The organism is Pantoea sp. (assembly GCF_028283705.1).
Classification (GTDB): domain Bacteria; phylum Pseudomonadota; class Gammaproteobacteria; order Enterobacterales; family Enterobacteriaceae; genus Pantoea.
Window position 1 is genome coordinate 1 of record NZ_JAPWKD010000020.1, and the last position, 115,343, is coordinate 115,343.

A 115,343-nucleotide genomic window follows, 5' to 3' on the forward strand; every position below is an offset into this window, starting at 1 on the left:
AAACTAAATCTTTTAATTTTGGTTTACAATACCCATGTTCACTCAGGATGACCTCGATTTTGACCGCCAGCATATCTGGCACCCCTATACCTCGATGCAGAATCCATTGCCCTGCTACCCGGTGGTAGCGGCACACGGATGCCAGTTACAGCTGGCCGATGGACGCGAACTGGTGGATGGTATGTCGTCCTGGTGGGCCGCGATTCACGGTTATAACCATCCCCGCCTCAATCAGGCGATGCAGGCGCAAATCAGCCAAATGTCACACGTGATGTTTGGCGGTATCACCCATCCGGCCGCAGTGGCGTTGTGTCGCCAGTTGGTGGCGATGACGCCCGAGTCGCTTGAATGCGTATTCCTCGCCGATTCAGGTTCGATCGCCGTCGAAGTGGCGATGAAAATGGCGTTGCAATACTGGCTGGGACGCGGCGAAACCCGACAAAAATTCCTCACCCTGAAACGCGGTTATCACGGCGATACCTTTGCCGCCATGTCGGTGTGCGATCCCCACAACTCGATGCACAGCCTGTGGCGCGGTTATCTGCCGGAGCATCTGTTCGCAGCTGCACCGCAGCTGGGGTTTGATGAGGCGTGGCAGGAGGAAGATTTCGCCGATTTTGCCTGTCTGGCGGAGCAGCATCATCAGCAGATTGCGGCGGTGATTCTGGAGCCGATTGTGCAGGGTGCAGGCGGCATGCGTTTTTATCATCCGCGTTATCTGCAACAAGTGCGTGAACTGTGCGATCGCTACGGTTTGCTGCTGATTGCTGATGAGATCGCCACCGGATTTGGCCGCAGCGGTAAATTGTTCGCCTGTGAACATGCCGGGATCACACCGGATATTTTGTGTCTGGGGAAAGCGCTGACCGGCGGCACCATGACGCTCTCCGCCACCCTGACCACCCGTGAAGTGGCGGACACTATCAGCCGTAGCGCGGCAGGCTGCTTTATGCATGGCCCGACCTTTATGGGTAATCCGCTGGCCTGCGCGGTGGCAGTGGAAAGTCTGACCATGATTAATGAAGGCCACTGGTCCACCCAGGTGCCCGATATTGAGCAGCAGCTGCGTGCCGCGCTGTTGCCATTGCGCAGCCATCCCGCCGTCGCAGATGCGCGCGTGCTGGGGGCGATTGGCGTGATTGAGACCCACCAGGCGGTGGATATGGCGGCGTTACAGCAGTTCTTTGTTGAGCGTGGGGTGTGGATCCGTCCGTTCGGACGCTTAATTTATCTGATGCCGCCGTATGTGATTTCCGCCACTGAGCTTTTGAAACTCACCGACGCGGTGCGTGATGCGCTGGATTTTTCGCATCATTTTCAGTGAGATAAAAACAGCGCGATAAATCGCGCTGCTACGATCAAGTGCCGGATGCCTGTCCCGTCCAAAAACCGCACCGCCCCGTAGCGGCGCGATTTATCGCGCAAGGTTTTAAGCGCAAGGATTTAATCCAGCGAGTGAATCACCACCCACATCGGGCCTTGCCCTACCGCATAGCGCGCCAGCGGTGTCAGCAGACCACGATCGTCGCTGATTTTGTACACTTCGATATGGTGAGATTTCTGTCCCGCCGCTACCAGGTACTTGCCGCTGTGGTCGATGTTAAAACCACGCGGCTGCGTTTCCGTCGGCTGGAAACCTTCGAGGGTCAGCAGGCCACCGTCTTCACTGACGCTGAACACTGTGATCATGCTGCTGGTACGGTCGCAGGCGTACAGGTGACGCCCGTCCGGGGTAATGTGAATATCTGCCGCCCAGCGGGTGTCAGAGAAGTTCTCAGGCATCATGTCCAGCGTCTGCACGCACTCGATCTGACCGTGCGGGTTGCGGAGCTGCCAGACGTCAACGCTGCTGTTCAGCTCGTTTACGCAGTAGCCGTAGCTGCGATTCGGGTGGAACGCGATATGACGCGGACCAGCCCCTTCCACGGTGGTCACCTGCGCTGGCGGACGCGGCATCAGCGTACCGTCACTGCTCAGCTTGAACAGGCAGATACGGTCCTGCTTCAGTGCCGGAACAAACAGCGTCTGATTTTTCACATCAATATTGGCAGAGTGGCAACCATCCAGCTCACCAATCACCTGGCTCGGGGCCTGCGGCACACCATCGCTACCAATCGGACTGACGCTGACACAGGCATCGTTGTAGGAACCGCAGAACAGATAGTTACCGAGACGGTCGGTGGAGATATGTGTCGGGCTGCCCGGCAGTGGGGCTTCACCCGCTTCGCTCAGCGTGCCATCAGCAGCGATGCGGTAGGCCAGCACACGGAAATTCGGACGCACGCCGACATAGAGGAAATCTTTCTTCGGGCTGACCACCATAGGCTGCACCTGACCCGCAACATCCGTCACCTGCAGTAACGTCAGCGCGCCATCTTCCTGTAGCTGCCAGGCATGGATTTGCTGGCTCTCGGGGCTGGCGGTATACACGACTTGTTTCATGCGTTCTCCTTGTTCGGCTTGCAAAAGCAGTGTAGTCACTGTAGCAGCGATGTCGTTTTGGACGGTGGAATGCTGATTTGTGCCCGTGGTTTTTGCCCAGCGCGGTTGCCCGGTGTAGACCATTCCGGCAGCTAAAATCTCCCACCACGGAAAACGAAATGAGCTCCCGAGTTATTGCCCTTGACCTTAGACGGCACCCTGCTGACCCCCGCGTAAAACTCTTCTGCCTGCTTCCCTTGACCGCGCTGGCGCGCGCACAGCAGCCGGGTATCAACTGATTATCGTCACGGGTCGACATCATGTTGCCATTCATCCTTTTTATCAGGCGCTGCAACTGGATACACCCGCAATCTGTTGCAACGGCACCTATTTGTATGATTATCAGGCAAAAAAAGTGCTGGCATCCGATCCGCTGGAGAAATCACAGGCGGTACGCGTGATTGAAATGCTCGACCAGCAGGACATTCACGGCCTGCTATATGTCGATGACGCGATGCTTTACCAGCATCCATGTCGTGCGTACGCAAAACTGGGCCAGGAATCGCTGCCGGTTGCACAGCGTCCCACCTTTACCCAGGTGGCGTCGCTCGGGCAGACGGCGCAGGAGGTGCAGGCCATCTGGAAATTTGCCCTCACCGATGAAAATGGCGACAAGTTACAACAATTCGCTGAGCAGACCGAAGCCGAACTGGGGCTGGCTTGTGAATGGTCGTGGCACGATCAGGTAGATATCGCCCAGCGCGGCAACAGCAAAGGAAAACGCCTCGCGCAGTGGGTGGAGAGCCAGGGTCTGAGCATGAAAGATGTGCTGGCATTCGGTGATAACTACAACGACCTCAGCATGCTGGAAGCCGCCGGAACCGGCATTGCGATGGGCAACGCGGATGAGGCGGTCAAAGCCCGCGCGGACGTGGTGATTGGCGACAATACCACCGACACCATCGCCGAGGATATAGAATCTACAAAACCCGCGCGATAAACCGCGCCGCTACGGGATGTGCCTGAATCGCGACGAATCAGGCGGTAATTGAGACGCTTTTAATCTGGGCATACAGCCACTGATCTGGCCGGATGCCCAGCTCATCCCGCGCCCACGGCGAGATGCGCGCCCACAATTCGCTGATGCCGATGCGCAGCTTCACTTCCACCTGATCGTCAATCTCCAGCAACTCCACCACCTGAGCGGGCAGGACGTTGCGATTGCTGCTGTTTTGCGGCGGCTGCAGCACCAGTGACACATCGGAGGACTGAATGCGAATGCGCAGCACGGTTTTCAGCGGCGATCGACCCTTCTTCACCCACAGATGTTGATCGCCAAGCGCCAGCGCGGTCATCGCATAGTGCGGATGGTGCTCCAGCACGCTCACTTTCAGCACGCTGCTCTGCTGATCCGGCGGCAGCCACGGGTTCATGACCCGGCTTCCCCACACCTCTTCCAGCGATCCAAACGCCTTGACCACCCCCGCTTCGAGCACCATCACTTTGTCCGCCAGATGCAGAATTTCGTCGAGGGAGTGGCTGACGTAGAGCATCGGGATATTGATTTCGCGCGCCAGGCGTTGCAGATAAGGCATCAGCTCACGTTTGCGTGGCAGATCGAGCGAAGCCAGCGGTTCATCCATCAGCAGGATATCCGGTGCGGTCAGCAGTGCACGACCAATCGCCACGCGTTGTTTCTCACCGCCCGACAAAGAAGACGGCGCACGCCGCAGCAGCGGTTCCAGACCGAGCAGCGCCACCAGGCTATCAAACTGCGGCTTCATCGTGGCGGCCATGCCGTATTGCAGATTGCCGCGCACCTTGTAGTGCGGAAAGAGGCGTGCATCCTGAAACACATAGCCGATGCGGCGCTTTTCAGGGGGCAGGCAGACGTGCTTTTCCGTATCGTTCAGCACGCGGTCATTGAGCACTATGCGCCCGCTTTGCGGACGCGTTAAACCACCGATGGCATTGATCAGCGAGGTTTTACCGGCCCCGGAGACGCCAAAAATGGCGGTAATACCTTTGCCGGGAGTATCTCATCCACTTGCAGGCAGTGCGTGCCCAGCGGCTGGGTAAAATTGAGTTCAGCATGATTATCCCCCAGCCGTTTGCGGCCCCGGCGTGCCAGCCATTCGGATACCATCAGCGACAGCAGCGCCAGTAAAATGGAGATCGCACACAGCCGTGCCGCCGCATTTTCCGCCCCGGGCGTTTCAATCAGGGTAAACATCGATGAGGGAATGGTGCGCGTTTCGCCAGGAATATTGGAGACAAAGGTGATGGTGGCACCAAATTCGCCCAGCGAGCGGGCAAAGGCCAGCACCGTGCCAACGATAATGCCAGGAAACGTCAGGGGTAAGGTGATGGTGAAGAATACGCGCCAGCGCCCCGCACCCAGGGTGCGCGCCGCCTGTTCCAGCCGGGTGTCGACGCCTTCCAGCGCCAGGCGAATCGCCCGTACCATCAGCGGAAACGCGATTACCGCCGCGGCAATGACCGCACCGCGCCAGCTAAAGGCAAAACTGATACCGAACCAGTCATACAACCATTGGCCGATAAAGCCACGGCGTCCGAGGGAAATCAGCAGCAGATAGCCCACTACCACGGGTGGCAACACCAGTGGCAGATGGATCAGGCTATCCAGCAGGGTTTTGCCTGGAAACTGGCAGCGTGCCAGAATCCAGGCCATCAGGATGCCAAACGGCAGGCTGCACAGCACCGCCACGCAGGAGACTCTCAGGCTGAGAAACACCGCCTGCCATTCAGGATCACTCAGTATCATTTCTTCGGCGTAAATCCATACTGTTTAAACACTGCGGCGGCTTCCGGCCCCTGCAAATATTTGTAGAAGGCCTCAACCGGCGCACGTTGATGTTCTTTGACAATCGCCATCGGATATTCCACCGGTTTGTGGCTATCTTCCGGGAAACGACCGACAACCTGGACTTTATCACTGGCGACCGCATCAGAACCGTAAACAATGCCGTAAGGCGTTTCATTACGTTCGACCAGCGCCAGCGCCGCACGCACGCTATTGCCCGGTGCCAGCACTGGCGCTAAGGTGTCCCATGCGCCCAGTTTCTGTAATGCTTCTTTGGCGTAAATCCCGGCCGGTACATGGTCCGGATCGCCCACCGCCAGACGCTCGCCTTTCAGCAGGCTTTTCCAGTCGGTTTTTTCATTGATGGTGACTTCTTTAGCGTTGTTGCTGCGCGGAGCCACCAGCACCAGATCATTGCCCAGCAGGGTATAGCGCGTGTTGTCGATCACGCTCTTTTTCTGCACCGCATCATCCATCCACTGCTGGTCGGCAGAGATGAACAAATCCGCTGGCGCGCCCTGTTCAATCTGGCGTGCCAGCGTGGACGAAGATGCAAAAGATGACACCACCTCAACGCCGGTCTGCTTCTGATATTGCGTGCCAATTTCCTGCAACGCATTGGTCAGTGAAGCCGCAGCAAACACGGTGATTTTCTCTGCGGCCAGTGCCGGTCCGGTCAGTGAGAAAGACAGAACGGCAACGGCACCCCAGCGGTAATGTTTTGATAGCATTTTTATCTCCTTGTTACGTTATATACTGAATACTACAACGCAAGGTTTGATGCTGTCATGAGCTTTATATCGGCAGGATTTGACGGAAGTTAAGGACAAAACGCCCGCGAGATGCGGGCGCTGGAAAATCAATGTGAGCCGTTGGCGGAACGATCGTCACGACGGCCAAATTTGGAGATGACGTTAAACACTTCGCCGAGGCCGTAAATCAGGCCCAGCATGATAGCCATAACAATCGGCACCATAATCACGGCGACGGCCAGGCTTTTTAGCAGTTCCAGCATGGAAACCTCACGCAGAAAATAAAAAAGTGATTGTAACGTCCTGAGAATAAAGTGCCATGCCCTTTTCGTGCTTTTACTTTAACAGCTGATTAGAATCGACAGACAAACCTAAGGAGCTGACATGCAAGCTGAACTCTCTCTTCATATTCGTCTGCAACAGAAGTTGTTTGCCGATCCGCGTCGTATTGAGCTGCTGAAGCGCATCCAGGAAACCGGCTCCATTAGCCAGGGGGCAAAACTGGCGGGTATCAGTTACAAAAGTGCCTGGGATGCCATCAACGAAATGAACCAACTGGCCGATCAAACGCTGGTAGAACGTGCCACCGGTGGCAAAGGCGGCGGTGGAGCGCAGCTGACGCGTTACGGCGAACGCCTGATCCAGCTGTTTCAGCTGATGGAGCAGATTCAGCAAAAAGCCTTTGATGTATTGAAGAATGACAGCCTGCCCCTCGATAGCCTGCTGGCGGCGATTGCCCGTTTCTCGTTACAGACCAGCGCGCGTAACCAGCTTTTTGGTACGGTGCTGACACGTGATCACCAGCAGGTGGTACAGCATCTTGATGTGCTGCTGAGCGATGGCGTGACCCGCCTGCAGGTGGCGCTGACCCAGCGCAGCGCCGAGCGTTTGCAGCTGGAAAACGGCAAAGAAGTGCTGGTGCTGATCAAAGCGCCGTGGATTCAGGTCAGCCGTGCTGCCAGCCAGAGTGATAATCAGCTGGCTGTGCAGATCACCGCCATCGAACCCGGCGATCAGGTGAGCGAAGTGCTGCTGGCATTGCCGGGGGGAGAAATTCTGTGTGCTACCGTCCCTAACAGCGAAGTGGCACAGCAGAATCTACAGGCTGGCGATAACGTCACCGCCAGTTTTAATGCGGAACACGCCATCATCGCCACACTGCTCTGAAATCCTGGCCATGATTTGACTTCATTGGCAGCGGTCGCTACAACTGAGTGACACGATGCATAAAATGGAATAAATCATGGCTTCATTGCAAATTTCGCAAGGCATGTTTCGTCTTAGCGACACCCGAGTGCTGTCCCTCAACGATTTAACCCTTAACAGCGGTGAAAGCTGGGCCTTTGTCGGTGCCAACGGCAGCGGCAAGTCATCGCTGGCACGCGCGTTATCAGGTGAACTGCTCGCGGGTAAAGGCAGCGTCAGCCATAACTTTCAGCGTCCGACGCGTTTATCACTGGAGCAATTGCAAACGCTGGTGACCGAAGAGTGGGAACGCAATAACACCGATCTGCTCAGTGAAGGCGAAGATGACACCGGTCGCACCGCCGCGCAGATCATTCAGGATGAAGTGAAGGACGAAGCACGCTGCGAGGCGCTGGCGCAGCAGTTTGGTATCAGCTATCTGCTCGATCGTCGCTTCAAATATCTTTCCACCGGCGAAACCCGCAAAACGCTGCTGTGCCAGGCACTGATGGCGCAGCCGGACCTGCTGATCCTCGATGAACCCTTTGATGGCCTGGATGTGGCGTCCCGTGCCAGCCTGGCGCAAACGCTGAGCGATCTGCATCAGCAGGGTTACACCGTGGTGCTGGTGTTGAACCGCTTTGATGATATTCCTGATTTTGTTCAGCAGGTTGGCGTGCTGGCGGAATGCACCCTGACGCACGTCGGCGAGCGCCGCGCGATTCTGGCGGAAGCGCTGGTGGCCCAGCTGGCGCACAGCGAGAAGCTGGAGGGAATGGCGCTGCCGGAGGCCGATGCGCCCGATCAGCTCCCGCCGCTGGCGGATGATGCGCCGCGCGTGATTCTGCGCAACGGCGTGGTGTCCTATAACGACAAACCGGTGATTAACGGCCTGAGCTGGCAAGTTAATCCTGGCGAGCACTGGCAGATTGTCGGACCGAACGGCGCAGGCAAATCCACCCTGCTCAGCCTGGTGACCGGCGATCACCCGCAGGGCTACAGTAACGATTTAACGCTGTTCGGTATCCGGCGCGGCAGCGGGGAAACCATCTGGGACATCAAACAACATATTGGTTATGTCAGCAGCAGCCTGCATCTCGATTATCGCGTCAGCGTGAATGTCCGCACCGTGATTCTGTCGGGTTTCTTCGATTCGATTGGCCTGTATCAGGCGGTGTCCGATCGACAGAAAGCGCTCGCGCGCCAGTGGCTGGCCTTGCTGGGGATGGATAACGCACTGGCCGATGCCCCCTTCCATAGCCTGTCATGGGGCCAGCAGCGGCTGGTGCTGATCGCACGCGCGCTGGTCAAACATCCCGCGTTGCTGATCCTTGATGAGCCATTGCAGGGCCTGGATCCGATCAACCGCCTGCTGGTACGCCGTTTTGTTGATGTGTTGATTGGTGAGGGGCGGACGCAATTGCTGTTTGTTTCGCACCATGCTGAGGATGCACCGCAGTGCATCACCCATCGTTTGAGTTTTGTGGCACAGGATGACGGTGGCTACGGCTACCAACAGGAAAAGCTGCGTTAAGGTCCACACCCAAACACATGCGCGATAAATCGCGCCGCTACGCCAGGTGCGATCATAAGTAGCGGCACGATTATCGCGCCACACCCATTAATGTAACCGTTACCATTTCCCTGCCCACTTATTCAGAAAACGTAGTACATAAACCCACAAAATGAGAATCGTCACCTTGTGTAAACGATACCATTTATCCAGACTGGATCACGCTTTCAGTCTGCCCTTTGTGCTACTTTGATCGAAGTCATTTTTATCTGTTTGTTTTTTACCAGGATCACACATGGAAAAATTTAACCCGGTCGATCATCCGCATCGCCGTTATAACCCGCTAAGCGATCAATGGGTATTGGTCTCGCCACATCGTGCTAAACGCCCGTGGCAAGGCGCACAGGAAACACCGGCACTGGAAAAGCTGCCCGCACACGATCCCGATTGCTTCCTCTGCGCCGGTAACACCCGTATCACCGGTGATAAAAACCCTGATTATAAAAGCACCTACGTCTTTACTAATGACTTTGCCGCCCTGATGACTGACACGCCGGACGCCCCCGAGAGCGACGACGTTCTGATGCGCTGCGAAAGCGCACGCGGCACCAGCCGGGTGATCTGCTTCTCGCCGGATCACAGCAAAACCCTGCCCGAGCTGCCGCTCAGCGCGCTGGAAGATATCGTCCGTACCTGGCAGGAACAAACCGCCGACCTCGGCCAGCACTACCCGTGGGTGCAGGTATTCGAAAACAAAGGCGCGGCGATGGGCTGCTCCAACCCCCATCCGCATGGACAGATTTGGGCCAACAGCTTTTTACCTAACGAAGCACAGCGCGAAGATGCGCATCAGCGTCGCTACTTTGCCGAAAAAGGTACACCGATGCTGGTGGATTACGCCGCGCGTGAACTGAAAGATGGCAGCCGCACGGTGGTAGAAACCGGTCACTGGCTGGCAGTGGTGCCCTGGTGGGCAGCATGGCCGTTTGAAACCCTGCTGCTGCCCAAAGCGCATGTCAAACGCATCACCGATCTTTCGGACGCCCAGCGTAAAGATCTGGCGCTGGCGATCAAACTACTGACCAGCCGTTACGACAACCTGTTCCAGTGCTCCTTCCCCTACTCGATGGGCTGGCACGGTGCACCTTTTAATGGTGAAGCTAACGAACACTGGCAGCTGCATGCTCACTTCTATCCGCCGCTGCTGCGTTCAGCAACGGTACGCAAATTTATGGTTGGCTATGAAATGCTGGCCGAAACCCAACGTGATTTAACGGCAGAACAGGCGGCAGAACGCCTGCGTTCTGTCAGCGATGTCCATTTCCGCGAGGCGCAATAAATGTCATTAAAATCCATTACACAACAGACCTTCGTTGAGACATTTGGTTATCAGCCGAGCCACAGCATTCAGGCACCGGGCCGCGTAAACCTGATTGGTGAACACACCGATTATAATGACGGTTTCGTACTGCCCTGCGCCATTGATTATCAAACCGTGATTGCCTGCGCCAAACGTGATGACCGCCAGGTGCGCGTGGTCGCGGTGGATTACGACAATCAACAAGACAGCTTCTCGCTGGATGCGCCGATTGAGCCGGTAACCGAGCCGATGTGGGCTAACTATGTGCGTGGCGTGGTGAAACATCTGCAAAAACGTGATGCCAGCTTTGGCGGTGTGGATATGGTGATCAGCGGTAACGTCCCGCAAGGTGCAGGCCTGAGCTCATCGGCATCGCTGGAAGTGGCGGTAGGCACCGTCTTCCAGCAACTGTGGCAACTGCCGCTCGACGGTGCTGCCATTGCGGTGAACGGCCAGGAAGCAGAAAACCAGTTTGTCGGCTGTAACTGCGGCATCATGGATCAGCTGATTTCCGCGCTTGGTAAACAGGATCACGCCATGCTGCTGGATTGCCGCACCCTTGGCACCCGCGCAGTGTCGATGCCTGCCGATGTGGCGGTGGTGATCATCAACTCCAACTTCCGCCGCACGCTGGTGGGCAGCGAATATAACACCCGTCGCGAGCAGTGTGAAACCGGTGCACGCTTCTTCAACAAACCGGCGCTGCGCGATGTCACGCTGGAAGAATTCACCGCCGCAGCAAGCCAGCTCGATCCGCTGGTCGCCAAACGCGTACGTCATGTGATCACTGAAAACGCCCGCACGCTGGAAGCCGCCGATGCACTCAGCGCGGGCGATCTGACCCGTATGGGTGAGCTGATGGCCGCATCGCACGCCTCGATGCGTGATGATTTCGAAATCACCGTGCCGCCGATTGATCAATTGGTCGAGATCGTCAAAGCTGAGATCGGTACGCGCGGTGGTGCGCGTATGACTGGTGGCGGTTTTGGTGGCTGCATCGTGGCGCTGATGCCAACCGATCTGGTGGATCAGGTGAAGGCCGCAGTGGCCGAACAATACGAAGCCAAAACCGGTATCAAAGAAACCTTTTACGTGTGCAAAGCTTCTGAAGGAGCGGGCCAATGGTAAATGATGTGCAATCACATGCACCGGACGGACAACCGTGGCGGATTACCGTCTTACGCAATCGCAACGGCATGGTAGTGACCTTTATGGATTGGGGAGCCACCTGGCTCTCGGCGCGTGTGCCGATGCAGGATGGCAGCGTGCGCGAAGCGCTGCTTGGTTGCGCTACGCCGTCTGATTATCTGCATCAGGACGCCTATCTTGGGGCGACGGTGGGCCGCTATGCCAACCGTATTGCCAACGCCACGCTGCAACCGCTGAATCTGGCGCTGGTCGCCAATCAGGGTAAACATCAGCTGCACGGCGGACCGGAAGGATTTGATAAGCGCCGCTGGCAAATTCTCAGTCAGAGCGAAACTGAGGTGCATTATCGTATCGATTCGCCTGATGGCGATCAGGGTTTCCCCGGCAATTTGATTGCTGATCTGCGCTATCACCTCGATGACGACAATTGTCTGTCGATCCACTACGAGGCCCGCACCGACAAGCCCTGCCCGGTTAACCTGACCAATCATGCTTACTTCAACCTTGACGCGCATCATGGTGATGCACGCCAGCATCGCTTACAACTGCTGGCGGACCGTTATCTGCCGGTCGACAGTGAAGGCATCCCCAATGCGCCGCTTAAAGCGGTGGAGGGAACCAGCTTCGATTTTCGCCAGCCGAAAACCGTTGCCGATGACTTCCTCGCCGATGACGATCAGAAAGCGGTAAAAGGTTATGACCATGCGTTTCTGCTGAATACCACAGGTGACAGCAGCCAGCCCGCAGCCCGACTGTGGTCGGCTGACGGCAAACTGGAGCTGAGCGTATTTACCGCTGCCCCGGCGCTGCAGTTCTACTCCGGCAACTATCTGGACGGAACACGCGCCCGCGAGCAGGGAAGCTATACTGCTTTCCAGGGCATCGCCTTAGAGAGTGAATTTTTACCGGATTCGCCCAACCATACTGAGTGGCCACAGCCAGATTGCTGGCTGCAACCTGGCGACAGCTGGCAGTCTGTGACGCGTTACCGCCTCACCCCGCACTGATCAGCAGGCTGAAAAACGCGCACTGCGTCGTGGACAGGCTTACGCAGTGCGATGTTTTCCGCTATGGTATGGCGCTATTAGTGAGCCGCTCAATCAGGTGGCCGCCGCCGGTTTCTATAATCATCAAGCATTAAGGAGTTAAGCTATGGCCGTAACTAAGCTGGTTCTGGTGCGCCACGGCGAAAGCCAGTGGAATCAGGAAAACCGCTTCACCGGATGGTACGATGTGGATCTGTCCGATAAGGGTCGCACCGAAGCCAAAGCAGCCGGTCAGCTGCTGAAGAAAGAAGGTTTCGTATTCGATTTTGCCTACACTTCCGTGCTGAAACGTGCCATCCACACCCTGTGGAATGTACTGGATGAGCTGGATCAAGCCTGGCTGCCGGTAGAAAAATGCTGGCGTCTGAACGAGCGTCACTACGGTGCACTGCAGGGTCTGGACAAAGCTGAAACCGCGGCGAAATACGGTGACGATCAGGTGAAACAGTGGCGTCGTGGTTTTGCCGTGACTCCGCCGGAACTGGATCGCAGCGATGAGCGTTTCCCGGGCCACGACCCGCGTTATGCGTCACTGACTGATGCCCAGCTGCCGACCACCGAAAGCCTGGCGCTGACCATCGAGCGTGTTATTCCTTACTGGAACGACAGCATTCTGCCGCGCATCAAGAGCGGTGAGAAAGTGATTATCGCTGCGCACGGTAACTCCCTGCGTGCGCTGGTAAAATACCTCGACAATCTGAGCGAAGATGAAATCCTCGAACTGAACATCCCGACTGGCGTTCCGCTGGTGTATGAGTTCGACGAAAACTTCAAGCCGATCAAACGTTATTATCTGGGTGATGCTGATGAGATTGCTGCGAAAGCCGCAGCCGTCGCAAACCAGGGTAAAGCGAAATAAAAAAATAAGGCCAGACGATAAAAGACAAGGCCAGACGCAAGTCTGGCCTTTCATTTTGCGTAGCGGCGCGATTTATCGCGCGGGTTTTATAACAGCGCGATAAATCGCGCCGCTACGAATCAGTGCAACAAATCAACCGCGGCGCTGTTTAACCGCCTGCGCCAACTGGCGCAACACTTTATCTGTATCTTCCCAACCAATGCAGGCATCCGTCACGCTTTTGCCGTACACCAGCGGTTCACCGCTCTCCAGACTCTGATTACCTTCCACCAGGTTACTCTCAAGCATCACGCCGGTAATCCCCTGCTCGCCACCCGCAATCTGCTGCGCAACATCTTCCGCAACCACCATCTGGCGCTGGAATTGTTTGCTGCTGTTGGCATGGCTGAAGTCGATCATCACCTGCGGCGTCAGGCCCGCTTTTTCCAGCCCGGTTTTTACCGCAGCCACGTGATGAGCGCTGTAGTTCGGCTCTTTACCGCCACGCAGGATGATATGGCAATCTTCATTACCGCTGGTTTCGACAATCGCCGAATGGCCATATTTAGTGACTGACAGGAAACAATGCGGCGCGCTGGCAGCGTTGATAGCGTCAATCGCCACTTTGATGGTGCCATCAGTGCCGTTTTTGAAGCCGACCGGGCAGGACAGACCGGAGGACAACTCACGGTGCACCTGTGATTCAGTAGTACGCGCACCAATTGCGCCCCAGCTCATCAGATCAGCCACGTATTGCGGGGTGATCATATCGAGGAACTCACCAGCAGCGGGCAGGCCGGTGTCATTAATATCCACCAGCAGTTTACGCGCCAGACGCAGGCCATCGTTGATCTGGAAGCTGCCGTCCATGTAAGGATCGTTAATCAGCCCTTTCCAGCCCACCGTGGTACGCGGCTTCTCAAAATAGACGCGCATCACCACTTCCAGCTCGCCGCTCAGCTCATCGCGCAGCTGCAGTAAACGTTCTGCATACTCTTTTGCCGCAGTGGTGTCGTGGATCGAACAGGGTCCGATGATCACCAGCAGGCGATCGTCTGCACCATGCAGAATACGGTGGATAGCCTGACGGGCTTTAGCAACGGTTTGTGCCGCGTTATCGGTCGCAGGAAATTTCTCAAGCAGCGCAACAGGAGGCAATAACTCTTTGATTTCTCGAATACGTAAATCGTCGTTCTGGTAATTCATGCTTATTCCATTCAATTTCTGGCCCGGCGCGCGCCGGACGCAACCCGTCCAATGTAGCCCGTCAGGCAACAGCTGTAAATTGCCCATGCGGGGAAAGGGTATAAGCGAAATTTGCATTTATGCGGTTTTGCACTAGACTTTTAATAGTAAGCACTACGAAATTAATCACCTTCATTATTTATATTCAGACGACACATCTTAGATGGAATTATATTCCGTCGGGGTGCTTTGTTTTCGTCAAACCGCACCATCGGGTTTAAGACGGCGACTGTCATAAACTACAGGAGCAAAATGATGAATAAGTTTGCAATGATCTTTCTGACAGCAGCAATGACTCTGGGTAGTGGCGCTGCAATGGCGGCGGCTGACAATAACGGCACCACCAATCAGGCGGCTGATGCCGGTGCGGCTGCCGGTGGCGCAAAACAGAATCTGCCGCCCAATAAAGTCGATAACAGCAAAATTAATAACACTGATAGCAACACCAATAGCGCAGCTACTTCAGGTGGGAGCAGCAGTAATATGTCTGCCAGCGAAGTGAATAAAAATAGTCAGTGTAAAGACGGAAAATGTCCGGACATAAATAAGAAAGTCAAAACCAAAACCGGTAGTGATGACGTCAATAGCAAAACTGACGGCACCAGCCAGTAAATGACTTTTTATCAGGCCGTCATCCTGGCGGATGACGGCATTGCCGTTAGTCTGCCCTTCCCTGCCATACTGCGACTTCACGATTCAGACCAAACACCTGCCAGTCAACATGCTGTGCGCCGAGGGTGAATACCGCCGTCGCCAGGGTGTTTTCTTCGTCCGGGTCCTGCGGTGCAAGCCGATAGATCGGCAGCTCAGCATCATGCTGATCGGATAAAATCGCCCGCGCGGCAGCCGCATCCAGCTGCGGCTGGCTGGCCTGCCAGGCGATCAACCGGCTCTGGCGTGAGGCGGAGCTGGCGGTGATCACCTGCTGCACATCGGCCATCACCGGATGAATCAGATGATTGGCGTGGCCCATGACCGACGTCAGTTCTACCACTGAACAACCTGAACCGGTGGCTTCAACGCTAAACACCCGGCTATCGCCCATCTGACCCAGCGTATGGTGAAAAGCACCCGCGCGCGTATGCGTGGTTAACACCAGCACGGCCTCATCCAGCGAGCTGGCATTGAGCGCCGCACGGGCCAGCACCTGGCGCGGTAAACCCAGCGGGCGATGCTGCGCCCGGATGTTATTTACCGTGTTAACGATACCCTTTTCATTAACCGCAAAGGTATGGCCGGGAATGGAACCGGGATACGCGAAGCTGGTAAAACCCAGCCCTTCATCCGGCGTGACACTCACCAGCGCACAATCATCACGCAACTGAGGGAAACCATCCTCGTTATGGGCGATAAGCACCTCACCGGTTGGGGTACAACCCGCCACCGTGGTGCAACCATCCGAGGTGGAGCGGACTAAATCGCCACGGCAGTTCCAGGCAAAGACTTCATCGATGGAGGCTGCCAGCCCCTGCGCCATACCCTGTAATTCCTGCCAAATCAGCGGATATTGCGCGATCACCATCGCGCGCATCGCCTGCAACTGTTCAGAGCCCTGCATGGCGACCACGGTTTGCCACAGCCGGGTTTGCGTCAGCTCCCGATGCCAGGCATCACGGCCAAACTCACCCAACTGCTGGCCGATGGCAAAGGCGGAACCCCTGATTGCGATTTTTTTCATGGTGTTATCATTCACTTGTGTTCAGGAAACGTGCTGCAAAAACTCTTTCAGGCGCGGATTGCGGCTGGCATTCAGCAGGATATCAGGTGGACCATCTTCAGCAATGGTACCGCCATCAATAAAAATCAGTCTCGATGCCACATCACGGGCAAAACCGATCTCATGGGTCACGATCACCATCGTCATCCCTTCATCCGCCAGCGAGCGCATCACCTTCAATACTTCATGACGCAGCTCCGGATCGAGCGCCGAGGTCGGTTCATCAAACAACATCATTTTTGGCTTTACCGCCAGCGCGCGGGCAATGGCAACACGCTGCTGCTGGCCGCCCGATAATTCCGAGGGATAATGATCCGCACGCTCACGCAGACCTACTCGATCCAGCAGCGCCAGCGCCTGTTCACGCGCCGCCGCTTTGCTCTGCTTACGCACGCGAATCGGGCCGAACATCACATTCTCCAGTGCCGTCAGGTGTGGAAACAGATGAAACTGCTGAAACACCATTCCCGCCTCGCGCCGGATATCGCATTCATTGGCGTGTGGGTCGGTGATATGCATGCCCGCTACCAGCAGGGTGCCGGATGAAATCTCTTCCAGTTTATTGATACAGCGCAGCAGCGTCGATTTCCCCGATCCCGACGGACCGATAATCACCACCACTTCTCCGGCTTCAATTTTTAAATTGATATCGTGCAGCACCTGGGTCGCACCGAAATGCTTCGACACCGCATTGAATTCAACCATGCTCATAAAATATGGATCCTTTTCTCCAGTTGCTTCAGCAGGAAGCTCAGGCACAGCGTCACCAGCAGATAAATCAGTGCTACGGCGGTCCACACTTCCAGCGCACGGAAGTTTCCGGCGATAATTTCCTGTCCCTGACGTGTTAACTCAGCCACACCAATCACGATAAACAGCGACGTGTCTTTAATGCTGATGATCCATTGGTTACCCAATGCCGGAATCATACGGCGTAACGCCAGCGGCATAATGACGAACCACAGCGTGCTGCGCTGCGATAACCCCATCGCCAGGCTTGCTTCTTTAAAACCTTTATTAATCGATAAAATGGCACCACGGGTGATTTCCGCAATATAAGCGCCGGAGTTGATAATAATGGTAACAATCGCAGCGGTCACCGGATCAATACGAATCGGTAGCACCATCGGCAGTGCAAAGTAAATAAACATTACCTGCACCATAATCGGTGTACCGCGAATAAGTTCGACGAAAATTAGCGATATCGTCTTCGATACCCGACCACCGAGTGCACGACAGGTGCCGGCCAGCAGACCAATAACAAAGCCACCTAACAAACCCGTCAGCGAGATGATGAGCGTCAGCTGTAACCCCTGCAATAATAACGGCAGGGATTCCCATATATATTTTGTTTCGAAATTCATATATCGACCAGATTGTCTCAATTCAGGCCGGCTGACACCGGCCCAATGGGATTATTTAGGTTGCTTGTCAAACCACTTCACGTAGATCTTGTTGTAGGTGCCATCGGTGCGCAATGCCTGCAACGCGGCATTGACTTTCGGCGTCCAGCTGCTGTTTTTCTGCATAGCAAAGCCATACTGCTGCGGCAGGCTGCTATCGTTTTCACCAACAGATTTCACTTTGCCATCCCCGGCGGTTTTTACGTAGTACAACACGTTGGGAGAGTCGTGTACCACGGCATCCAGATTACCCGCCTGCAAATCGAGATAGGCATTGTCGATATTCGGGAACTCTACGTAATCGGCTTTATATTTGCTTTTCATAAAGCTGGCCGCCGCAGTGCCTTGTTTCAGCCCCACTTTTTTACCGGCCAGATCGCTGAATTTGGTGATGCTGTTATCACCGCTTTTTACCGCGATTAACAGGTCAGCGTTGTAATAACCTTCGCTGAAATCAACCACCTGTTTTCTGGCATCGGTGATGGTAATCCCTGCCATCGCCACATCCAGATTGCGTGATTGCAGACCCGGAATTAATCCGCTGAAATCCATCGGACGTAATTCGTAGCTGACATGCATTTTCTGCGCAATGGCATTCCATAAGTCGATATCAAAACCGACATATTTATCGCCTTGTTTGAATTCAAAAGGAACAAATGCGGTATCAACACCCACCACTAATTTATCCTGAGCCATCGCAGCAAAACTCGCGGAACAGGCAACCAGTGCCAGTGTGACTTTTAATTTAGTAAAAAATGCAGACATAATAACCCTCGGCGTCAGTGAAAATGCAGGCAGTAGCCTTCGCGCAGCGCAATAAATCATTGCGCCACCATTTAAAGTCAATGTTATTCAGCACGGGGAATAAGAGCACAACACATGCGTTATCTGCCGGCTCTTATTTTCGAGTGAACCACTTATGCGGGGATAATAAAATCCCGGGTGTCGGGTACCGGCGTCTGTGCACCGTTCATAATCATGGAAAGAAAACTGTAATAACCGTTAATACCGATCAGATCGACCACACCTTTTTCGCCCCACAGAGCGATGGCCTGTTGCCAGGTGTCGTCCTGCACCTTTTTCTGCTGATGCAATTGCTGACAGAAGTGATACACCACCCACTCGTCAGCCTGCAAATCATCAGGCAGACGTTGTTCATTAATCGCCTGCACCGCGCGGGCGGAAATCCCCTTGTCACGGGCGATTGAGGCATGAATGGCCCACTCTACCGGCTGCGACCAGTGGCGCGCAGTGAGCAGAATCGCCAGTTCCGACAGACGCTGACCCAGCGCGCTGCGATAGCGCAGATATTCACCCATCCGCTGCGCATGAGCCATCAACTCCGGGCTGCGCAGCAGCGGTTCAAACGGTGGCAGCAATGCGCCGCGTGGTCCGTTGATGATCTCTTCGACCAGCTGGCGTTGTTCATCGCTCCATTGATGCTCGGCGAGCGGAGGTAAACGATTCATGACTAACGCCCCGCCAGCTTGCGCGTTTCTGTGCTAATCACCTGCTGTAACGTCTCCACCACAAAATCCAGTTGCGGACGGGTGATGATAAACGGCGGTGCGATCAGGATATGGTCGCCATATTGCCCATCGAGGGTGCCGCCCATCGGATAGACCATCAGGCCACGTTCCATGCATTGCGCTTTAATCGCGGCATGTAACTTCAATGCCGGATCGAACGGGGTTTTGCTGCCCTTGTCCTGCACCAGTTCCACACCGGCGAACAAACCGCGCCCACGGGTGTCACCCACGTGCGGCAGCTCTCCCAGCACCTCGCGCAGTGCCTGGTGCAGATACGCCCCCTGCTGCTGCACCTGCTCCAGCAGGTTATCGCGCTCAATGATTTGCTGCACTGCCAGTGCGGCGGCCGCGGCCGTGGCATGGCAGATATAAGTATGGCCGTGCTGGAACAGGCCGCTTCCCGCCTGTAACGCCGCGACAATCTTTTCACTCGCCAGCACCGCACCAATCGGCTGATAACCGCCACCTAAGCCTTTGGCGATGGTGACGATATCCGGTACCACGCCATCCTGTTCAAAGGCATGCAGAGTGCCGGTGCGTCCCATGCCACACATCACTTCATCAGCGATATACAGGATGCCGTATTTGTCACACAGGCGGCGTACACCCTGGAAGTAGCCCGGCGTCGGCGGGGTAGCTCCGGTGGTGGCACCCACCACGGTTTCCGCGCAAAAGCCGATGATTTTCTCCGGCCCGGTAGTCAGAATCGCCTCTTCCAGTTCATTCAGCAGACGCTGGGTATATTGCTGTTGGCTTTCGTCATCACGACGATCGCGGTACTCGTTACAGGCCGAGACACGCACCACATCCATCAGCAAAGGGGCAAACTGACGGCGACGCCATTCATTGCCGCCGACGGCCAGCGCACCAAGCGTATTGCCGTGATAGCTCTGCTTACGGGCAATAAAAGTGGTGCGCTCCGGCTGACCGATCTCAACAAAATACTGGCGTGCCAGTTTCAGTGCGGTTTCGACCGCCTCAGAACCACCGGAGACAAAATAGGCATAGTTCAGGTCACCGGGCGCAGTGCGGGTCAGTTGCTCAGCAAGCTGCTCAACGGTTTCGCTGGTGAAAAAGCTGGTATGGGCATAGGCCAGTTGATCAATCTGACGATGCATCGCTGCCAGTACTTCAGGATGGCTATGCCCGAGGCAGGAAACAGCCGCGCCGCCACAGGCATCAAGATAACGCTTACCACTGACATCCGTGATGTAAGCCCCCTCTGCGCTCACCGCCACGGCTGGCGTGGTACGAAGGCTGCGGTGAATGATCTGACTCATGCTCTTTTCCTGCTCCTGAAAACGCTTGCGCGATAGATTGAAAACATCTTGCATGATCCATTTGAATCACGTCAATGCAAATATGATTCAAATGCATTGTATTTTCTTATGATGGAAACAAATGGATCATTGCTCAGGATTTACCGGGGATCACATAGGCACCGGAATCAATCAGATAACGTTCCGCGTTCTCGATTTTGCTGACCGCTTCACGGCCATGTCGCGCCACCAGCATCGCCAGCAGACACTCCGCCAGCCCCATACCGGAAACCACGGAAGGGAAGAATGACGGGCTATCAATGGAAAACAACAAGGTACAATCCGCCGCCTGCGCCAGCGGTGACACCGGAGAGTCGGTGATGGCGATGATGCGTGAGCCGGCCTCGGTAGCCGCGTTTAACACATCCAGCGATTCGCGCGAATAAGGGGCGAAGCTGGTCAGCAGAACGCAATCTTTTTCGGTCAGCTCACGGGTAAAGACTTCAATATTACTCGCCAGCCCGTCGATCAATGACACCTGGCGATTGAAAAGCCGGTAAACATAAAACAGCGACCAGGCGATGGGGAAGCTGGCGCGAAAACCACAGATATAGACGTTTTCCGCCTCATCCAGCAGGGTCACGGCCTGCTGCATCGCCTGCTGATTTTCTGTCTGAGTGAAAGCCAGATTAGCCTGATGCGCCAGAAACACCTCTTCGTACAGCGCAGGCTGCGTCCCTTTAGCGATCAGTTTTTCCGCTTTGGATACATATGTATCATTACGTAAGCCAAGATCGTCAATCATGGCGTTTTTCAATTCACCCCAGCCGTTAAAACCCAGGCGCTGGGCCAGGCGCAGCAGCGTGGCAGGCTTCACGCCGCCTTCTGCGGCAAAGGCACGCATCGACAGCACCACCAGTTTATTGGCATGTTGCAGTGAAAACTCGGCGGCACGCTGTAACTCCGGCGAGAGCAGGCTGAACTGGCTGACAATATTTTCCCGAAGATTCATGGCGTTTCGTCGTTATTAATAAAGGGACACCGCACGATGTTAACACTCATACGGCAGGGAAAGGATGAGATAATGAACACCTTCCCCCTTTTCCGTTATGCTGAAGCAATGAAAAAGACAGGATATGGTTATGGCTGCGCTGCTGCTTATTGATGATCACCCGTTAGTTGAGGTCGCGCTGGAAGCGGCCTGCGCTAAATCCCCGATTCCTTTACAGCTGTTCGCTGCCAGCGATGAAGCCGGAGCGCGTCAGTTGCTGCAACAGCAGGTGATTGATCTCGTCATTCTCGACATTGGCCTGCCGGATAGCGATGGTCTGGAGCTGCTGCGTCGCCTGCGGATTCACCATCCGCAGCGCCCGGTGTTGATCTACTCGGCAGAGCAGAGTCGTCATACCTTATTACGCGCCGCTTCGCTCGGTGCCGCCGGTTATGTGGTGAAAAGCCAGAGCATGGCGCAATTACTGAGTGCCATCCTCGCGGTGCTGGGTGGACAACAGGCTTTTCCCGCCCTGCCCGAGCGCATTGATTTGCCGCTGACGGAGAAAGAGCAGCAAATTGTGGCCCTGCTGGCGCGTGGCCTGTCCAATTTGCAGATTGCCGAGCAGTTGCATATCAGCAACAAAACCGTGAGCACCCATAAAAAGAACATTCTGGAGAAAACCGGGGTGCAATCGGTGATTGAACTGGCCGAGCTGTGGAAAGCGCAGCAGTGAGGCGTTGGCTCCTGTTGCTGACATTACTGTGCAGCACGCTGGCACAGGCGGATTTACAACCGGCCAGCAGCGTGATGCTGCCCGCGATGATGCCAGCGCCACACAGCAGTCCCTGGCCCACCTCGCCGCTGCGCGCGGCAGTACCGGCACAAAACAGCGCCCCCTGGGCGATGCGCATCGGTGACCAAATCTGGGGTATCGACGCAGATTATCTCAGCGCACTCAGCCAGCTCACCGGTAACCACTTCGTGCTGGAAAGCTATCCCGACCTTAGCCAGCAACTGGCCGCACTGGCGCGTGGCGAGGTGGATCTGGTGCTGAGCACCGAACATGCAGCGCTGTCGCCCGCTATCGGGCTGAGCGACAGCTGGTATAGCAGCCCGGTGCGTATTTATCGCAACCGGGACAATCAGCGTGCCGTGATGTTCAACAGTCACAATGCGCAGCTTACCGTGGCGCAATCCACGCTGGACCAGTTGCCGGACAATTTTGTCCGCGCCCACCGCTGGCATAGCCTGCCGGGGGATCTCCAGGCGCTGTACGCGCTGTTCAATCAGCAAAGTGATTACCTGGTGGCCGACGAGGCCAGCGCCGGGTTTCTGCTCAGCCAGCTGCAACAGGGGCAGATTTACCAAATCACCGCTGATCCTGGTGCCGGAGACATTACTTTGCGGGCGATGGCGCGCGATCCGGCGTTGATCCAGTGGCTGAATCAACAGCTGCGCCTGCTGCCTGCCGAATTCAGTAACCGGGTGAGACAGCGCTGGAGCCCTCCTCTGCTGCGCTATCAGGACACGCAAACCCTGATGCTATCCCCCGCCGAGCAGCAGTGGCTGGCACAGCATCGGGAAATCCCCTACGCCGCCGAAGCCGATAACGCACCCTGGAGTTATCGTGACGCCAGCGGTAATGCGCGTGGTTTTGCCATCGATTTACTCAATGCCCTCAGCCAGAGCACCGGGCTGCGTTTTACCCCGCGCTGGGTCGCTAATCCGCAACAGGCCGCAACCCTGCTGCAACAGCAACAGGTGATGCTGAGCGTGCTGCCACCGCTGGACGGTGCCACCACCCTGCCGGTGTGGCGCGCCATCTGGGGCATTTATACCCTCACTGCGCATCAGCCGATGAACTGGCAGGGACTACAGGGACAACGAGTGGGAATACTGCGCGCCGACCTGGCACAGCGTATGCTGCCCGCCGGGGTCACCCCGCAGATTTTTGACGATCGTGGCCAGCTGTGGCAGGCGCTGAACAGCGGCCAGATCGATGCACTGGTGGATAATGTGCTGTCGGCTCGCTGGCGCATCGCCAGTCACTATGGCGATCGTATCCATCTGGCGTTTGCCGCCAGTGATATTGCCTGGCCGCTGGCCCCGGAGATCAGTGCACAGCAACCGGTGCTGCGCGCGTTACTCGACCGGGCGTTGCAACAAATCCCCCCGGAAACCCTGAGCCAGATGCGCGATAACTGGTCGATGCCACCACAACCCGGCACCACTATGACGATGCGCAATGTGCCGCTGCTGGTGCTGATCGCCGCAGGCATCGCCATTCTGGTGCTGCTGATACTACTGGTGCGTCGTTATCTGCAACAGCGACGTGAACGGCTGCAACGTGAACAGGCCGAACGCGCCAATGCGGCGAAAAGCCAGTTTCTGGCCACCGCCAGCCATGAGCTGCGCACGCCGATGCAAGCGATCCTCGGCCTGCTGGAGCTGGAACAGGAGCTGCATCCCAGCCCGCGGCTGGAGCTGATGCACAGCAGCGCACGTTCGCTGATGGCGCTGCTGAATGATTTGCAGGATCACGCCCGCATCGAAAGCCACAGCTTCCGCCTGTCGCCCCGCCCCATCGATCTGGCGCACTGGTTGCAGCAGCAACAGCAGTTTTATCATCCCCTGATGCGTGATGCTGGCCCACAGCTGGTGGTGGAAGCGCTGACCACCCTGCCTGCGGCGGTGCTGCTGGATGGCGATCGTCTGCAACAGGTGGTGAATAATCTGGTAGCGAATGCGCTGAAGTTTACCCGTGCCGGGGATATACGCCTGACGCTGGCGGTGAGTAATGACATCGTGCTGATGGTTGCCGACTGTGGCAGCGGTATTCCATTGGAAGAACAAGCGCAGCTGTTCGAACCCTGGTATCAGGCTCCCTCGGGGAAAACTCATGCGGTGCAGGGCAGCGGTCTCGGTTTATTTATTTGCCGCGAGATCGTGCAGCGGATGGGCGGCACGCTAACGCTGACCTCCGCACCCGGCGTGGGTACGACTGTTCAGGTGACATTGCCTCTGCAATTAGCCGATGGCGAGCCAGAAGCCACCGCCAGCAGCTGGCCGCATTATCCACAGCTGCGTGTGGCCATCGTTGACGACCATCCCACCAATTTACTGGTAATGCAGCAGCAGCTGGCGACATTTGCCATCCATGCGGAGGTGTTTGATAACGGACGTGCGCTGCTGCGCGCTGATGCCAGGCAACCATTTGACGTGCTGTTTATCGACCAGATGATGCCACGTCCCGATGGCCTCACTCTGCTGCGCATCCTGCGCCGCCGCCAGCGTCAGCGTGGCAGCGCCGCATTACGTATTCTTTGTTCCGCTGATGCGCAACTGGCAAAGCAGCCACTACAACCCGATGAAGCTTTGCTGATTAAACCCATCACTCTGGCGGCTATCGCCCCCCTGCTGGCGCGTATGACGCACGACCCGTTAAGCCATGTGCCAGATAGCCTGCGCATCCTGGCCCAGCATAACGAAAGCTTTATTCCGCGCATCTGCCAGACGTTACAGCGCACCCTGATGCTGGATCGTGATGCCCTGCTGGCGGCGCACGAGGGGCAGAACTGGCCAGAACTGGCGCGGGCTGCTCATCGCATGAAAGGCAGCTGGCTGTTGCTGGGTATCGATGATATCGCCACCCATTGCCAGCAACTGACGGATGCGGCAAAACAGCAACGGCTGGAACCTGAATCGTTCGATTTACTGATATCATTAACCAACAGGTTACTGAAACAACTGGAAAGTTATGGCACACACCCATTCTCACAGCGGGCCTGACGGCAACCGTACGCGACTGGCGGCGGCGTTTGGTATTACCGCCCTTTTTATGCTGGTGGAAGCCATCGGAGGCTGGATCTCCGGCTCGCTGGCACTGCTCGCTGATGCAGGACATATGCTCACTGATACCGCCGCGCTGCTGATGGCATTGCTGGCTGTGCAATTCTCTGCGCGTAAACCCAATGCCCGTCATACTTTTGGTTTGCTGCGGCTGACGACCCTCGCCGCCTTTGTTAACGCTATCGCCCTGCTGGTGATTACCGTGCTGATCGTCTGGGAGGCGCTGCGGCGCTTTTACCAGCCACAGCCGGTGGCGGGTGGTCTGATGCTGGCGATTGGCGTTGCCGGGCTGCTGGCGAATCTGCTCTCCTTCTGGCTGCTGCATCATGGCAGCGAAGAAAAGAATCTCAACGTACGTGCCGCCGCCCTGCATGTGCTGGGCGATCTGCTGGGTTCGGTGGGGGCGATTGTCGCTGCGCTGATCATCATGTGGACCGGCTGGACGCCGATCGATCCGATTCTGTCGTTACTGGTGTCACTGCTGGTGGTGCGCAGCGCCTGGTCACTGCTGCGTGAAAGCCTGCATGAGTTGCTGGAAGGCGCACCGGGTAATATCAATGTGGATAAGCTGAAGCGCGATCTGACGTTGAATATCGCGGAAGTGCGCAATGTTCATCATGTGCATCTGTGGCAGGTGGGCGAGAAACCGGTGCTGACGCTGCATGTGCAGGTGATCCCGCCTTACGATCATGATGCGCTATTGCTGCGCATTCATCGTTACCTGCATACGCATTATCAAATCGCTCACGCCACGGTACAGATGGAATACCAGCCCTGTAACGGCCCGGATTGTGAACTGTGCTTTGATGATGGCAACGACCAGCACAATCATCATGAGGCGCTGGAAGGCCACGTACATCGTCATTAAGAAGAAAGCGCGCGCGAGCCATGTTCGCGTGCGCTTTGTATCCACAACCGCGAACCGTTCAGGGCAATCAACGTCAGGATGACGTATTCCAGTGACATGGCATACACTCCCTGGCGTGCAAAAATCATCACGCTTATCACGTTAATCACCACCCACAGCAGCCAGTTCTCCACGTATTTGCGCGTCATCAGAATCATCGCCACGATCGACAGCACCATCATGCAGGAATCCCAGAACGGGAAGGCATCCGGCTGCAATTGCGGCATCACCACATGCAGGCCCATGCCCTGCATCATGCTTACTGCGATATGGGTGAGGAAGGCAAATACCGGGTCGATATACAGCGTCATCAGGCCGATACCCAGCACACAGGCGGCTCCCCAGCCCAGCGCTTTCGGCAGCGGCAGCCAGCGAATTTTCAACTCAGCTTCCTGGGCAGCATTTTGCCGACTCCATGCATACCAGCCATAGACATTGGCGACAAAGAAAAACAGCTGCAACAGCAGGCTGGCATACAGCTGGATCTGGAAGAAAATCACCGCGAACAGGGTAACGTTAATCAGCCCGAAGAAGTAATTGATGATTTTTTCCAGGCTGGCCAGCCAGATGCAAAGCAGGCCAGCCACGGTGCCGACCGCTTCGATCCAGGAGAGATCGTAGCCGCCGACACCAAGAGGAATATGAACCAGAATGTTTTGTGTGCTAAAGAAATCCATAACGGGCACCTGTCTGAAAGGTGCAGCGCATCAGGCGTTCCCTTTCACCTTGAGTTTGAGTTCCGCTGCAAAGGATAGCATGCGGTTGAGCGGCAGCAATGCCGCTTCACGCAATCCATCATCCACATGGATTTCGTGCTCGCTGCCACCGTGCGCTAAGCCCTCGGCAATCGCCTGCAAGCCGTTCATCGCCATCCACGGACAATGGGCGCAGCTACGACAGGTGGCCCCTTCTCCGGCGGTGGGGGCTTCGAGCAACTCTTTTTCCGGCACCGCCTGTTGCATTTTGTAGAAGATGCCACGGTCGGTGGCGACAATCATCTGCGGATGCGGCAGGCTTTTCGCGGCCTGAATCAGCTGGCTGGTGGAACCCACCGCATCAGCCAGATCAACAATCGCCTGCGGCGACTCAGGGTGCACCAGTACCGCCGCTTCCGGGTAGAGCGCCTTCATGCGTTGCAGCGCCTGGGTTTTAAATTCGTCATGGACGATGCAGGCTCCCTGCCAGCACAGCACATCGGCCCCGGTTTTCTGCGTCACGTAACGGCCGAGATGGCGATCCGGTGCCCAGATAATCTTCTCACCGAGGCTGTCGAGATGTTCAATCAGTTCAACCGCAATACTTGAGGTCACTACCCAGTCTGCACGCGCTTTCACCGCTGCCGAGGTGTTGGCATAGACCACCACGGTGCGATCCGGATGCGCATCGCAAAAACGGTTGAACTCTTCAATCGGGCAGCCCAAATCGAGCGAACATTCCGCCTGTAGCGTGGGCATCAGCACGGTTTTTTCCGGGCTGAGGATTTTCGCGGTTTCTCCCATAAAACGCACGCCAGCCACCAGCAACGTCGAAGCCGGGTGAGTACTGCCAAAGCGCGCCATCTCCAGCGAATCTGCCACGCAGCCACCGGTGGCTTCTGCCAGCGCCTGAATTTCCGGATCGGTGTAGTAATGCGCCACCATCACCGCATCGCGCTCTTGCAGCAACCGCTTGATTTCGGCGATATAAAAGGCTTTTTCATCCTGGCTGAGACGCGCCGGTTTCGGCGGGAAGGGATAGATCGCGCTTTCTGGATCGAACATCAGGCTCATGACACGGCTCTCGGTTTTCTTAATTTAACAAAACGGCCTTTCTGACCATTAAGATGACATAATATCCGCCATCTTGTTTTATATGCTAAACAAGATAGCGGATCTGACCGGGAGTGTCGTGCTTTTTTTATGCAGAAAATACGGGCTGTGACCCGCTTAGCTTTTTGGCGTAGCTTCCAGATCCAGCAGGAAGGCTTTGACCGCCAGCCCGCCCGCGAAGCCGGTCAGTTTGCCGTTGCTGCCGATGACACGATGACAGGGTGCCACAATCGACAGCGGATTTTTGCCGTTTGCGGCCCCCACCGCGCGTACCGCTTTCGGATTACCAATTTGCTCGGCAATCTGGCGATAGCTGCGGGTTTCACCAAACGGGATGGTGATTAACGCCTGCCACACCTTTTTCTGGAACTCAGTCCCGACGGTGTCATACGGCAGATCAAAATGCTGGCGTTCCCCGGCGAAATATTCCCGCAGCTGGCGTTCGGTTTCACACAGGATCGGATGTTGATCGTCCCGGCTGATGGGCTTCAGCGGGATGCGTTGTGAACCTTCATTTTCCCACAAAATCGCTGACAGTCCCTTATTGCTGGCGATTAACGTGAGTTCTCCGACCGGCGTCGGGATAATTTTTGCATGATACATGGTGCGCCTCCGGCTTGATATCAGGGGGGCATTATCGCACTTTTGACGCGATAAACTGGCTGTTTTCGGTCATGCAGATAAACTGGTTAGCTGTCCGAAAGCAGCCAGTTTTCTCATCAGGGTTGCGCGAGGATGCGGTTTATTTGCTGGAGACGAAGATGTTTGATCCCGACATTGCCTACCAGGCGCTGACTTCACGCGATAGCCGCTTCGACGGCTTGTTTTTTGTCGGCGTGACATCGACCGGTATTTATTGCCGGCCAATTTGCCCGGTCAAAGCGCCAATGCAGAAGAATTGCCTGTTTTTTTCCAGCGCCGAAGCCGCAGAAAAAGCGCATTTCCGCCCCTGCCTGCGTTGTCGTCCTGAACTGGCCCCCGGCTTCGCACCGGTCGATAGCCATCATCGCATCGCCGATCGTCTGATTCGGCGTATTGAGGAGGGCCTGCTTGAGGAACAGGAGACGCTGGCCGACATTGCCACCGAGTTTGGTTTGAGCGAGCGCCAGCTGCGACGTGTAGTGCAACAGGAGCTGGGCGTCTCTCCGCTCGAACTGCGCCAGACACGCCGCATGCTGCTGGCGAAGCAGCTGTTGACCGAAACCACGCTGCCGGTCACGGAAATTGCCTTCGCCAGCGGTTTTCGCAGCCTGCGCCGCTTTAATGATGTATTCCAGGCGCGTTATCGCATGACCCCGTCCCGGCTACGTAAAGAAAGCGCCCCCGCCTCTGGCACACAGTTGCAGGAAAGCGCGGAGCTGCGCCTCAGCTATCGTCCCCCCTATGACTGGGATGCAATACTCGATTTTCTGCAACAGCGTGTGATGAAGGAAGTGGAATGGGTGGCGGATGGCGTTTATCACCGCACCGTGGCGCTGGGTGGCTGTCGCGGCTGGGTGCGTGTCAGCCATTATCCTGAGAAACAGGCGCTGAAGGTGCAATTCACTACCAGCCTGACCCCGGTGCTACCCGCCCTGCTGCGCCGTCTGCGCGATTTATTTGATTTGGATGCCCAACCCCAGCGTATCGCCGATCAGCTGTCTCAGGACCCTCTGCTGGCCCCGAGCCTGGCAAATTCTCCTGGTCTGCGCGTACCGGGGGCATTTGACGGTTTTGAATTGGGCGTGCGGGCGATTCTCGGCCAGCAGGTCACCGTCAAAGCCGCCACCACGTTAAGCAGCCGGGTGGCACAGCGTTTTGGCGAGCCGCTGGAGACGCCATGGCCTGAGTTATCCCGTTTGTCCCCCTGTGCTGAATCGCTGGCAACAGCGACACAGGATGATATCGCCAGCCTCGGCATCGTCAGCGCACGTGCACAGGCGATCATGGCGCTGGCGCAGGCTTGTGCCTCTGGCGCGTTACGCTTTAATGGCGCGGTTCATCCCGACGTGGTGGTGCAACAGCTGCTGACCTTGAAAGGCGTCGGGCCGTGGACCGCCAGCTATATTGCGATGCGTGCCCTGCGCTGGCCAGATGCCTTTCCCAAAGAAGATATCGCCATTCGTAATAATCTCGGCGGCGTCAGTGCGAAGGAAGCAGAACGATTATCTCAGGTGTGGCGACCGTGGCGCAGCTATGCGGTGTTGCATATCTGGCGTAGCGGCGCGATAAAGTAGAAAAGCAAAAAGGCACCTTTAGGGCGCCTTTCTACATTGGTGGGTCGTGCAGGATATGCCTCGGCCCATCCGGGGCCTCGCCCTTCGGGTGATGCTGAAGCATCAGCCTGAATCGCTCCCGGCGATTCAGTCAAACCTGCAGCAGCTTCTCATCCTGCACTTCGCGCGCATAGCAAAAAGGCGCCTTTAGGGCGCCTTTCTACATTGGTGGGTCGTGCAGGATTCGAACCTGCGACCAATTGATTAAAAGTCAACTGCTCTACCAACTGAGCTAACGACCCGCTCGATGAGGGCTTACAACCAGAACTACCAGATGGTGGGTCGTGCAGGATTCGAACCTGCGACCAATTGATTAAAAGTCAACTGCTCTACCAACTGAGCTAACGACCCATCGTGGTTGTGAAGCAAACTGAAGAAAACACTGAACCGGCTGGGGTTGAGATGGTGGGTCGTGCAGGATTCGAACCTGCGACCAATTGATTAAAAGTCAACTGCTCTACCAACTGAGCTAACGACCCATCTTCAGTGCTGCCGACACTTGTTAAGATATGTCCCGGCAACGGCGGCATATATTACTGATTTAGCGGGGTAGCGCAACCCTTATTTTCCACCAACTGACTCAATTGCTTACCTTTCATGCGGCAAGACCAGAAATCACACGAAATCCGGTCTGTGCTGCACAAATTACAACCCGGCGAGACGCTTCTGAGCCAGTTTGGCCGATTCGCTGTTTGGGAATTGTTTGATCACTTGTTGGTAGACCGCTTTGGCTTTCGCCGTATCGTTCTTCTCCTGCATGATCACCCCAACCTTAAACAACGCTTCAGCGGCTTTAGGCGATTTCGGGTAGTTTTTTACCACAGTGGCAAAATAATAGGCCGCATCGTCCTTTTTGCCCTTGTTGTAAAACAACTGACCCAACCAGTAATTCGCATTCGGCTGATAGGTAGAATCAGGATAACGCTTCACCCATGCCTGCAGCGCAGTAATGGCCTGATCATACTGCTTCTTCTCCAGAATCAGCGCCACGGCCGCATTGTAGTCGCTGTTGGCATCACCGCTTTGCGTCGGTACTGCGGCTGCGGCTGTACTGCTGCCCGCATCAGCGGCTGCTGCACCTGCACCAGCACCGGCGGCGGCTGCCGTCGCATCACCACCGCCACCGCTGGCCTGGGCACCGTTATTACCGCTGCTCAAACTGTCGATCTGCTGGTAGATCTGCTTCTGGCGCTCAATCACCTGATTAAGCTGATAGGTGTTCTGTTGAATTTGCCCGCGCAGCGAATCGATATCGCTTTGGTTATCACTCATCTGCTGCTGCAACTGCTGCATTAGCTGAGCCTGGGCATTGGAGATACGTTCAAGAGTGGTGACACGGTCTTCGACCGAGCCTGAGCCAACGCTACTGATTGACGCCTGGGCAGTAGCGGCCCAGGGGGCCGCTACACCAACCAGTAACGACAGACTCAAGAGATGAAGTCTGAAGTTACTCATCATGTGCTTATCTTAGTAAACCAGAACGGCACGACGGTTTTTGGCGTAAGCCGCTTCGTCGTGACCCAGAACTGCCGGCTTCTCTTTACCGTAAGAAACGATAGACATCTGATCAGCTGACACGCCTTTACCCTGCAGGTACATTTTAACTGCGGTAGCACGACGCTCGCCCAGGGCGATGTTGTATTCCGGCGTACCGCGCTCATCCGCATGACCTTCGATGGTCACTTTGTATGACGGGTTGCTACGCAGGAAAGCAGCGTGCTGATCCAGCATCTGAGCATACTCAGACTGCACGTCATACTTGTCCAGACCGAAGTAAACGATGTTGTTCTGCTGCAGCTGCTGCATTTGCAGACGCGCTTGCTCGTCAGAAGACATGTTGCCGCTGTTCATGCCAGAACCGTTAGCGCCGTCAGCACCCATACCAGTCTGGTCATTGTTGTTGTTTTTGTGAGAGCTACATGCAGCCACTGCGATAACCGGCAGAGCCAGCATCAAACCCTTCAGCACTTTGTTCAGTTGCATTTCTTTATCCTATTATATTGTTTGCCATACATATTTATCCCCCACCTCAGCAGGGGATAGATGCATCACAGATACGGCGACCAGGCAGGTGATTTTACCTGTCCATCAGTTGCCGGAAGACGCGCTTTGAAACGCCCATCGGTTGAAACCAACTGCAACACGGAACCCATCCCCTGAGTAGAGCTATAGATTACCATCGTGCCGTTAGGAGCCAGACTTGGCGTCTCATCCAGGAACGTGTCCGTTAACGTTTGAACGGCTCCCGTTTCCAGATCCTGTTTGGCGACGTGCTGAGCGCCACCGGCGCTGCTAATCATCACCATCGTTTTACCGTCGGCTGCTACATCCGCATCCTGGTTCTGTGAACCTTCCCAGGTAATACGTTGTGCCGCACCGCCGTTAATGCCAATTTTGTAAATCTGAGGTGCACCCGCCTGGTCTGAGGTATAGGCCAGAGTCTGGCTATCCGGGAACCAGGTCGGCTCAGTGCTGTTGTAACGGCCATCCGTGATCTGACGAATCTGACCTGATGCCAGATCCATCACATATAGGTTCAGGCTACCGGTTTTCGACAGGGCGAAAGCCAGTTTAGAACCATCCGGTGAGAAAGCCGGTGCCCCGTTGTGACGCGGGAAAGAGGCAACCTGGCGAATAGCACCGTTGGCCAGCGTCTGGATAACCAGCGCAGATTTGCCACTTTCAAAGGTGACATACGCCAGTTTACTGCCATCTGGTGACCAGGTCGGCGACATCAGCGGCTCTGGAGAACGGTGAACCACAAACTGGTTGTAGCCATCATAATCCGATACGCGCAGCTCATACGGGAACTGACCGCCGTTGGTCTGCACCACATAGGCGATACGCGTACGGAATGCACCTTTGATGCCGGTCAGCTTCTCAAACACTTCGTCACTGGCGGTGTGTGCGGCATAACGCAACCACTGCTTCGTCACTTTGTAAGAGTTCTGTGCCAGCACCGTACCAGGCGCACCACCGGTATCAACCAGCTGATAGGCGATCTGGTAGCTGCCATCCGGGTTCGGGGTGACCTGACCCACTACCACAGCATCAATACCCAGTGCGCTCCAGGCGGCAGGCTGAACCTGCTGTGCGCTGGTCGGCTGCTGCGGCAGACGTGAGCGATCCAGCGGATTGAATTTACCGCTGTTGCGCAAGTCTGCTGCGACGATGCCACCAATATCTTCTGGTGCAGCACCCGGACCGGCCCACTGGAAAGGAACCACACCAATAGGACGCGCAGTATTCACGCCCTGCGTAATTTCAATGCGTACTTCCGCGTGCAGCATCGCTGCCCATAGCAGTACAAAAAAACCTAAGGTTACACGAAGTGCCTGCTTCATCTTTTCTCCCTTATCTGAACCTCAGTTCACGATAATTCGCACTGTTCCTGAAAAAAAACGGGTACTCATAGAGTACGGCAAGCTAACCTTAGTTCAACCTGCCGTTTGTTACTGCATTACTGTGGTTTGAAATCCATTGGTGCGTTTTTGAACACTTCATACACCGCCTGTGAAGGTGGCTTCGGTATACGTGCCTGTTTGGCTGCCGAGACCGCCGCCTGGCACAATGCCGGATCGCCGCCCTCCGCTTTCACATCAATCAGCAGACCATCCGGAGCCAGCTTGATGCGCAGGTTACACTCTTTACCTTTGTATGAATCGGCATCATAGAAACGGCTCTGAATCGCCGCAACCACCTGGCCCATATAGGAGTTAATTTCGGCTCCCGAGGCTCCGGCTTTCTTCTGATTACCTTGTCCCGCCGCTGCCCCACCACCGGAAGCAGAAGCGTTACCACTTTTCGGTGCATTCTTACCGGATGAGAGGCCACCCAGTAGATCGTCAACGGCGTTTTCATTTTTCGCGGCTTCGGCTGCGGCTTTCTTCTTCGCATCCGCTGCTGCTTTGGCTTTCGCTGCGGCATCCGCTTTAGCTTTGGCCGCTGCCTCGGCTTTTGCTTCTGCAGCCGCTTTCTCTTTCGCTGCCTCAGCTGCTGCCGCTTTAGCTTCCTGCGCGGCTTTCGCCTTCGCATCTGCCGCTGCCTGCGCTTTGGCTTCCGCATCTGCTTTGGCCTTCGCCTGAGCGGCTGCTTTCGCCTCCTGAACCGCTTTTTCTTTCGCGGCCTCGGCGGCGGCGGCTTTCGCTTCCTGCTCTGCCTGTTTCTTCGCTTCAGCCGCAGCCTGTTTCGCCTGTTCTTCCGCTTTCTGCTTCGCATCCGCTGCGGCTTTCGCCTGGGCATCCGCCTCCGCTTTGGCATCGGCTTTGGCTTTAGCTGCCGCAGCTTCCGCGGCTTTCTGTTCTTCCTGCGCCTGCTTCGCCGCCGCTTCAGCCGCTTTTTGCTGTTCAGCCTGCTGCTTCGCCTGCTCTTTGGCATCCTGTTGCGCCTGCAGACGTTCTTTTTCCAGCTCTTTCAGACGCTGTTGTTCGGCGGCCTGCTTCTGCTGCAACTCTTCTGCCTGCTGCTGCGACTGCTTCTGGCGCTGCTGCTCGGCACGCTGGCTATCGCTCTGCTGATTCTGCTGACGGTTGTATTGATCGACCACGGCACCCGGGTCCACCATCACTGCGTCGATATCGCTACCGCCACCACCACCGCTGGATTCAACTTTTTCGTTAAACGAGCTCCAGACCAGCAAGGCGATCAACACGATGTGCAGAATCACCGAAATGATTATCGCGCGCTTTAACTTCTCGTTTTGCTCGGTTGCCTTCGACACTCTCGGTTCCCAAAAACGGTTCGCTTTAAATCGGCTGCGTCATCAAACCGACAGATTTCACGCCAGCCTGATGCAGCAGGTTAAGCGCCTTGATGATTTCGTCGTAAGGCACGTCTTTTGCGCCACCGATCAGGAAGACCGTCTTCGGATTGGCTTCCAGTCGGCGCTGTGCTTCGCTCACCACCTGCTCAGGCGGGAGCTGATTCATACGATCGTGATCCACCACCAGGCTGTACTGCCCTACCCCCGCAACTTCAACAATCACCGGCGGATTATCATCGCTGGAGACCGTCTTCGAGTCGGTTGCATCCGGCAGATCCACTTCCACGCTTTGGGTAATGATCGGCGCGGTTGCCATAAAGATCAGCAACAGCACCAGCAGCACGTCCAGCAGCGGAACGATGTTGATTTCAGACTTAAGATCGCGGCGAGCGCGACCACGGGTTCTGGCCATCGTTTACCTCGACTTACTTCGTGTTGTCGGTGGAGAAAGCCTGACGATGCAGGATAGCCGTGAACTCTTCCATAAAGTTGTCGTAACCCTGCTCCAGCTTATTGACGCGCTGGTTCAGACGGTTGTACGCCATCACCGCTGGAATCGCGGCAAACAGACCGATTGCCGTCGCGATCAGCGCTTCGGCGATACCCGGAGCGACCATTTGCAACGTGGCCTGCTTCACGGCACCCAGGGCGATAAAGGCATGCATGATCCCCCACACCGTACCAAACAGACCGATATACGGGCTGATGGAACCGACGGTGCCAAGGAAAGGAATATGGTTTTCCAGTGCTTCCAGTTCACGGTTCATCGAAATACGCATCGCACGGCTGGCACCCTCGACCACCGCTTCTGGCGCATGGCTGTTGGCACGGTGCAGACGCGCAAATTCTTTAAACCCGGAATAGAAAATCTGCTCAGAACCGTTCAGCTCGTCACGACGCCCCTGGCTCTCCTGATAAAGACGAGACAGTTCGATACCTGACCAGAATTTATCTTCAAACGCTTCGGCTTCACGCCCGGCAGCATTCAGAATGCGGGTGCGCTGGATGATGATTGCCCATGAGGCAATAGAAAAGCCGATCAAAATCAACATGATAAGTTTGACCAGAAGGCTCGCCTTCAGGAACAAATCAAGAATATTCATGTCAGTCACTGCTTGAACTCCGCGACAATAGACTTGGGAAGCGCAATCGGCTTCATTAGATGTGGGTTGATGCAGGCAATCAGGACTTCTGCCTCATTGAGCACTTTGCCTTCTGCATTCACGATACGCTGAGAGAACGTCATGGTGGCTCGCGTCATTGAACTTACCTCACTCTGGATTTCCAGAAGGTCATCAAGACGTGCTGCCGCAAGATAGTCCACCGTCATACGTCGCACCACAAAGCAGATCTGCTGTTCCAGCAAGGTCTGTTGATTGAAATGGTGCTGGCGCAACATTTCGGTACGTGCTCGTTCATAGAAAGCGATATAGCTGGCGTGATAAACCACACCACCGGCGTCGGTATCTTCGTAATAGACCCGAACCGGCCAGCGAAACAGCGTTGTACTCACTCTACATCCCGGTATCATTTTAAACGTTGCTACTATACGCAAGTGAGATCGGCTTGGGAATGGCCCGCTGACGCCCCGAGAAAATAATTATCAGACGGTAACAACCGGAAGGATTTTCGGCAGATTTCTTGACCAGACGCTGACAAATACTCACATCAGCGCCTGAAATAGTGGCAATAAATGGACTTAATTTGTCCTGACCGAGGACTTAACGATAAAACCAGAAAATCCCCGCCAGCAGGACAATCATCGACGGTAATGGCGTGAAGAACGCCTGCCAGCGTAACCGACGTGGACGGAACCCCGTGCCGTGAATCACGCCGGTACACACCGCCCAAATCAGTACCGCACCATGCCAGACCGAGAGTGCGCTGGTTTTTGCCGCAAAGCGCGACGGATCCCAGAACACACAACCCGCCAGCCATAAGGCCAGTAACAGTGAAAAGGCCCGTAACGGGCCTTTATCCATCAGACGATACAGGGTCTGAAACAGTTGGCGCATCAGGCTTTATCGCCTTTCGCTGCGCTCTCTTCAGCACGCTCCAGCGCCAGTGCCGCGATCACACCGAACGAACAGGCCAGCAGGGTGCCAAGAATCCAGGCAAAATACCACATGTTCTAGCTCCTTAATCAGTACAGGGAGTGCGTGTTGCTCTCAACGTGTTCTTTAGTGATGCGACCAAACATTTTCCAGTAACACCAGGTGGTGTACAGCAGAATGAGTGGGACAAAAATGATGGCGGCAAAGGTCATAATCTTCAGCGTCAGCACACTTGATGTCGCATCCCACATGGTCAGGCTGGTACCCGGCACGGTGCTTGATGGCATGATGAACGGGAACATCGCAATGCCCACGGTCATGATCACACCTGCCAGCGTCAGCGAAGAGAAGATAAATGCCCAGGCCCCTTTCTCCATACGTGAGCACAGAGTGGTCAGCAGCGGCATTACCACACCCAATATCGGGAAGATCCACAGAATCGGGGTCTGCTCAAAGTTCACCAGCCAGGCACCGGCTTCACGCACCACATCTTTACCCAGCGGGTTAGACGCAGCATGGTGATCGATAACGCTTTTCACCACGTAACCGTCGATACCGTATTTCACCCACACCCCAGCCAGAATGAAGCACACCATCATCACTAACGCGGTAACCTGCGCGAGAGAACGTGCACGGACATGCAGTTCACCGGTGGTGCGCATTTGCAGATAGGTTGCGCCCTGGGTCAGGAACATCGCCACACTGATCACACCCGCCAGCAGTCCAAACGGATTCAACAGCTGGAAGAAGTTGCCGGTATAGAACAGACGCAGATACTCGTCTGCGTGGAACGGCACACCCTGCAACAGGTTACCAAACGCTACACCAATCACCAGCGGCGGTACAAAGCTGCCGATAAAAATGCCCCAGTCCCACATACCACGCCAGCGCACATCTTCAATCTTAGAGCGGTAATCAAAACCCACCGGACGGAAGAACAAAGAGGCCAGCACCAGAATCATCGCCACATAGAAGCCGGAAAACGCGGCGGCGTAGACCATCGGCCAGGCAGCAAACAGCGCGCCACCGGCGGTGATCAGCCACACCTGGTTACCGTCCCAGTGCGGGGCAATGGTGTTAATCATGACACGGCGTTCCGTATCGGAGCGGCCCATAATACGGACCAGCATCCCCACACCCATGTCGAAGCCTTCAGTGACGGCAAACCCAACCAGCAGAATGCCGATCAATAGCCACCAGACAAATCGCAATACTTCATAGTCAAACATGGTAGCTCTCCTTATCCACGCGCCGGTTGGGCTGATGCCGCAATCTGCTCATGATGATAGCGGCCGGTTTTCAGGCTGCTTGGACCAAGGCGGGCAAATTTGAACATCAAATACATTTCCGCCACCAGGAACAGGGTGTACAGACCGCAAATCAGAATCATTGAGAACAGAACGTCGCCGACAGTCAGTGATGAGTTCGCGACCGCCGTTGGCAACACCTCACCCACTGCCCACGGCTGACGGCCATACTCAGCGACAAACCAACCCGATTCGATGGCAATCCACGGCAGCGGGATGCCGTACAGTGCCGCTTTAAGCAACCACGGCCACTTGCCGATGCGATTGCGGATGACACTCAGGAACGACAGCGCAATGATTGCCAGTAACAGGACGCCACACAGCACCATGATACGGAAGGCAAAATAGAGCGGAGCGACACGCGGGATTGAATCCGCCGTCGCTTTCTGAATCTGCGCTTCGGAGGCGTTCGCCACATCTGGTGTATAACGTTTCAGCAGCAGACCATAACCAAGATCCTGTTTGCTCTGTTCAAACGCTTTACGTACCGCCGGATCCTGGCTGCCAGCGCGTAATTGGTTCAGCAGCGCATAGGCTTTCATGCCGTTACGGATACGAACTTCATGCTGGGCCAGCAGCTCTTTCAGACCCGTTACTGGCGTATCGACAGAGCGAGTAGCAATCAATCCAAGCAGATAAGGTATCTGGATCGCGTATTTGTTTTGCTGCGCGTCCTGATCCGGGATACCGAACAACGTAAAGGACGCCGGAGCCGGTTGGGTTTCCCATTCGGCTTCAATAGCAGCCAGTTTGGTTTTCTGCACATCACCCATTTCGTAGCCAGATTCATCACCCAGCACAATCACCGACAGCACCGCTGCCATACCGAAGCTGGCTGCAATCGCGAAAGAACGCTTAGCAAAGGCAATGTCACGGCCTTTCAGCAGATACCAGGCGCTGATGCCGAGAATGAACATAGCACCGGCTGTATAGCCCGCTGCTACGGTGTGAACAAATTTCACCTGCGCCACCGGGTTCAGTACCAGCTCGGAGAAGCTCACCATCTCCATACGCATGGTTTCAAAATTGAACTCAGAGGCAATCGGGTTTTGCATCCAGCCGTTCGCCACCAGGATCCACAAAGCCGACATGTTCGAACCGAGCGCCACCAGCCAGGTCACCGCGAGGTGTTGTACCTTACCGAGACGATCCCAGCCGAAGAAGAACAGGCCAACAAAGGTGGATTCGAGGAAGAACGCCATCAGGCCTTCAATGGCCAGCGGCGCACCGAAGATATCGCCGACGTAGTGTGAGTAATAGGACCAGTTAGTCCCGAACTGAAATTCCATGGTCAGACCGGTTGCTACACCGAGTGCGAAGTTGATGCCAAACAACTTGCCCCAGAACTTGGTCATATCTTTGTAAATCTGTTTTCCCGTCAGGACGTATACGGTCTCCATGATCGCCAGCAAAAACGCCATACCCAGCGTTAATGGCACGAACAGGAAGTGATACATCGCCGTCAGGGCAAACTGCAAACGCGACAGCTCGACAATATCTAACATGATGACTCCTTGCTCCTCGCATGAACTCTCCCTGCGGGCGACAACGGCAAACAACAGACATTGACGTGCAGAAGAAGAGTCAGGAACGACTGATTATTGATTCCAGTTTTGTTACCGACAGAACAGAGAAATCTGCTGCCCGAAGTGAGCGAGTAACAGTGACGAAAATTCCCTGAAAACGTATCGCAACAATCCGTTTCGGACAGGAGTGAGAGAGGAGGCGACAGAATTGATATAACAACGCCTGGCACAAACTCCTGAAAATGCGTGAAAAAGATTGAATTGATGTAGCGCAATTTATACCGGTTAAGTTGCGCTTTGCCAGTGGTAAAGTTTGTTATAACTCAGCATTTGTTGATCTGGATTAACGCATAAAATTTCCAGATATGTATTGTGGAGCTTATTGTTAATTAGTTGTCATGAGATGATGACGTAATTAAGAAAATAATTACCTTTGCCATAATTTTTTAACGAAGCGGTTGGCAAGACTTTCTTAATTTTCAATCAGACACCATCGAATTTGCCCTTCTTTACCCTCTGACAAAATAATCATAGCTGCCAATTTTGACCTCGTCGGACTTTTCCCACTTTTTGCGTGGGTAAAGGCAGCAAAAACTGCCCCTGACCAGGCAACCTGGCCGACAGTCGCCCCAGCGGTAAGGATTTGTTAGTGATTGCTCTAACCCTTACTGAGTAAAATTTTAAGTTATTTTCAACAGGATACGACAACCATCACAATCCAGTCATTAACACCTCAACTTTTCCGATGTTTTGAGTAAAGTGAAAACCGCATAGGGTGTGCTGAAAGGATGATGAGGATTTAAGGATGAGTAAACGGAGTGAGATTATTGAGGGTGCAGATGCGGCGCACACCAATTACGGGTTGGTTTACACGGAAGTGCTGGGTTGGGTGGACCTCGGTCATGCCCAGGGAGAGGACATCCGAAAACTGATGAATAAAATAAACTACGGTGAAGCGATGGGTGTGGCTCGCTACGACATTACGTATTCCCAGTCGATGGTTGATCCCTGGAAAACCCTTCGGATGGGCAAATTTATTAAATGGCGTATCCGCACAGGCCGCCCTTACCAGGAACGTCAGAGTATTGCGCTGGCAATGATGATGACGTTAGCCAGGCGTTTTGAAGCTATGCAAAATTCATTCCCCATCAGTCTGGTAACAGATAGTGGATTTAGTGGCGAAGATCTCTGCTCAGACCTGCTGGGGTTTTACCGCGTAATGTCGATTCGCAATCCATTCCCATTATTGCGCCCCGTGAGCAAGGAGGAGGCACTCAAACGTTGGGATTATTACGGCAGAATTGGTTCCTGGAAAAATGAGACTTTTCAGCCACTCTTATTTCCTGACCCGGAAAAATACCCTTATGCCAGACCTCGCTTAGGTCAATTGCCTGCCTTTATGCAGACCATCAAGCCATACAATGACTGGAAATCTAGCAATGTAGGCATAGCAACCGCCGACGGCACTTATATGCAGGGTGGGAATCAGACGGATATGATGGAATGAAAAGATCTTTTAAAATCACAGCCAGCATTATCGCCATTCTGGTGGCCGTTCTTACAGGTGTGATTGCTTATTACTGGCCGATAATAGAACCAGGATTTGACGGTAGTGCACATTACACCGAACAGGAAACAAGGCTGTATGAACATTTTACCCCTGAGATCCTGAAAAAAATGCCACGTATATCTGATCGCTATGAATTCGCCTTTTACAATGTCTCGGGCCCGGAATCACAGGGCTATACCGTCACCTTTCACGATACTACGGATACCAGCAAGATTAGCGCATACCTGGCGTCTCTTGGCTACAGTAAACACAACGATTGCGTAGTTAGTGGCGATTGCTGGAGAGGTAAAAATCCGGAGGTAACAGTGACAGTTGGCACGATCGCACAAAATAAGGATGTATTGGTGTCCGTCGTTTATACACACCAATACTAACTAACAACCACGTCTTTAAATCTACTCGCAGTCTACAGAAGCAACAAAAAAGCCGCTCCCCTCAAAGGACAGCGGCTCAATATGTGCAACAGCTAAAACTTATTTCGCCGGCAGGACTTCTTTCACGGCGTCGCCGATATCAGCCAGGCTGCGAACGGTTTTCACACCGGCCGCTTCCAGCGCAGCAAATTTCTCATCTGCTGTGCCTTTACCACCGGCGATGATCGCGCCTGCGTGCCCCATACGCTTGCCTTTCGGCGCAGTTACACCGGCGATATAACCGACAACCGGTTTGGTCACATGCTCTTTGATGTAAGCAGCCGCTTCTTCTTCAGCGCTACCGCCGATCTCACCGATCATCACGATCGCTTCGGTCTGCGGGTCTTCCTGGAACATTTTCAGGATGTCGATGAAGTTAGAGCCCGGAATCGGGTCACCACCGATACCGACGCAGGTTGACTGGCCGTAGCCGATGTCAGTGGTCTGCTTAACCGCTTCATAGGTCAGGGTGCCAGAACGTGACACGATACCTACACGGCCCGGCAAGTGAATGTGACCCGGCATAATCCCGATCTTACATTCTCCTGGGGTGATCACACCCGGACAGTTCGGACCGATCATCCGCACGCCAGCTTCATCCAGCTTCACTTTCACGGTCAGCATATCCAGCGTCGGGATACCTTCAGTGATGGTGATGATCAGTTTGATACCCGCGTCTATGGCTTCCAGGATACCGTCTTTGCAGAACGGAGCCGGAACGTAGATCACGGTGGCAGTTGCGCCTGTCGCTTCTACCGCTTCACGCACGGTGTTAAACACCGGCAGACCGAGATGGGTAGTGCCGCCTTTACCGGGGGTCACACCACCAACCAGCTGCGTACCATAGGCCAGCGCCTGCTCAGAGTGGAAAGTCCCCTGGCCACCGGTGAAACCCTGGCAAATGACTTTGGTGTTTTTGTCGATCAAAATAGACATTATTTACCCTCCGCAGCAGCAACAACACGCTGTGCCGCGTCTGTCAGGCTGGTTGCTGCAATGATGTTCAAACCGCTGTCCGCCAGTTTCTTAGCGCCCAGCTCGGCGTTGTTACCTTCCAGACGTACCACCACCGGTACGTTCACACCCACTTCCGCTACTGCACCGATGATGCCGTCTGCGATCAGGTCGCAACGCACGATGCCGCCGAAAATGTTAACGAATACAGCTTTAACTGCATCGTCAGACAGGATGATTTTGAAGGCTTCGGTTACGCGCTCTTTGGTTGCGCCGCCGCCGACATCAAGGAAGTTAGCAGGCTGACCACCGTGGTGTTTCACGATGTCCATAGTACCCATCGCCAGACCCGCACCGTTGACCATACAGCCAATGTTGCCTTCCAGGGCGACATAGTTCAGTTCCCACTGCGTCGCATGTGCTTCACGCGGGTCTTCCTGGCTTGGGTCGCGCATTTCACGCAGTTCCGGCTGGCGGAACAGGGCGTTGCCATCGGCACCCAGTTTGCCATCGAGGCACACCAGATCGCCCTGCTTCGTCACCACCAGCGGGTTGATCTCAACCAGCGCCAGGTCACGTTCCAGGAACATGGTCGCCAGACCCATGAAGATTTTGGTGAACTGGCTGACTTGCTTACCCGTCAAGCCCAATTTGAATGCCAGCTCGCGGCCCTGATACGGCTGCGGACCTGCTAACGGATCCAGCGCCATTTTGTGGATCAGGTGCGGGGTTTCTTCCGCCACTTTCTCAATCTCAACACCGCCTTCGGTAGAGGCCATAAAGACCACACGACGGCTGGCACGGTCAACGACCGCACCCAGATAGAGTTCCTGATCAATGTCAGTCGCTGCTTCAACCAGGATCTGGTTTACCGGCTGACCTTCGGCATCTGTTTGATAGGTTACCAGGCGTTTACCCAGCCAGTGTTCAGCAAAGGCACGGATCTCTTCTTTGCTCTTCACCACTTTCACACCGCCCGCTTTACCGCGGCCACCGGCATGAACCTGACATTTCACTACCCACGGGCCTGCGCCAATTTTTGATGCGGCTTCTTCTGCTTCACGTGGTGTAGTACAGGCGTAGCCAGTCGGTGCCGGCATACCATACCGTGCAAACAGCTGTTTAGCCTGGTATTCGTGTAAGTTCATGATGTTCTATCCATTCAGGTCTAGTAAAGACTAATGAGTTTTGGACGCGCCCTGAACCTGGCGCGCCCTATGAAAATCAGACATCCAGCAGCAGACGTGCCGGATCTTCCAGCATCTCTTTCACCGCCACCAGATAACCGACAGACTCACGGCCATCAATCAGACGGTGATCATAAGAGAGCGCCAGATACATCATCGGCAGTACCACAACCTGACCATTCACCGCCATCGGACGATCTTTGATGGCGTGCATGCCCAGAATCGCACTCTGCGGTGGGTTAATGATCGGAGTGGACATCAGCGAACCGAAGACACCGCCGTTAGTGATGGTGAAGTTACCGCCAGTCAGTTCGTCAACGGTCAGTTTGCCGTCACGGCCTTTCACCGCCAGTTCTTTAATTTTCTTCTCGATATCAGCCATGCTCAGCGCATCAACATCTCTCAGCACCGGCGTCACCAGACCACGCGGGGTGGATACCGCGATGCTGACATCGAAATAGTTGTGGTACACCACGTCTTCACCGTCGATGGAAGCATTCACTTCCGGGTAGCGCTTCAGCGCTTCAACCACGGCTTTGATATAGAAAGACATAAAACCCAGACGCACGCCATGACGCTTCTCGAAGGCATCGCCGTACTGCTTACGCAGATCCATGATCGGCTTCATGTTGATTTCGTTGAAGGTGGTCAGCATTGCGGTGCTGTTTTTCGCTTCCAGCAGACGTTCAGCAACACGCTTACGCAGACGCGTCATTGGCACGCGCTTCTCGCTACGGTTGGCAATCGCGGTCTGCGGTGCAGCAGCAGGTTGTGCTGCGGCCGGTGCCGCTTTGGCTTCCGGTTTCTTCGCCAGATGTTTTTCAACATCTTCACGCGTGATACGACCGCCAACGCCGCTGCCTTTAATCTGGCTGGCATCGAGGTCATGTTCAGCGATCAGGCGACGGATCGCCGGGCTGAGTGCGTCATTGCTCTCTTCTTCCAGAGAAGCCGTCTGACGCTGTGCAGGCGTTGATTCCTTGCTATCCACTTTCGCGGTGGTCTCTTTACCACTGCTGTTGCCTTCTTTCAGACGGCCCAGGATCTGGCGAGAAATTACGGTTGAACCTTCATCTTCCAGCACCGCATCCAGTACGCCGTCGGCCGATGCCGGCACTTCCAGCACTACTTTGTCGGTTTCGATCTCGACAATTACTTCATCGCGACTGACCGCGTCGCCGGGTTTTTTATGCCAGGTTGCTACCGTTGCGTCCGCTACGGATTCAGGCAAATCGGGAACGAGAATATCTACGCTACTCATTATCTTTCCTTTTTATTAACCAAGGTTCAGCGCGTCATTAACCAGGTCTTGCTGCTGTTTTTGATGTACGGACATGTAGCCCACGGCCGGTGAAGCAGAAGCCGGGCGGCCTGCATAGCTCAGTGAAGCACCAAACGGAACCACTTCGCGGAAATGATGCTGACTGCAGTACCATGCACCCTGATTCAGTGGTTCTTCCTGACACCAGACGAAATCCTGGACATGAGAATAGGGTTTCAGTGCTTCCTGTACCGCTTTGTGCGGGAACGGATACAGCTGCTCAATACGAATAATCGCGACGTCGTTCTTCTCGCTCTTACGACGCTGCTCCAGCAGATCGTAATAAACCTTACCAGAACACATCACCACGCGTTTCACCTGTTTCGCATCGAGATCGTCAACTTCACCGATGGCAGGCTGGAAGCTGCCATTCGCCAGTTCATCGAGCGTCGAGATCGCCAGCGGATGACGCAGCAGCGATTTCGGTGACATAACGATCAGCGGACGGCGCATACCGCGCAACGCCTGACGACGCAGCATATGGTAAACCTGCGCAGGCGTTGAAGGGACGCACACCTGCATGTTCTGCTCGGCGCAGAGTTGCAGATAACGTTCCAGACGTGCAGAGGAGTGCTCCGGACCCTGACCTTCATAACCGTGTGGCAGCAACATCACCAGGCCACACATACGCCCCCACTTCTGCTCGCCGGAACTGATGAACTGGTCGATAACCACCTGCGCACCGTTGGCAAAGTCACCAAACTGCGCTTCCCAGATGGTCAGCACGCGCGGTTCTGCGGTGGCATAACCGTATTCGAATGCCAGTACCGCTTCTTCCGACAACACCGAGTCCCAGACTTTGAACTGACCCTGACCATGATGGATATGGTGCAGCGGCGTATATGTGGAACCGTTCGCCTGGTTGTGTACCACCGCATGGCGATGGAAGAAGGTGCCACGGCCTGAGTCTTCACCTGACAGACGCACCGGGATACCTTCATCAACCAGCGTGGCGTAAGCCAGGTTTTCTGCGCCGCCCCAGTCAAAGGCTTTATTGCCTTCGGCCATCTCTTTACGGTCGTTATAAATCTTGGCAACACGGCCCTGGACTTCGATCGCTTCCGGCACCTGGCTGATACGACGTGCCAGTTCCTGCAAGCGTTTCATCTCAACAGTAGCCGGGTAGCTTTCGTCCCAGTCGTGATTCAGGTACGGCGACCAGGTGAAGGAGTGCAGGCTCATCGGACGCCATTCCGGCACCACGCATTCACCGGCATCCAGCGCATCGCGATACACATTGACCATTTCGGTGGCATCTTCCAGTTTGGCGATGCCATCTGCTTCCAGGCGGTCAGCGTAGATTTTACGCGGTGTCGGATGCTTTTTGATTTTCTGATACATCAACGGCTGGGTTGCGCTTGGCTCGTCGGCTTCGTTATGGCCATGACGGCGATAGCACACCAGGTCGATAAACACATCACGTTTGAAGGTGTTGCGATAGTCGAGCGCCAGACGGGTGACAAAGGCAACGGCTTCCGGATCGTCCGCATTAACGTGGAAGATCGGGGCCAGAACCATTTTACCGATGTCAGTACAGTACGGCGTTGAACGTGCATCCTGCGGGTTTGAGGTGGTGAAGCCCACCTGGTTGTTGATCACGATGCGAACCGTACCGCCCACTTCGTAACCCCGCGCCTGCGACATGTTCAGGGTTTCCTGCACCACGCCCTGGCCGGTCACCGCAGCATCACCGTGAATGGTGATTGGCAGCACTTTATTGCTGCTCGGCTCGGCCAGACGATCCAGGCGCGCGCGCACTGAACCCATTACTACCGGGCTGACAATTTCAAGGTGCGACGGGTTAAATGCCAGCGCCAGATGCACCAGGCCACCTTCGGTTTCCACATCTGACGAGAAGCCCATGTGGTACTTCACGTCACCGGTGCCGAGGTGTTCTTTGTGCTTACCGGAAAACTCGTCAAAAAGGTCCTGTGGCTTTTTACCCAGTACGTTGATCAGCACGTTCAGACGGCCGCGGTGCGCCATACCCAGCACCACTTCACGCGTACCGCTTTTACCCGCGTGACGAATCATTTCGCGCAGCATCGGGATCAGCGCATCACCACCTTCCAGTGAGAAGCGTTTCGCGCCGGGGAATTTAGCACCAAGGTATTTTTCCAGACCTTCTGCCGCCGTCAGCTCTTTCAGGAAACCTTTTTTCTCGTCAGCACTAAAACTGGCGTGGCCCACGATCGATTCGAGACGCTGCTGAATCCAGCGTTTCTCGTCGGTGTTATTGATGTGCATGTACTCAGCACCAATGGAGCCACAGTAGGTCTGCTTCAGCGCTTCGAAGAGATCGGCCAGCTTCATGGTCTCTTTGCCGATAGCAAAAGAGCCAACGTTAAAGCTTTCCTGAAAATCAGCGTCGGTCAGGTCGTGATAAGTCGGGTCGAGATCCGGTACGGCGTCCTGTTTCCACAGGCCGAGCGGATCAAGGTTAGCGTGCTGGTGTCCGCGAAAGCGGAAGGCGTTGATCAGCTGCAGCACCTTAACCTGTTTGGAATTGGTGGCCGGATCAGTGACTGTGGAGGTGTAACGCGTTGCATCTTTGGCCAGGCGGCGGAAGTAATCACGCGTGGTGGAGTGAAACTGCTCAGGTTTCACGCCAGTGCCGGGCAGTTGCTGGAACATGTCGCGCCACACTGCATCAACAGAGTCAGGATCGGTCAGGAAATCCTCATAGAGTTGCTCTATGTAAGATTGGTTCGCGCCGGCCAGCCAGGAGGAGTCCAGCCAGGGCTTCATCGCGCTGTTCTGCATTGTGATCCCTTAAGCATTAGTATGCTTTTTTTGAGGTTTCATTGTTGCCGCTTTCGCGGCTTGCCGTAGTGAGTTCAGCGATACGAGCCCTTGCGCTATCGGCGCCCGACTCGTAAGGGAACCTTTATAAGCGTGGTTCAGACCGCGCTTATAGAGGCTTCCGTAAACTGCCGGGAACCTGAGGTTCCCGGACAGTGGGTCTTCTTATGCTCCGCGTTGCAGCAGCATCGACTTAATATGGCCGATGGCGCGCGTCGGGTTTAGTCCTTTTGGGCACACGCTCACACAGTTCATGATGCTGTGACAGCGGAATACACTGAAAGCATCATTCAGATTGTCCAGACGTGCATCGGTTTCGGTATCACGGCTGTCAATCAGGAAGCGGTAAGCCGCCAGCAAACCGGCCGGACCGATGAATTTGTCCGGGTTCCACCAGAACGACGGGCACGAGGTTGAGCAGCAGGCGCAGAGAATACACTCGTACAGACCATCCAGATGCTCACGCTCAGCCGGGCTTTGCAGATGCTCACGCGCCGGTGGATTTTCCCCGTTATTCAACAGGTAAGGCTTAATCTTCTCATACTGTGCGTAGAATTGCCCCATATCCACAACCAGATCGCGAATTACCGGCAGACCAGGCAGCGGACGGATAACAATTTTCTTCGTACCATTGCCCAGTGCGGACACCGGGGTGATACACGCCAGACCGTTTTTACCGTTCATGTTCAGGCCATCAGACCCGCACACGCCCTCACGGCAGGAGCGACGAAACGCCAGCGTCGGATCTTTCTCTTTCAGCTTGATCAACGCGTCCAGCAGCATCATGTCGCGACCATCTTCCGCTTCCAGGCTGTACTCCTGCATACGCGGCGCGTCATCAACTTCCGGGTTGTAACGATAGATTGAAAATTCGAGTCTCATGATGATCTCCGCAATTAATAAGTACGCACTTTCGGCGGGAAGGCCGCGCGCAGTTTCGGTTGCATGTTCACCTCACGGCGCGTCATGCTTTCCGTTTGCGGAACATAGAGGCTGTGGCACAGCCAGTTGGCATCATCGCGATCCGGATAGTCGAAGCGGCTATGCGCGCCACGGCTTTCGGTACGATAGTTCGCCGCAACGGCCGTGGCGTAAGCGGTTTCCATCAGGTTATCCAGCTCCAGACACTCGATACGCTGGGTATTGAAGTCCGGTGAACGGTCATCGAGACGCGCTGATTTCAGGCGTTCGCGGATCACTTTCAACTCTTCCAGACCCTGCGCCATCGCATCACCTTCACGGAAGACTGAGAAGTTGTTCTGCATGCAGCGTTGCAGCGCTTTGCGGATCTCAACCGGATCTTCGCCAGTGGTGTTATTTTCCCAGCGATTGAAGCGCGCCATCGCTGCATCGATCTCGTCCTGGGTAGCATCACGCAGTTCGCCCTGCTCCTGGATACACTCCAGCAGATGCAGACCCGCCGCGCGACCAAATACCACCAGGTCGAGCAGTGAGTTACCGCCGAGGCGGTTAGCGCCGTGAACCGATACGCAGGCAATTTCACCCACCGCAAACAGGCCCGGGATGACAACATCTTCGCCCTGCTCATTCACGCACAGCGCCTGACCGGTCACTTTGGTCGGAATACCGCCCATCATATAGTGACAGGTTGGGATCACCGGAATCGGTTCTTTTATCGGATCAGCATGCGCGAAGGTACGCGACAGCTCCAGAATGCCCGGCAGACGGGATTCCAGCACGTCTTTGCCCAGATGGTCGAGCTTCAGCTTAATGTGCGGCCCCCACGGGCCATCACAGCCGCGACCTTCACGGATTTCGATCATCATCGAACGCGCCACCACATCACGGCCCGCCAGATCTTTGGCGTTAGGTGCGTAGCGTTCCATAAAGCGTTCGCCGTGTTTATTCAGCAGATAACCACCTTCACCACGGCAACCTTCGGTCACCAGTACACCCGCTCCGGCGATACCGGTTGGGTGGAACTGCCACATTTCCATGTCCTGCACCGGTACGCCTGCACGCAGGGCCATACCGACGCCGTCACCGGTGTTGATGTGGGCGTTGGTGGTGGATTGGTAAATACGACCTGCGCCGCCGGTCGCCAGAATGGTAGCTTTGGCTTTGAAGTAGACCGTTTCGCCGGTTTCAATGCAGATGGCGGTACAACCGACGATGGCACCATCGGCGTTTTTTACCAGATCCAGCGCATACCATTCGGAGAAGATAGTGGTTTTGTTTTTCAGGTTCTGCTGATACAGCGTATGCAGCAGGGCGTGGCCGGTACGGTCGGCAGCCGCAGCGGTACGCGCCGCCTGCTCACCACCGAAGTTTTTCGACTGACCACCAAACGGACGCTGATACACGCGGCCGTCATCAAGACGGGAGAATGGCAATCCCATATGTTCCAGCTCCAGAATCGCTTCCGGGCCGACATGACACATATATTCGATCGCGTCCTGGTCACCGATATAGTCGGAACCTTTCACGGTGTCGTACATATGCCATTCCCAGTTATCTTCGTGGGTGTTGCCAAGCGCCACGGTAATGCCGCCCTGGGCGGAAACGGTATGGGAACGGGTAGGGAAAACTTTCGACAACAGGGCGCAGGTCTGGCCCGATTGGGAGATTTGCAAAGCAGCGCGCATACCTGCACCACCTGCGCCGATCACCACGGCATCAAACTCTCTGACTGGCAAACTCATTTACACACCCCACACGACAACGGTTCCATAAATTGCATAGGACAACAGCGCGACCACAATCACCAGCTGCAACACCAGACGGGTTGCCAGCGGTTTCACGTAGTCAGTCAGCACCTGCCACATCCCGATCCAACCGTGAATCAGAATGGAGAACAGCGTCAGCAACGTGAACACTTTCGTGAAGGAGGAAGCGAAGAAGCCGCGCCAGACGTCATACGTCAGCGTGCCTGTCATCACTACAAAACCGAGAATGTAGAGAATGTAGAGCGTAATTAAGATTGCAGCAGCACGCAGTAACAGCCAGTCATGAATACCGTTGCGTCCTAATGCAGAAGCATTGCTTACCATACGAGGACTCCAGCCAAAATTGAAAGCACGACAGTGATACCAAAAGCCGCCTGAGCGGAACGGGTGCCCATTTCCAGTGTTTCCGGCAGATAGCCGAAGTCCATCAACATATGGCGAATGCCGCCCACGGCATGGTATGCCAGCGCGGTAAGAATGCCCCACATGATGAACTTAGCGAAGAAGCCATCCATAATGGACGCCGCTTGCAGGAAACCTTCGGGAGAGGAGAGCGAGAGACCCAGTAACCAGAGCAGAATTCCGAGAGCGACAAAGGTGATCACGCCGGAGACGCGGTGGAGAATGGACGATATTGCAGTAACGGGAAACCGGATCGTCGAGAGATCCAAGTTAACAGGTCTTTGTTTTTTCACGGTTTTGCCCACACAGCTCTTTTTTATTTTGCTTCCTCCGGTCCTGGGTTACATCAGAGACACAGGACGTGTTCAGACAGCAACCGTCACCAAAGAAGCAACATCCAGTGTTCAATGACGCGGGGAAAACGCTGGGTGGCTCCTGGTGTCAGGGTATTCCGGAGACCTGGCGGCAGTATAGGAGGATCACATTCTGATTACAATTCCCCTACAATCTCTTTGGTCACATTTAAGCTGAACAGTGATCCCCCTCACGAATTTCACATTTCATACATTTTTAATTATCTGATTTGACAAAAGTTCAACAATTCGGTTACAAACAAACGCATTAAAGCCCTATGATGCACAAAAGTTATGGGGATACACTTTCCCCTAAGCTGAAGTTATGTAACATTGCCACTGTGAGCATTACAAAGCATCAGGTTATTGGTTACCAAGAAGTTATGTCGTGACAGGATCTTTAACATCCGCGATTTGCAGCATGTCATGCCCGGACGCCACTGGCCCAAACACATCGTTCGCTCTGTACTCTACCCTGCACGACAAACATGACCGCAGAGTGATACTGTGAAGATTGTGGTTTTATGCAACATGATGGCGGTTTAGGTGTCTAAGATCCTTACCTACCAAGGCGCTATGGAGACGAAAAATGACAGATAAAAAAGTGACGCTAACCCTACAAGACAATACGCCTGTTGAACTGGATGTGATGAAAGGCACGCTGGGACAGGATGTCGTTGATGTCCGCGCTCTCGGATCTAAAGGCCTGTTTACCTTCGACCCCGGCTTCACGTCTACAGCGTCATGCGAATCCAAAATCACCTTTATAGATGGTGATGAAGGTATTTTGTTACATCGCGGTTTCCCAATTGATCAACTGGCAACAAACTCAAACTACCTGGAAGTGTGTTACATCCTGCTCAATGGCGAAGCGCCAACCCAGGAGCAGTACGAAGAATTCCGCACCACCGTTACCCGCCACACCATGATCCACGAGCAAATCACCCGCCTGTTCCACGGTTTCCGTCGTGACTCTCATCCGATGGCGGTGATGTGTGGTGTGACCGGTGCGCTGGCGGCGTTTTATCATGACTCGCTGGACGTGAATATTGAGCGCCACCGTGAAATCGCTGCGTTCCGTCTGCTGTCAAAAATGCCGACCATGGCGGCAATGTGCTACAAATACTCCATCGGTCAGCCGTTCGTTTATCCGCGCAATGACCTCTCCTACGCCGGTAACTTCCTGCACATGATGTTCGCCACACCGTGCGAAGAGTACAAAGTTAACCCGGTGCTGGAACGCGCAATGGACCGTATTCTGATTCTGCACGCCGACCATGAGCAGAACGCCTCGACTTCTACCGTGCGTACCGCGGGTTCATCAGGCGCTAACCCGTTTGCCTGTATCGCAGCCGGTATCGCCTCCCTGTGGGGACCGGCACACGGCGGTGCTAACGAAGCGACACTGCGTATGCTGGAAGAGATCAGCACCGTCGATCACATCCCGGAATTTGTCCGTCGTGCAAAAGACAAGAACGATTCGTTCCGTCTGATGGGCTTCGGTCACCGCGTGTATAAGAACTATGACCCGCGTGCCACCGTGATGCGTGAAACCTGCCACGAAGTGCTGAACGAGCTGGGTATGAAAGATGACCTGCTGGAAGTGGCGATGGAGCTGGAACATATCGCGCTGAACGACCCGTACTTTATCGAGCGCAAACTCTATCCGAACGTTGATTTCTACTCAGGCATTATTCTGAAAGCGATGGGTATTCCATCTTCGATGTTCACCGTGATCTTCGCCATGGCGCGTACCGTTGGCTGGATTGCCCACTGGAAAGAGATGCACGACGAAGGCATGAAGATTGCCCGTCCGCGTCAGCTGTACACCGGTTATACCGAGCGTCCTTTCACCTCCGCGCTGAAAAAATAAGTGTCAGGGCGGGTTATCCCGCCCTTGTTATTTCTGGCATCCCGGACACCAGTAAAATGGCCGTGATGACAACACGCCCTTCTCAATCACCGCACCACAGCGCCGACAGGCTTTCCCCTGTCGATGAAAAACCTCAAAGCGGAACGACGCTTCTTCATGATACTTCTTCATGCTGCCACGCATCTGATACGAGAGACGCGGCACTGCCAGTATCGCTTCACTCAGCGCGCGTAGCTGTGCGGCATCCAGATCCTGGGCACGATGTTGCGCCAGCAGCTGTGCATGCCACAAAATTTCTACCCGCAGATAATTTCCCAACCCAGCGAGAAACGCCTGGTCAAGCAGCAGACCACTGAATTGCCGCCGCCGAAAACGTGGTGACAACAACCGCTGTTGTACTTCATCGACAGTCAGGCTGGCATCCAGTACATCTGGCCCGACACGTTGCAGGAAAGGATGCGCTGCCAGTGTCTCGGCATTAAGCAGCTCAATATCCGAGGCGCTGTAGAGCAAGATGGTCTGGTCGGCATTCGCCAGCCGCACGCGTAACTGACGCGTGGTTTGCGGTTCGGTACCGGTGGGCACAACACGCCATACACCATACAACTGGTTATGGCTATACAACGTCAGACCATTTGAAAAATGGGTGAGTAGCGCCTTACCACGCGTTTCAATAGTGGTGACGGTCTCCCCCAGCAAGGCGGGTTCATAGGTTTTCAACTGCGGAAAGGCAAACCACACATCGGTGAGCAGTTTGCCCGTCATCGCCGCTGCCAGTTGATCCGCCGCACGGCGGATCTCCGGTCCTTCAGGCATGACCTCTCCTGTTTAATGTGTCGCGCCACCGGCGACGCGCAGATCCTGATCAACGCTGAGTGTCACCTGCAATGCAATCTCCAGTGCCTGAATCACGCTGGCAGCCGACATACTCGGTGCACCGGGATGGCTTACCGCCTGCTCAGGCAAATAAGGAATATGGATAAAACCGCCGCGTGCTTGACTCTGGTTGGTTTCCAGCCAGTGCAGCAGACGGTACATCACATGATTACAGGTGAAAGTGCCTGCGGTCTGCGATACCGAAGCCGGGATGCCCGCCTCGCGTACCGCAGCCACAATGGCTTTGATTGGCAGGCGGGAGAAGTACGCGGCCGGCCCTTCGGCAACAATCGGCTGGTCAATCGGTTGCTGCCCGTCGTTATCGGGAATGCGCGCATCATCCACATTGATCGCCACCCGTTCCACGGTGATATCGCTGCGCCCACCCGCCTGGCCGATGCACAGAATGCGGTCCGGTTGCAGTTCATCCAAAGCCTCGGCCAGCACAGCACCACAGCGGCTGAACACCACCGGCAACTGGCGCACCACCACGCGTGCGCCCTTGATCACCTTACCATCGAATGATCGTACCGCTTCCCATGAGGGATTGATGCTTTCGCCTTCAAAAGGCTCAAACGCGGTCATTAATACCGTTTTCATTGCATCCTCACAAAAACATCATGAACCACAGCAGGAAAATATTGACCACCAACAGTAGCACACCGGTCGGCACCTGAGCCTTGATCACCGCATTGCGGTCCGGCAGCTCCAGCAGACGTGCCGGGACGAGGTTAAAGTTGGCCGCCATCGGTGTCATCAACGTGCCGCAATAACCAGAGAACATGCCAATCGCCGCCATCACCGCCGGATTACCGTGATGTTGCAGCACCAGAATCGGGATACCGATCCCGGCGGTGACAATCGGAAACGCGGCAAAGGCGTTGCCCATCACCATGGTCAGCAGCGCCATGCCGATGGCATACACCGCCACCGCGACAAAACGGTTATCCACCGCCAGATATGTTTCGGTCAGATGCGATATCGCGTTACCCACACCGGCGCTGGTAAACAGCAGGCCAAGTGTGGCAAGGATCTGTGGCAGGATAAAGGCCCAGCCCACCGCATCCAGTAAGCGACGCGTCTCCTGCATCGACTGCGCCGGTTTTTCATGGGTCATTTTCAATGCCACCAGCCAGCCAATCAGGCAGCCTAGCATCATCGAGAACAGGGTAATCAGCGTTGAATGATTACCGGCACCAAACACCGCCTGCTGCAGACCAGGAAGATTGTTGAACGCCAGCACGCCAATCACGGTCACCACTGGAATCGCCAGTGCGGGCAGGAACAGCTTGTTACCGAGACGTTTGGCACTGGCCTGTTTTTCTGCGTCGCTGCGCTGGTGATAACTGCCGAGGCGCACCCCGCCAAATCCGGCGATCAGTGCCATCACCACCACGGCGATACCCACGCCAATATGCAGCCAGCGCTGGCCCTGTTCGGCATTCCCTGCCAGATGGCCCATCAGTTGATAAGCGCCATCACCAATCAGGAAAATCAGGCCATACAGCGCCCAGAACAGCCCGGTAGTGAGACGGCGTGGATTGGCGTGATCTCGCCACGAGAAGACGGCAACAACCAGCAGAATAATGCCTGCCAGCCACATCAGATATTGTTGCTGGAACATCATTGCTCTCCTTTCGCCTGCAACGCCTGGCGATTCAGCGTGCCCAGTTCACGCGCCAGCTGGCGATCGAGACGGATCAGGCGGGCGGAGTGAATCAGGAAGGCACAAATCGCCGTCGGAATGCCCCATACCGCGATATGCAGCGGTTCGGTCTGAATGCCCGCCGACTGCTGCATAAAGTTGTGCATAAAGATGATGGCACCAAAGGCGACGAAGATATCCTCGCCAAAGAATAAACCGACGTTGTCAGTCGCTGCCGACATGGCACGCAGACGATGACGTACCTCCGGCGACACCTCGCCATAGCGGTTTTCCGTCGCCCCTTCTGCCATCGGTGCCAGCAGCGGACGGACCATTTGCGGATGACCACCGAGGCTGGTCAGTCCCAGCGCGGCCGTGATTTCACGGACGAACAGGTAGACGATCAGCAAACGTCCTGCGGTGGCTGTTTTGATCTGGGCGATCCAGGTTTGCGCCCGCTCTTTCAGACCATGCCGCTCCAGCAGGCCGATAACAGCCAGCGGCAACAGCAGAATCAGCGGCAGGTTACGGGTATTCAGGAACCCGGACCCCAGTTTTTCTAAAATGTCAGCCAGCGGCATATGCGCCGACAGCCCGGTAACAAAACCGGCAACAATCACCACCAGCACCGGATTGAACCGCAGCACAAAGCCGAGCACGATGGTCGCAATACCCAGCAGCGGCCAGAGATTCACCACGCTTTCCATGTTTTCTCCCCTTGTCAGAAAATAAAAAGCCCGGCGTAAAGCCGGGCAATCCGTCAAAAATTATGCGCTGGTCACGGTGATTTGCTGGGTAGCAAATGCCGCGCGCAACGCATGAGCAAATTGCAGCGCGTGCGCACCGTCGCCATGCAGGCAAACGGTTTGCGCGTTCACCGCTACCCAGTCGCCACTGATGCTTTGTACTTTACGCTGTTGCACCATGGTTAGCGTCTGGGCAATCGCCTGAGCGCTGTCCTCGATCAGTGCCCCCGGCTGGCTGCGAGGTACCAGCGCCCCACTGGCCTGATAGCCACGATCGGCAAACACTTCTTCCCGGGTTTGCAGGCCATAATGCGCCGCCGCACGAATCGACTCGCTGCCCGCCAGCCCCACCAGAATCAGGCGCGCATCCACCGCTTTTACCGCCCGCGCAATAGTATCCGCCAGCAGCGGATCGGCCGCCGCCTGGTTATACAGCATGCCGTGCGGCTTGACGTGTACCAGCCGTTCGCCTTCGCTTTCTGCCAGGCTTTTCAGTGCGCCAACCTGGTAAATCATCTGCGCGTAGACCGTCTCCGCAGGCAGCTGCATGGCGGTGCGGCCAAAGTTTTCCCGATCAGGAAAACTGGGATGCGCGCCAATCGCGACGCCTGCCGCTTTCGCCCAGCGCACCGATTGCAGCATGGTGACGGCATCACCCGCATGGAAACCACAGGCGATGTTGGCGGAGCTGACCAGTTGCAGCAGTTCCTGATCGCTGCCACTGCCTTCACCGAGGTCGGCGTTGAGATCAATCTTCATGTGAGAGTCCCCAGGTCATTTGATCAAATACACGTTGTTGCTGCTGCTTCGCCTGCATGGCTTCTTCCAGCGTACAGTGGACAAAATGAATCGGTTCGCCGAGACGAATTTGCGCCAGATGGTAGAGATCGGCTTCAATAATGCAGGCAATACGCGGATAGCCTCCGGTCGTCTGCGCATCGGCCATCAATACGATGGGTTGCCCATTGGGCGGCACCTGTACCACCCCCGGCACCAGTCCGTGCGACAGCAAGTCACGTGTGGCTTTACGATGTAATGTGCGCCCCTGCAAACGGTAACCCATGCGGTTACTTTGCGGGCTGAGCTTCCACGCACTGCGCCAGAATCCTTCCTGCGCTTCGCGAGTGAATTCATTATATTCCGGGCCAGGCAAGGCACGCAGACGGTTCCCCCACAGCAACTGACGTACCCCAGCCTTACGGTTGAAACTGCGCGTAGCCTTACCCAGCGGCAGCTGATCGCCATCCTGTAACCTGCGTCCGGCAAAACCGCCGAACCCGGCTTTCAGATCGGTACTGGCGGAACCCAGCATCTCCGGCACAGCAAAGCCACCATTGACCGCCAGATAACTGCGCATCCCATGTACCGGCATCGACAAGCTGAGCACCTGCCCTTTTTTCACCGGCAAACGCCAGCCGGTCCAGACCGCTTTGCCATCCAGTTCCGCGTTGCAGCCCGCTCCGGTCAGAGCAAACCAGCCATCACGCTGGAACTGTGCTTTAAACTGCCCCAGCACAATCTCCAGCACTGCGCTGTTTTGATCGTTACCCACCAGCATGTTGGCGGTGCGCATCGCTGGTTGATCCAGAGCGCCACTGACGCTGACGCCAAACTGTCGCCAGCCGTTGCGGCCCTGGTCCTGCAATGAGGTCATCAATCCGGCGCGTAGAATTTTTAACATACGCCCTCCTTTTGCGGCACGAAGCGCACGTTATCACCGGGGCGTAACAGCGTGGGGGGTTGCAACTGAGGGTCGAACAGGTTGATGGACGTTTGTCCCAGCAACTGCCAGCCACCGGGGGTTGCCAGCGGATAAACGCCGGTTTGACTGCCGCCGATACCCACCGATCCCGCCGGGACGATGACGCGAGGTTCTGCCCGACGCGGCGTGTGTAAGCGGCTGTCGAGACCGCCGAGATAGGGGAATCCTGGCTGAAAGCCAATGAAATAAACCACGTATGCGCTGCTGCTGTGCAGCTCAACCACCTGGCGTGGCGTCATACCGGCATGATCGGCGACCACCTGGAGATCTGGCCCCATGTCACCACCATAAATTACCGGGATCTCCACCAGACGCGATTCCGGCAGTTGCGCTTCACTCTCTTCCCACCAGCGTTGCAGCTTCTCGATCGCATCCAGCGCATTGCGTTGCGGATCGCGCAGCAGCAGCGTCAGATTATTCATGCCAGGGATCACTTCCGACACCGTGTCATTACCCTGTAACCGCTGGCACAATCCCCAGATGCGTTGCTGGCTGGCTAAGGAAACCGGGGGTTCCAGTTCCAGTACCACCGCGCGTTCACCCAGCAGATAACAACGTGCTCGTTGCAAAACCCACCTCCTGATTCACTTTCTCACGGGCAGCCAGCCCATGATGCTAATGATTTAAAGGCCATCAGTTATGCGAAAGTGTCAGAGATGTGTCAACCGATTTGCGCCCTCAGCCGCAGCTAAGGGCGTAACAGATGAAAAATCAGGCAGGATTGTCGATATCGATAAAGGTCACGTCGAGGCCATAGCTTTGCGCCAGCCACTCACCCAGCGCCTTGATACCGCCGCGTTCGGTAGCATGATGTCCGGCGGCAAAAAAATGTAATCCCTGCTCACGCGCGCTGTGAATGGTTTGCTCCGAGACTTCGCCAGTGATAAAGGCATCAACGCCAAAAGCCGCCGCACTATCAATAAAACCCTGGCCGCCGCCGCTACACCAGGCGATGCGTTTGATTTTCTCTGGCGCATTATCACCGCAGTGCAGCGGCGTGCGCCCAAGCGCCTGGGTGATGCGCTGCGCCAGTGCCTCACCACTCAGCGGTTCAGCCAGCTCTCCCCAGGGCACCAGGGGCATGATTTCACCCTTCACCTCAATATCAAACAATCGCGCCAGCTGCGCGTTGTTGCCGAGATGGGGGTGCGCATCAAGCGGCAGATGCCAGCCATAGAGATTAATATCATTGGCCAGTAACGTGCGCAGGCGCTGGCGCTTCATCCCTTTAATCACCGGGGCTTCGCTTTTCCAGAAGTAACCGTGATGCACCAACACTGCATCGGCATTACGTTGTACCGCTTCGTCCAGCAAAGCCTGACAGGCGGTGACACCGGTAATAATGGTTTTCACCTCAGCCCGACCTTCCACCTGCAACCCGTTTGGCGCGTAGTCGCTGAAGGCGCTGGTGTTCAGCTGCTGGTTAACGATGTGTTCTAATTCGACATGATTCATAATGGCTCCCTGACCCATCAGGCCGCGCTGCGCGCGCGCTCGAAGGCGTCCAGTGTCTTTTTACGTGCGTCCTTATGTTCCACGATTGGCTCGGGATAATCGAGCGTCTTGTTATTTTTCTGCGCCCAGACGTGCGGCTGATGGATATGCGCATCAGGCACACTTTCCAGCTCGGGGAGCCATTGACGAATAAACTCTCCCTTTTTATCGAAACGCTCACCCTGGGTGGTGGGATTAAAAATGCGGAAATAAGGTGCAGCATCGGTGCCGGTAGACGCCGCCCACTGCCAGCCACCGTTATTGGCAGCCAGATCGCCATCCATCAACTGTTGCATAAAGTAACGTTCACCTTCATGCCAGTCGATCAACAGGTCCTTCACCAGAAAGCTGGCAACAATCATCCTTAGCCGGTTATGCATCCAGCCCAACGCATTGAGCTGACGCATGGCGGCATCGACAATCGGGTAGCCGGTTTTGCCCTGCTGCCAGGCGGAAAAATGGGTCTGATTCTCCTGCCAGCGTACGTTACGCGTCCAGCCAACAAACGGCTGATGCTTACACAGCGCCGGAAACGCCACCATCAGATGGCGGTAAAATTCACGCCAGATTAATTCATTCAGCCAGACGAAGGCTTTCCCGCCATCAAGAACATCCGGGTGCTGTTTCAGGATGCGATGCAGACACTGACGCGGCGACAACACGCCTGTCGCCAGATACACCGACAACCTGCTGGTGCCATCCACCGCCGGTTTATCACGCTCGGTTGCATAGTCCACCACTGATTGCTGAGCGAAATGACGCAACTGCTTAAGGGCGGCCTCCTCGCCTGGCGGGAACAGATCTTCATCGATCGCTTCCATCGGATAATCGAAGGCGGGTATTTTTTTTCCGGCGTAGACTGGCGCGCCTTCACGCGCGCGCGGGGCCATATGGCACTCGGGTAGTCCCTGATGCAGGCGACGGACAAACGCTTTGCTGAACGGGGTAAACACTTTGAACATAGTGTTGTTGCCGGTCTGCACGCTGCCTGGCGGCAACAGCAGGCTGTCATCAAAACCCTGACAAATCACGCCCTGATCGTCGAGACGCTTTTCCGCCGCCGCATCACGCTGACGTTCGTTGATTTCATACTGGTAGTTATAAAACAGCTGATCAACCTTGTGCTGCTGGCAGAAATCCGCCAGATAATCCACCGATGCGGCAAAATCGTCACATTGATGGTAATGCAGTTTGATGCCACGTTCCGCCAGCGACGCCTGCAACAGACACAGGCTGTGATAAATAAACGTCGCCTGTTTAGGGGCCATATGATGCTGTTGCCACTGGCCCGGCGTCGCGATAAACAACGCAATAACCTGGGCTTTAGCGTCGCGGCAGGCAGCATACAAGGCACTGTTGTCATTGATGCGTAAATCGTTACGCAGCCAGACGAGATGGGTGGTCATAATACTCCTGACATTATTGGCCGTAGCGCAGTCGCAGCGCTTCCGGGTAGGGATCAAAATAACGCTGCTGGGTCAGCCACGGATGCGGGAACTCGGCCATGTAGTGTTTCAGCATGGTGATGGGCGCCAGTAACGGCTGTACCCCGCGACGGTAGCGGTCAATCAATTGCGCCAGTTCCTGACGCTGCGGCGAGGTCAGCTGGCGACGGAAATAGCCCTGCACATGCATCAGCACATTGGTATGGTTGCGCCGGGTCGATTGATGCGCCAGCAGTTGCATCAGGCGATTGCGGTATTCAAAGGCGTAATCGTCCAGTGAATCCCACTGATCCATCTTCGCTACAAAACGCCCCAGTTCACGGTATTCATCCTGAGAATGGGACAGCAACAGCAGCTTGTAACGGCTGTGGAATGCCATCAGTTGATAGCGCGTCAGGCCGTTGCGCCACATTTGATTGAATTCGTGCAAGGCATACACACGCCCGATAAAGTTTTCACGGATATGGGGGTCATGGAGCCGCCCATCTTCTTCCAGCGGCAACCAGGGTAATTCACGTTGCAGAAACGCAGCGAAAACGCCGGTGCCTGCCTTGCGATTGTTATTGGTTTCCGGCTCATACACCCGCACCCGTTGCAGGCCACAACTGGGTGATTTGGCACACAGAATATAGCCACAAAGGTGATGCAACGATTTCACCCGCTGCTCTGACCATTGCGCCATTTCATCAGTGACTTCATCCCCACCCTCTTTACTAAAACAAAGATGCACATGTGCGTCCTCATCTTTTACCAGGCGCAACGCCGGGCGTGGCGTGGGGAGGCCAATCGCCATTTCAGGGCAGACCGGTTCAAAATGTACAAATGGGGCGAGTTCGTCGGTCGCAAAGGCAAAGCGCTTGTGGCCGCCATCGAAACGAACGCTATCCCCGAGCAGGCAGGCACTGATACCGACAGGAATTTTCTCGCGCATAGTTGTACAACCTCTGAAATTTTGTAGAGGTTTTAAGTGTAGCTGAAATGCACGCTGAACACAGCGTCAGCACTGCGTTGAATGGAAAATTGAGACAAAAAAACCCGGTGCTTCAGGGAAGACACCGGGTCTGTCTGCTACGGAGCAGCGTTACCAGAAAATACCGCCTGCCGCTTCAGATTGTGCCAGCCACACTGGCTTAGCACTGGTTTTGCACCACATACGATGCAGATAGCTGTAAAAACGTGCGCGATCGGCACGGAACAGCATCACGGGGAGCGCCAGCACGCCCAGTAACACCACCAGCGCACGGCGCAGCACAACTTTGTAGAGCGGATATGCCTGATACATGATTGCCTCCTGGTGAGTAATAGAAAATGTGATCTGACACGAATATTACGCCTGGTTGTGTAATTTTACTACTCATCCGACCACTTTTTTGATCTTTTTTTGTCCATTTTCTCACCGGGCTGAAATTAAGTTACATAAGTGTAAATTTTAAGTTCTCACTGGGTAACAAACTCCAACGCGGACGTCAGAACGATTTATTGCTACAGTGAGCTGTTATCCATTTTTTGCCGCAGGAGTTCACGTGACCACCATCTTGATCGTCGAAGATGAAAAGGAGATTCGCCGTTTTGTGCGCCTGGCGCTGGAAGGCGAAGGGTTAAAGATTGTGGAAGCTGAGCAGTTGCAGCGTGGTTTGATCGAAGCCGCAACACGCAAGCCTGACCTGGTGATCCTGGATTTGGGTCTGCCCGATGGTGATGGTAATGATTTTATCCGCGAAGTACGCCAGTGGAGCAGCATGCCGGTGATTGTGTTATCAGCACGTACCGATGAACAGGACAAGATCGATGCGTTGGATGCCGGTGCCGATGACTATCTCACTAAACCTTTTGGTATCGGCGAATTGTTGGCACGCGTCCGCGTGGCATTGCGCCGTCATCAGAACAACCAACCCGAGCCGGTCTTGAATTTTGGTGATGTCAGTGTCGATATTGCGGCACGGCGCGTTTTACGCGCGGGTGAGGAAGTCCATCTGACCCCGACAGAATTTCGCCTGCTCAGCCTGCTGCTGAATAATGCCGGTAAGGTTTTGACGCAACGCCAGTTGCTGAACCAGGTGTGGGGACCGAATGCGGTGGAACATAGCCATTATCTGCGTATTTATATGGGGCATTTGCGCCAAAAGCTGGAAGCCAATCCCACTCAGCCAAACCATTTACTGACCGAGACCGGTATTGGGTATCGATTTATGCCGTAAAAATGTGTGTTAATCCGCAAATGTTAATCATTAAGGATGACCCACATAATTTTCACTGCGATATTTGAGTTTCCTCAGTCAGTCGTAGCGGCGCGATTTATCGCGCGTTTTACAACACCGCATAAAAACAGCGCGATAAATCGCGCCGCTACGTTACGAGCATTATGAAATAAATAGGGAGATTTAAATGAATAATGTTTTTCTTAAAATAGATGGGCTAATGGGAGAGTCAAAGGACTCAGCGCATCAGGGCTGGATTGATGTTGGCACTTACTCATGGGGTGTAAGAAGAAAAGGTGATACACCGGGTTCAGGTGCAACAAATTATCATCATCTCGCCGTACATTGCCAGGCAGATAAAGCGACCGCTGGCGCGCTTATGTATGCTTCAAATGGTAATAAGATAAAGAAAGTAGAAATATCAACATGCAAGGCTGGCGGAAATCAGATGGAATATTATCGAATTACGCTCGAGAGCGTCACTATCATCGAGGTACTTTTGAATGAAAGTGGTTCAATGACAGACGTTGAATATGAATTCCAGGCTGACAGGGTCAAATTCCAGTACTGGGAGCAATGTGCTTCAGGAGTGAAAGGTGCGGAGACCCGTATGGGGTGGAATATAAAAGAATCGGCATCTTACTTTTAGTAAATCATTGAGGTAACCATTCCCCTTCAATATTAACCCCCTTTTCATCTCAGGAAAGGGGGGTTAAAGTAGACTAAAATCTAAGTTTGTAAAAAAATTCACGTTCCGCCTTATACTCATCTACCAGACACGAACTCCTCTCAGCTATTTCAGCATCTCTATGAAGTGATTCAAATATTTCCAGTGTGCATTTTTTTTGTATGGTCACTTCCCATGATTTTTTTAGATCTAATATTCTCCCTTTTTCTTCCGGGATGCTTTTTATTGTTTCTTTTATTGTTTTATCGAGATCTTTTTTTGCTATCTCGACTTTCTCCAGTGCTTTTTCATTAATCTCTGCAAGCTGGCTCATTTCTGGTTCCGTAAATGCTGCATGAGCATTTAAAGAAAAGCCTATTAACAAACAAAAAATTTTAATATCTCTCATAATATTCAACCCTTTTGTTAAATCTATCTATTGGCACTCCCGCCCATAATGATCTATCCGACAAGGCTTTGCCAAAACCAATCAAATCTCCTGCATATGCCATAGGTTGCAGGAGTTCTCTTGCGTACTCTTTATAATCACCACGATATCTCAAATCGATTAGAATATCTTTAATCTTCCCTGGGATATTATTCCATGCTACGTCAGGAGGGGTATCAGGCCTGGGGTGATATTTGATTAATATATCTTTCTTTTTGCATATTCTTTCAACATCCCTCTTTAATTCAACATATGCCATGTTAAATAAATCAACCTGCTGACGCTCAGATATCTCACCTATTCTTTCTTTATTCTTTTGGACAAAATCATATGCAGCACATCCTTTTAATTTTGCACCTTCAGAGATCAGTTCTGCCTGTTCTTTTTTTATTCCAGCTTTTATCAATGTGTTTAAAACGCTTATTGTTGAACGATCGCCAAGATCGAACCCTCTGCCAAGAGTAACGCCCGAAAGCTGTTTGCGGCAAAGAGATAAATTACCAGGCCAGTGGATAACCCTTGAATAGTTTCGACTTGATTTAACATTGTTACCTTCGGCGCGAAATGTCAGCAATCCTTCTTCTGGTTCAAGCATGATGTCCTATCCTGCAACCTGAAATGTGGACCTCACCTTAGCGTGTCGATTTGGTGAAGTGAACTGTGTCCTCCACGGTGAAATTACCAATAAAAAAGGGTTCATGATCAACATGAACCCTTCTGCATCAACCATTAGCTGGTCAATAAAATCTGCAAGATCGGCAATATATTGTATGCCTGATCCTGTATCGCTTACGCGTTCTTCAGCACTTCGCTGACAATCTCTACCGCTTCTTTCTCGATTAACTGACGATGCTCAGCACCAAGGAAGCTTTCACAGTAGATTTTGTAGGCATCTTCGGTGCCTGACGGACGAGCAGCGAACCAGCCATTTTCCGTCATCACTTTCAGGCCACCGATCGCCGCGCCGTTACCGGGTGCCGCGGTCAGGCGCGCAGTAATCGGGTCACCTGCCAGGGTATCGGCACTGACCATTTCCGGAGACAGTTTCGACAGCGCTGCTTTCTGTGCCGACGTTGCTGAGGCCTGCAAACGGTTGTAGCTCGGTGCACCAAAACGCGCAGCCAGCTCATCATAATGCTGCTGCGGGTTTTTACCGGTGACCGCCGTAATTTCTGCAGCCAGCAGGCACATGATGATGCCGTCTTTATCCGTGGACCATGCTGTGCCATCGAAACGCAGGAAAGATGCCCCGGCGCTCTCTTCACCGCCGAAACCAAAGCTGCCATCAAACAGGCCATCAACAAACCACTTAAAGCCAACCGGTACTTCCACCAGCTTGCGGCCAATATCGTTCACCACACGGTCAATCATCGCACTGGACACCAGAGTTTTACCCACGGCGACATCTTTGCCCCATTGCGGACGATGCTGGAACAGGTAGTTGATCGCTACCGCCAGATAGTGGTTTGGATTCATCAGACCAGCCGGAGTCACGATACCGTGGCGGTCATAATCCGGGTCGTTACCGAATGCCAGGTCGAATTTGTCGCGGTAAGCCAGCAGGCCAGCCATGGCGCATTCTGACGAGCAGTCCATACGCACTACGCCATCTTTATCCAGATGCATAAAGCGGAACGTCTGATCGATCGCATCATTAACGATGGTGATGTCCAGCTTGTAGTGCTCAGCGATGCGCTGCCAGTAGGCCATGCCGGAACCGCCAAGCGGATCCACACCAATTTTCAGGCCCGCTTTCTGAATCGCCGGGAAGTCAATCACCTGCGCCAGACCTGCCACATATGGCTGAATCAGATCCTGTTCAACGATATGACCGCTGGCCCACGCCTGATCCAGTGGCAGACGCTTCACCTCTTTCAATCCACCTTTCATCAGCTGGTTAGCACGATCTTCCACCACTTTAGTGACGTTAGTATCGGCCGGACCACCATTCGGCGGGTTGTATTTGATGCCACCATCTTCCGGTGGGTTGTGCGACGGTGTGATAACAATGCCATCAGCCTGGGCACCACCACGTTTGTTGTGCTCCAGGATGGCGTTAGAAATCGCCGGCGTCGGCGTATAACCGTTGTCCTGCTGCACAATCACATCCACGCCGTTAGCCGCCAGCACTTCCAGTACAGACAGAATCGCCGGTTCAGACAGCGCATGCGTGTCTTTACCGACATAGCACGGGCCAGTGATGCCGTTCTTTTTACGCTCTTCCGCAATCGCCTGAGCAATCGCCAGAATGTGCATTTCGTTGAAGCTCTGACGTCCTGCGCTACCACGATGGCCGGAGGTGCCAAATTTCACCGCATGTTCCGGATTAGCCACATCAGGCTGCAAAACGTAGTACTGAGAGGTTAATTGTGCAACGTTAATCAAATCGCTCTGCTGGGCGGGTTGCCCGGCACGGGGGTGATTGGCCATTGGCGCTTCTCCCTGACGCTTCAGTTTAAATGGTGCCGCAAACTTTCTCTGTCAGTTCCGGTGGGAACTGCATGGCTAACATGATGTGCTCCACCATGCTGCATTTGCGACCAGTATTGGTATTAGTGATCACCCAATACGGCGTGCCGGGCACGTGCTTCGGCTTAGTATGGGTGCCATTTTGCAACAGCGTATGCTCGTCACCCGCGAAATAAACACGGGTACGCCCCTGCAGTGACGCAGTGGCCTCAGCAAAGGCTGCGGGATCAAGACGATAGAGCGTTGACAAGACCAGCATGAAGCGGTTAACCGCCTTTTTTTGCTCCGCATACTCATCGGAGAGTAGCAGTTCACGTACCGCGCGAACGCGATCCTGCGGGCGCGGTTCGCTGCGCACTGGTTGCGATTCTTTTGCTACAGCCTGAGCCACAACAGGGGTTGCAGGGGCACTCTGACCGGCAGTGAACTTCAGCATGCGGCGCAAAATTTCGGAGGCGCTTTCGCCAATGTGCTGGGTGTGGCTGGCAATATAACGGTAGAGTTCTTCGTCAACTTCAATCGTTTTCATCTTTTTCCGTACGATTCTGGCAAATGACAGAACCACGCATTTCTGCAAAGGCCTTAGCAAAATCCTGCCGTGCAAAATGTGAGCGGGTTCTAACATGAGGATTATAAAGTTAAATCCCAGGCTGCCGATAGCGCTGGCATCGTTTCAGGGCAAAAGTCAGATAATGCCCTAATACCCACCTGGCTGGCTCCTGGACAGGTGGATCCATGATAACCTAAGCGAAGCTCACAACCGTAAGAACTTTGCCATGATTTTGAATGCCCGTCTGCAAACTGAACAATCTGCCCCTGAAGCTACCCCTATTCTGTTAATTCATGGCCTGTTTGGCAGCCTGGATAACCTCGGTGTACTGGCGCGTGGCCTGCGCGATGCCTGCCCTACCCTGCAGGTTGATGTGCGTAATCACGGCCTCTCCGGCCGCAGCGAAATAATGAACTATCCGGCGATGGCGCAGGATATTGTCGAAACGCTGGATGCCCAGGGCATCGATCGTGTCAGCGTTGTTGGTCATTCGATGGGCGGTAAAATCGCCATGGCGTTAAGCGCCATCGCACCGCACCGCATTGAAAAACTGGTGATGATCGATATCGCCCCGGTCGATTATCAGACGCGTCGCCATGATGAAATTTTCGCCGCTATCCGTGCCGTAAGCGCAGCAGGTGTGACGCGCCGCAGCGAAGCCGCTGAGGTGATGCGCACACTGCTGGATGAAGAAGGCGTGATTCAGTTCATTCTGAAATCGTTCCAGGACGGTGAATGGCGCTTCAATGTGCCGGTGTTGTGGGATAACTACACCACTATCTCCGGCTGGGAAGAGGTACCTGCATGGCCACATCCGGCGCTGTTTATCCGCGGCGGTGATTCACCCTATCTGGATAATCAGCACCGTGATGCGTTGTTGCGCCAGTTCCCCCAGGCACATGCGCATGTCATCAGCGGTGCCGGGCACTGGGTCCATGCCGAAAAACCTGAAGCCGTTTTGCGCGCAGTGCGCCGATTTTTTGTACTGTAAAAGCAAAAGCTTGCCGCGAACCGTTTAAGGTTGGCGTAGTCAGGGGCGCTGGAGTATGATGTCGCGCTAAAAATTTGCCACGGATGATTTTTTCACCGTGGCCGGGCCGATAATGTATAAATCGCGCAGCGCCTTTCCGCCGTTCGCGCCCACTCAGTTTTACAAATCATGGCAAAAGAACAGACTGACCGTACCACGCTCGATCTCTTCGCTGATGAGCGGCGTCCCGGTCGCCCCAAAACCAGTCCGCTGACGCGTGACGAACAGTTGCGGATTAACAAACGCAATCAGCTGAAACGCGATAAAGTGCGAGGATTGCGTCGTGTTGAGCTGAAAATGAGCAGCGAGGCCGTTGATGCACTCAACACCCTGGCTGAGCAACAAAACATCAGCCGCAGCGAATTGATTGAACAAATGCTGCTGGCGCAGCTCAAACTGTCGTAACAGGTGCAGACCGCACGCAGGAACAAAAGTCACGGCTTTACAAGTTCCGCCACTTTGCCCGGTCTGCTATCATTCGCTGTCATTACATATTCAATATCAGGATTTAAGAGGTCACTTAACCCATGGCAATCGTAGGCATTTTCTTCGGCAGCGATACCGGCAACACTGAAAACATTGCAAAAATGATCCAGAAACAACTGGGTAAAGACGTGGCCGAAGTGCATGACATTGCCAAGAGCACTAAAGAAGATCTCGAAGCATTCGATATTCTGTTGCTGGGCATTCCGACCTGGTACTACGGCGAAGCACAGTGTGACTGGGATGATTTCTTCCCGACGCTGGAAGAGATCGACTTCAATGGCAAACTGGTTGCGCTGTTCGGCTGTGGCGACCAGGAAGATTATGCAGAATACTTCTGTGATGCGATGGGCACCATCCGTGACATTATCGAGCCAAATGGTGCGGTGATTGTCGGTCACTGGCCGACCGAGGGTTACCACTTCGAAGCGTCCAAAGGTCTGGCCGATGACAAACACTTCCTTGGTCTGGCTATCGATGAAGATCGTCAGCCGGAACTGACCAACGAACGTGTTGATAAGTGGGTGAAACAGATTTTCGATGAGCTGCAGCTGAAAGACATTATCGAAGCCTGACCCCCTTTCCTACTCAATGTGGGCGCTGGCTCACATTGAGAATCGGAAATTCCTATAAAAATAATAGCCACGTTTTTTTAACTTTTACCTGCAAATCTGTAGAATACCCGTAACGGTCATCCGCTTATTCCTCTGGCATCAGAATGAGGCTGAGTGAAATGGAAACAAAGACCTGTACGATCCCCGCCGGCGTTAGCGACATTTATCCCTACAGCCATTGGTGATTTCAGGACATGCCCTTGGTTTTCATTTCACTGCTTGAGTTCTATAATGAGACGCAAATGAGAATGCGCGTGATCGACATTCAAGGCCCTGCGCCGCAAGTGACTAGCAAAGTAACAGGACAATATCCGCATGACTGACAACAACTCCGCATTGAAGAAGGCTGGCCTGAAAGTCACTCTACCCAGACTGAAAATTCTGGAAGTGCTTCAGGAACCCGAGTGCCATCACGTCAGTGCGGAAGATTTGTACAAACGCCTGATCGACATGGGCGAAGAGATTGGTCTGGCAACGGTATATCGCGTTCTTAACCAGTTTGATGACGCGGGTATCGTGACTCGTCATAACTTTGAAGGTGGCAAATCCGTCTTTGAACTGACGCAACAGCATCATCATGACCACTTGATCTGCCTGGATTGTGGCAAAGTGATCGAGTTCAGTGATGAGTCTATTGAGACGCGTCAACGTGAAATCGCAACACGTCACGGTATCAAACTCACCAACCACAGCCTGTACCTGTACGGCCACTGTGCGCTGGGAGACTGCCGCGAAGACGAGACGCTCCACGATAAGCAATAAAATGTGCTATGCAGTATGAAAAAACCGGTGCCAGGCACCGGTTTTTTTATTCCTGAGATTACAGAACCAGCGTTTCCTGCAGGTAACGCCAGCGCGGAATGGAGGTGGTGCAATCCAGCACCGCCAGAGAAATACGACTCTGGTTGTTGCCGTTCATCATCTGCAACTCACGATATTGAATAGTCACTTCCTGGCTTTGCTGTGAAATGATAGCGTGTTCGCTGGTCGCGATGCGCATCCCTTCCCGCTGACCACGTAGCTGGCGGAACAACACCTCCATCGCATTTAAATCCAGCTGTTTACCCTGCGGGGTCACCATTTTGAAATCCGGGTGAAAATGCGAGAGAAACAACTCAATGCTGTCGTCAGTACCCTCTGACTGATTAAAAATACGTTCGATAAGCTGATGTAAAACCACTACGCTGTGTTTGGCTTCCTGAGCGAGACTCGTCATTTTTTTTCCTTTTACAACCCGCGAAGCAACGTCTGGGAGCGCATAGCCTACCTGAAATACAGTTTTTCACACTCGCAAATGGATTAATTTTACTAAAGTCAGATTAGTTGCAAATCCCGGTAACAAACGCATTTCACACCCCACAGCATAAAAGGTTGCCAGCCCGAAATTACAGCCAATAAAAAAGGGCGATTGCTCGCCCTTTCGTGATGATATGGTGATAACGACAAAAAGGATTAATCGCCGATTTTCGCCCAGGTATCACGTAAACCGACAGTGCGGTTAAACACCAGCTTAGAGGGCTGTGAGTAAACGCTGTCCGCGCAGAAATAACCTTCACGTTCAAACTGATACGGCGCCAGCGCATCGGCGTCACGCAGTCCAGGCTCGACAAAACCCTGTTTGATTTCCAGCGAATTCGGGTTAATGGTGGTGAGAAAGTCCTCAGCCGCTCCCGGATTTGGCACGCTGAACAGGCGATCGTAGAGACGGAATTCCGCAGGTAACGCGTGGATCGCTGAAACCCAGTGGATCACACCCTTCACCTTGCGGCCATCAGCCGGATCTTTGCTCAGGGTATCAACGTCACAGCTACAGTAGATGCAGGTGATATTGCCTTCTTCATCTTTCGCCACGCGCTCTGCACGGATCACGTAAGCATTACGCAGACGGACTTCTTTGCCCAGCACCAGACGTTTGTACTGTTTATTGGCTTCTTCACGGAAATCCGCACGATCGATCCACACTTCGCGGCTGAACGGCACATCACGCGTACCCATCTCCGGTTTGTTGGGATGGTTTGGCATGGTGATAATTTCTTCATGACCCGCAGGCAGATTCTCAATCACCACTTTCAGCGGATCGAGGACCGCCATCGCACGCGGTGCGTTCTCGTTGAGATCGTCACGAATGCATGACTCCAGCGATGCCATTTCCACGATGTTGTCCTGCTTGGTCACGCCAATGCGGCGGCAGAACTCACGAATAGAGGCGGCGCTGTAACCACGGCGGCGCAGACCGGAAACGGTCAGCATACGCGGATCATCCCAGCCTTCGACGATCTTCTCGCTCACCAGCTGCGTCAGCTTGCGCTTCGACATCACGGCATATTCCAGATTCAGGCGCGAGAATTCATACTGACGCGGATGCACCGGAATGGAGATGTTGTCCAGCACCCAGTCATACAGACGACGGTTATCCTGGAATTCCAGGGTGCAAAGCGAATGGGTGATACCTTCCAGAGCATCGGAAATGCAGTGGGTGAAATCGTACATCGGATAGATGCACCATTTTTTGCCGGTCTGATGATGTTCAGCAAACTTAATACGGTACAGCACCGGATCGCGCATCACGATAAAGTTGGATGCCATATCGATTTTGGCACGCAGACAGGCTTTACCTTCCTCGAAACCGCCATCGCGCATTTTTTCAAACAGCGCGAGGTTTTCAGCCGGGGTACGATCACGGTACGGGCTGTTTTTGCCCGGCGCAGTCAGGGTGCCACGGTATTCACGGATTTCTTCTGGTGTCAGCTCATCAACATAGGCGAGGCCTTTGTTGATCAGTTCCACTGCGTAGCTGTACAGCTGGTCGAAATAGTCTGAGGAGTAACAAACGTCTCCGCTCCATTCAAAGCCCAGCCATTGCACGTCGCGCTTGATGGATTCAACGAATTCCATATCTTCTTTCACCGGGTTGGTGTCGTCGAAGCGCAGATTGCACTGCCCCTGGTAATCTTGTGCGATACCAAAGTTCAGACAGATCGATTTCGCATGGCCAATATGCAGGTAACCATTGGGCTCAGGCGGGAAACGGGTATGCACGCTGTTGTGCTTACCGCTCGCCAAATCTTCGTCGATAATCTGACGAATAAAGTTCGTTGGGCGGGCTTCAGCCTCACTCATCTCAAAATCCTCAAATACAATACGGGTGATTTGTACTACGAAGTAACGGAGTATGATCCACAAAGCGCAGGAGGGAAACAACCGTTTGTTGGCCGTTTTAAAACAAAAAAGGCAGGAATCGCTTCCTGCCTTCCGGGTTCATCACAAGGACTTAGCCTTTAACCTCGTACAAACGGGTTTCACCTGCCACGACGGCACCACTCGCCAGCAGATTGAGGCCTGCGAAATCATCGCTATTGCTGACCACGACCGGACTTATCATCGAACGCGCATGGGCGTTGAGGAAATCCAGATCCATCTCCAGCACCGGCTGTCCCGCTGCAACGGTCGCCCCCTCTTCCACCAGCCGCGTGAAGCCTTTGCCTTCCAGCGCAACGGTATCGAGGCCCATGTGTACCACAATCTCGACGCCATTGTCAGTTTCGAGGCAGAATGCATGGTTGGTGTTGAAGATTTTCACGATAGTACCGGCAATCGGTGCCACCACGGTTTTACCGGTGGGTTTGATCGCCAGACCATCGCCGACCGCTTTGCTGGCGAAGGCTTCGTCCGGCACCGCATCCAGTGCCACCACCTCACCACTGACCGGAGCCAGCAGCGTGGCAACCACGCGTTTTTCGCTGTTCAGCACCGCCTGAGGTTGTACAGCCGTCGCAGGCTGCGCCGCAACAACGGAGGCAGTCGCTGCCGCTGCCACCGGGCCTTTGGTCAGCACCGTTTTCATTGCCGTGGCAATGCTTTCAGCCTGAGTACCGACGATGATCTGCACGCTTTGTTTGTTCAGACGAATCACGCCAGAAGCGCCAAGACGTTTCGCCACGCTGTCATTAACCTGCGAGGAATCTTTCACGTTCAGACGCAGACGGGTGATACAGGCATCGATATTGGTCAGATTGTCAGAACCACCTACCGCACCGATATAGCGGCGGGCAAGGGATTCGGTCTGGCTTTCACCGTTGCCGCTGTGATCAACGTTGACGTCATAGCCGTCAGTTTCATCATCAGCAGACAGTTCACGACCCGGTGTCATCAGGTTAAATTTCTGGATGGTGAAACGGAACACCACGTAGTAGATCGCGAAGAACACCAGCCCTTGCGGGATCAGCATCCACCAATGCACCGCCAGCGGGTTACGTGTTGATAGCACCATATCCACCAGACCGGCACTGAAGCCGAAACCCGCAATCCAGTGCATACTGGCCGCGATAAACACCGAGAGACCGGTCAACAGCGCATGGATGACATACAGCACCGGTGCCACGAACATAAAGGAGAATTCCAGCGGTTCGGTGATACCGGTGAAGAAAGCAGCAAAGGCGGCTGCCAGCATGATACCACCGACTTTGGCGCGGTTTTCCGGACGAGCGCAGTGATAAATCGCCAGCGCTGCTCCCGGCAGACCAAACATCATGATCGGGAAGAAGCCTGCCTGGTAACGACCAGTGATACCCGGGATACCGGTACCATTGGCGATGGACTGCGCGCCACCAAGGAATTTCGGAATATCGTTGATACCGGCAACATCGAACCAGAACACCGAGTTCAGCGCGTGATGCAGGCCAACCGGAATCAGCAGACGGTTAAAGAAGGCATAGACACCTGCGCCGACGGACCCCAGCTTCTGAATCTCTTCACCAAAGCTCACCAGACCATTAAACACCAATGGCCAGATATACATCAGGATGAAAGCAACGAGGATCATCAGGAAGGAGACAAGGATCGGCACCAGACGGCGGCCGCTAAAGAACGACAGCGCCTTGGGTAGCTCGACATGGCTGAAGCGGTTGTACACTTCCGCCGAGATAATCCCCACCAGAATACCGACAAACTGGTTTTCGATTTTGCCGAATGCAGCAGGCACCTGATCGACGGGTATTTTTTGAATCATCGCGACAGCAGCTGGCGAACACAGCGTGGTGACCACAAGGAAACCCACGAATCCAGTCAGTGCCGCAGCACCATCTTTATCTTTGGACATGCCATAAGCCACACCGATGGCAAACAGCACGGACATATGTTCAATGATAGCGGCACCGGATTTGATCAACAGCGCAGCCAGAGCGTTACCCGCCCCCCAGCTGTCCGGATCGATCCAATACCCTACCCCCATTAAAATTGCCGCTGCCGGCAGGGTCGCTACCGGCACCATAAGCGCTCGGCCGACCTTTTGCAGATATCCTAGAACACTCACCTTATTCTCCCCCTTTGAGACTGGCGTTTTCCCGGTGCGGGTTGATTTTATTATCCCGGCATCCGGTACCTTGATGACACGACTGACCACGTGGCGCAGTGTAAAGATAAATTAATTCGCCTCGCAAATTAAAACCACGATATCTGTGATTTTTATCACCAAAAATGACGTTTTAATACCCGTACGACTAGCCAGCACCCCAAACTTATTTTATGATAAAAAATATCAAGACGCACTTTTCCCTGCATGGTTGAGCCTAAACGGATTACGCTTAAGAACAATCTGTAGAGAGAACGGCGACTCCACTTTTCCAATCTTTAACTGAGGTGAAGACATGAGACTGATCCCTTTAGCCACACCTACCCAGGTGGGTAAATGGGCCGCGCGCCATATCGTTAACCGCATTAACGCGTTTAATCCTGGCCGCAGATCGTCCCTTTGTGCTAGGTCTTCCAACCGGTGGTACACCGCTGGAAGCTTACAAGCACCTGATCGAGATGCATAAAGCGGGCCAGGTTAGCTTCAAACATGTTGTCACCTTCAACATGGATGAATACGTTGGTCTGCCAAAAGAACACCCGGAAAGTTACCATAGTTTTATGTATCGTAACTTTTTCGATCACATTGATATTCAACCGGAAAATATCAATCTTCTGAATGGCAATGCGGAAGATATTGACGCAGAATGTCGTCAGTACGAAGAGAAGATCCGCGCCTTGGGCAAAATCCATCTGTTTATGGGAGGGGTGGGCAATGATGGTCATATTGCTTTTAACGAACCAGCCTCCTCGCTCGCATCCCGTACCCGTATCAAAACGTTGACACACGAAACCCGCCTCGCCAATTCCCGTTTCTTTAACGGTGACGTGGATCAGGTGCCAAAATACGCTCTGACTGTTGGCGTGGGTACGCTGCTGGATGCGGAAGAAGTGATGATTCTGGTCACCGGTCATGTCAAAGCGCAGGCATTGCAGGCCGCCGTAGAAGGCAACGTTAACCATATGTGGACCATCAGTTGCCTGCAGCTACATGCAAAATCCGTGGTGGTCTGTGACGAACCCGCCACCATGGAACTGAAAGTGAAAACCGTGAAATATTTCCGCGAAATGGAAGCGGAAAATATGAAAGGTGTGTAAGAGCACGTTGTAAAAAACCTGCTGCTATCACGCAGTGGGTATAGCCGGGAGAGAGAAACGATGTACGCATTAGTAAACGGCCGGATTTTTACTGGTCATGAAATTCTGGACAACCATGCGGTAGTGATTGCCGATGGCCTGATTGAACGTGTCTGTCCACGCGATGCGCTGGATGCCACCCTGCCACAACAGGATGTTGCTGGTGCGTTTATCGCTCCCGGTTTTATTGATTTGCAGCTCAACGGCTGCGGCGGCGTGCAATTTAACGATGATATCGATGCACTGACCGTTGAAACGCTGGAAATCATGCAGCGCGCCAATGAGAAATCGGGCTGCACCAGCTACCTGCCAACGCTTATCACCAGCACGGATGAATTGATGAAGCGCGCCATTGCCACCATGCGCGCCTACAAGGAAAAACATCAGCATCAGGCGCTCGGCCTGCACCTGGAAGGTCCGTGGCTAAATAAAGTGAAGAAAGGCACGCACAATCCGCAACTGATTCGTCTGCCGGATCCTGAACTGGTGGATTTTCTTTGCGCCAACGCCGATGTGATTACTAAAGTGACGCTGGCCCCGGAAAATGCCGGCAGCGCTGTGATCCGCAAATTACGTGACGCGGGCATTATCGTTTCCGCTGGCCACTCCAACGCCACCTATGAAGAAGCCAAAACCGGTTTCGCCGCAGGCGTCAGTTTTGCGACGCATCTTTACAATGCGATGCCCACTTTCGCTGGTCGCGAACCCGGCCTGATCGGTGCGCTGTTTGATTCGCCTGATGTATACTGCGGCATCATTGCAGATGGTTTACATGTCCACTACGCTAATGTGCGCAATGCGAAACGTATCAAAGGTGACAAGTTGGTGCTGGTCACTGATGCCACTGCCCCGGCAGGTGCATCGATTGATAAATTTATTTTTGCAGGCAAAACAATATACTATCGCAATGGCCTTTGCGTTGATGAAAACGGCACCTTAAGTGGTTCCGCGATCACCATGATTGAAACGGTACGGAACTGCGTGGAACATTGTGGCATTGCGCTGGATGAGGCACTGCGCATGGCAACACTTTATCCGGCAAAGGCGATGGGTGTGGAGAAACAGTTGGGTACGGTCGAAGCCGGAAAAGTCGCCAACCTGACTGTCTTTACCCGCGATTATCAAATCATTAAGACGTTCGTCAATGGAGACAACGTCCTCAGCGAGTAAGCATTGAATGACCACTGGCGGCCAGACTCAAATAGGAAATGTCGATCTTGTCAAACAACTCAACAGCGCAGCCGTTTACCGGTTGATTGATCAACAGGGGCCTATTTCGCGCATTCAAATCGCCGAAGTCAGCCAGCTTGCGCCAGCCAGTGTCACAAAAATTACCCGCCAGTTGATTGAGCGCGGCCTGATAAAAGAGGTGGACCAGCAAGCGTCCACTGGCGGACGCCGCGCCATCTCCATCATTACCGAAACCCGTCATTTTCATACTATCGGCGTGCGCCTCGGACGTAACGATGCCACGCTGACATTATTTGATCTCAGTGGTAAATCACTGGCGCAGGAAGATTATCCGCTGCCGGAACGTACTCAGGAAACGCTGGAGAATGCGCTATTTAACGCCATTAGCGCCTTTATGGCGGCGCATCAGCGCAAAATTCATGAGTTGATAGCCATTGCAGTGATTTTGCCCGGCCTGGTGGATCCGATTAACGGCATTATTCGCTATATGCCGCATATTGCCGTCAGCCACTGGCCGCTGGTTTCCAGCCTGCAAAAACGCTTCAACGTCACCAGTTTCGTCGGCCATGATATCCGCAGTCTGGCCCTCGCTGAGCACTACTTCGGTGCAAGTCGCGACTGTGCAGACTCCATTCTGGTGCGCCTGCATCGCGGCACTGGTGCGGGCATTATCGCCAACGGCCACATTTTTCTCGGCAGCAATGGCAATGTGGGTGAAATCGGTCATATCCAGGTGGATCCACTCGGTGAGCGCTGCCACTGCGGTAACTTCGGTTGCCTCGAGACCATCGCCGCCAATGGCGCGATTGAAAACCGGGTACGCCATCTGCTCAATCAGGGCTATCCCAGTTCGCTGACCCTTAATGACTGCCAGATGCCGCAAATCTGCCGGGCCGCCAATCAGGGCGATGCGCTGGCGTGTGAGGTGATTGAATACGTTGGCCGCTATCTCGGTAAAGCGATAGCCATCGCTATTAACCTGTTTAATCCGCAAAAAGTGGTGCTGGCGGGTGAAATCACCGACGCAGACAAGGTATTGTTTCCGGCAATTGAGGGCTGCATCAACACCCAGGCACTGAATGCGTTTCGTAAAAATTTGCCTGTGGTACGCTCAGAACTCGATCATCGCTCGGCCATTGGCGCTTTTGCGCTGGCAAAACGCGCTATGCTGAATGGCATTCTGCTGCAACATCTGCTGGAAGAGTAACCGACGCCTGCCTGGAGCAGGCCAGACCGGATGCAATCTATGACAATTAAAAGCGTAATTTGTGACATCGACGGCGTGTTGATGCACGACAACACCGCCGTTCCCGGCGCCCAGGAATTCCTGCAGCGCATCCTTGAAAAAAAGATGCCGCTGGTGGTGCTGACTAACTACCCATCGCAAACGGCGAAAGATCTGGCTAACCGTTTCGCCTCCTCCGGTATCGAAGTGCCGGATTCGGTTTTTTACACCTCGGCGATGGCCACCGCCGACTTCCTGCGCCGTCAGGAAGGCAAGAAAGCCTATGTGATTGGTGAAGGCGCGCTGATTCATGAGCTCTATAAAGCCGGTTTCACCATCACTGATATCAATCCTGATTTTGTTATCGTTGGAGAAACCCGTTCCTTCAACTGGGACATGATGCATAAGGCGGCGTTTTTTGTCGCCAACGGTGCGCGCTTTATCGCGACCAACCCGGATACCCACGCGCGCAATTTTGTCCCGGCCTGTGGCGCGCTCTGTGCCGGTATCGAAAAAATCTCCGGTCGCAAACCGTTTTATGTGGGTAAACCCAGCCCCTACATCATGCGTGCCGCGCTGAACAAGATGCAGGCTCACTCCGAAGAAACGGTGATTGTCGGCGATAACCTGCGTACCGATATTCTCGCCGGTTTCCAGGCGGGTCTGGAAACCGTGCTGGTGTTATCAGGGGTCTCGACGCTCAGCGATATTGATGCCATGCCGTTCCGTCCGGACTGGATCTACCCTTCCGTCGCGGATATCGATTTATTCTGATTTTCACCATCACCTTCACTTATGACCCGGCTGGCCCATCATCGCCGTCGGGTCTCTCTTTTCTCCCTGAATCAGCCTCCTCCTTACGCTCACAAAACCAGCAAAAACACCAAACCATTAGATAACATCTAATAAAAACACTATTTCATTAGATGAAATTCAATTTTATTGCCATAGCAACATTCTTTTTATCAGCCAATCGTTAATTTGCTTGCATTACCACCATCAAATAGCGCATTTTCTTATACATCACGCAGCAATGCTGCCGGACAAACGGTGAAATAACATCCCCACAGGGTGAGATCAGGAGTCAGTTATGTGTTCGATTTTTGGTGTGCTGGATCTGAAAAGCGATCCAATTGAATTGCGCAAGAAAGCGCTGGAATGTTCCCGTCTGATGCGCCATCGCGGCCCGGACTGGTCAGGCGTTTACGCCGATGACAAAGCCATTCTGGCGCATGAGCGCCTGTCGATTGTTGACGTTAACAACGGTGCACAGCCGCTGTACAACGCCGACCATACCCACGTACTGGCCGTTAACGGTGAAATCTACAACCATCAGGCACTGCGCGCAGAGCTGAGCGACCGCTACCAGTTCCAGACCGGCTCTGACTGTGAAGTGATCCTTGCGCTGTATCAGGAAAAAGGCGTTGATTTCCTTGACGATCTTGAAGGCATGTTCGCCTTCATTCTGTGGGACAGCGTGAAGCAGCAATATCTGATTGGCCGCGACCATATCGGCATCATCCCGTTGTATATGGGCAACGATGAACACGGCAACCTTTATGTTGCTTCAGAAATGAAAGCGCTGGTGCCGGTGTGCCGTTCCATCAAAGAATTCCCGCCGGGAAGTTACCTCTCCAGCACCGATGGCGAAATCCGTCGTTACTGGCAGCGTGACTGGATGGACTACAAAAGCGTTGAGCACAACGAGACTGATGCCGCTGGCCTGAAAGCCGCGCTGGAAGAATCCGTAAAAAGCCACCTGATGTCAGATGTGCCTTATGGCGTGCTGCTGTCTGGCGGCCTTGATTCCTCCATCATTTCTGCTGTGACCAAACGCTTTGCAGCAAAACGTGTTGAAGATCATGACAAAAGCGACGCCTGGTGGCCGCAGCTGCACTCGTTTGCCGTAGGTCTGGAAGGATCGCCGGATCTGAAAGCCGCCAAATCTGTTGCTGATCATCTCGGTACTGTGCACCACGAAATTCACTTCACCGTGCAGGAAGGTCTGGATGCCATCCGCGATGTGATTTACCACATCGAAACCTATGATGTGACCACCATCCGTGCTTCAACGCCGATGTATCTGATGTCGCGTAAAATCAAAGCGATGGGCATCAAGATGGTGCTGTCTGGTGAAGGTGCTGATGAAGTGTTTGGTGGCTATCTGTACTTCCATAAAGCGCCGAACGCCAAAGAGTTCCACGAAGAAAACGTGCGTAAACTGCTGGCCCTGCATATGTATGACTGTGCTCGTGCCAACAAAGCGATGTCTGCCTGGGGTGTGGAAGCGCGTGTGCCGTTCCTCGACAAGAAATTCCTTGATGTCGCCATGCGTATCAACCCGGAAGATAAAATGTGTGGCAGCAACGGCAAGATGGAAAAACACATCCTGCGTGAATGCTTCTCCTCTTATCTGCCGGAAAGCGTCGCCTGGCGTCAGAAAGAGCAGTTCTCTGACGGCGTGGGTTACAGCTGGATCGATACGCTGAAAGAAGTGGCGGCAAAACAGGTTAGCGAGCAGCAACTGGCGACGGCGCACTTCCGCTTCCCGTACAACACGCCGAACTCGAAAGAAGCGTATTTGTATCGCGAGATTTTTGAGGAGCTGTTCCCGCTGCCAAGCGCGGCCGAATGCGTACCGGGTGGCCCGTCAGTGGCCTGTTCTTCCGCGAAAGCGATTGAATGGGATGAAGCGTTCAAATCAATGGACGATCCATCAGGTCGTGCGGTAGGTGTGCATCAGTCAGCCTATAAATAAGGTTTTTGACCTGGTGCAAAAGGGGTCTGAAAAGGCCCCTTTTTTTTGTAATTGCGTTGTAAGCGATCGAAAATTGCCGAATAAATCATCAGCCTGGTTATAAGCCAGACAAACAGGCGCGTTAAGGCAAAAATCGGTAAAAAATTTGTTGACGCTACAAAGCTCAATACGCATAATGCGCCCCGCAACGCCGATGAAGGTAACGCGAAAAAAAGATGGCTACGTAGCTCAGCTGGTTAGAGCACAGCACTCATAATGCTGGGGTCACAGGTTCGATTCCCGTCGTAGCCACCATCTTTTTTGCGGGAGTGGCGAAATTGGTAGACGCACCAGATTTAGGTTCTGGCGCCGCAAGGTGTGCGAGTTCAAGTCTCGCCTCCCGCACCATTTCAGTCTTCGGCAGCCGGATGGGGTATCGCCAAGCGGTAAGGCACCGGTTTTTGATACCGGCATTCCCTGGTTCGAATCCAGGTACCCCAGCCAATCCGATGCACTCTCGTGGATACGAGTCGAATATTGGGATATCGCCAAGCGGTAAGGCACCGGTTTTTGATACCGGCATTCCCTGGTTCGAATCCAGGTATCCCAGCCATCGTCGGATGTGATGTGAAGCAGTACAATTTGGCTACGTAGCTCAGCTGGTTAGAGCACAGCACTCATAATGCTGGGGTCACAGGTTCGATTCCCGTCGTAGCCACCATATTATTGGGGTGTCGCCAAGCGGTAAGGCAGTGGATTCTGATTCCACCATTCCGGGGTTCGAATCCCTGCACCCCAGCCATACAAAAGACAATTTGAATTAACACCTATTGGGGTGTCGCCAAGCGGTAAGGCACCGGATTCTGATTCCGGCATTCCGGGGTTCGAATCCCTGCACCCCAGCCAAATTGCACAACAAAGCCCGCTTTTGCGGGCTTTGTTGTTTTCTGTGTTTGCTTATTTCGTCAGCCAGGAGCGCATAAATACGCTCCCTACATTCAGCGTAGTGTCGGCATTAATGCCGACCAGGATTACAGGCCCAACGCGTAACGCAGCACCTGACGCTTCAGTACCCCCGCATGCTCCGCTGCGATCAGCCCCAGATTACGAGCAAAACGCAGTGGCGGTAATTTATTGCTGAAGGCGAAGTAGAACAGGTCCATCCCACCCTGCATCAGCAAATTGTCTTTACGGCGCTGGCGATGATAACGCTGCAACACCGCCAGAGATGACCACAGTGCTGCCTGACTCCGCGCCTCTAGCAGTGTATCCAGCAACGCTTCGACATCACGGTAACCGAGATTGACGCCCTGCCCGGCCAGCGGATTGATAGTATGTGCCGCATCCCCCACCAGCGCCAATCCGGCGGTGACATAGCGCGTGGCGTGACGACGCACCAGCGGAAACGATGCGGCCGCTGTTACCTGAAACCGTCCGACACGCGCCGGGAAGTGAGCATGAATTTCTTTCTCCAGCTGGGGCAACGGCATGCTCTGCAACTGACGAATGCGTGAGGGAGCGTCATACCACACCAGCGAGGCATGACGGTCAAACAACGGCAGAAATGCGCGCGGCCCCTCTGGCGTGAACTGCTGCCAGGTGGCGTCTCCCGCTTCATGCTCGCATTCCACACTGATCAGCATGCAGGATTGCGCGTAGTTCCAGCCATGCACGCCAATGCCCGCCAGCTGACGTACGCGCGAATTGGCACCATCGGCCCCCACTACCAGCCGGGCATCCAGCGTGGTGCCGTTATCCAGCTGGACATGCCAGCCACCACTGTGTGGCAACAGATTTTCCAGCGTGGCTGGGGAGCACAACGTCACCCCATCTTCCTGCATTTTTTCCCACAACGCGCGTTGCAACACGCTATTTTCCACCATATAACCCAGCTCGGGCAGCCCAAGTGAGGCCGCATCAAAGGTGACGTGCGCGGTTTGCCACTCCCAGGTTTCAAGCTTGCGGTAAGGTGTACAGCGCATCGCCTGCACACGTGGCCAGACATTCAGCTGCCTGAGCAACGCTACCGAGGACGCGCCGATGGCTGAAACACGCACATCGGGTGCATGCGCCGCATCAAAAGGCGCAGGTTCGGCACGTTCGACAACCGCCACCCGAAACTTTTGCTGCGCCAGGCCGCAGGCCAGCGCCGCGCCGACCATACCGCCACCAATCACCACCACATCAAAATGTGAATCCTGCATTGCCTGTTCTCCCTCTTCTTACCGCAGCGTTCATTCTGCGAAGTGTACCGGAAATTCACGCCACAAACAGAAAAGCCCTTACCCTTATACTGGTCACAACAGCAGCAAAGCATTACAATACGCGCCCAGCACTTACCTGCACTGAATTGAATGGCTAGTCCGATGACCAAAAAACTGCATATCAAAACCTGGGGCTGTCAGATGAATGAGTATGATTCATCAAAGATGGCTGACCTGCTGAACAGCACCCACGGCTACACCCTGACTGAGGAAGCCGAAGAGGCAGATATTCTGCTGCTCAACACCTGCTCGATCCGTGAGAAGGCGCAGGAGAAGGTTTTCCATCAGTTAGGACGCTGGAAAAAGCTGAAAGATCATAATCCCGACCTGATCATTGGCGTCGGTGGCTGCGTCGCTTCACAGGAAGGCGATCATATTCGCCAGCGTGCGCCCTGCGTTGATATCGTGTTTGGTCCGCAAACGCTGCACCGCCTGCCCGAAATGATTAACACGGTGCGTGGCAGCAAAAGCCCGATTGTTGACATCAGCTTCCCGGAAATCGAGAAATTTGACCGTCTGCCGGAACCGCGCGCAGAAGGCCCAACCGCATTCGTTTCCATCATGGAAGGCTGTAACAAATACTGTACCTTCTGCGTGGTGCCTTACACCCGTGGCGAAGAAGTCAGCCGTCCGAGTGACGATATCCTGCTGGAGATTGCACAGTTAGCCGCGCAGGGTGTACGCGAAGTTAACCTGCTGGGCCAGAACGTAAACGCCTATCGCGGCGCAACCTTTGACGGCGATATCTGCACCTTTGCCGAGCTGCTGCGTCTGGTGGCGGCTATCGATGGCATCGACCGCATCCGTTTTACCACCAGCCACCCGATTGAATTCACGGATGACATCATTGATGTTTACCGTGATACGCCGGAGCTGGTCAGCTTCCTGCATTTGCCGGTACAGAGCGGTGCTGACCGCATCCTGACGCTGATGAAGCGTGCGCACACCGCCCTGGAATACAAAGCGATCATCCGTAAGCTGCGCGTTGCGCGTCCGGATATTGAGATCAGTTCTGATTTCATCATCGGCTTCCCGGGTGAAACTCAGCAGGATTTCGAGCAGACCATGAAACTGATTGGCGATGTCAATTTCGACATGAGCTTCAGCTTTATCTACTCCGCTCGCCCTGGCACGCCAGCGGCAGACCTGCCAGATGATGTGTCGGAAGACGAGAAGAAACAGCGCCTCTACATCCTGCAGGACCGTATTAACCAACAGGCAATGGCGATCAGCCGCCGTATGCTCGGCAGCGTACAGCGTATTCTGGTGGAAGGCACCTCACGTAAAAACGTGATGGAGCTGTCTGGCCGTACTGCCAACAACCGCGTGGTGAACTTCGAAGGTTCTGTCGCGATGATTGGTAAGTTTGTTGACGTCGAAATCGTTGATGTCTATACCAACTCGCTGCGTGGCAAAGTGGTCCGTACTGAAGACGAGATGGGTCTGCGTGTGGTGGAAAGCCCGGCTTCGGTCATTGCGCGCACGCGTAAAGAAAACGAAATCGGCGTCGGTCTTTTCCAGCCTTGAAACCCCGACCTTTGAGCGACAGCGCACAAAACGCTGTCGCCTGTTTCCCCAGGCAGCACTTGCATTCTGACGGTGCTGCCCAAATATTTCCCCTGATGCTTGCGCCCAGGCGTGACCCCATAAATAATTCCGTAATGATGCGTATGGCCTGCTGCCGCGTGTCGGATACATTTTTTCAACTGGCCCTGAGTGACCCAAAGGATTCATTTGAATATCGAAACTCGTGAAATCGCCCTTGAACCGGTAGATAACCGCCGCCTGCTCAGCCTGTGCGGCCCGTTTGATGACAATGTGAAACAGCTGGAACGGCGTCTGGGGATCGAAATCAACCGCCGTGATAACCAGTTTAAACTGGTTGGCCGCACCCTGTGCGTCAACGCAGCGGCAGATATTCTGCGCACGCTGTATGTCGATACGGCACCGGTGCGTGGCCAGATTCAGGATATCGAGCCAGAGCAAATCCATTTAGCGATTAAAGAAAGCCGCGTACTGGAACAAACCGCTGAAAGCGTACCGGAGTTCGGTAAAGCGGTGAATATCAAGACCAAGCGTGGTGTGATTAAACCCCGCACGCCGAACCAGGCACAGTACATCGCCAATATTCTCGATCACGACATCACCTTCGGTATCGGCCCGGCGGGTACCGGTAAAACTTATCTGGCGGTGGCTGCTGCGGTCGATGCCCTTGAACGCCAGGAAATCCGCCGTATTCTGCTGACGCGTCCTGCAGTTGAAGCCGGGGAGAAACTCGGTTTCCTGCCAGGCGATCTCAGCCAGAAGGTCGATCCCTATCTGCGCCCGCTGTATGACGCGCTGTTCGAGATGCTCGGATTTGAGCGGGTTGAGAAACTGATGGAGCGCAACGTGATCGAGGTTGCCCCTCTGGCCTATATGCGTGGTCGTACACTGAATGATGCTTTCATCATCCTGGATGAAAGCCAGAACACCACCATCGAACAGATGAAGATGTTCCTGACGCGTATTGGTTTTAACTCAAAAGCCGTCATTACCGGTGATGTCACGCAGATTGACCTGCCGCGACACACTAAATCTGGCCTGCGCCATGCGATTGAAGTGTTGTCGGAAGTGGATGAGTTAAGCTTTAACTTCTTCCACAGCGAAGACGTGGTACGCCATCCGGTGGTGGCTCGCATCGTTATCGCCTATGAAGCCTGGGAAGAAGCTGACCAGAAACGCCGTGACAAACAGGCAGAGGAGCGCAAACGTGAAGCGCTCGCCGCCACCCAACCCAGCCCGCAGGAGCCTTCATGAGCGCGGTAATTCTTGATTTACAACTGGCGTGTGCCGAAAGCCAGGGATTGCCCGACGAAGCCGCTTTCCAGCGCTGGCTGGAAGCGGCAGTCACGCCTTTTCAGCCGGAAAGCGAAGTCACCATTCGTCTGGTTGATGAAGCAGAAAGCCATGAACTCAATCTGACGTATCGTGGTAAAGACAAGCCCACTAACGTGCTGTCTTTTCCTTTCGAAGCTCCTCCGGGCATCGAACTGCCGCTGCTTGGCGATCTGATTATTTGTCGTCAGGTGGTGGAAGCGGAAGCCGCAGAGCAAGGGAAAACCGTGGAAGCCCACTGGGCGCATATGGTGGTCCACGGTACGCTGCATCTGCTGGGCTATGACCATATCGAAGATGACGAAGCCGAAGAAATGGAAGCACTGGAGACCGAGATAATGCTTGCCCTTGGTTATCCGGACCCGTACATTTCGGAGAAAGAAGACGCCTGAGCCCCTGGCTCAGGTATTTACGCTGCTGGCGCGGATGCCAGCAGTTTCCTTCCCTCACCAGAGAGAACTTAATAAAAACGCCATGAGCGACGACCATTCTCAAAACAGCGATGCACCCAGTAGTAAAAAGGGATTTTTTTCCCTGTTAATCAACCAACTGTTCCACGGCGAACCTAAAAACCGTGACGAACTGCTGGGGCTAATCCGCGATTCTGAGCAAAAAGAACTGATCGACCAGGACACCCGCGACATGCTGGAAGGGGTGCTGGATATTGCCGAACAACGCGTGCGCGACATCATGATCCCGCGTTCCCAAATGATCACCCTGAAACGTAACCAGAGCCTGGAAGAATGTCTGGCGGTGATCATTGAATCGGCCCACTCACGCTTCCCGGTGATCAGCGAAGATAAAGATCATGTTGAAGGCATTCTGATGGCCAAGGATTTGCTGCCCTTTATGAGCAGCGCCTCAGAACCATTCAGCATGGAGAAAGTGCTGCGCACCGCCGTGGTGGTGCCAGAAAGTAAGCGTGTCGACCGCATGCTGAAAGAGTTCCGTTCACAACGCTACCATATGGCGATTGTGATTGATGAGTTTGGCGGTGTGTCCGGTCTGGTGACCATTGAGGACATCCTCGAACTGATCGTCGGAGAAATTGAAGACGAATATGACGATGAAGAAGATCGCGATATCCGTCAGTTGAACCGCCACACTTATACAGTGCGTGCGCTGACGCCGATCGAAGACTTCAACGAAGTGTTCGGCACCGGTTTCAGTGATGACGAAGTGGATACCATCGGCGGTCTGGTGATGCAGGGATTCGGCCACCTTCCCGCACGCGGTGAAAGCATTGAAATTGATGGTTACCAATTCAAGGTCGCCATGTCTGACAGCCGCCGTATCATCCAGGTGCATGTAAAAATTCCGGAAGACTCGCCGCTCCCTCAACTGGATGACGAATAATTTTATGGCTTTAGCCTCTCTTTACTCGCGGCAGCGGGTTCGCCTGCTGCTGGCGTTAATAACGGGTGCCATCGGCACCCTTTCCTTTTCCCCTTATGATTTCTGGCCCGCCGCCCTGATTTCGCTGTTCGGCCTGCAACTGTTGTTGCTGGATCGCCGTACCGCGCAGGCTTCAGCCATCGGTTTTGCCTGGGGTTTTGGCCTGTTCGGCAGCGGCATTAACTGGGTGTACGTCAGCATCGCCACCTTCGGTGGTATGCCCGGACCGGTTAACGTGTTCCTGGTGGTGCTGCTGGCAGCCTATTTGTCTCTCTATCCAATGCTGTTTGCCATCCTGCTTAATCGCCTGTGGCCGCGTGCCACGCTATGGCGTCTGGCGGTAGCGGCTCCGGCATTATGGCAAATCACCGAGTTCCTGCGTGGCTGGATCCTGACGGGCTTCCCCTGGTTACAGTTCGGCTACAGCCAGATTGATGGCCCGCTGAAAGGACTGGCTCCACTGGCGGGCGTGGAAACCATCACCTTCCTGTTAATGGTGATTGCCGGTTTGCTGGTGTTTGCACTACATCAGCGCAGCGTGAAAAGCCTGGTTGCTGCCGTTTTGTTGTTACTGCTGCCGTGGCCGTTACGCATGTTGCAGTGGTATCAGCCACTGCCAGAGCGCAGCGTCGATGTCGCAATGGTTCAGGGCAATATTCCACAATCGATGAAATGGGATCCGCAGCAGTTGCTGAATACGCTGCGGGTTTACACCTCGTACAGCCAGCCGTGGATGGGCAAAGCACCGATCATTATCTGGCCGGAATCGGCGATTACCGACTTAGAAAGCAATCAGCAGCCGTTCCTGCATGCGCTGGATGAAGAACTGCGTGCGCGTGGCAGTTCACTGATCACTGGCATCGTCGATTCGCGTCTGGAAGGTGACAATCGTTACCATGATTACAACTCCGTAATTGTGCTGGGCGGCGAGCATCCTTACAGCTACCAGAGCCAGAACCGTTATCAGAAGAATCACCTGGTGCCCTTTGGTGAGTTTGTACCGCTGGAAGATTTGTTACGACCACTGGCCCCGTTCTTTGATTTGCCGATGTCGTCATTCAGTCGTGGAGCCTATATTCAGCCGCAATTAAAAGTGGCGGGCTACAACCTGACCAGCGCCATCTGCTATGAGATCGTGCTGGGCGAACAGGTACGTGCTAATTTCCGCCCGGACACCAATTTCCTGCTGACCGTGTCGAACGATGCCTGGTTTGGTCACTCCATCGGCCCGTGGCAGCACTTCCAGATGGCAAGAATGCGCGCGCTGGAGTTGGGTCGTCCGTTACTGCGTGATACCAACAATGGCGTTACCGCAGTGGTCAATGCCAACGGTGATGTTGAGAAGATGCTGCCGCAGTTCACGCGTGATGTGCTGTCAGCGAAAGTGACACCCACCACAGGTGAGACACCTTACGCCAAAGCCGGTGTATGGCCGGTATGGGTGCTGACCCTGCTGGGTGTGGTGCTGGGCCTGATCCGCCGTCGTCGCTGATTCGCCATTCCCTTCCTGAGGCGAAGCTCACCCTTCGCCTTTTTATCGCATTTTTCCGCTCCCTATCCCCCTGCTTTGCCGCATTCTCTGCTGGTTTCTTACACTCTTTAACTGCTTTGGCACGATCATTGCTATTTATTTCAGTGTTTTTCGTAAACATCAGCTTTTGTCAGCACATTGCCAAGGGTTACGCACCATAAAAAAGCGCCAATGCGCACTATTTTTGCGCAGAGGGGAAATTTTGCCTCTTATTGGTGCGGCGCGGCTCGCAAAAAAGAAACTTGTCTGTTTCATTGTGTTAACAATTCGCTATGTTAATCCTGAACTGCGCGCCATTGTGTGCGGGGATAACCAGAAAAGCAGCAGGAAATACACACAACATCACAAATATGCGTAGTAAATGTGCTGCGCGATATCCATACGAAGGAGTTGGAACATGCAGATGCGCAAAGTGGCACTATCTCTTCTGCTGTTAGGTGCAGCAGTGGGAACGGCCCAGGCGGAAGATCTCGCTGGCACCCTGAAAAAGATTAACGACAGCGGCGTGATTGTCGTTGGGCACCGTGAATCATCAGTTCCCTTTTCTTATTACGATAATCAGCAAAAAGTTGTGGGCTATTCACAGGACTACTCCAATGCGATTGTTGCTGCGATTAAAGCCAAACTGAACAAACCTGATCTGCAGGTAAAAATGCTGCCGATCACCTCGCAAAACCGTATTCCGTTGCTGCAAAACGGCACATACGACTTTGAGTGTGGTTCTACCACCAATAACCTGGAGCGTCAGCAACAGGCGGCTTTCTCTGACACCATCTTTGTCATCGGCACCCGTCTGATGGTGAAAAAAGGCGGCCCAATCCATGATTTTCCCGATCTGAAAGGCAAAACCGTGGTTGTTACTTCAGGTACCACCTCTGAAGTTCTGTTGCATAAGCTGAATGACGAGAAAAAAATGGATATGCGCATCATCAGCGCCAAGGACCACGGTGATTCCTTCCGTACCCTGGAAACGGGTCGCGCTGTTGCCTTTATGATGGATGACGCGCTGCTGGCGGGCGAACGAGCCAAAGCGAAGAAACCGGGTGACTGGGAAATCCTTGGCACGCCGCAATCCAAAGAAGCCTACGGCTGTATGATGCGTAAAGAAGACCCGCAGTTCAAAACGCTGGTTGACGACACCATTGTAAAAGCCCAGACCTCAGGTGAAGCCGCTAAATGGTTTGATACCTGGTTTAAACAGCCGATCCCGCCGAAAAATCTGAACATGAACTTTGAGCTGTCAGACGATATGAAAGCGCTGTTCAAATCACCGAACGATAAAGCACTCTAACTAACAACGACAACAAGGGCAGCCTCGCTGCCCTCTCGATTGCTGAAAACGCGGTGCGGACAGACAGACTCTCTCAGGTCGTTCCCCTGTAAAGAGTAAACAAGACACCGTTCATCAATCTTCTGGGTAGCTGAAGCTCAGCTACCCTTTTTTTACCGGAGCTATTATGGGTATCGACTGGAACTGGGGCATCTTTTTACAACAGGCCCCGTTCGGCAATACGACCTATCTCGGCTGGCTGTGGTCCGGTTTTCAGGTGACTATTGCCGTCTCCTGCTGCGCCTGGATTATCGCTTTCTTCGTAGGTTCCTTCTTTGGCATTCTGCGTACCGTGCCTAATCGCTGGCTTGCCACCCTCGGCACCTGCTACGTGGAATTATTTCGTAATATCCCGCTGATTGTGCAGTTCTTCTTCTGGTATCTGGTCGCACCGGAACTGGTGGGGCAGAGCCTCGGTATGTGGTTTAAATCGGAGCTGGATCCCAACATCCAATTCTTCTCTTCGTCGGTGATTTGCCTTGGGCTATTCACCGGCGCACGCGTGTCTGAACAGGTACGTGCCGCAATTCAGTCATTGCCGCGCGGGCAGAAAAATGCCGGTCTGGCGATGGGCCTGACCCTGCCGCAAACGTACCGCTATGTGTTGTTGCCGAACGCCTATCGCGTGATTGTGCCGCCGATGACGTCGGAGATGCTTAACCTGGTGAAAAACTCGGCCATCGCCTCCACCATTGGCCTGGTGGATATGGCTGCACAGGCCGGTAAGCTGCTGGATTACTCGGCACATGCCTATGAATCATTCACCGCCATCACCCTGGCCTACATTGGTATCAACGTGGTGATCATGCTGCTCATGAGTCTGGTAGAACGTAAAGTGCGTCTGCCCGGCAATGTGGGAGGGAAATAATGTACGATTTTGACTGGAGCTCAATTCCTCCCAGCCTGCCCTTCCTGCTGGAAGGTATGGTGATTACGCTCAAGATCACCGTCACTGCCGTGGTATTTGGCATCATCTGGGGCACCATTCTGGCGGTAATGCGCCTGTCCTCCATCGCCCCCATCCGCTGGTTTGCCAAACTGTACGTAAACCTGTTCCGTTCAGTACCGCTGGTTATGGTGCTGTTGTGGTTCTACCTGGTGGTACCAAGTTTTCTGCAACAGGTGCTGGGATTGTCGCCGAAAACCGATATCCGCCTGATCTCGGCGATGGTGGCTTTTTCGCTGTTTGAAGCTGCGTACTATTCGGAGATTATCCGCGCCGGCATCATCAGTATCGCGCGCGGTCAGTCCAATGCCGCTCTGGCACTGGGTATGACCCACTGGCAATCGATGCAACTGGTGATCCTGCCGCAGGCGTTTCGTGCCATGGTGCCGCTGTTGCTCACCCAGGGGATTGTTCTGTTTCAGGATACCTCGCTGGTTTATGTCCTCAGCCTGGCTGATTTCTTCCGTACCGCTTCAACCATTGGTGAGCGTGACGGTACCCAGGTCGAAATGGTTTTGTTTGCGGGCCTGGTTTACTTTGTCATCAGCCTGAGCGCCTCGCTGTTGGTTAGCTATCTGAAAAGAAAAAGGACGGTTTAAATGATTAGCCTGAAAAATGTTTCTAAGTGGTACGGGCACTTTCAGGTGCTGACCGATTGCTCCACCGAAGTCAAAACCGGTGAAGTGGTGGTGGTGTGCGGTCCGTCGGGTTCCGGTAAATCAACGCTGATCAAAACGGTAAATGGCCTGGAGCCGATTCAGCAGGGCAGCATTCAGGTCACGGGCATCGAAGTTAACGACAAAAAAACCAACCTCGCACAGTTACGCAGCAAGGTCGGGATGGTGTTCCAGCATTTCGAACTGTTCCCGCATCTGAGTATCGTTGACAACCTGACCCTGGCGCAGGTGAAAGTGCTGAAGCGTGACAAAAAGCTGGCGCGGGAAAAAGGCCTGAAACTGCTGGCGCGCGTTGGCTTATCTGCCCATGCGGATAAATTCCCTGGCCAGCTCTCTGGTGGTCAGCAGCAGCGTGTGGCGATTGCCCGTGCGCTGTGCATGGACCCGGTGGCGATGCTGTTCGATGAACCAACCTCCGCGCTTGACCCGGAAATGATCAACGAAGTGCTGGATGTGATGGTGGAACTGGCACAGGAAGGGATGACCATGATGGTGGTGACCCATGAAATGGGCTTTGCACGCAAAGTGGCTAACCGCGTGATCTTTATGGATGAAGGCAAAATTGTTGAAGACACCAATAAGGATGACTTCTTTAACAATCCGCAGTCGGATCGTGCCAAAGACTTCCTCGCGAAGATCTTGCACTAAATCGCGCCGCTACACGGAATGCATCGGGCAGCAACGCTGCCCGATGTTTTTTAGGGTTCAAACGGCTGGCGCTGGAAATGATCGTGCCCACATTCCGGGCAACGGGTTAGGGTTTCCGGGGTATAAATAGCGCGGGTAAACTGACATTTCTCGCATACCAGGTTTCCCAGCCCCACTACCTCACCGCTTTGATAGACACCGTGATGGCGCAGATCCTGAAACACCTCGCGCCACTCCAGCTGGCTCTTGTCGGTGATATCCGCCAGCTCCTTCCAGATACTCTCGCGAATCACCCGCATAAACACCGAATCGCCCAGCACGCTGGAAGACTCTTCATAGCTAAGGGCAAATTCCTGCAAATCTCGCCTGACGGCATGTAACACTTCATCAACCTGATCCGGCGTTAAATCCTGCTGCGCCAGTAGCCGCAGACGCGCACTGGCGACCAGCGCATCAATATCACGTTCACCGCGTTCCAGTCGCTGGGTTAATGCCGCTACCGTTGCACGATAGACCTGCGCCACGTTATTCATTTTGTTCTCCTTTCTGCTGCGAATGCTCTGATTAAGTTTAGTCACTTGCGAGTCAGGCCGCGGGGGAAATCGCAAAAGGGTGAATACGGCGGCGCATTCGGCAGAAATCGCCCAGGCAAAGGCGTGAAGTGTTGTTGAGGGGCTACCTTATGGGTATGCTATGCGGATCTAAAAGTACGCTAAGTGCGATATTCATTAAGGACCACAGGCAGCCATGCAAGAGCAATACCGCCCGGAAGAGATAGAATCCCGCGTCCAGCAGCACTGGGACGAAAATGAAACCTTTAAAGTGACCGAGCAGGAAGGCAAAGAGAAATACTACTGCCTCTCTATGCTACCCTATCCTTCCGGCCGCCTGCACATGGGCCATGTGCGTAACTACACCATCGGTGATGTGATTGCCCGCTACCAACGTATGCTGGGCAAAAACGTGCTGCAGCCAATCGGCTGGGATGCGTTTGGTCTGCCTGCTGAAGGCGCGGCGGTAAAAAACAATACTGCCCCGGCCCCCTGGACTTATGACAATATCCAGTACATGAAAAACCAGCTCAAACTGCTGGGTTTTGGCTATGACTGGAGCCGTGAACTGGCGACCTGCCAGCCTGAATACTATCGCTGGGAACAGTGGTTTTTCACCAAACTGTATGAAAAAGGTCTGGTTTACAAAAAGACCTCAGCGGTTAACTGGTGCCCAAATGATCTGACTGTGCTGGCGAACGAGCAAGTTATCGACGGCTGCTGCTGGCGTTGCGACACCAAAGTTGAGCGCAAAGAGATCCCGCAGTGGTTTGTCAAAATCACCGATTATGCAGAAGAACTGCTGAACGACCTCGACAAGCTGGAAGACTGGCCTGAGCAGGTTAAAACCATGCAGCGCAACTGGATTGGTCGCTCAGAAGGCGTGGAAATCACCTTTGATGTGGCCTTCAGCGCAGAAAAAGTCACGGTCTACACCACCCGTCCGGATACCTTCCTGGGTGCCACCTATGTCGCCGTCGCCGCAGGTCACCCGCTGGCACAGCAGGCCGCAGCGACCAACCCGGCGCTGTCTGACTTCATCGATGAATGCCGCAATACCAAAGTGGCTGAAGCTGATATGGCGACGATGGAGAAAAAAGGCATGGCCACCGGCCTGCATGTTATCCATCCGCTGACCGGTGAAGAGCTCCCGGTATGGGTTGCCAACTTTGTGTTGATGGAATACGGCACCGGTGCGGTGATGGCTGTTCCGGGCCATGACCAACGCGACTGGGAATTTGCCACTAAATATTCGTTGCCGATCAAACCGGTAATCCTGAACCTTGATGGCACCGAGCCAGATATCAGCGCCGCAGCGATGACCGAAAAAGGCTCGCTGTTCAACTCCGGCGACTACAACGGTCTCAGCCACGAAGCAGGCTTTAACGCCATCGCTGATGCGCTGGCCGCCAAAGGCGTCGGCGTGCGTAAAGTGAACTACCGTCTGCGCGACTGGGGTGTCTCCCGTCAGCGTTACTGGGGCGCACCGATCCCGATGGTGACGCTGGAAGATGGCACCGTGATGCCAACGCCGGAGGATCAACTGCCGGTGATCCTGCCAGAAGACGTGGTGATGGATGGTATTACCAGCCCGATTAAAGCTGACCCGGAGTGGGCAAAAACCACCGTAAACGGCCAACCTGCGCTGCGTGAAACCGATACCTTTGACACCTTTATGGAGTCATCCTGGTACTACGCGCGCTATACCTGCGCTAACTACAATGAAGGCATGCTGGATCCGGCTGCAGCAAACTATTGGCTGCCGGTCGATCAGTATGTGGGTGGTATAGAACACGCCATCATGCACCTGATGTATTTCCGCTTCTATCATAAGCTGCTGCGTGATGCGGGCCTGGTAAACTCTGATGAGCCAGCCAAACGTCTGCTGTGTCAGGGCATGGTATTGGCGGATGCCTTCTACTACGTCGGCGCTAACGGCGAGCGTAACTGGGTGTCTCCGGTAGACGTGAGCGTAGAGCGTGACGAAAAAGGTCGTATCGTCAAAGCTATCGACAATCAGGGCCGTGAAGTGGTTTACGCGGGCATGAGCAAAATGTCGAAGTCGAAAAACAACGGCATCGACCCGCAGTTGATGGTAGAACGTTACGGTGCTGATACTGTTCGTCTGTTCATGATGTTTGCTTCCCCGGCGGAAATGACGCTGGAGTGGCAGGAATCAGGCGTGGAAGGGGCAAACCGCTTCCTGAAACGTGTGTGGAAACTGGCTTACGAACACGTCGCAAAAGGCGCGACCACCGCGCTGGATGTCAACGCGCTGAACGATGATCAGAAAGCGCTGCGTCGCGATCTGCACAAAACCATCGCCAAAGTGGCGGATGATATTGGCCGTCGTCAGACCTTCAATACCGCGATTGCCGCGATTATGGAGCTGATGAACAAACTGATCCGCGCCCCGCAGGATAGCGACCAGGATCGTGCGCTGCTGCAGGAAGCGCTGATTGCCGTCACCCGTCTGCTGTATCCGTTCACCCCGCACACCTGCTACGTACTGTGGGAAGCGCTGGGCGGTGAAGGCAGTGTTGATGACGCCAGCTGGCCGCTTGCAGACGAAGCCGCTATGGTTGAAGATTCACTGCTGGTTGTAGTTCAGGTTAATGGCAAAGTGCGCGGCAAAATCACCGTTGCGCCCGATGCCACCCAGGAGCAGGTGCAGGCGCGTGCCGCGCAGGAGCATCTGGTGGCGAAATATCTGGAAGGCGTCACCATTCGTAAAGTGATTTATGTCCCCGGCAAACTGCTTAACCTGGTCGTAGGTTAAGTTCAGGAGGAACTGTGCGACAACTGATAATCAGGCTGTTTGTCCTGCTGGCGGTGATGATCACCGCTGGCTGTGGTTTTCATCCGCGTGGCACCACTCAGGTGCCCGCTGAAATGAAAACGCTGATCGTCTCCACTGGTGACCCTTATGGACCACTGGCGCGTACCGTCCGTCAGCAACTGCGCCTCAATAACGTGCGCATTGTTGATGACACCAAAGAGACGCGCAATAACGTGCCGACGTTACGTCTCGGCGGTGAAAACTTTGGTCGTGATACTGCCTCCATATTTATCAGCGGCACCACCGCTGAATATTCACTGGTGATGTCAGTGTCGGCTCAGGTACTGCTGCCAGGTAAAGGTATCTACCCGATCAGCACCACCGTGTATCGTTCTTTCTTCGACAACCCGAACGCCGCACTGGCGAAGGATGCCGAGCAGGACAAGATCATGCAGGAGATGCGTCAGCGTGCCGCCGAACAGCTGGTGCGCAAGCTGCTGACAGTGCATGCGGCACAGGAAAGCAACAAAGATACACTGCCGCAGCCTGAGACGATCTTACCCGGCGAAAGCTCACTGGAAGCACCTTCCTCGTCAGCTACCAGTCTGCAATGATCAGGATCTATCCTGAACAACTCAGCGCGCAACTCCGTGAGGGGCTGCGCGCCTGTTATTTTCTGACCGGTAATGAACCGCTGCTGATTCAGGAAAGCGCTGACGCCATTCGCACCGCGTCAACGGCTCAGGGCTTCGAAGAACATTTCAGTGTCACTCTGGATGCACAAACCAGCTGGGATGACCTGTTTGCCCGCTGCCAGTCGCTCAGCCTGTTTACCCAACGGCAGACACTGACGCTGCAATTCCCGGAAAATGGCCCGAACGCCGCGATGGCCGAGCAACTGGTCAAACTTGCCAGCCTGCTGCACAGCGATATCCTGCTGGTGCTGCGCATGGCGAAGCTGACCAAAGCGCAGGAAAACAGCGCCTGGTTTAAAGCGCTAAGTGCGCAGGCCGTGCTGGTGCCGTGCCAGACCCCCGAACAGGCCCAGTTGCCACGCTGGGTGGCAAATCGCGCCAAAGCTATGAAGCTGAGCGTCGATGATGCCGCAATCCAGCTGCTTTGCTACTGTTATGAAGGCAACTTGCTGGCACTGGCTCAGGCGCTGGAGCGCCTCTCGTTGTTATGGCCGGATGGCAAACTCACCCTGCCACGGGTCGAAGAAGCGGTAAATGATGCCGCCCACTTTACGCCGTTCCACTGGGTTGATGCCCTGCTGGCGGGCAAAAGTAAGCGCGCCCTGCATATCCTGCATCAGCTGGAGAAGGAAGACAGCGAAGTGGTGATCCTGCTGCGCAGCCTGCAACGCGATCTGCTGACGTTACTGCATCTGCAACGCCATCAGGCCCGACAACCGCTGCGCACGCTGATGGATCAACAACGTATCTGGCAGAACCGCCGGGCGCTGTTTATGGAGGCATTACAACGGCTGGATGCCCGTCGTTTACAGCGCGCGGTGCATCTGCTGGCGGAGCTGGAGCTGTCGCTGAAACAGGACTATGGTCAAAACCTGTGGCCGCAGCTGGAGACCCTATCGCTGCTGCTATGCCACCGTGATTTCCCGATGAGCTTTGCTGATGTCTGAACTTGACGCCCTGTTCGGCGGCACCTTTGATCCCATCCATTATGGACATCTGCATCCGGTCGAAGCACTGGCCCAGCAGATCGGCCTGAAAAAAGTCACTCTGCTGCCGAACAATGTACCGCCACATCGCCCGCAACCCCAGGCCAGTGCGCAACAGCGCGTCGCCATGTTGCACTGCGCCATTGCTGACCGCCCGTTGTTTGATATCGATACGCGCGAGCTGGAGCGGGAAACGCCATCGTGGACGGTGGCAACGCTGGAAGCATTGCGTGCACAACGTGGTGATCAGCAGCCCCTGGGGTTTATCATCGGCCAGGATTCTCTGCTAACGTTAGCCAAATGGCACCGCTGGCAGGATTTGTTGTCGCTGTGTCATTTGCTGGTGTGCAAACGCCCGGGTTATCCGGCGCAAATGGACACCCCTGAGATGCAGCAGTGGCTGGATCAGCATCTCGCGCGCGATGTGCAACAACTGCATCGCCTTCCGGCTGGCCTTATCTGGCTGGCCGATACGCCGCTTTTCGATATTTCAGCCACCGAGATCCGCAAGCGCCGCTTACAGGGCGAGTCCTGCGCGGATTTACTGCCCGCAGCGGTCATCGACTATATCGATCGCGCCGGCCTATACCTTAAATAATTCGGCTTGCAGGCTTGCTGACAGTTAACGCTCCTGCAATTTGATGTATAACGGGTATATATCGCGACCAATCGCGGCATGCTATACTGCGCCGCTTCATTTTTGGCTGCGTTTCCAGGGCATTCAGCCTGCCCGTAATCACCTGATTTAAGGGGAACCTTTTGCAAGGTAAAGCACTCCAAGAGTTCGTTATTGATAAGATTGATGATCTCAAAGGCCAGGATATCGTCGCGCTTGACGTTCAGGGCAAATCCAGCATCACCGATTGCATGATTATCTGCACCGGCACCTCAACCCGTCATGTGACCTCAATTGCTGACCATGTCATGCAGGAGTCACGCGCTGCTGGCCTGAAGCCATTAGGCGTTGAAGGCAAAGCGGCAGCCGACTGGGTGGTGGTCGATCTTGGTGACGTGATTGTGCACGTCATGCAGGAAGACAGCCGTCAGCTGTATGAGCTGGAAAAGCTCTGGAGCTAAGCGGTGAAATTGCAGCTTGTGGCCGTCGGCACCAAAATGCCGGATTGGGTTCAGACCGGTTTCACCGAGTATCTGCGCCGCTTCCCTAAAGATATGCCGCTGGAACTGACCGAAGTGCCAGCAGGCAAACGCGGCAAAAATGCTGACATCAAACGCATTCTTGAAAAAGAAGGTGAAGCGATGCTGGCGGCCGTGGGCAAAGGTAACCGCATTGTGACGCTGGATATTCCCGGGCAACCGTGGGAAACCCCGCAGCTGGCACAGCAGCTGGAGCGCTGGAAGCAGGATGGCCGCGATGTCAGCCTGTTGATCGGCGGGCCTGAAGGCCTGTCGCCTGCCTGTAAGGCGGCGGCAGAGCAAAGCTGGTCACTGTCGGCCCTGACGCTGCCACATCCGCTGGTGCGTGTGCTGGTGGCCGAGAGCCTGTACCGTGCCTGGAGCATCACCGCCAATCATCCTTATCACCGTGAATAAACGCCAGGCCAACCCCGGACATTAAACGCAGCGGATGAAATTACAAAGCAACGCTTTTCGCGATTACACTGCCGAACAAAAGCTGTTTGTCCGTCGGGCTTTGGTAGCCTTTTTCGGCATCCTGCTGCTTTCCGGTATTCTGGTGGTCAACCTGTACCACCTGCAAATTCTGCGTTTTGCTGATTACAGCACCCGCTCCAATGACAACCGCATCAAGCTGGTGCCGGTGGCACCGAGCCGCGGTATCATTTTTGATCGCAACGGCGTGCCGCTGGCGCTGAACCGCACCATTTATCAGGCGGAGCTGGTACCGGAAAAAGTCGATGACCTGAAGCAAACGCTACAGGACCTGCGCCCGATCCTCGATCTCACCGATGACGATTTGGACGCGTTCGAGAAAGAACGCAAGCGCTCTCGCCGCTTCACCTCCATTCCGGTCAAAACCGCCCTGAGCGATGTGCAGGTGGCGCGTTTTGCTGTAAATCAGTACCGCTTCCCGGGTGTGGAAGTGAAAGGCTACCAGCGCCGCTACTATCCCTACGGACAAACGCTGACCCATGTGGTGGGCTACGTGTCGAAAATTAACGATCGTGATGTCACGCGTCTCGATCAGGAAGGCAAATGGCCGAACTATGCGGCAACCCATGACATCGGCAAGCTGGGTATCGAAAACTATTACGAGGATGTGCTGCACGGCACCACCGGTTATGAAGAAGTCGAGGTGAATAACCGTGGCCGGGTGATCCGTCAGTTGCATGAACAATCACCTCAGGCCGGGCGCGATATCTATCTCACCATCGACCTCAAATTGCAGCAGTACATCGAAACGCTGCTGGCGGGCAGCCGGGCAGCAGTGGTAGTGAGCGATCCACGCAGCGGGGAAATCCTCGCACTGGTTTCAACACCAAGCTATGACCCAAATCTGTTTGTCGATGGTATCTCCAGCAAAGATTACAAAGCGTTGCTCAACGATGAAAATCGTCCACTTTATAATCGCGCCTTGCAGGCTGCCTACCCTCCGGCATCCACAGTGAAACCTTACGTCGCGGTATCAGCGCTCAGCGCCGGGGTGATTAACCGTAACACCAGTCTGTTTGACCCCGGCTGGTGGCAGTTACCGGGTTCTGAAAAGCGTTATCGTGACTGGAAAAAATGGGGGCATGGTCGTCTCAACGTCACCAAAGCACTGGAAGAATCCGCCGATACCTTCTTCTATCAGGTTGCCTATGACATGGGGATTGATCGCCTGTCAGAATGGATGACCAAATTTGGCTACGGCCATCGCACCGGCATTGACCTGCCACAGGAAAGCCCCGGCAATATGCCGACGCGTGACTGGAAGCTGAAACGCTTTAAGAAACCCTGGTATCAGGGCGATACCATCCCGGTGGGGATCGGCCAGGGCTACTGGACCGCCACACCGGTGCAGATGAACAAAGCGATGATGATTTTAATAAACGACGGGGTAATAAAAGTGCCGCATCTGTTGCACGCCACCCGTGAAGGCCACACCATGGTGCCGTATCGCCAGCCAGCAGATGAACCGATTGGCGATATCCACTCCGGTTTCTGGGAGATCGCCAAAGACGGGATGTATGGCGTTGCCAACCGTCCCAACGGGACTGCGCATAAGAGTTTTGCCGATGCCCCTTATAAAATCGCCGCCAAATCCGGTACGGCTCAGGTATTCGGTCTGAAAGAGAACGAAACCTATAACGCACACAAAATCGCTGAGCGTCTGCGTGACCACAAACTGATGACCGCCTTCGCGCCGTTTGATAAACCGCGTGTCGCTGTCACTATGATTCTGGAGAACGGCGGTGCGGGCCCGGCCGTCGGCTCGGTGATGCGTCAGATTCTCGACCACATTATGTTAGGCGATAACAATACGGTGCTGCCAGAAGCCGCACCGACGCCACCCGGTTACGAAGGTGAATAAGCATGTCCATGAACGATAGTCCGCAGAAAAGAACGATCTGGACGCGCATCCATATTGACCCCCTCTTTATGCTGGTGATCATCGGCCTGCTGGTCTACAGCGCTTTCGTTATCTGGAGCGCCAGTGGCCAGGATCCCGGCATGATGGAGCGTAAAATCGGCCAGATTGTGATGGGTCTGGTGATCATGATCGTGCTGGCGCAGGTGCCACCGCGCGTTTACGAGAGCTGGGCGCCCTATCTCTATATCATCTGCGTGATATTACTGATTGCCGTAGATGCCTTCGGCCATATCAGTAAAGGGGCGCAGCGCTGGCTGGATCTGGGCGTGGTGCGCTTCCAGCCGTCGGAGATCGCCAAAATAGCCGTGCCACTGATGGTGGCGCGCTTTATCAATCGCGATGTGTGTCCGCCAACGCTGAAGAACACCGGCATCGCACTGATCCTGATCTTTGCTCCGACCCTGCTGGTTGCAGCGCAGCCTGACCTGGGAACATCCATCCTGATCGCTGCATCAGGTTTGTTCGTGCTGTTCCTGTCTGGCATGAGCTGGAAATTGATTGGCGTTGCGGTGCTGCTGATTGCGGCGTTTATCCCGGTGCTGTGGTTCTTCCTGATGCACGATTATCAACGCGACCGCGTGATGATGCTGCTGAACCCCGAGAGCGATCCACTGGGTGCCGGTTATCACATCATTCAGTCCAAAATTGCCATCGGCTCAGGTGGCCTGCGCGGTAAGGGCTGGCTGCATGGCACCCAGTCTCAACTGGAGTTTTTGCCTGAACGCCATACTGACTTTATCTTTGCCGTGCTGGCAGAAGAACTGGGGCTGGTCGGCGTACTGCTGCTATTGGTGCTGTATCTGCTGCTTATTATGCGTGGTTTGATTATCGCAGCACGGGCACAAACCACCTTTGGTCGCGTGATGGCAGGAGGTTTGATGCTGATTTTATTCGTTTATGTTTTCGTTAACATTGGCATGGTTAGTGGTATCTTACCGGTGGTCGGCGTACCGCTGCCGCTGGTCAGCTACGGCGGATCGGCATTGATTGTACTAATGGCCGGATTTGGCATCGTCATGTCGATCCATACTCATCGAAAAATGTTATCTAAAAGCGTTTAAGAGGCTGCACATGCGTAAGGACTGGCTTGGGGTTGCTCTGGCATCATTGGTACTGGCTGCCTGTTCCTCTCAGGAACCGCAGAATACCGCCCCACCACAACCGGCTTACAACGGCCCGGTAGTTGAAATCCCGGGAGTGGAACCGCGCTATGAACCGATCAATCCGTCAACCAGCCAGGACTATAGCGTCAACGGTAAAACCTACCGTATCGTGAAAGATCCTTCTAACTTCAGTGAAGTGGGTTTAGCCACCTCCTATGGCACTGAAGCCCAGGGCAATCGTACCGCGATTGGTGAGACCTTCGATCCCAACGCCATGAGCGCAGCTCATCCGACCCTGCCTTTACCCAGCTATGTCCGCGTCACTAACCTGGCGAATGGTCGTCAGATTGTCGTGCGAGTCAATGATCGCGGTCCCTACACACCGGGCCGAATTATCGATTTGTCGAGCGCCGCAGCCGACCGCCTGAATATCTCGAATAATACCCGTGTGCGCGTTGACTATATCAATGTCGCACCGGACGGTACGCTGTCGGGCCCCGGTACCATTGGTACCACGGTCGCCAAACAAAGTTACGCACTGCCAGCACGCCCTGACCTGGGCGGCGGTATGGTGATGATGGGCGGCAGTGCCAGCACCCAAAGCGCCACACCTCCGGCGCAGGATGTCCGTGCGGTGGATAACAGCACGCTGCAAAGCAGCGATGGCATGGGTGCACCGGTGCGCAGCAATGGTTTTCTTGGCGCACCACAACCCTTAGCCAGTGGCGTACTGGAAAGCAGCGAACCGCAGCCAGCCGCCACTGTAGCTGCACCCGCGGCGACTGCTGCGGTCGCAGCCCCGGTAGCCGCAGCTGCAACGCCAGCCAGCCAGAGCGCTGGCGGTTATGTAGTGCAGGTGGGCGCACTTAACGATGCCGTTCGCGCACGCCAGCTGGCAACCAGCCTCGGCAAACGTTTCGGCGTACCGGGTTCGGTTGAAGCCAATGGCAACGTTTATCGCGTGCAGCTGGGTGGCTATAAATCCCGCGCGGAAGCTGCTGCATTGCAGCAGCGCCTGAACAACGAAGCGCAAATGAGTTCATTTATTACCACGTCACATAACGGCATGTGATAATAACAACCAGGCATAGTGCTGCCTGGTTACAACAGTTTTGCAAAGCAAGATGTCGCCCAATCAGGCGTTTGCTTGAGTCAAGGCACTTTTTTTCACTCTCAACCTCACGGATGTTGTAGTCCTGAACATGAATACGCTGAAACCTTCTCGTTTTCTGAAACGCCTGACAGTGGGATCACTGGTCGCCCTTTCCCTCAGCCATGCCGCCCTGGCGGACGATGTTAACCTCAAAACCATGATTCCGGGCGTTCCGGACATTGATGCTGAAGCCTACGTTCTGATCGACTATAACTCGGGCAAGGTGCTGGCGGAAAAGAACGCCGATGCACGTCGCGACCCCGCCAGTCTGACCAAAATGATGACCAGCTACGTCATCGGCCAGGCAGTTAAAGCGGGTAAAATCCATCAGGATGATATTGTCACCGTGGGTAAAGATGCGTGGGCTACCGGTAATCCGGTATTTAAAGGCTCCTCGCTGATGTTCCTCAAACCGGGCGATCGCGTTCCCGTTTCGCAGCTGACGCGCGGTATCGTGCTGCAATCCGGTAACGATGCCTGTGTTGCCATGGCCGATTATGTGGCGGGCAGCCAGGATGCCTTCGTCAACCTGATGAACAATTACGTGCAGGCGTTAGGTCTGAAAAACACCCATTTCCAGACCGTACACGGCCTGGATGCAGACGGCCAGTACAGCTCGGCGCGCGATATGGCGCTGATCGGTCAGGCACTGATTCGTGACGTACCGGATGAATACGCGGTTTATCACGAGAAAGAGTTCACCTTTAACAACATCCGCCAGCTGAACCGTAACGGCCTGCTGTGGGATACCAGCCTCAATGTCGACGGCATCAAAACCGGCCATACCGATGCCGCAGGTTACAACCTGGTGGCGTCAGCGACCGAAGGCCAGATGCGTCTGATTTCGGCGGTGATGGGCGGCCATACCTACAAAGGCCGTGAAACCGAGAGCAAAAAACTGCTGACCTGGGGCTTCCGTTTCTTTGAAACCGTGGCACCGCTGAAGGCGGGTAAAGAATTTGCTTCTGAGCCGGTGTGGTTTGGTAACAGCGACCGTGTCCAGCTCGGCGTGGAGAAAGATGCTTATCTGACCATCCCGCGTGGCCGCATGAAAGATCTGAAAGCCAGCTACGTGCTGAACAACACCGAACTGCATGCGCCGCTACAGAAAAACCAGGTAGTGGGCAGCATCAACTTCCAGCTGGATGGCAAAACCATTGAACAGCGTCCGCTGGTGGTGCTGAACGAAGTTCAGGAAGGCGGTTTCATCAGTCGTATCATCGATTACATCAAACTGATGTTCCACCACTGGTTCGGCTAAGGCCGTATGGTTGAAAAACCCGCCATATACCATCATATATTTAATATCCCCTAAATAGTTCAGGGTGCAGGAAGGCGGCAAGCGAGTTCATCCCCGGGAGCTTACAATAGTAAGTGACTGGGGTGAACGAACGTAGCCAACGCACCTGCAGACTGAAATATGACGGGGATTATTGCTCCCGCTCAGGCGGGAGCCTGTTTTTTATGCACCGGAGTCAATATGAAAACCAAACTGAATGAACTGCTCGAATTCCCTACCTCCTTTACCTATAAAGTGATGGGTCTGGCGCAACCGGAGCTGGTTGATCAAGTGGTTGAAGTGGTGCAGCGTCATGCGCCCGGCGACTACAAGCCAGATGTGAAGCCGAGCAGCAAAGGCAATTATCACTCCGTTTCCATCACCATCATGGCCACACACATTGAACAGGTTGAAACCCTGTATGAAGAGTTAGGCAACATCGATATCGTGCGCATGGTGCTGTAATGCTGACGCTGGCAAAGGGATCTTTGCCAGCGTTATACTTTGCCTCTCACTCTTTACCGGATGCCCGTTTTGTCAGCTAATACGCTTCTTGTTCGTCAACTCGGCCAGCGCGACTGGCAGCCGATTTCTGACGCCATGCACCGCTTTACCGATCAACGCGACAGCGACACCCCAGATGAAGTCTGGCTGGTGGAGCATAACCCGGTGTTTACCCAGGGCCAGGCTGGCAAAGCTGAGCATCTGCTGATGCCCGGCGACATTCCCGTGGTGCAAAGCGATCGCGGCGGCCAGGTCACTTACCACGGTCCCGGCCAGCAGGTTATGTATGTGCTGATCGATGTTAAACGCCGTAAGCTTGGTGTGCGCCAACTGGTGACGGCGCTGGAAGAAACAGTGGTTGCCACCCTGGCGGATTACGGTGTCAGCGCCCATGCGCGACCGGATGCCCCAGGTGTGTACGTGGGTGAAGAGAAGATTTGCTCGCTCGGTCTGCGCATCCGCAAAGGGTGTTCGTTTCACGGTCTGGCATTGAATGTGGCGATGGATCTCGCCCCTTTCCTGCGCATCAATCCCTGTGGTTATGCCGGTATGCGTATGACACAGCTGGGGCAGTTCCAGCCAGGTGTGACCACCGCTGATGTCCAGCCGCGCCTGGTGCAGCATTTTGCGCAGTTGACCGGCTTTACCGCCAGCGAGTGGTTAAACGATGAACCCGCGCAGTGATGTCTGTCAGTGCGTATTTACAATTTTGTAACCTGATGACCTTCACAGCGGCTGCTTACCGCGCTGCGAGATGATATAATTTTTGCAATTTTTTCAAATAAAGTTGAAAGCCTGGTTCTCAGTTTGAGTGAGGAAGCTTTCAAATCGCAATCCCGACCGGAACCTGCAGATTTATGAGTAAACCAATTCAGATGGAACGTGGCGTCAAATATCGCGATGCCGACAAAATGGCGCTGATTCCGGTGAAAACCGTGGTCACTGAGCGTGAGGAAATTCTGCGTAAGCCGGAGTGGATGAAGATCAAACTTCCTGCCGACACCAGCCGTATCCAGGGCATCAAGGCCGCCATGCGCAAAAATGGCCTGCATTCGGTGTGTGAAGAGGCATCCTGCCCGAACCTGGCAGAATGTTTTAACCACGGCACCGCTACCTTTATGATTCTTGGCGCGATCTGTACCCGTCGCTGCCCATTCTGCGATGTGGCACACGGTCGCCCGAATGCCCCTGATGCTAATGAGCCGGTGAAACTGGCCCAAACCATCGCCGATATGGCGCTGCGTTATGTGGTTATCACCTCGGTTGACCGCGATGACCTGCGTGACGGCGGTGCCCAGCACTTTGCCGATTGCATCAGTGCTATCCGCGAAAAAAGCCCGTCGATCAAGATTGAAACCCTGGTACCCGATTTCCGTGGTCGTATGGATCGTGCGCTGGAAATCCTCACTGCGACGCCGCCAGATGTGTTCAACCACAACCTGGAAAACGTACCACGCGTTTACCGTCAGGTACGACCGGGTGCCAATTACGAGTGGTCACTCAAGCTGCTGGAGCGTTTTAAAGAAGCGCATCCAGACGTGCCGACGAAATCCGGCCTGATGGTGGGTCTGGGTGAAACCAATGCGGAAATTGTTGAGGTGATGCGCGATCTGCGTCGTCATGGCGTCACCATGCTGACACTGGGCCAGTATCTGCAACCGAGCCGTCATCATCTGCCAGTGCAGCGTTATGTCAGCCCTGCTGAGTTTGATGAGATGAAAGCTGAAGCAATGGCAATGGGCTTCACCCACGCGGCCTGTGGCCCGTTTGTGCGCTCCTCTTACCATGCCGACATGCAGGCCAAAGGACTGGAAGTTAAGTAATCCCTGCCTGCGCCACGGACGGCGTCATCACTTCACCGCGATACAAAACAAAAAACCAGACTGGCATCAGTCTGGTTTTTTACAACGTAATAAATTTTTACACTTATTGACGTTAGCCGCAGAGATTACTCTTTGTGGCTGACACGTTCTGCCGGTGCTTCTTCAGCAGTGCTTTTGGTTGCGGTGGATTCATCATCTTTCATGGCTTTTTTGAAGCCTTTGATTGCGGAACCCAGATCGCCACCCAGTGAACGTAACTTGTTGGTGCCAAAAAGCAGAACGATGAGAGCACCGATGATCAGCAGTTTGGCAATACTGATACCTTCCATAATTAACCTTTCAACCTTAGCGAAAAACGGTGACTGATATTTACGCGCAGATCGCTTGCCAGCTCAACTGCAATCTGTAACAGAGTAAGATCAGCCACCTGATAATTTTCAGATAAAACGGCTCAAAAATGCCTGGGTACGCGGGTGCTGCGGATTGCCAATCACCTGCTCCGGACTGCCCTGCTCCACCACCACGCCACCATCCATAAATACCACACGGTCAGCGGCTTCACGGGCAAAACCAATTTCATGGGTGACCACAATCATGGTTAATCCCTGATCCGCCAGCGTGCGCATGGTCGCCAGCACTTCCCCCACCAGCTCAGGATCGAGCGCCGAGGTCGGTTCATCAAACAACATCAGTGATGGCTTAATCGCCAGCGCGCGCGCTATCGCTACCCGCTGCTGCTGACCACCGGACAAATGACGTGGCCAGGCATCCGCTTTATCACTCAGCCCGACCGTTGAGAGCAGCTCATGGGCATGTTTTAACGCGTCCTGGCGTGGGAACTTATGCACGCCAATCGGCGCTTCAATGATGTTCTGCAACACCGTCATATGGGGATAGAGGTTGAACTGCTGAAACACCATGCCAATCTTCTGGCGCTGATGGGCTATTCGGCGTGGTGACAGGCGATGCAAAATGCCTTTTTTTAATTCATAACCAATTTGCTCATCACCCACCATGATCGAACCGGCGTTCATATCTTCCAGATGGTTAATACAGCGCAGAAAGGTTGATTTGCCCGAGCCGGACGGCCCGAGGATCACCACCACTTCACCCGGGAACACATCCAGATCGATACCTTTCAGGACCTCATTATCACCGTAGCTTTTCTGCACATTGCGGGCACGCACCAGCGGCTGAACATCACTCATACATCCTCCTTCTGCACCAGGGCACGCTGGCTGATATCGTCACTCTGATTGCGGCGTTTGGTGACAACCACCGTGCGTCGGGTACCGCGGGCGTAGTAACGTTCAATAGCCGACTGACCAACGTTGAGAATTGAGGTGATGAGCAGATACCAGATCACCGCTACCATCAGCATGGGAATGATTTCAAAGGTACGGTTATAGACCGCCTGCACCGAATACAGCAGATCGCCCATAGCTATCACACTCACCAGCGAGGTTGCTTTGATCATGCTGATCAACTGATTGCCAGTGGGGGGAATAATGGAACGCATGGCCTGCGGAATGATGATGCGGCGCAGTGCACGCGTGCGGCTCATGCCGAAAGCCTGCGTGGTTTCTACCTGGCCGTTATCGACCGAGAGCAAACCCGCACGAATGATTTCCGCCATATACGCGGCTTCATTCAGAGCCAGACCGGCAATTGCGGCGGTCAATGGCGTGATCAGATCATTGGTATTCCAGCTGGCAAAGGTGATGCCGGTCCAGGGAATGGTGATCGACAACGTCGGGAACAGCGTTGACAGGTTATACCAGAAGATCAATTGCACCAGCAGCGGGGTACCGCGAAAGAACCAAATGTAGAGCGACGAGATGCCACTCAGCAGCCTGTTCTCCGACAGACGCCACACCGCCAGCAGCAGGCCCAGCAGGGTGCCGAGGATCATCGACACCACCGTCAGCCCGAGCGTCACCTGTAATCCTTTCAGCACCGAACCTTCGGTAAACCATTTCAGCACCACCGCCCACTCAAAGTTTGGGTTGGTCGCCACCAGCCAGAGGAAGTTGGAGGCGATCACCAGCACCACAATCCATGAGACCCAGCGTCCATAAGTGGGCGCGTTGCGGGCAAAAGCCACGTCGCGCTGCTGCACGTCGGCCTTATCCCTGGCTCGCGAATCGTTGGTGTTTGAACTCATTTTGCCGCCCCTTGCGCCAGATTACGGCCCGGTGCCTGCAACATGTTACCGTCCAGCTTCCACTTTTTCATGATGGCAGCGTAAGTCCCGTTGCTGAACAACTCTTTATACGCATCCAGTACCACGTTACCCAGCTCGGAACCTTTCGGCACCACGGTGCCCTGGAAGATATCACCAAAGCCATTTTTCTGACCTTTGCCAGACAACTCAAGCTGACCATTGGCCTGCTCAACAAAGTACGTCAGCGGTGCCTGTGACGAGAAGAAGGCGTCAGAACGTTTCGAACGCACCGCGAGAATCGAAGAAGGCTGGTCAGTGAATGACTGCACCACCACCGCAGGTTTACCGGCAGCGACACAGGCATCAGATTGCTTGCGGATCACCTGCTCCGCAGAACCCGCCGCCATCACCGCGATACGCTTGCCGCAGGTATCATCAAGGCCATTAATTTTTGCCGGATTGCCTTTAGGTACGCCAAATACCACAAACTCCTGCACAAAATCGATAAAATCGACTTTCTCCTGACGATCCGGGTAATCACCAATCGGCCCAATCGCCAGCTGATAACGGCCGGAATTAATCCCTGCCAGCACCCCGGACAAGCCGCTGACGGTGGCATGTTCGATTTTCACCCCCAGCAATTGCCCCAGCGCCACTGCAAGGTCGGCAGAAGCCCCCTCCATCGAGTGCGTACCATTGACGATCTCATACGGAGGGAAAGAGCCGTTATTCACGGCGATCATTTTGCCAGCGCTTTTGATATCTGCGGGCAGACGATCGTGCAGCGCCTGGTCAATTTTCTGGCTGGGAATCGCATCAGCCGCCTGAGCGAACGATGCCGACAGGCCCAGAGCCAGCGCGATAGCGAGAGTCATTTTTTTCATTCTTCAATTTCCCAGTGCTGTCAGTGTGTTTTCAGTTCAGGGCGAGCAAAGCGACGGTTCTCAAGGACCGGCAATACGCTACGTGCATAGGCAATACGTTGTGGATCGAGGTCGGCAAATACCAGTGCCGCTGACTCCGGTGCTTTGGCAATCGCTACACCAAGTGGATCGATAACCAGGCTGTTGCCGATGTTGCGCGGACCACATTCTCCCACCGCCACCATATAGCAGGTGTTCTCCAGCGCACGTGCCGTGGTCAATAACTCCCAGTGCATCTCTTTCAGTGGCCCTTTCACCCAGGCCGCAGGCAGCACCAACACATCGGCACCATCCAGTACCAGACGACGAGCCAGCTCAGGGAAACGGACGTCATAACAGGTCATCAGACCCACCTTCATTCCCGCCACTTCAACCAGTGGCGGAATGACATGGCCGGGGTTAACACGCTGTGATTCCTGCATGGCAAAGGCGTCATACAGGTGCAATTTTTCGTATTCCGCGATGATTTCGCCATTACGAATGGCGATCAGCACGTTAAGCGCCTTCTGCCCTTCGGTTGGCACGTGTACGCTCATCATGGTGGTCAGCGTGTTACCTTTGCTGGCCGCGAGGATCTGCGTCAGAAACGGGCCATCGAGCGGTTGGGCTGCTTTCAGCACCAGATCCGGATCGGCAATATCACGCGCCAACACGCCTTCCGGCAGCACCAGCAAATCCGCTCCGCCCGCCAGTGCGTTATTCATCAGGCCGATGCAGATATCGGCGTTTTCCTGCCATTCGCGGCTGACCGCAAATTGCCCCATCGCTACTTTCATCATCATTCCCCCTGCGTCACCGCCGGAAAGATCGCTTCCGGCGTCAGCAATGTTTTGGTTAAGCCCTGTTCAAACAACTCGCTGGCAAAATCGGCAATCATCTTTTTGTTAGCGGCAAATCCGTTTTGATTCCAGTCGGCCGGTAATTCCTGCGCGGTACGTCGCAAATCATCCAGCAACCACGGCGTGGTGTCGGCGTATTTCTCGCGTTTCTTCATCCATAGCTGGTACGAACGATCGATGATCTCACTCAACGCCTGTGGCAGCCACGGATGTTGTTCCGCCAGTGCGGGTTTCAGCGCCAGAATATGAATCCCCGGCACATAACCAACACGATTAAAGTAATCACGCTCGGCGCTGGCGAAATCAACTTGTAGCTGACGCAGCCCCGATTCCGGCAGAAAGAAACCTTCCGGCATAAACGGGGTGAAAACCGCATCCAGCTCACCGGCCTTCAGCAGCTCGATTAATGGGCGTTCGCCGGGGGCGACTTCAATACGTCCCGGACGGCCAAAGCCCGCGAGACGATCAACAATCGGGTGCTCCGCTGTCAGGCGGCCCGCAAACCAGTACGCATCATCAATACCAACACCGGCTTCACGCAGCACGGTGCGCGTCCAGGTATTGCCGGAATCCTGCCAGCCCGTGACACCGATTTTTTTTCCTTTCAGCTGAGCCGGGGTGGTAATCGGACTCTCGGCGGTGGTGATGATGCAACGCTGACGAAAGCCACGCATCAGAAAGTGTGGCAGACCAAGCAGCGAGGTGTCGCCTTTCGCACGTGACTGGGCATAACGGCTGAACGACACCTCACCGGCATCGTATTTGTCGCTGCTGCCCAGGTTATCAACCAGCGTGCCGACGCGGTCAATTTCCAGCTGAAATCCTTCCGGCTTGATATCGCCGAGTGCCAGCGGTGTAAAGTAATCCCAGTCACGAACCGCCAGTCTGATGGTTACCATAGTTATTGTTTCCCCGTTCGTTCTGATTGCAGTCAGGCTGCGTTTAGTTATTCAGCAAATAGTGCTTGAATTTGATACTAAATCGGGAATACTAACCTGAACAATAAATTCTTTGTTACTGAACAAAGGTTTTTCTTATGACGCAAACGGTAGATATTGACTGGTTCAGCGCGCAAATTACCGATGCGTCGGTGAAGGGCATTACGCTTACCGCTTCCACATTGATTCGCGATGGTCAGATTGCAGTGGGTATGCAAATGCCCGCCGTACGCGAGCTGGCAGAGCTATTGGGCGTCAGTCCGGCGACGGTATCGGCGGCCTGGTCGCAGCTGAAAAAACAGAAAGTGCTGGCCGGTAAAGGTCGCAGTGGCGTGTGGGTGTGTGGCAATACAGTGATGCCGCGGCCGATTCGTTTTGAAAAAATCGGCAACTATGGCGATAACATCCAGGCCGATCTGGCAATGGCTTCTCCGGACCCGGCGCTGTTACCCGATTTGCAGCCAGCGATGCTGGCTGGCCTTCAGTCGCCCCAGTTGAATAGCTATCATCGTGAAGCCATTTCACCTCAGCTACTGGCGGCGATTACACCACGCTGGCCCTACCCGGCAGAGGCATGGCTGGCGACCGATGGTGGCTTTGATGCGATGAATTTAATCGTGCAAACGCTGCTGTCTCCTGGCGATCGGGTGGTGCTCGAAGATCCCACCGCAACACGTCTGCTGGATATGCTGGACAATATCGGCGCGGAGATTCTGCCGCTTCCCTGCGATGAACAGGGGCCGATTCCCTCCGCTTTAGCCGCACATCTGCACAAAACACCGGCGATGTTTATCTACCAGCCGCGTACCCATTCGACCACCGGACATACCGTGACGCAGCAACGCAGTGCGGAGCTGGCACGCGTATTGGCCAATAGCAAAACGCTGATTGTGGAAGATGACGGGATTGGCGATTTGTCGCGCTGGCCGGTGTGGAGTCTCGGATACCACTTTCCCGAACGCGTGGTGCATGTCCATTCGTTTTCGAAAGCCTACGGACCGGACCTGCGGCTTGCTGTACTTTCCGCCCCCTGTGAACTGGTGAAACGTATTCAGGCATGGCGTAACTTTGGTGTCAGCTGGACCAGCCGAATTTTGCAGGATGCGGTTGCCTGGATGCTAACAGACGCCACCACGCGGCAGCAGGTAGAACAGGCAAAAAACACCTATCGGGAGCGTCGCCAGCTGCTGCTGCATGCCCTGCAGGCTCGTGGGCTGGTGCTGGCCGAACGTGATGGCCTCAGTCTATATATTCCGGTGGCGTCAGAACAATATGCCATGATTACGCTTGCCGCCCGAGGTATCGCCGCCGTGCCGGGTGAACGCTACAGCATCAATGCCGAACAATTCATTCGCGTCAGCACCGCCATGTTGCCATTGCAACAACTTGACAGCATTGCTGACGCACTGGTGATTGCATCTGGTCGGGAAATTAACCTTAGCCCAAATCTTTGATGTGATAACGCGGCGATTCCACATAGCCTTCGCGCGCGTAGAACTGATTCGCTTTGAGACGTGATGCATGGCAATGCACTTCCATGCGATCACAGCCACGCTCGCGTGCCAGTTGTTCGGCATAGCTGAGCAACTGCTGCCCGCTCCCCTTGCTGCGCTCGCCTTCGGCTATGCAGAAATAGCTGATACGGGCAAAATCGCCCGACAGCGCCAGTTGCGGGATAAAGTGGAGCGACAGAAAACCCAGCACCTGGGTGCCATGCTCGGCCACCAGCAGCACTTCATCGGGATGGTTACAAAGCTGTGTTAATCGTGTCTCAATAAACCTTTCAGTGCCGGCATAACCCAGTTCGGTCAGCAGCGCACTCAGAGCAAAACTGTCTTTCGCCTGTGCCTGACGTATCTTCATCCTGCCTCCTCAGTAATCCGTTTCCTGCTGTTATATAGCGTTGTCAGCCAAAAAGCTGCAAGTAAGGATTGTTATGGGGATGTTACAGAGATTATCTGTGAGAGACGCCGCAGTTTGTGCCCTGTCATGCGCCTGTCATCAGCGCTTAAGGCAGAATTAATATTGCTTTGCCATGCTGGCCTGAACGCCACAGGAGACAACGCAATGAAGAGTATGATCCCACGTACCCTGGATGAAATGCTGGCCTTATCCATCAGCACCTTCGCCCTGATCGCCTGGGCCATCATTTGGTGGCAGGTATAAAAAAACCCGCCATAAGGCGGGTTTTTAGAATTCTGCGTGTTAACTTACAGAGCGATAACGTTAGCAGCAGATGGGCCTTTAGCGCCGTCAGTGATTTCAAACTCTACACGCTGACCTTCAGCCAGAGTTTTGAAGCCATTGCTCATGATTGCAGAGAAGTGTACGAATACATCTTTGCTGCCATCTTCAGGAGTAATGAAACCGAATCCTTTAGATTCATTAAACCACTTAACGTTACCTTTGATCTTGGACATCTATATTACCTTTACATGAAAAATGGACACTAAACTGTGTCGGCGTCTAGTACAGCAATTGCGGTGACATTTGTCCAGTGCGAATTGATGAAAAAGTGATAAATATCGTGTTTTTCGCCAACCTTCACACTTTCCATCCGTCTTCATCCGCTAAAACTGAAATCGCAACCAGGCAAAATAGACATTGCCATTATTATAAGTACCTGGAATATAAGTCATTTGGAAGGTAACAGGACCATATCCGATAGAAGCCAACGGCAATAAAACCGGAATCGGGATATATTTCCAGTTATCCCTGGCAGTGACGCCCGCCGTGTAGCCGGCACCGATGTGAAAATTGTCGTCACTCAGCGGACGCCAGGTCGCTTCCCAGCCGTAACCGCCAATCGGTTCCCACTTGTTGAAGGAATCCTTAAACGCCATCAGGTACAGGCCATGCCAATTACCTTTGTCATCCCAGCGCGAAACACCGCCGCCCGCGCCCCATGGACGTTCGTTGTATCTGTCGATATGCTCCTGATCGTATGTCCAGCGGTTATGCCAGGTAATAGCGGGCAGATAAAAATCATAATTTTGCGGCTGCGACCAGGTCTCGGCCACATTGTCAGTAAAGGTATTCCAGCCTGATTTGATGTTT

The 115,343-nt window shown here is 54.3% G+C and carries 110 protein-coding genes, 10 tRNA genes, 1 other RNA gene and 4 pseudogenes (1 of these 125 running past the window's edge); 57 read left to right on the forward strand and 68 right to left on the reverse strand.

What is annotated here, in order from left to right; translation table 11 throughout:
* Positions 1-34 precede the first annotated feature (34 nt).
* Positions 35-1,324: an adenosylmethionine--8-amino-7-oxononanoate transaminase gene (gene bioA, locus PW844_RS17790; RefSeq protein WP_299454634.1), complete on the forward strand. Its 1,290-nt coding sequence runs from the start codon at positions 35-37 to the stop codon at positions 1,322-1,324.
* 119 nt (positions 1,325-1,443) lie between these two features.
* Here bioA and pgl read toward each other — a convergent pair whose 3' ends face one another.
* A complete protein-coding gene (gene pgl, locus PW844_RS17795) occupies positions 1,444-2,442 on the reverse strand; it encodes a 6-phosphogluconolactonase (RefSeq protein ID WP_299454636.1) in 999 nt (332 codons plus the stop codon).
* Positions 2,443-2,600: 158 nt separating this feature from the next.
* On the opposite strand from pgl, the pseudogene PW844_RS17800 reads away from it, so the two are divergent.
* Positions 2,601-3,421: pseudogene (locus tag PW844_RS17800) on the forward strand (pyridoxal phosphatase).
* A 37-nt stretch (positions 3,422-3,458) separates the two neighbouring features.
* On the opposite strand, the pseudogene modC reads toward PW844_RS17800, so the two are convergent.
* The 4 genes and pseudogenes from modC to PW844_RS17820 all read right to left on the reverse strand — a co-directional run bounded on the left by modC (position 3,459) and on the right by PW844_RS17820 (position 6,260).
* A pseudogene (modC, locus tag PW844_RS17805) lies at positions 3,459-4,468 on the reverse strand (molybdenum ABC transporter ATP-binding protein ModC).
* A gap of 60 nt (positions 4,469-4,528) precedes the next feature.
* A pseudogene (modB, locus tag PW844_RS17810) lies at positions 4,529-5,206 on the reverse strand (molybdate ABC transporter permease subunit); the annotation flags it as partial.
* Complete coding sequence (gene modA / locus PW844_RS17815) at positions 5,203-5,976, reverse strand: molybdate ABC transporter substrate-binding protein (RefSeq protein WP_299454639.1); 774 nt, start codon at positions 5,974-5,976, stop codon at positions 5,203-5,205. The pseudogene modB and the gene modA, both read right to left, overlap by 4 nt.
* A 128-nt stretch (positions 5,977-6,104) precedes the next feature.
* Positions 6,105-6,260 carry an AcrZ family multidrug efflux pump-associated protein gene (locus tag PW844_RS17820; RefSeq protein WP_299454641.1) on the reverse strand — a complete coding sequence of 52 codons (156 nt, stop codon included), beginning with the start codon at positions 6,258-6,260 and terminating at the stop codon, positions 6,105-6,107.
* 121 nt (positions 6,261-6,381) lie between these two features.
* Between PW844_RS17820 and modE the strand changes: the two genes are divergently transcribed.
* The 6 genes from modE (at position 6,382) to gpmA (ending at position 13,109) form a co-directional block, all read left to right on the forward strand.
* Positions 6,382-7,164 carry a molybdenum-dependent transcriptional regulator gene (gene modE, locus PW844_RS17825; protein ID WP_299454644.1) on the forward strand — a complete coding sequence of 261 codons (783 nt, stop codon included), beginning with the start codon at positions 6,382-6,384 and terminating at the stop codon, positions 7,162-7,164.
* A gap of 76 nt (positions 7,165-7,240) precedes the next feature.
* Positions 7,241-8,716 (forward strand): molybdate ABC transporter ATP-binding protein ModF, encoded by a 1,476-nt coding sequence (gene modF / locus PW844_RS17830; protein WP_299454647.1) that lies wholly within the window; start codon positions 7,241-7,243, stop codon positions 8,714-8,716.
* 274 nt (positions 8,717-8,990) lie between these two features.
* Positions 8,991-10,034: a galactose-1-phosphate uridylyltransferase gene (gene galT, locus PW844_RS17835; RefSeq protein WP_299454650.1), complete on the forward strand. Its 1,044-nt coding sequence runs from the start codon at positions 8,991-8,993 to the stop codon at positions 10,032-10,034.
* The gene (gene galK, locus PW844_RS17840; RefSeq protein WP_299454652.1) at positions 10,035-11,183 is read left to right on the forward strand and encodes a galactokinase; all 1,149 of its coding nucleotides are present in this window, start codon (positions 10,035-10,037) and stop codon (positions 11,181-11,183) included.
* Complete coding sequence (galM, locus tag PW844_RS17845) at positions 11,177-12,211, forward strand: galactose-1-epimerase (protein ID WP_299454655.1); 1,035 nt, start codon at positions 11,177-11,179, stop codon at positions 12,209-12,211. Before galK ends, galM begins: the two co-directional genes overlap by 7 nt.
* A 145-nt stretch (positions 12,212-12,356) precedes the next feature.
* Complete coding sequence (gene gpmA / locus PW844_RS17850; protein ID WP_084873550.1) at positions 12,357-13,109, forward strand: 2,3-diphosphoglycerate-dependent phosphoglycerate mutase; 753 nt, start codon at positions 12,357-12,359, stop codon at positions 13,107-13,109.
* Between the two features lie 132 nt (positions 13,110-13,241).
* Here the strand turns inward: gpmA and aroG are convergent, their stop codons facing one another.
* Complete coding sequence (gene aroG / locus PW844_RS17855) at positions 13,242-14,294, reverse strand: 3-deoxy-7-phosphoheptulonate synthase AroG (protein ID WP_299454659.1); 1,053 nt, start codon at positions 14,292-14,294, stop codon at positions 13,242-13,244.
* Between the two features lie 291 nt (positions 14,295-14,585).
* On the opposite strand from aroG, the gene PW844_RS17860 reads away from it, so the two are divergent.
* Entirely contained in the window at positions 14,586-14,945 is a 360-nt protein-coding gene (locus PW844_RS17860) for a YbgS-like family protein (RefSeq protein ID WP_299454661.1), read from the forward strand.
* Between the two features lie 46 nt (positions 14,946-14,991).
* On the opposite strand, the gene PW844_RS17865 is transcribed toward PW844_RS17860, so the two are convergent.
* The 7 genes from PW844_RS17865 to PW844_RS17895 all read right to left on the reverse strand — a co-directional run bounded on the left by PW844_RS17865 (position 14,992) and on the right by PW844_RS17895 (position 21,253).
* On the reverse strand, positions 14,992-16,011 hold the full coding sequence (locus PW844_RS17865; protein ID WP_299454663.1) for a C45 family peptidase: 1,020 nt from the start codon (positions 16,009-16,011) through the stop codon (positions 14,992-14,994).
* A 21-nt stretch (positions 16,012-16,032) separates the two neighbouring features.
* The gene (gene glnQ / locus PW844_RS17870) at positions 16,033-16,755 is read right to left on the reverse strand and encodes a glutamine ABC transporter ATP-binding protein GlnQ (protein WP_299455004.1); all 723 of its coding nucleotides are present in this window, start codon (positions 16,753-16,755) and stop codon (positions 16,033-16,035) included.
* Between the two features lie 2 nt (positions 16,756-16,757).
* Positions 16,758-17,414 carry a glutamine ABC transporter permease GlnP gene (gene glnP / locus PW844_RS17875; RefSeq protein ID WP_299454664.1) on the reverse strand — a complete coding sequence of 219 codons (657 nt, stop codon included), beginning with the start codon at positions 17,412-17,414 and terminating at the stop codon, positions 16,758-16,760.
* A gap of 51 nt (positions 17,415-17,465) precedes the next feature.
* Entirely contained in the window at positions 17,466-18,218 is a 753-nt protein-coding gene (glnH, locus tag PW844_RS17880; protein ID WP_299454667.1) for a glutamine ABC transporter substrate-binding protein GlnH, read from the reverse strand.
* 152 nt (positions 18,219-18,370) lie between these two features.
* On the reverse strand, positions 18,371-18,922 hold the full coding sequence (locus PW844_RS17885; RefSeq protein WP_299454669.1) for a carboxymuconolactone decarboxylase family protein: 552 nt from the start codon (positions 18,920-18,922) through the stop codon (positions 18,371-18,373).
* 2 nt (positions 18,923-18,924) lie between these two features.
* Entirely contained in the window at positions 18,925-20,262 is a 1,338-nt protein-coding gene (locus tag PW844_RS17890; protein WP_299454672.1) for an aspartate aminotransferase family protein, read from the reverse strand.
* A gap of 133 nt (positions 20,263-20,395) precedes the next feature.
* Positions 20,396-21,253: a MurR/RpiR family transcriptional regulator gene (locus PW844_RS17895; RefSeq protein WP_299454674.1), complete on the reverse strand. Its 858-nt coding sequence runs from the start codon at positions 21,251-21,253 to the stop codon at positions 20,396-20,398.
* Positions 21,254-21,383: 130 nt separating this feature from the next.
* Between PW844_RS17895 and PW844_RS17900 the strand changes: the two genes are divergently transcribed.
* The 3 genes from PW844_RS17900 to zitB are packed head-to-tail and all read left to right on the forward strand — an operon-like array spanning position 21,384 to position 25,952.
* Positions 21,384-21,968, forward strand: a complete 585-nt coding sequence (locus tag PW844_RS17900) for a response regulator transcription factor (protein ID WP_299454676.1) — start codon at positions 21,384-21,386, stop codon at positions 21,966-21,968.
* Positions 21,965-25,024 carry an ATP-binding protein gene (locus tag PW844_RS17905; protein ID WP_299454678.1) on the forward strand — a complete coding sequence of 1,020 codons (3,060 nt, stop codon included), beginning with the start codon at positions 21,965-21,967 and terminating at the stop codon, positions 25,022-25,024. The genes PW844_RS17900 and PW844_RS17905 overlap by 4 nt, the downstream gene beginning before the upstream one ends.
* Positions 24,993-25,952, forward strand: a complete 960-nt coding sequence (zitB, locus tag PW844_RS17910) for a CDF family zinc transporter ZitB (protein ID WP_299454680.1) — start codon at positions 24,993-24,995, stop codon at positions 25,950-25,952. Before PW844_RS17905 ends, zitB begins: the two co-directional genes overlap by 32 nt.
* Here the strand turns inward: zitB and pnuC are convergent.
* The 3 genes from pnuC to PW844_RS17925 all read right to left on the reverse strand — a co-directional run bounded on the left by pnuC (position 25,949) and on the right by PW844_RS17925 (position 28,402).
* On the reverse strand, positions 25,949-26,668 hold the full coding sequence (gene pnuC, locus PW844_RS17915; protein ID WP_299454682.1) for a nicotinamide riboside transporter PnuC: 720 nt from the start codon (positions 26,666-26,668) through the stop codon (positions 25,949-25,951). The two genes, zitB and pnuC, sit on opposite strands and share 4 nt — an antisense overlap.
* A gap of 30 nt (positions 26,669-26,698) precedes the next feature.
* Positions 26,699-27,760, reverse strand: coding sequence for a quinolinate synthase NadA (gene nadA / locus PW844_RS17920; RefSeq protein ID WP_084873536.1), 1,062 nt, complete (start codon positions 27,758-27,760; stop codon positions 26,699-26,701).
* A gap of 156 nt (positions 27,761-27,916) precedes the next feature.
* Positions 27,917-28,402 (reverse strand): methylated-DNA--[protein]-cysteine S-methyltransferase, encoded by a 486-nt coding sequence (locus tag PW844_RS17925; RefSeq protein ID WP_084873535.1) that lies wholly within the window; start codon positions 28,400-28,402, stop codon positions 27,917-27,919.
* A 158-nt stretch (positions 28,403-28,560) separates the two neighbouring features.
* Between PW844_RS17925 and PW844_RS17930 the strand changes: the two genes are divergently transcribed.
* Positions 28,561-30,015: an AlkA N-terminal domain-containing protein gene (locus PW844_RS17930; protein ID WP_299454689.1), complete on the forward strand. Its 1,455-nt coding sequence runs from the start codon at positions 28,561-28,563 to the stop codon at positions 30,013-30,015.
* Between the two features lie 37 nt (positions 30,016-30,052).
* On the opposite strand, the gene PW844_RS17935 is transcribed toward PW844_RS17930, so the two are convergent.
* From PW844_RS17935 to cydA, 15 genes are all read right to left on the reverse strand, one after another.
* Positions 30,053-30,189: non-coding RNA, RtT sRNA (locus PW844_RS17935), on the reverse strand.
* Positions 30,190-30,220: 31 nt separating this feature from the next.
* Positions 30,221-30,296, reverse strand: a tRNA-Lys gene (locus PW844_RS17940).
* Positions 30,297-30,329: 33 nt separating this feature from the next.
* A tRNA-Lys gene (locus PW844_RS17945) sits at positions 30,330-30,405 on the reverse strand.
* Between the two features lie 52 nt (positions 30,406-30,457).
* Positions 30,458-30,533, reverse strand: a tRNA-Lys gene (locus PW844_RS17950).
* A 166-nt stretch (positions 30,534-30,699) separates the two neighbouring features.
* Positions 30,700-31,512, reverse strand: coding sequence for a cell division protein CpoB (cpoB, locus tag PW844_RS17955; protein WP_299454692.1), 813 nt, complete (start codon positions 31,510-31,512; stop codon positions 30,700-30,702).
* Positions 31,513-31,521: 9 nt separating this feature from the next.
* The gene (pal, locus tag PW844_RS17960; protein WP_084873532.1) at positions 31,522-32,037 is read right to left on the reverse strand and encodes a peptidoglycan-associated lipoprotein Pal; all 516 of its coding nucleotides are present in this window, start codon (positions 32,035-32,037) and stop codon (positions 31,522-31,524) included.
* Between the two features lie 65 nt (positions 32,038-32,102).
* Positions 32,103-33,398 (reverse strand): Tol-Pal system beta propeller repeat protein TolB, encoded by a 1,296-nt coding sequence (gene tolB / locus PW844_RS17965; protein ID WP_299454703.1) that lies wholly within the window; start codon positions 33,396-33,398, stop codon positions 32,103-32,105.
* 116 nt (positions 33,399-33,514) lie between these two features.
* Positions 33,515-34,774 carry a cell envelope integrity protein TolA gene (gene tolA / locus PW844_RS17970; protein ID WP_299454706.1) on the reverse strand — a complete coding sequence of 420 codons (1,260 nt, stop codon included), beginning with the start codon at positions 34,772-34,774 and terminating at the stop codon, positions 33,515-33,517.
* Between the two features lie 25 nt (positions 34,775-34,799).
* The gene (gene tolR, locus PW844_RS17975; protein WP_208714349.1) at positions 34,800-35,228 is read right to left on the reverse strand and encodes a colicin uptake protein TolR; all 429 of its coding nucleotides are present in this window, start codon (positions 35,226-35,228) and stop codon (positions 34,800-34,802) included.
* 13 nt (positions 35,229-35,241) lie between these two features.
* On the reverse strand, positions 35,242-35,928 hold the full coding sequence (gene tolQ / locus PW844_RS17980) for a Tol-Pal system protein TolQ (RefSeq protein WP_013508309.1): 687 nt from the start codon (positions 35,926-35,928) through the stop codon (positions 35,242-35,244).
* A complete protein-coding gene (gene ybgC, locus PW844_RS17985) occupies positions 35,925-36,329 on the reverse strand; it encodes a tol-pal system-associated acyl-CoA thioesterase (RefSeq protein ID WP_084873528.1) in 405 nt (134 codons plus the stop codon). The genes tolQ and ybgC overlap by 4 nt, the downstream gene beginning before the upstream one ends.
* A gap of 208 nt (positions 36,330-36,537) precedes the next feature.
* Complete coding sequence (gene ybgE, locus PW844_RS17990; protein ID WP_299454720.1) at positions 36,538-36,831, reverse strand: cyd operon protein YbgE; 294 nt, start codon at positions 36,829-36,831, stop codon at positions 36,538-36,540.
* Complete coding sequence (cydX, locus tag PW844_RS17995; protein ID WP_084873526.1) at positions 36,831-36,944, reverse strand: cytochrome bd-I oxidase subunit CydX; 114 nt, start codon at positions 36,942-36,944, stop codon at positions 36,831-36,833. The genes ybgE and cydX overlap by 1 nt, the downstream gene beginning before the upstream one ends.
* Positions 36,945-36,959: 15 nt before the next feature.
* Complete coding sequence (cydB, locus tag PW844_RS18000) at positions 36,960-38,099, reverse strand: cytochrome d ubiquinol oxidase subunit II (protein WP_299454723.1); 1,140 nt, start codon at positions 38,097-38,099, stop codon at positions 36,960-36,962.
* Positions 38,100-38,110: 11 nt separating this feature from the next.
* Positions 38,111-39,682: a cytochrome ubiquinol oxidase subunit I gene (gene cydA / locus PW844_RS18005; RefSeq protein ID WP_299454726.1), complete on the reverse strand. Its 1,572-nt coding sequence runs from the start codon at positions 39,680-39,682 to the stop codon at positions 38,111-38,113.
* Between the two features lie 826 nt (positions 39,683-40,508).
* Between cydA and PW844_RS18010 the strand changes: the two genes are divergently transcribed.
* Both PW844_RS18010 and PW844_RS18015 read left to right on the forward strand, forming a co-directional pair.
* Entirely contained in the window at positions 40,509-41,210 is a 702-nt protein-coding gene (locus PW844_RS18010) for a hypothetical protein (RefSeq protein ID WP_299454729.1), read from the forward strand.
* Positions 41,207-41,647, forward strand: coding sequence for a hypothetical protein (locus PW844_RS18015; protein WP_299454732.1), 441 nt, complete (start codon positions 41,207-41,209; stop codon positions 41,645-41,647). The genes PW844_RS18010 and PW844_RS18015 overlap by 4 nt, the downstream gene beginning before the upstream one ends.
* A 99-nt stretch (positions 41,648-41,746) precedes the next feature.
* Here the strand turns inward: PW844_RS18015 and sucD are convergent, their stop codons facing one another.
* The 8 genes from sucD to sdhC form a co-directional block, all read right to left on the reverse strand.
* Complete coding sequence (sucD, locus tag PW844_RS18020; protein WP_084873521.1) at positions 41,747-42,622, reverse strand: succinate--CoA ligase subunit alpha; 876 nt, start codon at positions 42,620-42,622, stop codon at positions 41,747-41,749.
* Positions 42,622-43,788: an ADP-forming succinate--CoA ligase subunit beta gene (gene sucC, locus PW844_RS18025; RefSeq protein WP_013508302.1), complete on the reverse strand. Its 1,167-nt coding sequence runs from the start codon at positions 43,786-43,788 to the stop codon at positions 42,622-42,624. The genes sucD and sucC overlap by 1 nt, the downstream gene beginning before the upstream one ends.
* A 76-nt stretch (positions 43,789-43,864) precedes the next feature.
* A complete protein-coding gene (odhB, locus tag PW844_RS18030; protein WP_084873520.1) occupies positions 43,865-45,088 on the reverse strand; it encodes a 2-oxoglutarate dehydrogenase complex dihydrolipoyllysine-residue succinyltransferase in 1,224 nt (407 codons plus the stop codon).
* Between the two features lie 15 nt (positions 45,089-45,103).
* Positions 45,104-47,911, reverse strand: a complete 2,808-nt coding sequence (sucA, locus tag PW844_RS18035) for a 2-oxoglutarate dehydrogenase E1 component (protein ID WP_299454739.1) — start codon at positions 47,909-47,911, stop codon at positions 45,104-45,106.
* 204 nt (positions 47,912-48,115) lie between these two features.
* Positions 48,116-48,832 (reverse strand): succinate dehydrogenase iron-sulfur subunit, encoded by a 717-nt coding sequence (locus PW844_RS18040; protein ID WP_084873518.1) that lies wholly within the window; start codon positions 48,830-48,832, stop codon positions 48,116-48,118.
* A gap of 14 nt (positions 48,833-48,846) precedes the next feature.
* Complete coding sequence (gene sdhA, locus PW844_RS18045; protein WP_299454744.1) at positions 48,847-50,613, reverse strand: succinate dehydrogenase flavoprotein subunit; 1,767 nt, start codon at positions 50,611-50,613, stop codon at positions 48,847-48,849.
* The gene (gene sdhD / locus PW844_RS18050) at positions 50,614-50,961 is read right to left on the reverse strand and encodes a succinate dehydrogenase membrane anchor subunit (protein ID WP_013508297.1); all 348 of its coding nucleotides are present in this window, start codon (positions 50,959-50,961) and stop codon (positions 50,614-50,616) included.
* On the reverse strand, positions 50,955-51,344 hold the full coding sequence (gene sdhC / locus PW844_RS18055) for a succinate dehydrogenase cytochrome b556 subunit (RefSeq protein ID WP_084873516.1): 390 nt from the start codon (positions 51,342-51,344) through the stop codon (positions 50,955-50,957). The genes sdhD and sdhC overlap by 7 nt, the downstream gene beginning before the upstream one ends.
* A gap of 637 nt (positions 51,345-51,981) precedes the next feature.
* Here sdhC and PW844_RS18060 point away from each other — a divergent pair.
* Entirely contained in the window at positions 51,982-53,265 is a 1,284-nt protein-coding gene (locus PW844_RS18060) for a citrate synthase (RefSeq protein WP_299454755.1), read from the forward strand.
* A gap of 27 nt (positions 53,266-53,292) precedes the next feature.
* Here PW844_RS18060 and nei read toward each other — a convergent pair whose 3' ends face one another.
* The 11 genes from nei to PW844_RS18115 all read right to left on the reverse strand — a co-directional run bounded on the left by nei (position 53,293) and on the right by PW844_RS18115 (position 62,515).
* Positions 53,293-54,081 carry an endonuclease VIII gene (gene nei, locus PW844_RS18065; RefSeq protein WP_299454758.1) on the reverse strand — a complete coding sequence of 263 codons (789 nt, stop codon included), beginning with the start codon at positions 54,079-54,081 and terminating at the stop codon, positions 53,293-53,295.
* Positions 54,082-54,093: 12 nt separating this feature from the next.
* A complete protein-coding gene (gene pcp / locus PW844_RS18070) occupies positions 54,094-54,741 on the reverse strand; it encodes a pyroglutamyl-peptidase I (protein WP_299454761.1) in 648 nt (215 codons plus the stop codon).
* Positions 54,742-54,748: 7 nt separating this feature from the next.
* Positions 54,749-55,768 (reverse strand): DUF979 domain-containing protein, encoded by a 1,020-nt coding sequence (locus tag PW844_RS18075; protein ID WP_299454764.1) that lies wholly within the window; start codon positions 55,766-55,768, stop codon positions 54,749-54,751.
* On the reverse strand, positions 55,765-56,493 hold the full coding sequence (locus PW844_RS18080) for a DUF969 domain-containing protein (RefSeq protein WP_299454767.1): 729 nt from the start codon (positions 56,491-56,493) through the stop codon (positions 55,765-55,767). The genes PW844_RS18075 and PW844_RS18080 overlap by 4 nt, the downstream gene beginning before the upstream one ends.
* Positions 56,494-56,553: 60 nt before the next feature.
* Positions 56,554-57,291, reverse strand: a complete 738-nt coding sequence (gene pxpA / locus PW844_RS18085; protein ID WP_084873510.1) for a 5-oxoprolinase subunit PxpA — start codon at positions 57,289-57,291, stop codon at positions 56,554-56,556.
* Entirely contained in the window at positions 57,281-58,213 is a 933-nt protein-coding gene (gene pxpC / locus PW844_RS18090; RefSeq protein WP_299454770.1) for a 5-oxoprolinase subunit PxpC, read from the reverse strand. Before pxpC ends, pxpA begins: the two co-directional genes overlap by 11 nt.
* Positions 58,207-58,863: a 5-oxoprolinase subunit PxpB gene (pxpB, locus tag PW844_RS18095; protein ID WP_299454773.1), complete on the reverse strand. Its 657-nt coding sequence runs from the start codon at positions 58,861-58,863 to the stop codon at positions 58,207-58,209. The genes pxpC and pxpB overlap by 7 nt, the downstream gene beginning before the upstream one ends.
* A gap of 142 nt (positions 58,864-59,005) precedes the next feature.
* Entirely contained in the window at positions 59,006-59,749 is a 744-nt protein-coding gene (locus PW844_RS18100; RefSeq protein WP_299454775.1) for a type 2 GTP cyclohydrolase I, read from the reverse strand.
* Positions 59,750-59,766: 17 nt separating this feature from the next.
* The gene (gene phrB, locus PW844_RS18105; RefSeq protein ID WP_299454778.1) at positions 59,767-61,194 is read right to left on the reverse strand and encodes a deoxyribodipyrimidine photo-lyase; all 1,428 of its coding nucleotides are present in this window, start codon (positions 61,192-61,194) and stop codon (positions 59,767-59,769) included.
* A 13-nt stretch (positions 61,195-61,207) separates the two neighbouring features.
* The gene (locus tag PW844_RS18110; protein ID WP_299454781.1) at positions 61,208-62,164 is read right to left on the reverse strand and encodes a 2-thiouracil desulfurase family protein; all 957 of its coding nucleotides are present in this window, start codon (positions 62,162-62,164) and stop codon (positions 61,208-61,210) included.
* A 150-nt stretch (positions 62,165-62,314) separates the two neighbouring features.
* Complete coding sequence (locus tag PW844_RS18115) at positions 62,315-62,515, reverse strand: DUF2517 family protein (protein WP_208714325.1); 201 nt, start codon at positions 62,513-62,515, stop codon at positions 62,315-62,317.
* A gap of 241 nt (positions 62,516-62,756) precedes the next feature.
* Between PW844_RS18115 and kdpE the strand changes: the two genes are divergently transcribed.
* Together kdpE and PW844_RS18125 are read left to right on the forward strand one after the other, a co-directional pair.
* Positions 62,757-63,431 (forward strand): two-component system response regulator KdpE, encoded by a 675-nt coding sequence (gene kdpE, locus PW844_RS18120; protein ID WP_299454789.1) that lies wholly within the window; start codon positions 62,757-62,759, stop codon positions 63,429-63,431.
* Between the two features lie 187 nt (positions 63,432-63,618).
* A complete protein-coding gene (locus PW844_RS18125; RefSeq protein WP_299454792.1) occupies positions 63,619-64,080 on the forward strand; it encodes a type VI secretion system tube protein Hcp in 462 nt (153 codons plus the stop codon).
* Between the two features lie 73 nt (positions 64,081-64,153).
* On the opposite strand, the gene PW844_RS18130 is transcribed toward PW844_RS18125, so the two are convergent.
* From PW844_RS18130 to seqA, 4 genes are all read right to left on the reverse strand, one after another.
* Complete coding sequence (locus tag PW844_RS18130) at positions 64,154-64,507, reverse strand: hypothetical protein (protein ID WP_299454795.1); 354 nt, start codon at positions 64,505-64,507, stop codon at positions 64,154-64,156.
* Entirely contained in the window at positions 64,494-65,141 is a 648-nt protein-coding gene (locus tag PW844_RS18135) for a hypothetical protein (protein ID WP_299454798.1), read from the reverse strand. Before PW844_RS18135 ends, PW844_RS18130 begins: the two co-directional genes overlap by 14 nt.
* Positions 65,142-65,335: 194 nt before the next feature.
* Positions 65,336-66,976: a phosphoglucomutase (alpha-D-glucose-1,6-bisphosphate-dependent) gene (gene pgm / locus PW844_RS18140; protein ID WP_299454800.1), complete on the reverse strand. Its 1,641-nt coding sequence runs from the start codon at positions 66,974-66,976 to the stop codon at positions 65,336-65,338.
* Between the two features lie 25 nt (positions 66,977-67,001).
* Entirely contained in the window at positions 67,002-67,544 is a 543-nt protein-coding gene (seqA, locus tag PW844_RS18145) for a replication initiation negative regulator SeqA (protein WP_299454802.1), read from the reverse strand.
* Positions 67,545-67,791: 247 nt separating this feature from the next.
* Between seqA and ybfF the strand changes: the two genes are divergently transcribed.
* The 4 genes from ybfF to fur all read left to right on the forward strand — a co-directional run bounded on the left by ybfF (position 67,792) and on the right by fur (position 70,454).
* Positions 67,792-68,556 (forward strand): esterase, encoded by a 765-nt coding sequence (ybfF, locus tag PW844_RS18150; RefSeq protein WP_299454804.1) that lies wholly within the window; start codon positions 67,792-67,794, stop codon positions 68,554-68,556.
* 168 nt (positions 68,557-68,724) lie between these two features.
* Positions 68,725-69,000 carry a LexA regulated protein gene (gene ybfE, locus PW844_RS18155; RefSeq protein ID WP_013508279.1) on the forward strand — a complete coding sequence of 92 codons (276 nt, stop codon included), beginning with the start codon at positions 68,725-68,727 and terminating at the stop codon, positions 68,998-69,000.
* A gap of 122 nt (positions 69,001-69,122) precedes the next feature.
* Entirely contained in the window at positions 69,123-69,653 is a 531-nt protein-coding gene (gene fldA, locus PW844_RS18160) for a flavodoxin FldA (protein ID WP_084873479.1), read from the forward strand.
* Between the two features lie 354 nt (positions 69,654-70,007).
* Entirely contained in the window at positions 70,008-70,454 is a 447-nt protein-coding gene (gene fur / locus PW844_RS18165) for a ferric iron uptake transcriptional regulator (protein WP_013508277.1), read from the forward strand.
* Positions 70,455-70,512: 58 nt separating this feature from the next.
* Here fur and PW844_RS18170 read toward each other — a convergent pair whose 3' ends face one another.
* From PW844_RS18170 to nagE, 3 genes are all read right to left on the reverse strand, one after another.
* Complete coding sequence (locus tag PW844_RS18170) at positions 70,513-70,908, reverse strand: hypothetical protein (RefSeq protein WP_299454812.1); 396 nt, start codon at positions 70,906-70,908, stop codon at positions 70,513-70,515.
* Between the two features lie 236 nt (positions 70,909-71,144).
* Entirely contained in the window at positions 71,145-72,812 is a 1,668-nt protein-coding gene (gene glnS / locus PW844_RS18175; protein WP_299454815.1) for a glutamine--tRNA ligase, read from the reverse strand.
* 151 nt (positions 72,813-72,963) lie between these two features.
* Positions 72,964-75,003: an N-acetylglucosamine-specific PTS transporter subunit IIBC gene (nagE, locus tag PW844_RS18180; protein WP_299454818.1), complete on the reverse strand. Its 2,040-nt coding sequence runs from the start codon at positions 75,001-75,003 to the stop codon at positions 72,964-72,966.
* A gap of 334 nt (positions 75,004-75,337) precedes the next feature.
* On the opposite strand from nagE, the pseudogene nagB reads away from it, so the two are divergent.
* The 12 genes and pseudogenes from nagB to PW844_RS18240 all read left to right on the forward strand — a co-directional run bounded on the left by nagB (position 75,338) and on the right by PW844_RS18240 (position 82,237).
* Positions 75,338-76,139: pseudogene (gene nagB, locus PW844_RS18185) on the forward strand (glucosamine-6-phosphate deaminase).
* Between the two features lie 60 nt (positions 76,140-76,199).
* Positions 76,200-77,348 (forward strand): N-acetylglucosamine-6-phosphate deacetylase, encoded by a 1,149-nt coding sequence (gene nagA / locus PW844_RS18190; RefSeq protein ID WP_299454821.1) that lies wholly within the window; start codon positions 76,200-76,202, stop codon positions 77,346-77,348.
* Positions 77,349-77,355: 7 nt separating this feature from the next.
* Complete coding sequence (locus PW844_RS18195; RefSeq protein WP_084873464.1) at positions 77,356-78,576, forward strand: N-acetylglucosamine repressor; 1,221 nt, start codon at positions 77,356-77,358, stop codon at positions 78,574-78,576.
* A gap of 39 nt (positions 78,577-78,615) precedes the next feature.
* Positions 78,616-79,368 (forward strand): HAD-IIA family hydrolase, encoded by a 753-nt coding sequence (locus tag PW844_RS18200; protein WP_084873462.1) that lies wholly within the window; start codon positions 78,616-78,618, stop codon positions 79,366-79,368.
* 316 nt (positions 79,369-79,684) lie between these two features.
* On the forward strand, positions 79,685-81,352 hold the full coding sequence (gene asnB, locus PW844_RS18205) for an asparagine synthase B (RefSeq protein WP_084873459.1): 1,668 nt from the start codon (positions 79,685-79,687) through the stop codon (positions 81,350-81,352).
* Between the two features lie 217 nt (positions 81,353-81,569).
* Positions 81,570-81,646 (forward strand) — tRNA-Met (locus PW844_RS18210).
* Positions 81,647-81,654: 8 nt separating this feature from the next.
* A tRNA-Leu gene (locus PW844_RS18215) sits at positions 81,655-81,739 on the forward strand.
* Positions 81,740-81,760: 21 nt separating this feature from the next.
* Positions 81,761-81,835, forward strand: a tRNA-Gln gene (locus PW844_RS18220).
* Positions 81,836-81,869: 34 nt separating this feature from the next.
* Positions 81,870-81,944 (forward strand) — tRNA-Gln (locus tag PW844_RS18225).
* A 31-nt stretch (positions 81,945-81,975) separates the two neighbouring features.
* Positions 81,976-82,052: transfer RNA gene (locus PW844_RS18230), tRNA-Met, on the forward strand.
* A 6-nt stretch (positions 82,053-82,058) separates the two neighbouring features.
* Positions 82,059-82,133: transfer RNA gene (locus PW844_RS18235), tRNA-Gln, on the forward strand.
* 29 nt (positions 82,134-82,162) lie between these two features.
* Positions 82,163-82,237 (forward strand) — tRNA-Gln (locus PW844_RS18240).
* Positions 82,238-82,362: 125 nt separating this feature from the next.
* Here PW844_RS18240 and ubiF read toward each other — a convergent pair.
* Positions 82,363-83,535 carry a 3-demethoxyubiquinol 3-hydroxylase gene (gene ubiF / locus PW844_RS18245; RefSeq protein ID WP_299454832.1) on the reverse strand — a complete coding sequence of 391 codons (1,173 nt, stop codon included), beginning with the start codon at positions 83,533-83,535 and terminating at the stop codon, positions 82,363-82,365.
* 162 nt (positions 83,536-83,697) lie between these two features.
* On the opposite strand from ubiF, the gene miaB reads away from it, so the two are divergent.
* From miaB to PW844_RS18290, 9 genes are all read left to right on the forward strand, one after another.
* Complete coding sequence (gene miaB, locus PW844_RS18250; protein ID WP_299454834.1) at positions 83,698-85,122, forward strand: tRNA (N6-isopentenyl adenosine(37)-C2)-methylthiotransferase MiaB; 1,425 nt, start codon at positions 83,698-83,700, stop codon at positions 85,120-85,122.
* A gap of 207 nt (positions 85,123-85,329) precedes the next feature.
* Positions 85,330-86,394 (forward strand): PhoH family protein, encoded by a 1,065-nt coding sequence (locus PW844_RS18255; protein ID WP_084873452.1) that lies wholly within the window; start codon positions 85,330-85,332, stop codon positions 86,392-86,394.
* Positions 86,391-86,864: an rRNA maturation RNase YbeY gene (gene ybeY, locus PW844_RS18260; RefSeq protein WP_299454875.1), complete on the forward strand. Its 474-nt coding sequence runs from the start codon at positions 86,391-86,393 to the stop codon at positions 86,862-86,864. The genes PW844_RS18255 and ybeY overlap by 4 nt, the downstream gene beginning before the upstream one ends.
* 82 nt (positions 86,865-86,946) lie before the next feature.
* Entirely contained in the window at positions 86,947-87,828 is an 882-nt protein-coding gene (corC, locus tag PW844_RS18265; RefSeq protein WP_084873446.1) for a CNNM family magnesium/cobalt transport protein CorC, read from the forward strand.
* Positions 87,829-87,832: 4 nt separating this feature from the next.
* Complete coding sequence (lnt, locus tag PW844_RS18270) at positions 87,833-89,359, forward strand: apolipoprotein N-acyltransferase (protein WP_299454878.1); 1,527 nt, start codon at positions 87,833-87,835, stop codon at positions 89,357-89,359.
* Positions 89,360-89,795: 436 nt separating this feature from the next.
* Positions 89,796-90,689 (forward strand): amino acid ABC transporter substrate-binding protein, encoded by an 894-nt coding sequence (locus PW844_RS18275; protein ID WP_084873443.1) that lies wholly within the window; start codon positions 89,796-89,798, stop codon positions 90,687-90,689.
* A gap of 166 nt (positions 90,690-90,855) precedes the next feature.
* Complete coding sequence (locus PW844_RS18280) at positions 90,856-91,596, forward strand: amino acid ABC transporter permease (protein WP_299454885.1); 741 nt, start codon at positions 90,856-90,858, stop codon at positions 91,594-91,596.
* Positions 91,596-92,273 carry a glutamate/aspartate ABC transporter permease GltK gene (gltK, locus tag PW844_RS18285; protein ID WP_299454888.1) on the forward strand — a complete coding sequence of 226 codons (678 nt, stop codon included), beginning with the start codon at positions 91,596-91,598 and terminating at the stop codon, positions 92,271-92,273. Before PW844_RS18280 ends, gltK begins: the two co-directional genes overlap by 1 nt.
* Positions 92,274-92,999, forward strand: coding sequence for an amino acid ABC transporter ATP-binding protein (locus PW844_RS18290; protein WP_084873434.1), 726 nt, complete (start codon positions 92,274-92,276; stop codon positions 92,997-92,999).
* A 50-nt stretch (positions 93,000-93,049) separates the two neighbouring features.
* On the opposite strand, the gene PW844_RS18295 is transcribed toward PW844_RS18290, so the two are convergent.
* A complete protein-coding gene (locus PW844_RS18295) occupies positions 93,050-93,532 on the reverse strand; it encodes a zinc ribbon-containing protein (RefSeq protein WP_299454891.1) in 483 nt (160 codons plus the stop codon).
* Between the two features lie 214 nt (positions 93,533-93,746).
* Here PW844_RS18295 and leuS point away from each other — a divergent pair, with 214 nt between their 5' ends.
* The 13 genes from leuS (at position 93,747) to lipA (ending at position 107,422) form a co-directional block, all read left to right on the forward strand.
* Positions 93,747-96,329, forward strand: coding sequence for a leucine--tRNA ligase (gene leuS, locus PW844_RS18300; protein ID WP_299454894.1), 2,583 nt, complete (start codon positions 93,747-93,749; stop codon positions 96,327-96,329).
* Positions 96,330-96,343: 14 nt separating this feature from the next.
* Positions 96,344-96,943, forward strand: coding sequence for an LPS assembly lipoprotein LptE (lptE, locus tag PW844_RS18305; RefSeq protein WP_299454897.1), 600 nt, complete (start codon positions 96,344-96,346; stop codon positions 96,941-96,943).
* Positions 96,940-97,971 carry a DNA polymerase III subunit delta gene (gene holA / locus PW844_RS18310; RefSeq protein WP_299454900.1) on the forward strand — a complete coding sequence of 344 codons (1,032 nt, stop codon included), beginning with the start codon at positions 96,940-96,942 and terminating at the stop codon, positions 97,969-97,971. The genes lptE and holA overlap by 4 nt, the downstream gene beginning before the upstream one ends.
* Positions 97,964-98,608: a nicotinate-nucleotide adenylyltransferase gene (nadD, locus tag PW844_RS18315; RefSeq protein ID WP_299454902.1), complete on the forward strand. Its 645-nt coding sequence runs from the start codon at positions 97,964-97,966 to the stop codon at positions 98,606-98,608. The genes holA and nadD overlap by 8 nt, the downstream gene beginning before the upstream one ends.
* A gap of 161 nt (positions 98,609-98,769) precedes the next feature.
* Positions 98,770-99,087: a ribosome silencing factor gene (rsfS, locus tag PW844_RS18320; protein WP_084873416.1), complete on the forward strand. Its 318-nt coding sequence runs from the start codon at positions 98,770-98,772 to the stop codon at positions 99,085-99,087.
* Positions 99,088-99,090: 3 nt separating this feature from the next.
* A complete protein-coding gene (gene rlmH, locus PW844_RS18325; protein WP_084873413.1) occupies positions 99,091-99,561 on the forward strand; it encodes a 23S rRNA (pseudouridine(1915)-N(3))-methyltransferase RlmH in 471 nt (156 codons plus the stop codon).
* A gap of 34 nt (positions 99,562-99,595) precedes the next feature.
* Positions 99,596-101,500 (forward strand): peptidoglycan DD-transpeptidase MrdA, encoded by a 1,905-nt coding sequence (mrdA, locus tag PW844_RS18330; protein ID WP_299454907.1) that lies wholly within the window; start codon positions 99,596-99,598, stop codon positions 101,498-101,500.
* 8 nt (positions 101,501-101,508) lie between these two features.
* Positions 101,509-102,621 (forward strand): peptidoglycan glycosyltransferase MrdB, encoded by a 1,113-nt coding sequence (gene mrdB, locus PW844_RS18335; RefSeq protein ID WP_299455006.1) that lies wholly within the window; start codon positions 101,509-101,511, stop codon positions 102,619-102,621.
* A gap of 10 nt (positions 102,622-102,631) precedes the next feature.
* Positions 102,632-103,735: an endolytic peptidoglycan transglycosylase RlpA gene (gene rlpA, locus PW844_RS18340; RefSeq protein ID WP_299454909.1), complete on the forward strand. Its 1,104-nt coding sequence runs from the start codon at positions 102,632-102,634 to the stop codon at positions 103,733-103,735.
* 130 nt (positions 103,736-103,865) lie between these two features.
* Positions 103,866-105,077 (forward strand): D-alanyl-D-alanine carboxypeptidase DacA, encoded by a 1,212-nt coding sequence (gene dacA, locus PW844_RS18345; RefSeq protein ID WP_084873402.1) that lies wholly within the window; start codon positions 103,866-103,868, stop codon positions 105,075-105,077.
* A 219-nt stretch (positions 105,078-105,296) separates the two neighbouring features.
* The gene (gene ybeD, locus PW844_RS18350) at positions 105,297-105,560 is read left to right on the forward strand and encodes a DUF493 family protein YbeD (RefSeq protein ID WP_299454913.1); all 264 of its coding nucleotides are present in this window, start codon (positions 105,297-105,299) and stop codon (positions 105,558-105,560) included.
* A gap of 69 nt (positions 105,561-105,629) precedes the next feature.
* On the forward strand, positions 105,630-106,283 hold the full coding sequence (gene lipB / locus PW844_RS18355) for a lipoyl(octanoyl) transferase LipB (protein WP_299454916.1): 654 nt from the start codon (positions 105,630-105,632) through the stop codon (positions 106,281-106,283).
* Between the two features lie 173 nt (positions 106,284-106,456).
* Complete coding sequence (lipA, locus tag PW844_RS18360; RefSeq protein WP_299454918.1) at positions 106,457-107,422, forward strand: lipoyl synthase; 966 nt, start codon at positions 106,457-106,459, stop codon at positions 107,420-107,422.
* A gap of 125 nt (positions 107,423-107,547) precedes the next feature.
* Here lipA and tatE read toward each other — a convergent pair whose 3' ends face one another.
* The 6 genes from tatE to PW844_RS18390 form a co-directional block, all read right to left on the reverse strand.
* On the reverse strand, positions 107,548-107,751 hold the full coding sequence (tatE, locus tag PW844_RS18365) for a twin-arginine translocase subunit TatE (RefSeq protein WP_084873392.1): 204 nt from the start codon (positions 107,749-107,751) through the stop codon (positions 107,548-107,550).
* A gap of 108 nt (positions 107,752-107,859) precedes the next feature.
* A complete protein-coding gene (locus PW844_RS18370; RefSeq protein ID WP_084873389.1) occupies positions 107,860-108,630 on the reverse strand; it encodes an amino acid ABC transporter ATP-binding protein in 771 nt (256 codons plus the stop codon).
* Complete coding sequence (locus tag PW844_RS18375) at positions 108,627-109,586, reverse strand: amino acid ABC transporter permease (protein WP_299454922.1); 960 nt, start codon at positions 109,584-109,586, stop codon at positions 108,627-108,629. The genes PW844_RS18370 and PW844_RS18375 overlap by 4 nt, the downstream gene beginning before the upstream one ends.
* Positions 109,583-110,470 carry an ABC transporter substrate-binding protein gene (locus PW844_RS18380; RefSeq protein WP_299454925.1) on the reverse strand — a complete coding sequence of 296 codons (888 nt, stop codon included), beginning with the start codon at positions 110,468-110,470 and terminating at the stop codon, positions 109,583-109,585. Before PW844_RS18380 ends, PW844_RS18375 begins: the two co-directional genes overlap by 4 nt.
* A gap of 20 nt (positions 110,471-110,490) precedes the next feature.
* Positions 110,491-111,285, reverse strand: a complete 795-nt coding sequence (locus PW844_RS18385) for a deaminated glutathione amidase (RefSeq protein ID WP_299455008.1) — start codon at positions 111,283-111,285, stop codon at positions 110,491-110,493.
* A 2-nt stretch (positions 111,286-111,287) separates the two neighbouring features.
* On the reverse strand, positions 111,288-112,247 hold the full coding sequence (locus tag PW844_RS18390) for a nitrate ABC transporter substrate-binding protein (RefSeq protein ID WP_299454927.1): 960 nt from the start codon (positions 112,245-112,247) through the stop codon (positions 111,288-111,290).
* Between the two features lie 137 nt (positions 112,248-112,384).
* Between PW844_RS18390 and PW844_RS18395 the strand changes: the two genes are divergently transcribed.
* A complete protein-coding gene (locus PW844_RS18395) occupies positions 112,385-113,740 on the forward strand; it encodes an aminotransferase class I/II-fold pyridoxal phosphate-dependent enzyme (protein ID WP_299454928.1) in 1,356 nt (451 codons plus the stop codon).
* On the opposite strand, the gene PW844_RS18400 is transcribed toward PW844_RS18395, so the two are convergent.
* The 3 genes from PW844_RS18400 to pagP form a co-directional block, all read right to left on the reverse strand.
* Positions 113,724-114,149, reverse strand: coding sequence for a GNAT family N-acetyltransferase (locus tag PW844_RS18400; RefSeq protein WP_299454929.1), 426 nt, complete (start codon positions 114,147-114,149; stop codon positions 113,724-113,726). The two genes, PW844_RS18395 and PW844_RS18400, sit on opposite strands and share 17 nt — an antisense overlap.
* Before the next feature lie 347 nt (positions 114,150-114,496).
* Positions 114,497-114,706 carry a transcription antiterminator/RNA stability regulator CspE gene (gene cspE, locus PW844_RS18405; protein ID WP_034829024.1) on the reverse strand — a complete coding sequence of 70 codons (210 nt, stop codon included), beginning with the start codon at positions 114,704-114,706 and terminating at the stop codon, positions 114,497-114,499.
* 150 nt (positions 114,707-114,856) lie between these two features.
* A protein-coding gene (gene pagP / locus PW844_RS18410; protein ID WP_299454938.1) for a lipid IV(A) palmitoyltransferase PagP crosses the window boundary here: on the reverse strand, positions 114,857-115,343 show its 3' portion. 86 nt of this gene lie beyond the right edge of the window; only the last 487 of its 573 coding nucleotides appear in the window; its start codon lies beyond the right edge, outside the window; its stop codon occupies positions 114,857-114,859.

Coding starts and splice junctions, on each gene's coding strand:
- bioA (WP_299454634.1), top strand. CDS start 35: ATGTTCACTCAGGATGACCTCGATTTTGACCGCCAGCATATCTGGCAC.
- pgl (WP_299454636.1), bottom strand. CDS start 2,442: ATGAAACAAGTCGTGTATACCGCCAGCCCCGAGAGCCAGCAAATCCAT.
- modA (WP_299454639.1), bottom strand. CDS start 5,976: ATGCTATCAAAACATTACCGCTGGGGTGCCGTTGCCGTTCTGTCTTTC.
- PW844_RS17820 (WP_299454641.1), bottom strand. CDS start 6,260: ATGCTGGAACTGCTAAAAAGCCTGGCCGTCGCCGTGATTATGGTGCCG.
- modE (WP_299454644.1), top strand. CDS start 6,382: ATGCAAGCTGAACTCTCTCTTCATATTCGTCTGCAACAGAAGTTGTTT.
- modF (WP_299454647.1), top strand. CDS start 7,241: ATGGCTTCATTGCAAATTTCGCAAGGCATGTTTCGTCTTAGCGACACC.
- galT (WP_299454650.1), top strand. CDS start 8,991: ATGGAAAAATTTAACCCGGTCGATCATCCGCATCGCCGTTATAACCCG.
- galK (WP_299454652.1), top strand. CDS start 10,035: ATGTCATTAAAATCCATTACACAACAGACCTTCGTTGAGACATTTGGT.
- galM (WP_299454655.1), top strand. CDS start 11,177: ATGGTAAATGATGTGCAATCACATGCACCGGACGGACAACCGTGGCGG.
- gpmA (WP_084873550.1), top strand. CDS start 12,357: ATGGCCGTAACTAAGCTGGTTCTGGTGCGCCACGGCGAAAGCCAGTGG.
- aroG (WP_299454659.1), bottom strand. CDS start 14,294: ATGAATTACCAGAACGACGATTTACGTATTCGAGAAATCAAAGAGTTA.
- PW844_RS17860 (WP_299454661.1), top strand. CDS start 14,586: ATGATGAATAAGTTTGCAATGATCTTTCTGACAGCAGCAATGACTCTG.
- PW844_RS17865 (WP_299454663.1), bottom strand. CDS start 16,011: ATGAAAAAAATCGCAATCAGGGGTTCCGCCTTTGCCATCGGCCAGCAG.
- glnQ (WP_299455004.1), bottom strand. CDS start 16,755: ATGGTTGAATTCAATGCGGTGTCGAAGCATTTCGGTGCGACCCAGGTG.
- glnP (WP_299454664.1), bottom strand. CDS start 17,414: ATGAATTTCGAAACAAAATATATATGGGAATCCCTGCCGTTATTATTG.
- glnH (WP_299454667.1), bottom strand. CDS start 18,218: ATGTCTGCATTTTTTACTAAATTAAAAGTCACACTGGCACTGGTTGCC.
- PW844_RS17885 (WP_299454669.1), bottom strand. CDS start 18,922: ATGAATCGTTTACCTCCGCTCGCCGAGCATCAATGGAGCGATGAACAA.
- PW844_RS17890 (WP_299454672.1), bottom strand. CDS start 20,262: ATGAGTCAGATCATTCACCGCAGCCTTCGTACCACGCCAGCCGTGGCG.
- PW844_RS17895 (WP_299454674.1), bottom strand. CDS start 21,253: ATGAATCTTCGGGAAAATATTGTCAGCCAGTTCAGCCTGCTCTCGCCG.
- PW844_RS17900 (WP_299454676.1), top strand. CDS start 21,384: ATGGCTGCGCTGCTGCTTATTGATGATCACCCGTTAGTTGAGGTCGCG.
- zitB (WP_299454680.1), top strand. CDS start 24,993: ATGGCACACACCCATTCTCACAGCGGGCCTGACGGCAACCGTACGCGA.
- pnuC (WP_299454682.1), bottom strand. CDS start 26,668: ATGGATTTCTTTAGCACACAAAACATTCTGGTTCATATTCCTCTTGGT.
- nadA (WP_084873536.1), bottom strand. CDS start 27,760: ATGAGCCTGATGTTCGATCCAGAAAGCGCGATCTATCCCTTCCCGCCG.
- PW844_RS17925 (WP_084873535.1), bottom strand. CDS start 28,402: ATGTATCATGCAAAAATTATCCCGACGCCGGTCGGAGAACTCACGTTA.
- PW844_RS17930 (WP_299454689.1), top strand. CDS start 28,561: ATGTTTGATCCCGACATTGCCTACCAGGCGCTGACTTCACGCGATAGC.
- cpoB (WP_299454692.1), bottom strand. CDS start 31,512: ATGATGAGTAACTTCAGACTTCATCTCTTGAGTCTGTCGTTACTGGTT.
- pal (WP_084873532.1), bottom strand. CDS start 32,037: ATGCAACTGAACAAAGTGCTGAAGGGTTTGATGCTGGCTCTGCCGGTT.
- tolB (WP_299454703.1), bottom strand. CDS start 33,398: ATGAAGCAGGCACTTCGTGTAACCTTAGGTTTTTTTGTACTGCTATGG.
- tolR (WP_208714349.1), bottom strand. CDS start 35,228: ATGGCCAGAACCCGTGGTCGCGCTCGCCGCGATCTTAAGTCTGAAATC.
- ybgE (WP_299454720.1), bottom strand. CDS start 36,831: ATGCGCCAACTGTTTCAGACCCTGTATCGTCTGATGGATAAAGGCCCG.
- cydX (WP_084873526.1), bottom strand. CDS start 36,944: ATGTGGTATTTTGCCTGGATTCTTGGCACCCTGCTGGCCTGTTCGTTC.
- cydB (WP_299454723.1), bottom strand. CDS start 38,099: ATGTTTGACTATGAAGTATTGCGATTTGTCTGGTGGCTATTGATCGGC.
- cydA (WP_299454726.1), bottom strand. CDS start 39,682: ATGTTAGATATTGTCGAGCTGTCGCGTTTGCAGTTTGCCCTGACGGCG.
- PW844_RS18010 (WP_299454729.1), top strand. CDS start 40,509: ATGAGTAAACGGAGTGAGATTATTGAGGGTGCAGATGCGGCGCACACC.
- PW844_RS18015 (WP_299454732.1), top strand. CDS start 41,207: ATGAAAAGATCTTTTAAAATCACAGCCAGCATTATCGCCATTCTGGTG.
- sucD (WP_084873521.1), bottom strand. CDS start 42,622: ATGTCTATTTTGATCGACAAAAACACCAAAGTCATTTGCCAGGGTTTC.
- sucC (WP_013508302.1), bottom strand. CDS start 43,788: ATGAACTTACACGAATACCAGGCTAAACAGCTGTTTGCACGGTATGGT.
- odhB (WP_084873520.1), bottom strand. CDS start 45,088: ATGAGTAGCGTAGATATTCTCGTTCCCGATTTGCCTGAATCCGTAGCG.
- sucA (WP_299454739.1), bottom strand. CDS start 47,911: ATGCAGAACAGCGCGATGAAGCCCTGGCTGGACTCCTCCTGGCTGGCC.
- PW844_RS18040 (WP_084873518.1), bottom strand. CDS start 48,832: ATGAGACTCGAATTTTCAATCTATCGTTACAACCCGGAAGTTGATGAC.
- sdhA (WP_299454744.1), bottom strand. CDS start 50,613: ATGAGTTTGCCAGTCAGAGAGTTTGATGCCGTGGTGATCGGCGCAGGT.
- sdhD (WP_013508297.1), bottom strand. CDS start 50,961: ATGGTAAGCAATGCTTCTGCATTAGGACGCAACGGTATTCATGACTGG.
- PW844_RS18060 (WP_299454755.1), top strand. CDS start 51,982: ATGACAGATAAAAAAGTGACGCTAACCCTACAAGACAATACGCCTGTT.
- nei (WP_299454758.1), bottom strand. CDS start 54,081: ATGCCTGAAGGACCGGAGATCCGCCGTGCGGCGGATCAACTGGCAGCG.
- pcp (WP_299454761.1), bottom strand. CDS start 54,741: ATGAAAACGGTATTAATGACCGCGTTTGAGCCTTTTGAAGGCGAAAGC.
- PW844_RS18075 (WP_299454764.1), bottom strand. CDS start 55,768: ATGATGTTCCAGCAACAATATCTGATGTGGCTGGCAGGCATTATTCTG.
- PW844_RS18080 (WP_299454767.1), bottom strand. CDS start 56,493: ATGGAAAGCGTGGTGAATCTCTGGCCGCTGCTGGGTATTGCGACCATC.
- pxpA (WP_084873510.1), bottom strand. CDS start 57,291: ATGAAGATTGATCTCAACGCCGACCTCGGTGAAGGCAGTGGCAGCGAT.
- pxpC (WP_299454770.1), bottom strand. CDS start 58,213: ATGTTAAAAATTCTACGCGCCGGATTGATGACCTCATTGCAGGACCAG.
- PW844_RS18100 (WP_299454775.1), bottom strand. CDS start 59,749: ATGAATCATGTCGAATTAGAACACATCGTTAACCAGCAGCTGAACACC.
- phrB (WP_299454778.1), bottom strand. CDS start 61,194: ATGACCACCCATCTCGTCTGGCTGCGTAACGATTTACGCATCAATGAC.
- PW844_RS18110 (WP_299454781.1), bottom strand. CDS start 62,164: ATGCGCGAGAAAATTCCTGTCGGTATCAGTGCCTGCCTGCTCGGGGAT.
- PW844_RS18115 (WP_208714325.1), bottom strand. CDS start 62,515: ATGTATCAGGCATATCCGCTCTACAAAGTTGTGCTGCGCCGTGCGCTG.
- PW844_RS18125 (WP_299454792.1), top strand. CDS start 63,619: ATGAATAATGTTTTTCTTAAAATAGATGGGCTAATGGGAGAGTCAAAG.
- PW844_RS18130 (WP_299454795.1), bottom strand. CDS start 64,507: ATGAGAGATATTAAAATTTTTTGTTTGTTAATAGGCTTTTCTTTAAAT.
- PW844_RS18135 (WP_299454798.1), bottom strand. CDS start 65,141: ATGCTTGAACCAGAAGAAGGATTGCTGACATTTCGCGCCGAAGGTAAC.
- pgm (WP_299454800.1), bottom strand. CDS start 66,976: ATGGCCAATCACCCCCGTGCCGGGCAACCCGCCCAGCAGAGCGATTTG.
- seqA (WP_299454802.1), bottom strand. CDS start 67,544: ATGAAAACGATTGAAGTTGACGAAGAACTCTACCGTTATATTGCCAGC.
- ybfF (WP_299454804.1), top strand. CDS start 67,792: ATGATTTTGAATGCCCGTCTGCAAACTGAACAATCTGCCCCTGAAGCT.
- ybfE (WP_013508279.1), top strand. CDS start 68,725: ATGGCAAAAGAACAGACTGACCGTACCACGCTCGATCTCTTCGCTGAT.
- fldA (WP_084873479.1), top strand. CDS start 69,123: ATGGCAATCGTAGGCATTTTCTTCGGCAGCGATACCGGCAACACTGAA.
- fur (WP_013508277.1), top strand. CDS start 70,008: ATGACTGACAACAACTCCGCATTGAAGAAGGCTGGCCTGAAAGTCACT.
- PW844_RS18170 (WP_299454812.1), bottom strand. CDS start 70,908: ATGACGAGTCTCGCTCAGGAAGCCAAACACAGCGTAGTGGTTTTACAT.
- glnS (WP_299454815.1), bottom strand. CDS start 72,812: ATGAGTGAGGCTGAAGCCCGCCCAACGAACTTTATTCGTCAGATTATC.
- nagA (WP_299454821.1), top strand. CDS start 76,200: ATGTACGCATTAGTAAACGGCCGGATTTTTACTGGTCATGAAATTCTG.
- PW844_RS18195 (WP_084873464.1), top strand. CDS start 77,356: ATGACCACTGGCGGCCAGACTCAAATAGGAAATGTCGATCTTGTCAAA.
- PW844_RS18200 (WP_084873462.1), top strand. CDS start 78,616: ATGACAATTAAAAGCGTAATTTGTGACATCGACGGCGTGTTGATGCAC.
- asnB (WP_084873459.1), top strand. CDS start 79,685: ATGTGTTCGATTTTTGGTGTGCTGGATCTGAAAAGCGATCCAATTGAA.
- ubiF (WP_299454832.1), bottom strand. CDS start 83,535: ATGCAGGATTCACATTTTGATGTGGTGGTGATTGGTGGCGGTATGGTC.
- miaB (WP_299454834.1), top strand. CDS start 83,698: ATGACCAAAAAACTGCATATCAAAACCTGGGGCTGTCAGATGAATGAG.
- ybeY (WP_299454875.1), top strand. CDS start 86,391: ATGAGCGCGGTAATTCTTGATTTACAACTGGCGTGTGCCGAAAGCCAG.
- corC (WP_084873446.1), top strand. CDS start 86,947: ATGAGCGACGACCATTCTCAAAACAGCGATGCACCCAGTAGTAAAAAG.
- lnt (WP_299454878.1), top strand. CDS start 87,833: ATGGCTTTAGCCTCTCTTTACTCGCGGCAGCGGGTTCGCCTGCTGCTG.
- PW844_RS18275 (WP_084873443.1), top strand. CDS start 89,796: ATGCAGATGCGCAAAGTGGCACTATCTCTTCTGCTGTTAGGTGCAGCA.
- PW844_RS18280 (WP_299454885.1), top strand. CDS start 90,856: ATGGGTATCGACTGGAACTGGGGCATCTTTTTACAACAGGCCCCGTTC.
- gltK (WP_299454888.1), top strand. CDS start 91,596: ATGTACGATTTTGACTGGAGCTCAATTCCTCCCAGCCTGCCCTTCCTG.
- PW844_RS18290 (WP_084873434.1), top strand. CDS start 92,274: ATGATTAGCCTGAAAAATGTTTCTAAGTGGTACGGGCACTTTCAGGTG.
- PW844_RS18295 (WP_299454891.1), bottom strand. CDS start 93,532: ATGAATAACGTGGCGCAGGTCTATCGTGCAACGGTAGCGGCATTAACC.
- leuS (WP_299454894.1), top strand. CDS start 93,747: ATGCAAGAGCAATACCGCCCGGAAGAGATAGAATCCCGCGTCCAGCAG.
- holA (WP_299454900.1), top strand. CDS start 96,940: ATGATCAGGATCTATCCTGAACAACTCAGCGCGCAACTCCGTGAGGGG.
- nadD (WP_299454902.1), top strand. CDS start 97,964: ATGTCTGAACTTGACGCCCTGTTCGGCGGCACCTTTGATCCCATCCAT.
- mrdA (WP_299454907.1), top strand. CDS start 99,596: ATGAAATTACAAAGCAACGCTTTTCGCGATTACACTGCCGAACAAAAG.
- mrdB (WP_299455006.1), top strand. CDS start 101,509: ATGAACGATAGTCCGCAGAAAAGAACGATCTGGACGCGCATCCATATT.
- rlpA (WP_299454909.1), top strand. CDS start 102,632: ATGCGTAAGGACTGGCTTGGGGTTGCTCTGGCATCATTGGTACTGGCT.
- dacA (WP_084873402.1), top strand. CDS start 103,866: ATGAATACGCTGAAACCTTCTCGTTTTCTGAAACGCCTGACAGTGGGA.
- ybeD (WP_299454913.1), top strand. CDS start 105,297: ATGAAAACCAAACTGAATGAACTGCTCGAATTCCCTACCTCCTTTACC.
- lipA (WP_299454918.1), top strand. CDS start 106,457: ATGAGTAAACCAATTCAGATGGAACGTGGCGTCAAATATCGCGATGCC.
- tatE (WP_084873392.1), bottom strand. CDS start 107,751: ATGGAAGGTATCAGTATTGCCAAACTGCTGATCATCGGTGCTCTCATC.
- PW844_RS18370 (WP_084873389.1), bottom strand. CDS start 108,630: ATGAGTGATGTTCAGCCGCTGGTGCGTGCCCGCAATGTGCAGAAAAGC.
- PW844_RS18375 (WP_299454922.1), bottom strand. CDS start 109,586: ATGAGTTCAAACACCAACGATTCGCGAGCCAGGGATAAGGCCGACGTG.
- PW844_RS18380 (WP_299454925.1), bottom strand. CDS start 110,470: ATGAAAAAAATGACTCTCGCTATCGCGCTGGCTCTGGGCCTGTCGGCA.
- PW844_RS18385 (WP_299455008.1), bottom strand. CDS start 111,285: ATGAAAGTAGCGATGGGGCAATTTGCGGTCAGCCGCGAATGGCAGGAA.
- PW844_RS18390 (WP_299454927.1), bottom strand. CDS start 112,247: ATGGTAACCATCAGACTGGCGGTTCGTGACTGGGATTACTTTACACCG.
- PW844_RS18395 (WP_299454928.1), top strand. CDS start 112,385: ATGACGCAAACGGTAGATATTGACTGGTTCAGCGCGCAAATTACCGAT.
- PW844_RS18400 (WP_299454929.1), bottom strand. CDS start 114,149: ATGAAGATACGTCAGGCACAGGCGAAAGACAGTTTTGCTCTGAGTGCG.
- cspE (WP_034829024.1), bottom strand. CDS start 114,706: ATGTCCAAGATCAAAGGTAACGTTAAGTGGTTTAATGAATCTAAAGGA.